Origin of the sequence: Paracerasibacillus soli (assembly GCF_042432965.1) — a bacterium.
In the GTDB taxonomy this organism is placed as follows: domain Bacteria; phylum Bacillota; class Bacilli; order Bacillales; family Amphibacillaceae; genus Paracerasibacillus; species Paracerasibacillus soli.
This window is the reverse complement of record NZ_JBHLWL010000002.1, coordinates 1-115,343: the sequence shown is the minus strand read 5'-3', so window position 1 is coordinate 115,343 and position 115,343 is coordinate 1. Positions and strand designations below refer to the sequence as shown.

The window sequence follows — 115,343 nt, the reverse complement described above, 5'->3', positions numbered from 1 at the left end:
GTTCCTTATAACCCCATACGCCCATCCCTACTATTCCAACAGCTAATATGGCAATTAGTATATTTCGAATCAAGTGAGACACCAACCTTTCTATTTACAAAAAATATGTTTGCCAATCTGTTTAATTTGTGGACGGCTCCAGATCCAACTTGAAGTTGCGGTTTCTGGATTAAAATAATATAGCGCATTTCCTGTTGGATCCCAACCATTTATCGCATCTAATACTGCTTTTTTAGATGTTTCATTCGGTGTTAACCAAATTTGCCCATCCGATACAGCCGTAAATGCGCGTGGTTCAAAAATAACGCCGGCTACTGTGTTTGGAAATGTTGCGCTTTTTACGCGATTTAATATGACAGCAGCAACTGCAACCTGTCCCTCATACGGTTCACCTCTTGCTTCTCCATGAACTGCGTTAGCCAAAAGCTTGACATCATTTTGTGAATAGCCTTTTGGAACATTTACTGCTGTAGTAGTTGTATTCGCATTATTTCCTGTATTTGTATTTTTACTAGGTGCTGTATTTTGGTTGTTTTGTGCTGGCTTCGTTTGTTTTTTTAAATCAACACCACCATAATAAGTAAAAGTATTTCCTTTATTGATTTGGTCCTTTACATACTTTTCGTCATATTTACTTGCTTTTACTAACTTTTGTTTTGCTTTTGCACCAGCTAGACCGTCAATTTCCATCCCATATTTTTCTTGAAAGTTTCGTAAAGCCCAATACGTACTCCAACCAAATACACCATCAATCTTTCCATGATAAAAGCCTATGTACTGTAATCTTGCCTGTAATTCTATGACATCATCACCAACCGCTCCCCTTTGAATGATTTGAGAGCTAAATGCATGAGCCTTATGTGTAGGTACTTGTAATCCAATTGAAAAAAAACATATAATAATACATAATAATAGGCAGCTACGTTTTTTTATTGCCATTTAGATTGCCTCCTAAAGTCCTATTGTTTTGTAAACCTATTTTTTGGAGTATCACTAATTTTATTCATCGTTTGGTAGAAAGTTTATGATTTTATAATCTACAAAAAAATCCACATATCATTTGATTGTGGATTGTAGCAACTTATATTGGAGTGATTACGATACATCTCTATTTGCTCTTTGCACGCGATTTAAACTAATGAACCATAAAATAACCATAAATGGAATCAATAGTAAAAGCCATTTACTTATTATGGTTTTTAAAATCAAATTATAGATACCATGAAACAAAAGTGGAATGATGAGTGCGTAAAATATATTCCTTTTTTGATGTTTTGGGTGCATTTTTGCTTTTCCGAAGTGATAACCCATCATTACACCGAACAAAGCGTGGGAGGATACTGGGAAAATAGCGCGCGTGAATGCATATTCAATACCATTGGCAAATAAATATAAAATATTTTCTACTGTCGCGAAGCCTAAACTGATAGAGACAGCGTATACGATACCGTCATAATGCGCATCAAATTCTGTATGTTGGTATATAACATATATAAAAATAAACCATTTAAAGAATTCTTCCGATAATGCAATGATTAAAAACGATTCAACAAACACATTTGTAATTCCTTCAGTTTGAAACGCATATTGAATAAACATAATAGGAAAAACTAATAAAGCACCAAAAATAAACGTTCGAATAATTAGTGCAATTGGTTCAGTATAGCGATCTTTGAAATAAAAAAATGACATTAGTGCAACTGTTGGTGCTAATCCAGCAGATAATAGTGCAAACATATTTTTTGAAACCTCTTTCACTTAAACTAATTTTAGCTTACCATGTTTCACAGCTTTTTAGAATACATAAATTTATATAGAAGGTGTAAGTAAATGAAAAGGATATTAATTATTCACACAGGTGGCACAATTTCCATGTTGGAAGACAAAGATTCAGGTGCAGTATTACAAACGACTCAACATCCATTGTTAGGGATTCCATTAAAAATTGAACCATCAATACATATTAGTGAAAAAGTAATTTTTTCTTTACCATCTCCACAAATCACGATGCAGCATATGATGACTCTTGCAAACTTTATTAGGGATAGATTAACAGAATTCGATGGATTCATCGTCACACACGGCACAGACACGTTAGAGGAAACTGCCTATTTTTTAGATTTAGTAATAGAGACATCGAAACCAATCGTTATTACCGGTGCAATGAGATCAAGTAATGAAGTTGGATCGGATGCTTTATATAATTTAATAAGTTCCATACGAGTTGCTGGAACTGAGGATGCTAATGGAAAAGGTGTTTTAATTGTAATGAACGATGAAATACATACAGCTGTAAACTGTACGAAGACTTCAACAAGTAATGTAGCAACTTTTCAAAGTCCACAGTACGGTCCAATAGGTCTTATTACAAAAGACCATGTCCTTTTTCACCATACAATTTTAAACCGAACGACTTATCCAATTAAGACGATAAACAAAAATGTATTATTACTAAAGGCTTATGCAGGAATGGATGGAGAAATAGTTAAGGCAATTTTAAGCTGTCATCCTGATGGTATTGTCATCGAGGCACTTGGCCAAGGTAATTTACCGAAAGATATGGTACATGCTTTACAGAGCTGTCAAACGAAGAATATCCCTATCGTACTAGTATCTAGATGTTATAAAGGTATTGTGCAGCCTACATATGGATATGAAGGTGGGGGTAAACAGCTAAAAGAAATGGGGATGATATTCGCAAGCGATTTAACTGGCCAAAAAGCGCGGATAAAACTGATGGTAGTCTTAGAGTCACAATCCGAATACGAACATATCGTTTCAGAATTTGAAGAAAAATAAAAGATAGCATATTGCTATCTTTTATTTTTGATTGCTTGGGCAATTAATTGACCGTGAAATCGCCCGTTTTCGATAAAAATTTCATTGTTATTATTTCCAGCTGCAACTACTCCAGCTATATAAAGCCCATCTATGTTCGATTCCATTGTTTCCTCATTATATTGTGGTTTACCATTTTCTTTGTTGATATGGACACCGGCATGATTTAACAATTCCACATTCGGACGATAGCCTGTCATAGCAAATACAAAGTCACTTTTCACCTTTTTTTGTTCACCATTTACTCGGTAGTAAACATATTCATGCGTAATTTTATCAATATGCGCCTGAAATACCATCTTTATAATATCCTTATTCACTAATGATTCGAAATCTGGTAGAATCCAAGGTTTTATACTAGATGAGTACGTTTCACCACGATATAACACGGTTATATTTGCACCTGCATGATGTAGTTCTAATGCTGCGTCTACCGCAGAATTCTTTCCACCTATGATGACAACATCCTTATTATAGTATGGGTGCCCTTCTTTAAAATAATGCGATACTTTCGCCAAATCTTCGCCGGGGACATGCATGAAATTTGGTTGATCATAATACCCTGTCGCGACGACGATTTGCTCTGCCGCATACTCTTTTATCTTATCTTGATTATCTATGGTTTTAATCATAAAATAATCGTCTTGCTTCACAATTTCTAATGCATTTTCAAACGTATTGATTCGTAAGTTTGATCGCTTGGCTACTTCACGATAATACGCCAAAGCCTGAATTCTAACTGGCTTTTGTTTTTCTGTAATAAACGGAAAATCACCAATTTCAAGTTTTTCACTCGAACTAAAAAAAGTTTGATGAGTTGGAAACTTGTATATCGTTTGAACGACATTCCCCTTTTCAATTATAAGCGGACGAATCCCTTGTTTTTGTAATGCTATTGCACAGGACATCCCACAAGGTCCGCCTCCAATTATGATTACTTCTTCCCTTTGCAACATAATTTGCACTTCCTTTATATCCACTTTAATAATAAAAAACTCCTATCCTATATACATGATAAGAGTTTTTTAGTCATTTATCCAGTTTTTAAATGGTTAGAACGATTCTACTAAACCCAACCACGAAAACGCGAGGCCTCTGCGGTTTTTCGTACACCAACCATGTAAGCTGCTAAACGCATATCCACTTTTCTCGTTTGTGAAGTATGATAAATATTTTCAAAAGCATTAATCATCGTAGTATGAAGTCGTTCATCAATTTCTTCTTCCGTCCAATAGAAACCTTGATTATTCTGTACCCATTCGAAATAAGAGACTGTAACTCCACCAGCTGAGGCTAATACATCTGGTACAAGTAATTTGCCTCTCTCTGTAAGAATCTTCGTCGCCGCCATAGTGGTTGGACCATTTGCTGCTTCCACAATAATATCTGCTTTGATGTTATGTGCATTTTTTTCGGTAATTTGGTTTTCGACAGCAGCTGGCACTAAAATATCACAATCAACCTCGAGTAATTCTTTATTCGAAATAGTATTTTCAAATAAGGTTGTTACCGTTCCAAAACTATCACGTCGATCTAATAAATAATCTATATCTAACCCTTCTGGATCATGCAGAGCACCATAAGCATCAGATATCCCAACTATTTTAGCACCTGCGTCATGCAAGAACTTAGATAAGAAACTACCAGCATTACCAAAGCCTTGTACAACTACTCGTGCTCCCTTCACATCTAATCCACGTTTCTTAGCAGCTTCATTAATTACAATTGTTACGCCTTTTGCAGTGGCAGATTCTCTACCATGAGAGCCACCTAGAACAATTGGTTTACCCGTAATAAACCCAGGACTATTAAATTCATCAATTCGACTGTACTCATCCATCATCCACGCCATAATTTGTGAATTCGTAAATACATCAGGTGCCGGAATATCTTTCGTAGGTCCCACCACTTGACTGATCGCCCGAACATATCCCCGGCTCAATCCTTCAAGCTCACGAAAAGACATCTCTCGTGGATCACATATAATACCACCTTTTCCACCACCATATGGTAAATCAACGATTCCTGCTTTTAATGTCATCCAAATAGATAGCGCCTTCACTTCATCTTCCGTAACATCCGGATGAAATCTTACGCCACCTTTTGTTGGACCAACAGCATCATTATGTTGTGCACGGTATCCAGTAAATACCTTCACGGAACCATCATCCATGCGTACAGGAATTCTTACTGTCATCATGCGAATTGGTTCTTTTAACAATTGATAAACCTCATCTGGGTAACCCAACTTTTCTAATGCGGTTTTTATGACAGTCCTAGTTGAAATCAACAAATCTGTATCAGTATTTTTCTCTTTAGTAGAGTCTGCTGCTTTATCGGCTACCATGGATTAACCTCCTAAAAATTCATAAATAATATTAATGCTATACTCAAGCATTAGTATACACTTTCATAATAATATTGCAATAATATGTGACATTTTTTTAAAAGCTTTCATCATTTTTGTAAGCGTTTACCAAGCTAGTTATTTCATTACATTTTTAGTCGGATTCATTCGAAAATGAATCCGACTTTAATTTTTGTTTAAAAAATAAGTGTTGATTTGTTTCACGGCATCATGAGTGAAGATAACTTTTCCGTATTCACTTAAACGATAGGAAGTAACAATGCTTGGTGTGGAAAACTCGGACATGATTGCAATTACATTTTCCTTTTTATTTTGTTTTAAATCTTCCTCTTCAAATAACATATAGTATCTTGAATCCATATGATACACTGTACCACCTTCAATAGACAGAGAAGATAAATAAGCCGTCACTTTAATCATATCCTCAAAATCAGCAAAGGAGAATATAAATTCATCGCTTTCATCAAGCGTTACTTTCATTTCAATATAATCTTCTTCCCAATCTGCATCTTCTATCTTTTGTGTGACGGTTACATGCATCCCTTGAGCTTGCATAAGGTGGACTTGTACGATTAACTCACCTTCTAATTCAAAACCTAATTCAAAGCTTGCCTCATGCATCATATCTGTAAACAAGCTACGTACTTCTTTCGCATCATACCATAAATCATCTTTTGTAAATCCTCGTTCGATCAAATCATCAAATGTCAGAAATATTGTAAATTGATTTGCGGACACTCTTTCAATACGCACATAGCATCCTCCTTTTAACCAATTTGTTACGTTTTATTTAAAATAAATCGTTTGTTTTTAGTATATGCTGCATCACAATTTGTTGAACTTAAAAAGCCCTAAATTGTTTTAAGTATCGTATTAAAAAGAAACACATATAAAAATAATCATACCATAAATGAAAATTTGTTCATCAAAAATGCCTTACAAGTTAGCGAATAAACAAATCATTTAAATATCCTTTATCCCATATATAATACAGTCCAAACAAACAAATCAAACATAACAAGAACGTGAAAAATAAACGTTTCAATGGTTTGCTAAATTTTAGCTTCATACCCCGTGTATTATTTTTATGTACTTCACTCCTTGGAGGTAATTTTAAAATATCAATTTTTAGTAATTCATTATTTTCTTGTTGGCTCTCTGTTGATTGTTCATGACTAATATGTTTTCTTAATTGTGCTGCCTGATCTACTGTTTCTTTTGTTTCCATCATCGATATCCCTCACTTTTTAAAATATATGAACAAACCCAACAAAAAATCAACGATAAAATGTGCCGTAATGACCGAGATTAAATTACCTGTTAACTCAAATAAATATCCTATATAAAAACTAACGAAGAAAATGGAAATAATTAATAATGGTTTTTTCAAATACCGTACGTGAACAAATGCAAATATAATACTAGCTGGAATAAAACCAAACCATGATTGTATGACACCTCGAAATAAAACCTCTTCACAGGAAGCAATCATAAGGGTAAACAGAAAAATTTCTGGGATACGACATGATTTAAATATCCGCTCATTTATTCCGCCATCATCATAATGTCTTTTATCAAATACGAACATGAAGACAAAATCAATCAATACAATGATTACTCCTGGCAATACACCATAATACACGATATCTTTTAAATCCCAATGAAATAATGCAAACCATTGGTGCCATGATGAAAATAAAAACAGCCCTACGCCTAGCGCTATGAATAAAAATAAGCCATTTGAAAGAATGAGTGACTTTTTAATTTCCCTATCGGTAAGATTCTTGATTATATCTGATTGACTCATTTTGAACCTCCTTCAACAAGGAGCAGTTGAGCTAGCTTTGTTTGCCAGGAAGATATTTCTTCAGTTTTTTTCTGTTTAATAGGAGGTTTCCACCGCTTTAAATCGAAACCACAATAACTACAACAATATTTTTTAGGCTTTGTAAAATCTTTTTGAAAACCTTTATATAAATTGGCTCTGAGACAACCTTCTTCTGTTATCCATGTTTTCATTTCTAATAATTTCTTTCTTTTTATTTTAAACCGCTTCTCACGAATATGGATGGTAGCTTCTAATACCTCATGCCAAGTTTCACTTTCAAAATAAATCCGCTTATTTTTTACAATTTGATGTTTCTCTAGTTGAAAGTATAAAAAGTTCCATTGCGTTTCATTTAACTGAAATATTTGTTGTATCAAAAGTTCATCCGTTGGTATGCTTTCATTAGCTTGTGCAAGCTCATACAACTTTTGGAATGAACTTCTAATCATTTCTTCTGTTGGTAATTCACTTTGAATCATATGTGCTTGTAATACTTCATCATTTTCCATATATAATACAAGACTAACGCTTTCTAATCCATCACGCCCCGCTCTCCCGGCCTCTTGAATAAATGATTCTAGTTGTCCAGGAATATGATAATGAATAATAAGTCGAATATTACGTTTATCAATTCCCATCCCAAAAGCGCTTGTACAACAAATAACATCTAGTTGATCATTCATAAATTGTTGCTGAATAGTCACACGATCAACCTGATCCATACCACCATGGTAAAAAGCTATCCTTAAATGTGGTAATTCATCTGATAATGTTTGCGAAATTAATTCTGCTGTTACGCGACTTGAAAAATAAATCAAAGTTGGCCCTCGATAATCGGAAAGTATTTCTTTCACACGATGTCGTTTTTCCAGTTCTGAATCAACCTTCATAAAATGAAAAATAATATTTTCTCTATCAATTGGATAAATATGTTCAATCATGTGTATATTTAACGATTGATAAATATCCCGTTTAACAGTCGGGGACACAGTTGCACTTAATGCTAAAACTGGTGGATGACCTAGCAGGTTGATTACCTCTTGCAACTTCATATAATCAGGTCTAAATTCATGCCCCCACTGTGAAATGCAATGAGCCTCATCAATAACAAATAAAGAAATAGGTGTTCTTTGCAAACAAGATAAAAACTCTGCTTGTTGGAGAATCTCTGGTGACACATAAACTAATTTATATTGGTCTAGTTGATGATAAACTCTATTACGCTCCACAGGATTCATAAAACTATTTAAAGCAATAACACGTTTAAACTTTTTAGCTTTTAATTGTTTTACTTGATCTAGCATCAACGCAATCAATGGAGAAACCACAATTGTTGTTCCGGGTAATAGTGCCGCTGGTAATTGGTAACAGATTGATTTTCCAGAACCTGTTGGTAATATACCAAACACATCTTTACCTTCTAAAACATCTGCTATAATCTCCTTTTGTCCTGTTCGAAATGATGAAAATTGAAAGATACGATCAAGTTGTTGCTCTAACTTATCCATTTATTCCCCTCCTTTTGAACTGACTTTTGTTAGAACAAGTCTAATCTCAAAATAGCGAATAGATTCATGGACAAGACTCTTAATTTTTTTTAACCTAAGAGAGTTACTTTGCTTAATTGCATTCATAATTTCTTCTTGATGATTCCTATTAACAAATGGTGTAATAGAAAAGTTTTGATCTAATAATGCTATTTCAACAATATGATCTTCAATTGTATTTAATTTTAACTTACGAATTTGGGCTATTTCTGCTACTTCAAAGCCTTGCTTCATTAATTCAAAAGTTTTGGAAGCGGATAAAGTAAGATTATAGGGCGTTTGTGCATGTATTGTGGCAATATTAGTCAAAGCCGGATAACTCCCATTTTCAACTTGTGCTAAAATATAGTGAATAACCCCTATATGAATCAAATAAATATCTTCTATACTTCGTTTATACTTTTGGCTTAATTGGTGCGTACTTAAACCATAAGATTTATAGCTTGTGATTTGATCAACAAATATGCTCGCTGCTTCATTTTCTATCTGAGCTAGTAGACTTACTAACTCTTCATATATAGACATGAGTACATTTTCTTCTTGTCCTTTATTTTGATGATAAAATTCCTTTATCCAGTACATTGTTTGTTGATCATCAATAATCGATATAAAGTTAAAGTTTCCCTTTTTAGTATTTGTAAAGGTTTGGATTAGTAACAAAAATCTTTTGTAAAAGACTTCCACTTTTTTTTCGTACTTTTTTCCATTTAAATATCGAAAAATTTCAATAGGTTGTTGTTGCAAAAATGCATGACCACGATTAGTGATTGTTGTATAGGTTACTTGAACATCGTTTGTTTCTAAGTATCCGTCACTTATTAATTTATCTACATATGTTTGATAGACGTTAGGATGTAAAGACTTGTATATAGCAAAATATTGTTCTAAACCGAATAATTTTGCATCGTGAATCGTCTGGATGGATTTTTTACCTGTTAAAAGATGAAAAAGAGCAGAAGTAGTACGTTCATTTCCAATTTTACTTTGGCAATGTAGAAGTATTTGTTCAAAGTACATAGCTATCTATCCCTCTTTACTTTTTTATTGAAAAACAACTCACGACATTTTACAATAATTATAAACTACTTTAGGAGAATGTACATACATTTCATAGATTATTACAACGGAGGAGTTAGATGAACATTAAATATGTAAAAGTAGATAAAGAAACATGCATTGCTTGTGGTTCCTGTGGATTGTGCGCGCCAGATATTTTTGATTATGATGACGAGGGTCTTGCTTATGTCACAATCGACCAAAATAAAGGAACAAAAGAAATACCAGAGGAGTTAATAGATGATGTAATAGATGCGTTCGAAGCATGTCCTAGTGAATCTATTAAAATTTCGAATATATCTCTTAAACACGATTAGGAGTTCATACTGCGCTTGTGTACCTTCTTCTCATTAAGGTATAGCCCCTTCCGTCCTGTTGAAGAAGGAGCTATATTTTCAACATTTAATGTCATTCATTTTCCTGATGTTTGCAAATAATCTTAAATGTAAATGTCGTACCTTGCCCTAGCTTACTTTTCACAGATATCGTGCCATGATGCGCTTCAACAATATTTTTAGCTATTGCTAAGCCTAAACCTGTACCGATTTTTTTGTTTTTACGTGTCCTTGATTTATCTGCTTTATAAAATCTTTCAAATACAAAAGGAATATCTTCTTCAGGTATACCATGACCACTATCTACGACAATCATTTTCAAAATATTATCGTTATATAATACTGATATAGAAACGAGGCCACCTTTATCTGTATGGCGAATTGCATTATCAATTAAATTGGTGAGAACTTGCTCGATACGATCAGGATCAAAAAATGCCCAATCATTTTCTATTTCATATGTTACGTTTAACACAATTTTATGGTCATTGGCAACTCCCCGAAACTTCCTTACTATCCGATCCATATAAGGCTTGAGTTCTACGGAAACTTTATCAAGTTGAATATGACCAGCTTCCATACGTGCCAAATCCAATAATTCATTCACTAAACGATTTAAACGTAATGATTCCTCATAAATAATTTGTGCCAGTTCATTTTTTTCTTCTTTTGATTCGGCAATATCATCTACAATTGCTTCACTATATCCTTGCAACATAGATATAGGAGTTCGCAGTTCATGGGAAACATTGGCAATAAAATCTTTTCGCAACTTATCGAGACGACGTTCTTCCGTCATATCACGTATAACCGCTACCGCTCCTCTTACATAGGCTTGATCATACAATGGAGTCATGATCATGACCCAACTTCTTCCTTGCAAGCTAATCTCTTTTAATACTTCTTTTTCCCCTTGGATAGTTTCTTCAAGAATATCTCTTAGTTCGAATGGTAATAAATTACCTTGATTAGCACGCTTAATATTATGTTCATAATACCAATCCTCAAGAAATTGTTCCGCTGGAGGATTTGTAACAATCATTTCACCATTTCGACTCAATGTAATTACCCCATCAGCCATTGAGCTTAATATACTTGATAATTGTTCCTTTTCTTGACGTAGCGCATTGATATGGAACTTTAACTGTCTTCCCATTCGATTAAATGCCATGGCAAGTTCACCAATTTCATCATGTGTTAAAATTGGTACTTTTGTATTAAACTCACCTCTTGTTAAGTCAAAGGCTGCTTCTCGCATCTTTATCAATGGGGACGTAATTCTTGTCGATAAAAAGAATGCAAAAATAACCGTTAGTACAATCGCAATACCTGCAGCAAGTAAAATAATCTTAGTTGTTTCAGCTTTTGTTTGATTAATAACGGACAGGGACTGATACACAAAAACAGCTGCATCTTTATTGTTTGTGGAAATTCCTACAACTAATGCACCCATTTCCGTATCTGGTAAACCTATCTGTTTTTTTACACTATGATTTTCACCTAAAACCGCTTGTAAATTAGACTCTCGCTTAAACCATGCATCTGGAACTTTCGTTAAATGTTGATCATCGCTTCCGGAAACCCATATTTCACGATTTGAAAAAAAGATAACAACTTTACTAGCAGGGTCTTTAATCCGCTTTGTCGTATCAACAATTAATGATGGATCTTCATATTGTTCAACCATCACAGAAACTTTTGTTGCAGTTTGCATCATATCTTTTTCAGCCTCTTCGATATGAAACCCTTCAAAAAATTCTAGTAACAAAATGGTAAGTACAAATAGTACAAAAGAAACTAGCAATAAAATGGTTATGGCTAGTTTCCCAACAACACTTCTCCAAAACATTACAAATCATCTACCTCAAATTTGTATCCGACCCCCCAGACCGTTACGATCATTTTCGAAGCCTCTTTTGATACATTATTTAATTTTTCCCGTAAACGTTTTACATGTGTGTCTACTGTACGTAAATCACCGAAAAATTCATACTGCCATACTTCTTTTAGCAATTGCTCACGATTAAATACTTTATCTGGAGATTTAGCTAAAAAGCACAATAGTTCATACTCCTTAGGTGTTAAATTAACTTCTTGTCCATCAGCAGTGACACGATGGGCATCATGGTCAATTGTTAAATGAGGAAATACCAAAATATTCTTTGCTTGCGTATCTGTGTGATCAAAACTTGAAGTTTGGGCCCTCCTTAACAATGCTTTTACACGCAATACAACTTCCCGTGGACTAAATGGTTTTACGATATAATCATCAGTCCCAACTTCGAAGCCTTGGACACGATTAGCTTCTTCCCCTTTAGCCGTCAGCATAATAACGGGAGTCGTTTTTTCCTTTCTTAATTCCTCACATACCTCAACACCATCCATTTCGGGCATCATGAGGTCTAGTAAAATTAAGTCATAATCATTTTGAAGTGCCATTTCTAAAGCATCTCTGCCATTTTCCGCTTCTTCAATTATAAATTCTTCACGTTCTAAATACATTTTTAGGAGGCGGCGTATTCGTTCTTCATCATCTACAACTAAAATTTTTATATCTTGTTCCATATAAATCATAATCCCCCTTTAGGCATTCTATATTAATTATAAACGAACCTATTTAAAAAGTATAAAGAAAAGATACGTTTTCATTTAGTTAAAAGGTTGGTAATAATGCATGTTAATGCTATTTTCTTTACATTTAACTTGCAAAAGCTTACCAACTTTCTCCCCTATTTTTACTTCGGGGCATAAACTCCTGTTTTCTTTAAAATTACAATTAACTCGTAAGAACAAACTATATATACTACGAAAACGTTTAAATATGTAGAAAAAACATAGCTAAAAGGAAGGGCTATGTTTTTTCAGTATATCTATTATTTATTTTCATTATGCATAAGAATGTAATCCAGCTAGCAATAAATTAACCCCTACAAGGTTAAACATAATAATAGCAAATCCACCTATGGATAACCATGCAGATTTTTCACCATGCCAGCCGCGTGAAAGGCGTAAATGTAAAAATGCAGCGTAGAAAAACCATGTAATAAGTGCCCATACTTCTTTTGGATCCCAACCCCAAAAGCGGTCCCATGCAATTTGTGCCCATATCGCTGCAAAAATTAACCCGCCAAGTGTAAAGACCGGAAAACCGATTGCAACAGCACGATAAGAAATCTCATCCAATAAATCAAGCTTTACTTTACTTAGTAACGGTTGAATTGCAGCACCAATTCGTTTACGTAAAACAACCCGCGCTAATAAGTAAAGAATTGCCCCAGCAATGAGGGACCATACTAACGTATTAAACTTCTTACCAGCGTCTTTGCCATGCATCCAGCCAGGTGCACTAATGAATGGTTTCATCACATTTTCCGTTAATAATGTACCACCTTTAGGTGAAACAAGTGGTGGCATATGATAGTCCGTTACGATTGTATTTTCATTTTCTACATACTCGAACTCCGCATGATAATCAAGCGTTTCAAACGTTACGGTTACGATACAAAAACCTACAAAAACTACTAAAAGAAACAATATGATTTCTAACCACGTTGTTCTTTTTGTTGCAACTGATTGATCGATACCCTTGATTAAGTAAATCAGCCCAGCAACAAAACTTATTGATAGAATACCAATTCCAAGTGCCACAGTTGTAACGTGAATATATAGCCAATGGCTTTTCAATGATGGAACTAATGGAGCCACTTCCGTTGGAAACATACTTGCATACGCAATGATAATCATTGCGATTGGTAAAGCAAATAGTCCAAGAACAGATAACTCATACATATAGTATAAGATAATAAACGCTAAAACGATTGCCATACCAAATGCAGTTACAAATTCAAACATATTACTTACTGGAGCATGTCCACTGTATATCCATCTTGCAATAAAATAACCTAACTGTGCAGCAAATCCAATAAGCGTTAGCGTAATGGCAATTGTTCCTGACAGACTTTTCTTATTTTCTTTTTTATTCACCTTAATGGAAGCCCCAAAAAAGGCAGTGGCAATTAAATATAAAATGAATGCTGTATATAGCATCGCACTACTTAATTGTAATAAGTTCATGATTTTCCTCCTTTGGTCTCATTGCGTTGATCCAATTCTTGTCGATCAATTACCTCATGTATGGTAGTTTGAGATATTGCTTTTTCAATATCTTTTCGTAACCCATACCAATTTTTATTCGTATGTGCCGCAACAATGACTTTACCGTTTTGTGGATGAATCCATACTCTACGGTGTTGCCAATACATACCTTGAATAACACCAATCATAAAGATAAGCGCACCTAGACCAAATAATGGCAATGTGTAATCCTTTCGAACAGTTAATCCAGACACATCATGTGTTGTATAGTTGATGATACCAAGTTTATATTCATTATCATCAGCAGCAATATTTCGTCCTATCCCGATAAAGCTTACTTCAGGCTGACTTGTATCTGGTGCATAAATATAGAAAACAAATGCCGGATTCCGAACGTATTTTGATTTTGAGCGTGGCTCGCCATTATCCAAATAGTATTCAGGATAAAATTCCCCCATTTTTACACGGTAACCGTTTTCTAAATCATATTCTTTTTCTGGATTTGTTAAATCCACCGTAAATGAAGCGAGTTCTTTCGCGTCAGAATCGTCTTTTTTATGTATTTTAAATGACATTGTGCTAAACTCATCAAGTTGATAACCCGCTTGATATAAAGTGTATCCATCAAACTTCAGTGGGTGATTCATCCGAATTTGATCTTCAATTACTTTATCTAGTGACGATTCTGCTCCAATTACACCATCGTCATTCTTTTTATAAATTACAGCATTTGTTTGGAAATTCTTAGGTACTAACTCACCCTGTTTTTGTAAGGCGTCACGAAACTTTTCATCACTTTCATCGTACAATTCTAAGATGAACTTTTTATTTTCGATATAGTATTCACCATCTGTTCCTGGTATAACGATTTGCTCTCCTTCACGAACCCATACATATTCATCAAGGAAAAACCATGGAGTTTGGCGGAGTAATGCTGCAATTAAAATAATAATTAAACCGATATGGTTCACATAAGGACCCCAACGTGAGAAACGTCCCTTTTCCGCCAATATGTGGCCATCTTCTTCGCTAATTTTATAACGCTGTTTATGTAAGCTTTCTTTTACCTTTTGTATTTCTTCACCCGTTACATTTTCTGTTTCACTAACAAAGCGCTGTCTAGAGACAAAAGTAACATGACGTTTTGGCTTTTGTTTTTTTAGGGCACGATACAAGGGTACAAAACGGTCCAAACTACAAATAACTAATGAAACACCAATAAGTGCAATAAGAATCATATACCACCATGATCCATACAAATCATAAAAGCCTAATTGGTAATAAATTTTACCAGTGACACCATACGTTTGCTCATAAAAAATAGCGGGATCACGCGATATTGCATTGGCAGGTATATGTGGCCTTTGCGGGTAAATAGTTCCGAGTGCTGATGCAGCCAATGCGATAACAATAAGCCACACACCAACCTTAACGGAAGAAAAGAAACCCCAAACTTTATCAACGAATGATTTGCGATATGTTAATGATCGCCTCGCCGTACCATCATACCGCATATTTAATATGTTTTTACCATCATTACCGTCAATATGTTGGTTTCCTTCTATCGGTTTTCCACATGCTTCACAAAGTACAGTACCTTCTGGATTCACATGTCCACATTCACATTTTATTCTATTCATGTTCATCCCTCACAACGATAACATTTATTTTGGTTGTATTTCCTGTAAGTAACCTTCTAACTTATCTAATGATAAACTTTCTTCCACCTTCCTAACGATAACACCATCAGGATCGATAAAAAAAGAACTTGGTAGTGGTATAATTCGATACTTTTCTCTTACTTGATCTCTTTGATCATAAGGTACTGGAAATGTTAGATTATATTTGTCTATGAATCGATCAACAACAAACTCATTTGCATCTAAGTTGACGGCTATGATTTCTATTCCTTTATCCTTGTATTCTTTATAAAGTTCTTCCATGTATGGCATTTCTGTTTCACAAGGTTTGCAATATGTTGCCCAGAAATTAAGCATGACACCTTTTCCACGAAAATCAGATAAACGAATCGTTTCAAGGTCATTGTTTTCATTAATTTGTTTTAATTCAAAATCCGGTGCTTCATCCCCAACATCATAAATGGACTTATCTTTATTAAAATTAGCAACTAAAGCGTATACAATTGCACCTAGCATAATCGCTAGGATTACAGATCGAAAAATTAACCGCCTTTGTTTTTTATTTTTTTTGCTTGCTTTTCTTTGTTCAAGGCTCAATTCAATCACTCCCCAGCTTATTATACCATGTAAACATAGTGGTAAATTTGTCTATTGTTTAACATTTTTGGTAGCAAGATTCCACATTTGTTTCACTTCCTTCGGTGTCAACGCCCGAAATTCGCCAACACGTAAACCACGCAAAGTCAATAGTCCGTAGCTCTCACGTTTTAATTTGGTAACAGGATAACCAATTGTTTGCATCATGCGCCGAATATGTCTATTTTTCCCTTCGTTTAAAACAATTTCTAATACTGTACTATTACTTCGTTTATCAAAAGAAATAATCTTACTTCGAACAGCTCTTAATAAATCCCGTCCTTCTTTTACACCTTTACGCAATTGTGATAAATCCGTTTTCTGTACAATACCTTTTACTTTGACCGTATAAACTTTTTCTATTTCATGCCGTGGATGCATAAGTAAGTTCGCAAATTCCCCATCATTCGTTAAGAGGATTAAGCCAGTTGAGTCATAGTCCAGTCTTCCAATAGGAAAAAGACGTTCAGGAGTTTCAGTAAAGAAATCAGTTACCACTTTTCTCCCTTTATCATCCGTAACACTTGAAATAACCCCTCTTGGTTTATATAACATAAAATAAACGGGCATTTCCTTTTCTAGATTCACACCATTTACTTCAATTTTATCCTGTAATGATACTTTTGTTCCTAGCTCTGTCACAATTTTATTGTTTACTTTCACTTTACCTGCCACAATTAACTGCTCTGCTTTTCTTCTAGATGTAATCCCGCTTTGTGCAATTACTTTTTGTAGTCGTTCCATAGATTCCGTCATCCAATCATCTTTATTTTTGGCTATCTTCTCACAGTTTGCTGTTTTTAATAGAAGTAAAAACAACAACCTTTTTCGAAAACAGTCTTATTCTATCATCATTACGCAATAATTAATAATAGCGTTAACAATATGTTAACGCTACAACAATGCTTAACCAAATACAATTGTAACAATAATGACTGAAGCTATTATACCAACCAAGTCGGCAAGTAGTCCAACCTTAAGCGCATACCCCATCTTTCGTATTCCAACTGCTCCAAAATATATAGTTAAAATATATAATGTTGTATCTGTACTTCCTTGCATGGTAGAGGCTAATCTTCCTAAGAATGAATCTGGTCCGTGTGTATCGATTAACTCTGTCGTCATTCCTAAAGCTGCTGTTCCTGAAATAGGTCTTACGAGTGCGAGAGGAATAATATCTGGCGGAATTCCGATAAAAGATAATATTGGCGAGATGAGATGAATAAAAGCTTCCAGTGCACCGGAACTTCTTAATATTGAAATGGAGACTAACATGCCTAGTAAAAAAGGAAGTAAAGAAACGGCCATCTTCACGCCTTCTTTTCCTCCTTCGACAAATAATTCATAGGCAGGCAGTTTTTTCTTCATCGCTACCAATAGTATGATCAAGATAAAACAAGGTATAATCCATGAACTTATCATTGTAATGATACCCATTTTACTTCCTCCGTATACTTTTATAGTAATAGAAGCGGTCAATTAATAGGGCACTCGTAGTAGAAATAATGGTAGCGATGATTGTTGTTCCAACGATTTCTGTAGGTTCTACTGAGCCATATTGCATGCGTATAGCAATGACTGTTGTGGGAATCAGTGTTAATCCAGATGTATTTAAAGCTAAAAACGTAATCATTGAACGCGAGGCTTCTTGTGTACCGCTTAACTTTTTCATTTCCTCCATTGCTTTTAATCCCATTGGGGTAGCTGCATTACCAAGTCCAAACAAATTAGCGGTTATATTCGATAAAATATACCCAATAGCAGGATGATCTTTCGGTAACTCAGGAAAAAGCCTCACGATAATAGGGCGAAATAAGTTAGCCAACATCTGAAGTATTCCTGCCTTCTCGGCTACTTTCATCATCCCCATCCAAAATACTAGAATACTAATGAGGCCTATTGTTAAAGTTACTGCATCATTGGCACTTGTAAATATAGCTTTATTCACATCTTCTATTGTACCGTTAAACAATGCATAGACAATTCCAGCAATAGCCATGCATGCCCAAATAATATTAACCATTTATATCAAACCCATTACACTTTTATATATCGCCATTACTTGAGAGAGGAAACTTTCTTCGTCCATACTACCTTTACGAAAAATATCTACTTCCATGATAGGTTGCCCATCGAGGTAAATTATTTCATTACCTAAAATATCAGTTTCTTCATCGTTATACATTGGTTCAAATCTCTTCATCATGTTACGCAGTTCGGTTGCCATGAGCGGATAATTCACATCTTCTAAAATATATCCTTTCATTCGCTTACTTTTTACTGAATCACCAGACACTTCGTATATATTTTCTCCTTTGTTAATCAAGGGGTGTAACTTAAAATTTTTAAAACCCCATTCAAACATTCCCATATGATCATTCCAATCATCAGAAGCATTTAGTGTTACAGCAATAAGGTCCATTTTATTTTTTTGTGCTGAACTTACAAGCGTTCTTCCCGATATTTTTGTGAAACCTGTTTTTCCTCCTGTGCAAGCATCGTAATAGGATGTTAATAACTTGTTCTTGTTACGCCACGCATATGAACGTTTTTCTGCTTTATACATTTCCATCCCAGAAATTTCCCGAAACACATCATTATCCATCGCATAGCGCATTAAAATTGCCATGTCATAGGCAGAGGAGTAATGATTTTCTTCATGTAATCCATGAGGGTTTTTAAAGGATGTATTTTCCATTCCCAACCACTTTGCCTTTTCATTCATCAAATATACAAAACCTTCAACACTACCACCAATATGTTCGCTTATTGCAACTGCTGCATCGTTTCCAGAACGGAGCATTAATCCGTAGACTAAATCTTTAATTGACATTTTCTCCCCTTGTTCTAAATAAATAGATGACCCTTCCGTATAAATAGCACGTCTGCTTGCCGCAGTCATGTCATCCATCATCCCGGATTCAACGGCAATAATTGCGGTCATGATTTTTGTTATACTAGCAATTGGACGTTGGTCATGAGCATTTTTTTCAAACAATACTCTACCAGTGGACTGTTCGATTAATATTGCGTTTTGTGCAGATACTGTAGGTTGTGGGGTTTGTCCAAATGCTGTAGTTACAGTACTTAAAAGTATAATAATTACTAACATCAAGGTGCGCATCCTAAATCCTCCCATGGTTTTTCTATCTGTACATTTTATGCAACACGCTTGTCTATATGATTAATTTTACATAAATTTAAAAACCCATCTACTTATACAGAGATGGATTTAATTTGAATGTTCATTTAGTTTTTCAAAAAATAAATCTGCTTCTTGCTCGATATCCGTATCGTCCAAATTCTCAGGTAGAGGGGGTAATTCGTCCAGTGAAGTTAAACCAAAATATGTTAAAAAGTCTTTACTCGTTCCAAATAAAACTGCCCTTCCAACCCCATCTCTCCTGCCAGTTTCTTCAATAAGTGATCTAGCAAGTAAAGTCTGTACAGGCCGATCACTTTTAACTCCTCTAATATCATCAATCTCTGTCCGCGTAATTGGTTGTTTATAGGCGATAATTGCTAAAGTCTCCAATGCCGCTTGTGAGAGTCTTGACATTTGCGGTGTATCCAATAATTTTTTATAAAAATGGCTATGCTCAGGTTTTGTTGTAAGATGATATACTTCATTTGATTGCATAATCATCATGCCACGTTCTGCATGCTCATAATCATATTTCAGTTCATCAATATAATGTAAAATTGTATCGACATTCGTTTCTAGTATCCTTGCTATCTGTTTAGCTGTGATCCCTTCATCACCACTTGCAAACAGAAGCCCTTCAATTACTGCTTTAAAACTTGGATGTTCCATATTAAAACCTACCTTTTACGTCTACTCGTAAGGAAAAAGAAGTATTTGTTCAAACGGCTTTTCTTGCTTACAAATAATATTTCCTTTTTTCATTAATTCCAAAATCGCCATAAATGTCACAACGATATGAGAACGTGTTGGATATGGGAACAAATTATCAAAAACTGTTCCATTAGGAGCTTTAGATAAGATATCTAGCACCTCTTCCATTCTTTGTTCAATTGGGATTTCCGCACGATGTACACGAGTTTCAAGAGGTTGTTTCCACTTCTTCCGCTTAAAAACTCGATCAAGCGCATCAATCATCGTATATATTGAAACATCGCCCTGTTTTACTACGGCTTGCACTTCATCTTGCTCTAGGACATACGGTGGTCTCGTATATATTTGATTTGCATCAATTTCCTTGTCTTTCAATGTTGTGGCTGCTTCCTTAAATGTTTTATATTCTATTATCCTTTTAATAAGTTCTTCTCGGGGATCCTCTTCATATTCATCTATATCATTATCGAGCTCTTGCTTCGGTAATAACATATTACTTTTTATGGCTAATAATGTTGCAGCCATCACTAAATATTCACTTGCAATATTTAACTCTAAATGTTGCATTGTATGGATATAATGCATATATTGTTCACTTATTTCAGCCATCGGAATATCATAAATATCAATCTCGTATTGATTAATTAAGTGGAGCAGCAAATCAAGGGGTCCTTCAAACGAATCTAACTTTACTTTATATGTTTCAACCATAAATATTCTCCCTTTAATCAAAATAAATATTGATTTTGTCATAACCGCCCATACATCATGCAATCGTCTTACATAGATTATTAACGTAAGATAAATGATAAATTATTTAAAAGGAGGAATTTTGATGAGTGCAGGATACGGTTACGGTGGAGGATTTGCTCTAATCGTTGTATTGTTCATTCTATTAATCATTGTTGGTGCTGCATGGTTCTAAGTTAATCCCAATACCAAATGTAATAAAGATGAAAAATCCAGCCTGCGTGGCTGGGTTTTTCTCTTTAAACATTTTACTTACTATGCTTCTTCCTCGCTACATTTCAAAAAGAAATTTTCTATATCATCACTTGCACATATGGTATGTTCATCTTTATATAGCTTTTTTATTTCTTGTACCATCTTTTTTCCTATACCCTGATAGCGGTGTGATGGATCAACTGCTAAATGTTTAATCATCATTTTATTTTGCTCACCCATTTTTTGCAAACCAATCACACCAATCATAGCATCTACTTCTTTCCATAAATATAGATGATAATCAGGGTTTTGTTCATATTCTGTAATTGTTTTTTGCAAAATCTTAATGTCCTTTTCTTGTGGCATAAATGATAATAAGCCCATGGCAATTTTTTCAAAGTTCCTTTTGTAGCGAATTAACATATTAATCCCTCATTAAATTAATCATCGTCCAGCTTTTATTTTAATTAAAAAACGAACACAATCCAATAGATAACTCCCCAAATTAAACTAAGTGCGAGTAAACTGATGAATAGTATGATGTTTCTTTTTCTTTGATTCAACGTCATATCATCCTTTTTTTATATATCTATGTATGACAATAAATACCTAGGTTTCCCCTCAAAATATCTATTTTCTGGTAACTAATGATGCTAGAATAATATAGCCATCCGAACATTTTCCTTTAATCTTATACGGAATTAAGTTCACAATTCCTAACCAAATATTAAATAAGAAAAATAGTAAAATTATATTATAACTGTATTTCATGTAAATAATGATACATATATTAGCAAAGAGTACATTGAATAATGGTCCAAAAATTGAAATCCATATTCTTTCTAGCCGATTAAAATTTCTGTCGCGAGAAGTCATTGTAGATCCACTAATAAAAAAAATAGTTCGCATGATGATTGTGATACCCTTGACTTTAAACGTAAAACGATCCTTGCCTATACCTAGCGTTAGGGTCAATTGATTGGCATTCACTGTTTTTGCTCCAATCAAATGACCCATTTCATGTATCCATACACTAATCGGTGCTACTATCACTATTAGTAAAATAATGAGCGTGATGTCCATAGACTACGCAGATAAAATTTTAACCTCTGTCATTTTATCGCCATTTTTCATTTGTTTCACAAATTCCATACCAGATGTAACTTGCCCAAATACAGTATGAACACCATCAAGATGCGGCTGAGGTTCGTGTACGATAAAAAATTGACAACTTCCAGTATCTCTACCTGCATGAGCCATTGATAAAGTACCTTCTACATGTTTATGTGGGTTACCCTCAGTCTCACATTTAATCGTGTACCCAGCATTACCAGTACCGTTTCCAACTGGACAACCACCTTGACTTACAAATCCTGGAATAACGCGATGAAATGTAAGGCCATCGTAAAACCCTTCATTAATAAGCTTTTCAAAATTAGCAACTGTTTGTGGTGCTTCATTATCAAATAGTTCAAACTCTATTTTGTTTCCATTTTCCATTACTATATAACCTTTTTTATTCATTATAACCATCCTCTATTTTAAAATTACCTATTCTTATCTATCTTATCATTTATGGAACAATATGAAAAGTACAAGAATCCATATGATGAAAGAGAATCATCCTCATTAATTACTTTAAATAAGATAAATCATGTTGTACAACATCAATATAGGTTTCTCGTTTAACAACTAACTGATGCTGCCCATTTTCAACAAATACAACAGCAGGTCTTGTAAAACGATTATAATTATTAGCCATTGAATAGCCATATGCGCCTGTGGATAATACTGCTAGTATATCATTTTGGTCAGTCTTTTGTAGATTTATATCATAAATTAACATATCCCCTGATTCACAACATTTCCCAGCAATAGAAACAAGTTCTGTTCTAGCATCATTTGCACGATTTGCTACTATCGCATCATATTTTGCTTGATATAACGCAGGTCGCAAATTATCCGTCATGCCACCATCCACTGTAATATATTTTCGAATACCGGGAATGTCCTTCATAGACCCTATTTTATATAAAGTGATGCCAGCATCTCCCACAATCGATCTTCCAGGTTCAATCCATATTTCAGGCATTGGAATTTTAATTTGCTCTACATGATGTTTCACAGCTTCAATTAATGCTTCCACATATTCATGACGTGGCAAAGGCTGATCTTCATCCGTATAACGGATACCAAATCCTCCACCAAGATTCATCACTTCTGGAGTGAATTGATATCTTTTTTGCCAATCTGCGATAACTGAAAATAGCATACTGGTTGCTTTTATAAATCCTTCTGTTTCAAATATTTGTGAACCAATATGACAGTGCAAACCTTTTAAACGTAGCTGTTTATGATTTCTAATTTCTAAAAAGGCTTGTTCAGCTTGTCCGTTATGTATGTTAAAACCAAACTTGGAATCCTCATTTCCTGTCATAATGTATTCATGGGTATTAGAACGAAGACCAGGCGTTACTCTCATGAGAACATCTACTTCTTGATTATACACCTCCAAGAGTTCACCTAATAATGATATTTCATAAAAATTGTCAATTACGATACATCCAACACGGTGCTTCAGTGCCATTTCCAATTCACTTCTACTTTTATTGTTTCCGTGAAAATGTATTTTTTCTGGTGGTACACCTGCCTGGAGCGCTGTGTACAACTCTCCTTTTGAAACGACATCAACCGCTAATCCCTCTTGATGCACCACTTGCAATATTGCAATGCTTGAAAATGCTTTACTAGCATATGCGACTTGTGCAGTTATGCCATGTTTCTTAAATGTATCCACAAAAGCACGACAATTTTTTCGGATATGTGCCACATCATACACATATAGAGGTGTACCATATTGTTTTACTAATGATACGGTATCTACTTCACTGACAGTTAGATTCCCTTGCTCATTTATTTGAAACGGATAATGTTCAAGCTCCATTTAGAATTTCCTCTCTTCACTAGATTAAAAATACTTTATCATATTTGTACTAAAAAACAAAACAATCGATCGAATGTCCCATCATTAAGTTCGCATAATAACAATTGCTCTGTGAAAAATAAACACATGTCAATAATTGGAGTGAACAAGTTGTTTAAAATATTAGCGGAGCCTATTTATGTAGGGGTGATGATTGGTTTAATATTCGGTATTATTTCACGTGTAATCATGCTGCGAACAGATTACCGACAATATCCAACATATCCTCACGGGAAAATTATTCATTTATCTTTAGGAATTATTGCAGCTGGGCTTGGAGCCATTGTTATCCCGGCACTATTAGCAAAAGAATATACAGCTGTAACTTTTTTAGCTTTAGCTGCACAGCAATTTCGTGAAGTTAGGAACATGGAACGAGAAACATTAAAAAACATTGATGAAAACGAGCTTGTCCCTCGGGGAGCGATGTATATTGAAGGAATTGCGATGGTTTTTGAAGGAAGAAACTATCTCGTTATTTTCAGTGCGCTAATTGCATCCATGTTTACAATTTTATTTGCATGGTATTGGGGAGTAATTGCTGGAATTCTTTCATTATTCGTTGCGAAGTTTTTTCGGTCAGGTAAAAGTATTTCACACATTGCCGAGGTTGAACTTGGAGAAGTCTCGATTAATGGTCCTAATTTGTTCGTTGATCATATACAAATGATGAACATAGGATTGCAACAAAACAAGCAAATCATCCAAAAACATGGTGTTGGCCTTCTTATTAAGCCCAAAAATAAAAATGCAAAGGTTACAATATCTAGTCCAGGTCAAAGACAAGCCATTATCCATAATTTATCTACTATTATGGGGGTTTATCGGGATTCAGATGAACCAGCTCTTGTACCAATGGCAAAAATCGACTTAGATTCAGGAAATGTGGCAGTGTTTATATTACCTCGCGAAAAAAATCCTGACCAAATTATACAAGTTGTAAAAGGTGCTCCTTTATTAGAGAGTTCTGTCCGCCTCCCTTCAGAATCTAAACGAAAAGGAGGAAGATAATGGCTAAAATTTTAGCAATTGTTACGACAGCACATCAGGGGATCAACAATGGTGGTGTACCAACATTTAATGTGAATAACAAAGAAGAATTTGAGGAAATCTCCTTAAAATTAGAGAAGATATTGAATGCAACCGCTCACTTATTAGACGGTGAAACAATGATTATCGTAGAACACCATAACGAATAAAGCTTCAATCGGCAAAAGTTTCTGCACCATCCTATCTTGAACGAATTGAACTTTTACTGGACTGTTGATTCCCTCAGCCTTCTATTTATTTTGAAGCAAGGGTCTCTTATAACTGTCTAGTTTCCGTCAGAGAGATTCCATTTACTCATAAAGAAACTGATATAAGTAATCCAAAGAGGTTGAGACAACCAAAAGGGTCAGACCCCGGACGAGGGAGTCTGACCTTATGTCTTGATCTTTTTTAATTGATTCACTTTTTTGAGGATCTTCCCTTTCTTAATGGTTGGCTAAATTCGTCTTTTGGATGAACAATAGATGGACGAATATTTAATAGCGGGACCGGTAATCTAAGAAGAAAGCGAAACATTGATTTTGCATCAAATGGAATAAATGGCCACAAGTAAGGTGTCTTAAAGGCATTTAAACTTACAAGATAGATCGTGAACACAACGATACCTATCATAAAGCCAGGTAGACCGAAAATGGCTGTTGTTAAAATCAAAAATAACTTTGCGATTTTATTTGCAATACTTAGCTCATAACTTGGTGTAACATAAGAACCTACTGTGCTTATTGCAACATACAAAATAACTTCTGGGCTAAACATTCCAACATCTATAGCTATCTGACCAATGAGTACTGCCGCAATTAAGCCTAATGCAGTTGCTAAAGGGGTCGGTGTGTGAACTGCGGCCATACGTAAGAATTCGACTCCAATATCCGCCATAATAATTTGTACGACAATCGGTACGTTTCCTTCTTCATTAGGTCCTATAAATGATAATCCCTTTGGCAATAAACTAGGATCCATAGTAAATAGCAACCAAAGTGGTAAAAGAAATAAGGAAGCAATTACTGCTAAGATTCGTACCCAACGAATAAATGTACCTATGACTGGCGATTGCCGGTATTCTTCAGCATGTTCTAAGCAATTGAAATAGGTTGTTGGTAAAATCATGACACTAGGAGATGTATCAATAAATAATAATATATGTCCATCCATGAGATGCCGTGCCGCTACATCAGGTCGTTCTGTGTAGCGTACCATCGGAAACGGTGTCCATTTTCCACCAAGAATAAATTCTTCAATTGTTTTATCAGCCATTGGAATACCATCAATATCAATTTCGTCTAGCTTTCTCTTCACATGTTCAATATAATCATCATCTGCAACATCTTGTATATAGGAAATACAAACATCTGTTTTAGAACGCTCACCAATTTTAGTCATTACGTTTCGTAAACGTTCATCACGAATTCTTCTTCTTGTCAACCCGGTATTTTCAACGATATTTTCCGTATAGCCATCCCGGGATCCACGAATAACTCGTTCTGTATCAGGTTCCTCAGGAGTTCTACCAGGGTAAGACCGAACATCTACAATAAACGCATATTCTTGTCCATCCACAAAGATTGGAATTAATCCAGCTAACATTTGGTCTACTGCCTCATCCATTGTCTTAACTTTATCTACCTGTTCATGGATTAAGCGATTTTCTATAATGGAAGATACTTTATTTTGTTGAATTTCCCTATCATTCACATTAACAAGTTCTTGTAATAAACGTGTAATAATGAGGCTGTCTACTAAACCATTCACATAGTAAAGCTGTACTTTTGTTTTTAAAATAACAATTTCCCGAAAGCCCATGTCATAAGACTTATCTATACCAATTTTCTCTTTCATGTATTCATTTACGACTTGAATTTTTTTCGGTACTGGATTTGCTTTCACAAGTAACACTCCAATCATTCTCCGATTACTTTACTAATACTAGCCATTGAAAAAGAGAACCTGCAATTTTTCCAAAGACAAATGCCATTAAGAATAACAAAAGATGTCCTTCCATTCCAATCCTTCTTGTAATAATCGGAAAAACATTTAGCACTTCTGTTAATCCCGCTGCAAGCATACCGTTAAAAACCCCATGGATTGTTCCCCAAACAACGAGAAGGATGAGTGGTTGTTGCCAATGAACCGCGGTAAAAGAAAGGTAGGTTCCAAACAAAGTACCTAAAATGACACAACTAATAAATACTTTGAGAAATCGTATTGTCTTTGTTAGTTGTATGAGGCGAGGTATAATTCCTAACATCGTTAGAAAAGCAACAAAACCACATCCAACAGCAAGCCCTCCAGAAAAACCAATAATAAGCTCAGCGATTTTTATCAAGTTTTTCTTTTCGCTTTATTAAATTTTCGTTATCAGCAACATATTGATTAATTGCTTGCTGATAGTGATATATTTCTACTTCAAGAGGACTTGGTTCTTCATTAAGCCGACGATTAAACCAGTGGTTAAAAAATAATAACATCCCTACCCCTAATCCTATTGAATATGGGATTTGAATCCACAAAGGAAATTCCGTATGTTCTCCAGTAAATAAAAAGTGAATCTTTTGATGTACTTCTTGCATACTGACATCATAATGAAAATTAATAATAGTCATGGCAGTTCCAATAAATATAATGAGCCATACAACAACAGCAAATATATAGGATGGCAGTTTTTTCTGAGTCGTAATGCGTATAATTGATTGTGCCGGTCCTAGAAATTCAAATGTATGATTCGGAAAAGATTCTTGTAAAAAATCAGCAATCAAGTACTGGTCAATCACAACAATATTTTTATCCTTTTTTGTCATTCGATATATGGGAATACTTTCAAGTTGCCTTTGCATTGACGTCGTTGCGGAAATATAGGCAATATGGTGCAATCGAACTTCTTGTAATTTATGAAATTCTACATTTTTTCGTAATCTAATGAAAATATTTTCCCTCATCATAACAACCCTCGTATATTATATTTAGGCATTATGCCTTTTTTAAGATAATTGTACCTTGATAAATAAATAACTAACTATTTTTATCTTGACATATTACCGCAGGTCTTTTCTCAAATAGGTATTTCTTATTGTTTGATAAAAAGTAAATTTTATTTACAAAATAAAAAAATCATCACATCGTAGTGATGATTTTTTAGCTATATTTATCGTTATTGTTTCATTTTACTTCTCATTTCTTCCAATATCTTTTTTTCTAATCGCGACACTTGTACTTGCGATATACCTAATCTTTCAGCAACTTCTGATTGTGTTTGATCCTTGTAGTAACGTAAATAAAGTATTAAGCGCTCACGCTCGTTCATACCACGTATCGCTTCCTCCAATGTTAACTTGTCAAACCAATTTGTATTATCATCCGCAATTTGATCAAGTAATGTTATCGGATCTCCATCATTTTCAAACACTGTTTCGTGAATAGATTGTGGCGATTTAGCAGCTTCTTCGGCATGTACAACATCTTCAGGAGTAATCTCAAGTTCTTCGGCGATTTCATTAATAGTCGGAGAGCGCCCAAACTTTTTTGCTAATTCATCTTTCTTTTTCCTTATTTTGTTGCCTGTTTCTTTTAAAGAGCGGCTAACTTTTACACTACCATCATCTCGAAGAAATCGTTGAATTTCCCCTATAATCATTGGAACTGCATACGTAGAAAATCGGACATCAAAAGAAAGGTTAAACTTATCAATCGATTTAATTAATCCAATACTTCCTATCTGAAATAAATCATCGGGGTCGTAGCCACGGTTTAAAAATCGTTGTACAACTGACCAGACAAGCCGTATATTTTTCTCGACTAAGTAATCTCTAGCCTCTTTATCACCTTGTTGACTACGATATATTAAATCCTTTACTTCTTTATCAGTTAAGGTCTTATTTTGCTTCTCATTATTTTGTTTTGTATTTACATTCATATGCAAAACCTATTTACAGGCCATTTTATTTTTTACTAGTTGTTTTCTCATATGAATAGTGGTGCCTTCCCCGATAACCGATAAAACCTCAACTGCATCCATAAAGTTTTCAATAATCGTAAAACCCATTCCGGAACGTTCTAGTTCTGGTTTAGATGTAAAAAGTGGTTGTCTGGCTTCCTCAACATTTACAATACCAATGCCATTATCTTTAATTGTAATCTCAACTTCACCATCATAGATGTAACAAGATACTTTAATTTTATGATGAGGTTCATTGTTATAACCATGAATAATAGCATTTGTCACTGCTTCTGATACAACTGTTTTAATCTCTGTCAATTCTTCCATTGTCGGATCAAGCTGTGAAATAAAAGCCCCTACAGCAACTCTTGCAAATGATTCATTTTGACTAAGGCTAGAAAATTCTATACACATTTCATTTTTCATGAAGCCACCCCCAATGTTACTAAGGCAAACTGCTCGTTTTCTTCTAACCGAATAATTTTAAACAGACCCGACATTTCAAACAAACGTTTGATTGAAGGTGAGATAGAACAAACAACTAATTCTCCACCTAATTGCAAGACCTCTTTGTAACGACCAAGAATGACACCTAATCCTGAACTATCCATAAAAGAAACATCTTCTAGATTTAAAATAACATGTTTAATTGGATTGTGATACATTTTATCTTTCCATTGTTGACGAAGTCCCTCCGCTTCATGATGATCTAATTCACCAGATAGTCTTACAATTAATACGTCCTTTTTTACATCAAAGGAATAATGCAAACCCATGAAATGTCCCCCTTACATACTTTGGTATGTACAATTTCTCCATTGAATAGCAGGATTCCTGCTTTTAGACAAAAGTAGAAGAATTACGAACTTATTATTGTGATTTCGACAACTTTCGTAATGATCTTTTGAACAGTGTATAATATGATGCTTCTTTTACGTCTTCCTTTACAATTAAAGGTGTTTTAGAAAGTTCCTTATTCCCACTTGATATAACTAGTTCTCCTACTATATCACCTTTCTTTAAAGGCAATGTAAAGTTTTGATCTAAATGGACAGTTGTCTTAATTTTACCAACATCTTCACCCTTTTGTGAAATTGTACTTATAGATTGTGATGTAACAACATCTATTTTTTCATTTTCTGCTTTTAACATTTCGATTGAAGTAACAATTTGTCCTTTATCAAATAACTTTTTTGTTTCAAAGTGATTAAAAGCATAATCTAACATGCTCGAAGTTGTCGCATTTCGCTTTTTAATTGTGTCAGCACCCATTACGACCGAAATAACCCGCATATCTTGTTTTTTAGCCGTAGATGTTAGGCAATAGCCAGCCTCATTTGTATAACCTGTTTTTAAGCCATCAACACCTTTATAAAATCTAACGAGCTTATTCGTATTGACAAGCCAAAACTCATTTTCTTTTCCTTTACGCAAATAATCTTCATAAATAGATGTGTAGTTTGTAATATCTTCATATTTCAATAACTCTTTTGCAATCCTTGCCATATCGTATGCGGTAGAATATTGCTCTTTAGCCGGTAAACCTGATGCATTTTGAAATTTAGTATTTTTTAATTGTAAAGCTTGCACTTTTTCATTCATTTTTTTTACAAACGCCTCTTCACTACCAGCCACTCTCTCTGCTAATGCCACACTAGCATCATTTCCAGAAGCGATTGCAATGCCTTTTAGCAAATCGTCTACAGTCATTTCTTCGCCGGCTTCTAAAAATATTTGTGATCCACCCATATTAGCTGCATTTTCACTAATCGATATAAGTTCATCTTTTTTTAAATTTCCTTTATCGATTTCTTCCATAACGAGTAATAACGTCATGATTTTTACCATACTAGCAGGCGGCAATTGTTCATGAGCCTCTTTTTCAAAAAGTATTTTACCAGTATCACGTTCAATTAAAATAGCAGATTTTACATCCTTAGCTAGTTCCGGACTATCATTTCTATTATTTGAGCTACTTTCCTCAGCGAGAACATGTATCGATGTCGTTGACAAGATTAATCCAATTACTAGTAAATATAAAGCTAGTTTCTTCTTCATATGGTTACCTCCATCATCAATAATACAAATAGGGTTCCCATAATGTTCATTCTTTATAACTGAAAATCATTTCTAAAAAAGAAAAAGCACACCTAAAAATGTGCTTTTTCTTTAACCTTCCATTATCAAATCATAAATAAGCGGAGGTTTTTCTATATGTCCATCTGAGATCGTAATACTCTCATAAAGTTTTTCTTTCACTGTTTCTACATCTTCTTGATTCGCGTGTATGGTCAATAGTGGTTCACCTTTTTCTACGCGATCTCCAATTTTTTTATGGAGTACAATACCTACTGCCAAATCAATTTCAGATTCTTTCGTAGTTCTACCTGCTCCAAGCATTGCTGCTGCGGTACCAATATCATTTGCTACCATTTCTGAAACAATTCCACTTTCTTTTGCAGGTAATGCAATCATATTTTTTGCTTGCGGTAGTAATTTTGGTTCGTCTGCTACCTTGGCATCTCCACCTTGGGAAGATAAAAACAACTTAAATTGTTCAAATGCTTTTCCGCTCGCGATACTTTCTTGTAATTTTTCACGTGCTTCTTCTAAAGTTTGAGCATGATTTGAAAGTACAACCATTTGACTACCTAACGCTAAACAGAGTTCAGTTAAATCTTCTGGGCCATGTCCTTTTAGTGTGTCAATTGCTTCTTTGACTTCAAGTGCATTTCCTATCGCAAAACCAAGTGGTTGATTCATATCCGAAATAACTGCTGCTGTTTTTCGGCCAACGTGATTTCCTATGGAAACCATTGCTTTTGCAAGTGCCCGAGCGTCATCAAGGTTTTTCATAAATGCGCCAGTTCCAGTTTTTACATCCAGTACAATAGCGTCTGCTCCTGATGCAATCTTTTTACTCATGATGGAGCTAGCAATAAGTGGAATAGAATTTACAGTCGCTGTCACGTCTCGTAAACTGTAGATTTTTTTATCCGCAGGTGTTAAGTTTCCAGTTTGACCAATTACAGCTAATTTATTATGATTCACTAGTTTTACAAATTCATTATTAGTAATTTCGACGTGAAAACCTGGGATTGACTCTAGTTTATCAATCGTACCACCTGTATGACCTAGACCACGTCCGCTCATTTTAGCTACCGGTACACCAACTGAGGCAACTAGCGGACCAAGGATTAATGTCGTTGTATCACCTACACCACCTGTAGAGTGTTTATCAACCTTTATTCCCTCGATAGCTGATAAATCAATTTCATCACCTGATTTTACCATTGCCATTGTTAAATTTGCGCGTTCCGCTGCAGTCATATCTTGAAAATAAATAGCCATTAATAAGGCACTCGCTTGATAATCAGGTATTGTACCATTTGTATAACCATCAATAAAGAAATCTATTTCGTCCTCATTTAGAGATTTACCATCACGTTTCTTTTCAATAATGTCATACATTCTCATCCTTTTCACCTCACTTCATATTTTGAATAATACGATTTACTAAAGCTAAAAAGTTTTCTTTAACAAGATTTGTTGTTTCAATTACTTCTTCATGATTTAATGGTTGATCTAAAATACCCGCAGCCATGTTTGATATACACGATATACCAAGCACACGCATGTTTCCATGTCGTGCTACAATTACTTCCGGAACTGTTGACATACCTACAGCGTCTCCACCAAGTAATCGTAACATTTTAACTTCAGCTGGGGTTTCATATGTAGGTCCTGTATTTCCAACATAAACGCCCTCTTGAATTGACATTTCTAGTTCTTCAGCACAGTCCTTTGTTAATTTAATTAAATCACGACTATATGCTTCTGACATATCTGGAAAACGCTCACCTAGTGATTCATCATTCGGCCCTATTAATGGATTCACTCCCATGTTATTAAGGTGGTCCGTAATAATCATTAAATCACCAGGTTTAAATTGTTCATTCACACCACCAGCAGCATTTGTAACGATGATCGTTTCAATACCTAGCTGTTTCATTACACGAACTGGAAATGTTACTTGTTCCATGGAATAACCTTCATAATAATGAAACCTGCCTTGCATCGCAACCACTTGCTTACCTTGAAGTGTTCCTATAACTAGTTGCCCTTTATGACCAGCGACTGTAGATTTTGGGAAATGTGGTATGTCTGTATAAGGTAAATGAACAGGATTTTCAATGTTGTCAGCTAACACACCAAGACCCGAACCTAAAATTAATCCAATTTTAGGTTGTATGGACAATTTCTCTTTAATATACTCACTAGTTTCTCTAACCTTTTCCATATTCATTTTACGTCCCCCATTTTATTCTATTTCCTTCAAAAAGCTTTCACCATGTTCCGGCATTTTAACTTGGAAGTTCTCCGCAATAGTTGCTCCTATGTCTGCAAACGTCTTTCTAATTGGTAATTGTTTTCCTTCTTGAATTTGTGTATGGTACATAAGTAAAGGAACATATTCACGCGTATGGTCTGTTCCGTGATGGATCGGATCGTTGCCATGGTCAGCCGTAATGATTAATAAATCTTCATCCGTCATTTTTGCTAATACTTCAGCTAATCTTTCGTCATAAGCTTCCAATGCTTCTCCATATCCTTGAGGATCTCGACGATGGCCATATTTTGCGTCAAAATCAACTAGGTTCAAAAAGCTAATTCCATGGAAGGATTTATTCATTGTATCAATAAGTTTCGTCATTCCGTCATCATTATCGAGCGTTCGAATTGCTTCAGTTACACCTTCTCCGTCGTAAATATCGGATATTTTCCCTAACGCAATTACATCGAAGTCATTGTCTTTTAATTCATTCATAACGGTACGTCCAAATGGTTTCAGTGCATAGTCATGACGATTTGGGGTTCTTGTAAAATTACCCGGTTTTCCCACAAACGGTCTTGCGATAACACGACCCACCATATATTTATCATCTAGTGTTAATTCACGAGCAATTTCACAAATTCTATAAAGCTCATCAAGTGGAATGATTTCTTCATGAGCTGCAATTTGTAATACGGAGTCTGCAGACGTGTAAACAATCATGTCACCTGTTTTCATATGCTCTGCACCTAACTCATCCAAAATTTCAGTTCCAGAAGCTGGTTTATTGCCAATAACTTTACGACCTGTTCTAGTTTCTAACGCATGTATTAATTCATTAGGAAACCCATCAGGAAAAACTTGAAATGGTGTATCAATCCGTAGACCCATTATTTCCCAATGACCTGTCATCGTATCTTTTCCATTTGAAGCTTCTTGCATTTTTGTATAATGTGCCATCGGATGAGCAGCTTTTTCAACACCCTTTAATTGCCGAATATTACTCAAACCAAGTTTCGCCATATTCGGCATTTTTAATCCACCCATATGCTCTGCGATATGACCTAGCGTATCTGCACCAATATCATTAAATTTTCCCGCATCCGGAGCTTCACCTATACCTACAGAATCCATTACTACCAAAAATATTCGTTTAAATTTCTTCATATTACGTACCTCCCTTGGAATATCATGCCTAAAAATATTGTTTTTATGATTTATTTTAAGTTGACTGCATCATTATGTTGTAGGATGTCAGACAACATAATGTAAATTAAAGCATCAAATTATGCACGGGGATGATAATGTTGATAAACATCTTTCAAACGACTTTTTGTAACATGTGTATATATTTGAGTTGTTGAAATATCTTCATGCCCTAACATTTCTTGTACTGCACGTATATCTGCACCATTTTCAAGTAAATGTGTTGCAAAACTATGACGTAAAGTATGTGGTGTAATTTCATGTTGGATATGTACTGATTTCGCAAGGTTCCTTAAAATCTTCCAAAACCCTTGTCTCGTTAAAGGTCTGCCGTGTTGATTCAGAAATAAAACGTTTTCAAGCCCATTCCCTTTCAATAATTTTCCTCTTGCTTCATTTAAATAGGTCTCAACTGCTCGTTGTGCAATTTGACCAATCGGAATGATACGTTCTTTTTCCCCTTTACCGATACAGCGAATAAATCCCATCGTTAAGTGTAAATCGGTCGTTTTTAATGTAATAAGTTCTGACACCCGTAACCCGGTAGCATAGAGTAATTCTAACATAGCTTTATTACGAATGTCTAAAGGCCGATGTCCATTTATGGATAATAATTTTTCCACTTCTTTAGTCGACAAAACAACAGGTAATTTTCTTTCCTTTTTTGGAATTTCAATATGTTGACTCGCATCTTGATTTAAGATTCCTTCTCGAAGCATAAATTGATGAAACATCCGAATAGAAGATATCATCCGAGAAATCGTTGCAGTTGACTTCTTTTCATCCTTTAACATCGCTAAAAAATGAATAATATCTTGTCGGTTTACCTCTTGCCAGTCGTTCTTTTTTGCAACTTTCTTTATATATGCACCGTATCGTTTTAAATCACGTTGATAAGATATCCGTGTATTTTCAGCTAGTCCACGCTCAATATGTAAGTAATGAAAGAAATCTTCTAGTATATCATTCATGAATCTACTCCTCAAAACGAAAGAATAATTGAAATCGATTTAAAAAGTCTTCTTCACTATTAAAGACTTTTACGGCTGGACCATCTGGATGATCGTACCGGTGAAATTGTTCGTATTCCGAATGCATAGCTCGTAATCCAAAATAAAAGACGATGGTGCACGCCAAAAAAATTATAAATACTTTAATAGAATCAAATATCATTCTTGTCAATTGGCACTACCCCTCTATAAGACGTGTTATTAAAAGATATGCCAAAAAAGAATGAGAATATACATATAAAAAGATATTACTAGTTTTAATGTAACACTTTTATGGTAAAAGTAAAATGAAAATTATATGAACGTCACGTAAATAAGCCTTTCTTCTATTGAAAAAAGGCTGTGCTAAAAGATACTAAGATGATGATTTTACTGTTGCTTCTTGACACTGTTTACAAATACCATGAAATGTGAGACGGTGGTCTTTTACTTGGAAGCCCCAATCACTTTCAATGATTTTTTCAACATCCACTAATAAATCTTCCATTATCTCTTCAACTGACCCACATTCGATACATACAAGATGATGATGAAAGTGTTCCGCGCCTTCTTTGCGAAGATCATATCGTGAAACACCATCTCCAAAATTAATTTTGTCTACTATCTTTAATTCAGATAACAGTTCTAATGTGCGATAGACCGTTGCCAATCCGATTTCTGGTGCTTTTTCTTTAACAAGTAAGTAGATATCTTCCGCACTTAAATGATCTTCCTCACGTTCCAGTAGTACTCTTACTGTCGCTTCTCGTTGCGGAGTTAATTTATAGCTTTTTGCATGGAGTTGTTTTTTTATCCGGTCAATTCGATGTTCCATGACAGGTCCCCTCCCTCATATCCCATCTTTATTATATGCACACATAAAACTACTGTCAAAGTATAATCAATGTAATTTTAAAACTAAAATAAATATAACCTTAGAATCATTCTATATACGAATGTAAATTATTTTTTGTAATAAGATTTAATTAATAATTCCATCGCTCCATTTGCAACAAATGCTTCAAGTGCAGCAGCGCAAAATGAAATACATAGTAAAACAACAAAGATTATAAGGTATGCCCCAAGAGGTTGAAGAGAGGCGGGTTTAGAAAACCTTCTACTAAATAATTTATTAATTAAAGTAAGCGAGAAAATCATTGATAAACTACCCGCAATAATATATACAGGTATTATTAGTAAATTTTGTGGTGCGATAGATAAAGACGCCAAAATAAATCCATTTGTTCCTAACTGATTTACTATAAATCCTACTGAAAACCCGATTACTAATCCTTTAACAAACAGTAATATCCAGACGATAGGTAATCCGATGACAGACAAACCTAAAATAAATATAAATAGTAAATATCTAGCATGATATAAAAAGCTGTTCTTCAGTATATCTTGTTTGTCAATAAAATTTTCATGTGCAACTTGTCCAAAAAATTGTTCTAGATAAAAAAACAAATCTTGTTTCTGAACAAAATTCATACTGTTTACAATAACAGCACCAAAAATAATACCTGTTAAAAACAGAATCACCATAAACGTATAAATGGTTGCATGATTTTTCATATGATTAAATATAGCTGTTTTTTTACTAAACATTCATATCCCCCATTCACAAATTAGCTCTCATTAAAAGCTATGAATGGTGCCTAGTAAAAATACCATCTTCTCTATCGATTCTTTCATTTATTTCTTAAAAGATAATCTTGTTATTATTTCTTATCGGTAACTTTTCCATACTTACCGCCACCGCCTGCCGATATTGCAAGCTTTCCCTCACGCATATCCATAATCATTTGTGCCAATTTTTGTGGGATTACTTGTTGTAGTTTTTCATAAGGAACACGGTGAATAATATTCATTTCAGTTTGGAAACTTTCACGTAATTTTTGATACGTTTTTGGCCCAAGTGATGGTAAATACTCTAAAGGAACTTGATATAGATAGGCCGGTCTTCCCTCACGTTTCTCAATTGGGCTATCACTTAATTCCTGAATTCGATCAAAAACTCCTCTTATAATCTTTTTGGAGCCACATGCTGGGCATATATGAGTATCGGTTGAGACTGGTTCCAAACACTTTTGGCAAACCGTCGTATAGTATTTCCCTAATTTGGGGTTCATACCAAAATTACGCACTATTTTTCTTCCTTCAATTTCATGTAAAGCCCAGTAAAATTCTTTAAAAGACGGTTTGTCCATGTATATCTCTTGATATTCTCGACCTATTTTTGCTAAAGAATGTGCGTCTGAATTAGACAAGTATGTGTAGTCATGGAGTTCTTTAATTTGATCGGCCATGTGTGTATCTGAACTCAATCCTAATTCAATGCCATCAACTAAATCTGCATCTAGTACTTCTGCAAGACTCTTTTGAACTCCTTTCCCATATAATCCTTTAAAAGGTGTAAAGACATGGGCTGGGATAAATATGCCTTCTAATTCTTTTACTTTATATTGTAATTCCTTCGCGGTTCCATAGTAACGTTGAGAGCTTAACGTTATGTTTTTCATTCTTGTCGTTAACCACTCTGAGAACTTCTCTATTTGCTGTAGTGACGGAAAGTAACATAACACATGTATTGGTCCTTGACAAAATTCATCATACACTTCAATTTCAGAACCTAATAGGAGGGTGACCTCTTCAAACTGGATGCCACCATCACTCAATTCAGTTGCTAGATTTTTACTTATTAAATTTTTAATTTCAGTTTGCACATTTGGTGCATGGCAGTCAATAACACCAATCAGTTGTATTCCTTTATGGCGACTAGCTTCCTTTAATACATTCGTTAATGTCAAACTTTTTGCTGCTGTTATTTTGACAGGTCTATCAAATATATCCCGACCAATATGAATATGCATATCTGCAAAGTATGATTTTAACAACGTTTCCTCAACTCCAACATCTCTAAATATAAAATTGCATAGTTAGTTTTTGCATCATGAATCCGACCTTTTTCAACTAATTCCTTTGCTTCATCAAGTGTTAACATGATAAGCTCAACGAATTCATCCTCATCTCCCTTAGGCGGATGCTCCATCTTTACTAAATCATCTGCCACATAAAGATACATTAATTCATTTGCAAAGCCAGGTGATGTATAAAAAGAAGTAATGTATTGTAATCGTTTGGTTGTATATCCGGTTTCCTCTTCCAACTCACGAATTGCAGTATCCTCGGGACTTTCTTCTACTTCTAATTTTCCAGCTGGAATTTCTACCAGAGATTTTTCCAGTGGTTTTCTATATTGTTCTACAAAAATGATTTTATTATCAGTCGTAAGTGGAATAATTGCTACCGCACCAGGATGTTTCACAATTTCACGTTTTGAAGTTTTTCCGTTAGGTAATTGTACATCATCTATTTGTAAATCAATTACTTTCCCTTGAAATATTTTTTCTGTATGAATCGTTTTCTCTTCAAATTTCTTCATTATTCTCATCCCTTGCTTACTTTTTATTTTATTGTAGCATAACTATCCAATCGTCTGGCTTGTTTTCATCTATCACTCTTTTTAAACTAATCATATAGACTATAAAAAGGAGTGTTGTGATTTGCATAAAAATCAATTAGGATCTTCGGATATATTCATATCAGAACTAACATTAGGTTGTATGTCCTTAGGCACAAATAAAACACACGCAAAAAATATTATTGATGTTGCCTTGGATCATGGTGTCAATCATCTCGATACAGCTGACCTATATGATTTTGGTATGAATGAAGAAATCGTCGGTGAAGCGATTAGAAATAGACGTGATCAAATCATTTTAACGACAAAAGTCGGTAATCACTTTAACCGAAAAGACAAGTCATGGTTTTGGGATCCTTCAAAAACTTATATATTACAAGCCGTAAAAGATAGTGCACATCGGCTCCAAACAGATTATATAGACCTCGTACTTTTACATGGTGGTACAATTGCGGACAACATCGATGATACAATTGAAGCGTTCGAGCACTTAAAAAAGGAAGGTACAATTCGAGAATACGGAATTTCCTCTATCCGGCCAAACGTTATCAGGGAATACGTTAATCGTTCGTCAATGCAAGGCGTTATGATGCAGTATAGTTTATTAGATCGACGACCCGAGGAAGAAATATTTGATTTATTACATAAAAATAATGTGAGTGTACTAGCACGAGGCCCGTTAGCCAAAGGAATGTTGGCAAACGGTGGTGAACACGTTATCGACAAAAAAGCTAGAGATGGCTATTTGGATTATACATACGATCAATTAAAAGTACTTTTTCGAGCGCTCCAGGAAATAAGTACAGATCAAATTACAATCAATCAACTAGCATTAGCATTTGTATTACAACATCCCGTTGTTACTTCAGCTGTTTTTGGCGCAAGTACGGTTCGACAAGTAAAAGAAAATATCATAAAACGAGATATACCTTTTGAACAACTGTACGTGAAGCTTCAACAGCTAACGAAAGAAAATAAATATACTGCTCATAGATAAAAAAACAAATAACGAAAAGGAGGCAACTATCTTGCCTCCGTCCCTTCTTCTAATGGTTGGTTAATGCTAGATATAGATATAAATGGATTTAATATTTCGTTTGGACTAGATAACCGAAAAGCACCTTGCATAAATTGCAGAATCATTGTCGGTGCAAAAAATGTCATTTGTTGCTCAGAAATATAGGTTTTAAATACTTCATTTTTTACTGACACATGATAATCTTTTACTTCATTAACAAAACGAATAGTTGGAACACCATTTACACCACAACCACAACCTTCTATATCATACCAAAGGAGAAGAAATTGTTTATTTTCATGGTTAAGTGTTTGTAATTGCTCAACTGCCTCATCAGTTATTTTTAATTGCATATGTATCCCGTCCCTTCATTTCATGAAAATACTACACTTTTTCATAATAGCATACACCATTTTGCTCAGCTGAAAAAACAAGACCAAGATCTTCTAAGTAATCCAATTGACCAATTGTCTCAGACATCGTTAAATCCAGTTGTGTTTCATAATGTTTCGGGAATAATTTTTTACAAATTTCAAACGGTGTCTGCTTTGTTTCTTCAATAATTTGCAAAACCTTTTGAGCACGTTTTTCTTGTTTACTACGTTGTTTTAAAATCTGTGTTTTTATATCCGAAAAAACTGGCCCATGTCCAGGTAGTATTTGTCTAATATTTAAATCTAAACACTTTTCCACATTGGCTCGATATTGCAGAAGTGGTTTTGTCCTTTTTAATGAATGTTGATAAGGGGCTTCTAATAAAGGATTCGGGCTAATATGATATAGTAGATGGTCGCCACCTATCAACAGCCCTTGTTTTTCATTAAAAAAAGATAGATGTGTTTGAGCATGTCCTTTTGTATCAATGACATTCCAATCTTCATACCCAGGTAAATAATCCCCTTCTTGAAGTGACTTTGTCAATTGCCCCTCTCCAGATAAAGCTAATGGTTCGCGCAGCCTATCTAGATAATAATGATAGCTTTTTGGTACCCCCCATTTTATAAAACAACTACCAAAAAACTGCTCATAATGCTGAAAATAAGCTTCGTCTTTCGTCAACCAAATATTAACATCTTCCTGTGCAACAATATGTTCAACACGTGGGAACTGTTCAACTAAGCCTGTATGATCAGGATGATGATGCGTCAATATGATTTGCTCGATGTCTTGTGGTGTATAACCTATTTCAGCTAACTGTACTTTTAAAGCTTCCCATGCTTCTTTTGTTTTGACACCTGCATCAACTAGAGAAAGTATATCCCCTTTTATAAGATAAACATGGGTATCACCTACTGAAAAAGGTGTTGGTAACGTAATTTGGAAAACAGACTGATTAATTACCTGCATGCTGAACCCCCCAAAAAGTAAATGAATAGTTATTCATTATCGTCCTCTATTTTACCTTTAATAAGTAAATATGTCACACAATTAATTTTACAATACAACTGATTATACTATAATGGTAATCATTCACAATCAACGAAAAGAAAAGAGGTGAATGATCATCACAAAAGTTTTTGCTCACCGAGGAGCAAGTTTTTTTGCACCGGAAAACACGATGTATGCATTTAAACTCGCTTATGACGCTGGTGCGGATGGAATTGAAACAGATGTACAATTAACAAAGGATCATATTCCTGTTTTAATACATGATGAGCGACTAAATCGAACGACAGATGGAAAAGGATATGTAAAAGATTATACGATGCAGGAATTACGTAAACTCGATGCTGGTTCATGGTTTTCTGATGCATTTACAGGCACGTCCATTATTTCATTAGAAGCATTTTTGGATTGGTTTTATAATAAGCCATTATATTTAAATATTGAACTAAAAAATAATAAAATAGATTATAAGCACCTTGAAGCAATTGTTTACGAAATGCTTACATATTATAAAGTTTTAGATCGTACGATTATTTCAACTTTTAGTCAAAAAAGCATTCAGAAATTACAACCGTATCGCTCCAATATTGAAATTGCTTTTTTAACTTCAACAAGAAAAAAACATCTTCCCTTATTTGCTAAGGAATTAGGTGCTGATGCTATTCATATCAAATATCACCTGATTACGAAAAAACTAATAGAGCAAAGTGTAAAACAAGATATACCTGTTCGTGCATATACGATTAATCGAACGCGAAAAATGATAAAATGCTTTCAATACGGTTGTCAAGGTATATTTACAGATTTACCTTATAAAGCAGTCCAAACACGAAAATCTTTTAAAAGGAGGATGCAAACATGACTAAGCTTTTTTCGCCTATCACTTTCAAAAATATAGAACTAAAAAATCGACTTGTGATGTCTCCTATGTGTATGTATTCCTGCGTGGAAGAAGATGGATTGGTGACTCCCTTCCACCAAATACATTATGGCTCTAGAGCAATTGGACAAGTCGGGCTTGTCATGGTTGAAGCAACTGCTGTTCAACCAGAAGGTAGAATATCTATGCAAGATTTAGGGATTTGGAGTGACGATCATATACCAGGTCTAAGAAGTTTAACAGAGCAAATCCATGCATATGGTGCATCTTCAGCTATCCAATTAGCACATGCTGGTAGAAAAGCAGATGTTAATACTGAGATATATGCGCCAACTAATATTCCTTTTCATGAACATTCCGCGACACCTGTTGCAATGACAAGAGAAGATATTAAAGATACAATTGTAGCATTTCAGCAAGCGGCAGTTCGAGCAAAAAAAGCTGGATTTCATATCATTGAAATTCATGCTGCACATGGGTATTTACTGAATCAATTTCTATCACCGCTTACAAATAAGCGTATGGATGAATATGGTGGAACACTACATAATAGAATGAGGCTATTAGAAGAGGTCATTCAGGCTATTCAAACAGATTGGGATGGTCCGATATTTGTACGCTTATCTGTCAATGAATACGACACAAATGGGAATTCAATTAATGATTTTATTATCATTGCAAAACTATTAAAAGCACTAGGTATTCATCTAATCGATTGTAGTTCTGGTGGTATTATCCCAGTATCTGTTCCCGCTTATCCGGGTTATCAAGTACCATACAGTGAAAAACTTAAACATGAAGCCAATATTGCAACTGGAGCAGTTGGTCTCATTACGTCTGGTGTACAAGCGGAGGAAATACTGCAAAACGACAGAGCAGATTTAATATTCGTCGGACGTACACTTTTACGAAATCCCTATTGGGCAAGAGAAGCGGCAAATGAATTAAAAACTACATTACAGCCTCCTACACAATATAAAAGAGGATGGAATATATGATAGGTGGTATTATATGAAATTAACCTTTTTAGGTACGGGTGCTGGTACCCCGTCCAAAGAACGTAATGTCTCTGCAATCGCATTGACATTATTAGAAGAAGAAAATAGTATATGGCTATTTGACTGTGGAGAAGCAACACAACATCAAATTTTGCATACATCAATAAGACCTGGAAAAATAAATCGTATTTTTATTACACATCTACATGGCGATCATATCTTTGGTTTGCCAGGATTCTTGAGTAGTCGATCATTTCAAGGTGGATCAACTCCGCTTTCAGTGTATGGACCACCAGGAATAAAGAAATACATTGAAACAAGCTTATCACTGAGCTGCAGCCATTTGGCATATGATCTACACATCTTTGAAATTGAAGAAGGTACGATTATAGATAATGATACCTTTCAAGTAATTTGTAAAAAACTTGAGCATGGCGTTTTAAGTTTCGGATATCGTATTATAGAGAAAAATAAACCAGGTAGTATACAAGTAGACAAATTAAAAGCATTAGGTGTACAGCCTGGTCCTCTCTATAAGCAAATTAAAGAAAACGAAGTAACCACTTTACCTAATGGAAAAGTGATTCATCGTGAAGATGTCATTGGTCCAGATAAAGTTGGTAAACAAATTGCCATCCTTGGCGATACTCGTTCTACTGAAAATAATGTGACATTTATTCAGCATGTTGATGTTTTAGTACATGAAGCTACTTTTTCTGCCAATCAAGCCCATTTAGCGAATAAATATTTTCATTCTACTAATACGGAGGCAGCTTTATTAGCAAAAGAAGGTCATGTCCAAAAGCTCATTTTAACGCATATTTCTTCTCGTTTTCAACATCATGAAATTCCAGCTCTTTTAGAAGAAGCACGTATCATTTTTCCAAACACATATATTGCGGAAGATTTTACAGAATTTACATTGTAATAGAATACGGAGGAAGAAGAATGACGATTGAAACGATAGTTGAGAAACAACGTAGCTATTATTTAACAAGACAGACTGCAGATTACGGATTTCGCATGAATCAATTAAAATTGCTAAAAAAAATGTTGCAAAAAAGTGAGATACAGATATACGAAGCTTTAGAAAAAGACTTACATAAATCACGCCATGAATCTCTAACGACCGAACTGGGCTTTTTATACACAGAAATTGATTTTGCTATAAAACATTTAAAAACATGGATGAAACCAGAAAAAGTTGACTCCCCTCTCACGCATAAAGGATCGCAAAGTTATATTCTACGTGAGCCTTATGGGGTAACTTTGATTATTTCACCATGGAATTACCCATTGCAATTATCATTATCCCCTGCAATTGGTGCTATTGCAGCTGGTAATACAATTATTTTAAAGCCATCAGAATTTAGTTCGCATGTTTCAAAACTTTTACACGATTTGATTCAAGAAAACTTCTCACCTTATTATTTCACCGTCATACAAGGGGATAAACAGATAAGTGAAAAATTATTACAGCAGAAATTCGACTATATCTTTTTTACCGGGAGTACAAACGTCGGTAAAATTGTTATGGAAGCAGCAAGTAAACATGTAACACCAATTACATTAGAACTTGGTGGCAAAAGTCCCGTAATCATCGATTGCGATGCAAATATTGACTTTGCCGCCAAAAGAATTGTTTGGGGTAAATTTACAAATGCTGGTCAAACTTGTGTTGCCCCAGATTATATATATGTCCATCATCGTGTTAAAAAGAAATTAGTTCAGAAAATGATGAAATATATACGTCAGTTTTATGGCAGGTACCCACTTCAAAACAAAGAGTATGTAAAAATCATTACGAATAGCCATTTAAAGCGTTTAGAACAATTTCTACATGATGGAGAAATTATTTGTGGCGGACAGATTGATGAAATTGAACAAAAGATAGAACCTACAATCATAGATAACGTGACACGGGAACATGCGGTGATGCAAGAGGAAATTTTTGGCCCTATTTTACCAATAATTACTTTTACACAGTTGAATAAAGTGCTGCTTGAATTAAAGCGAGAAGAAAAACCTTTAGCACTTTATTATTTTGGTGAAAATAAACGAAACCAAAATAAAATAATGGAGCACATTTCATTTGGCGGTGGATGTATAAACGATGTTTTATATCATCTCGCAAATCCCAACCTCCCCTTTGGTGGAGTTGGAGCTAGTGGGTTAGGTGCATACCATGGAAGGTATAGTTTCGATACTTTTTCACATCGTAAAAGTGTGTTAAATCAAACAACTAAATTTGATTTGCCTTTTCGCTATCCAGGTAGCAAATTAAAACATCAGATTGTTAAACGAATCATGAAATAATAATTTTACCATTTTAATTAGTCAGTTCAAAAAATGTATTTGGTCATCACACGCTAGGGAAGTGATACTACCCTAGCGTATGATTTTATAAATCATTTTCATAAACATCATCCCACAATACTAGTTGTCCGGAATGAAAAGTGACCGACTCCTGTGGGAATGAACAGCACGAGTCTGAAGACCTCACAGGAAGCGGGTTTTGCTTCCGAGGAGGCTGAAGCCGTGCCCACGGAAAGCGTGTCAATTTTCATGTAGGACAACGATATGTACGCACCATTTAATATTCATCCTCAAACGACTACTTTTGGCCTATTAAATTAATTCGTGTAAACAAGAAAACGACGCTGGCGAGATTTGACCACCAACGTCATTTATTGTACAACCTAAAACCACTTCCTATAGGGTATTTTTAAAATGGCATTTAAAAAGTCATGTCATATATGGATAAGATACCGTTATTTTTCTTTTAAAAACTCTTGAAGAAAATCCTTTTGGAAACTGGTCCGGGGATAGATTGTATTGTCAGTTTTCTCCTTTTGCTTTAGTTCTATAAACGGATTTTTACCATATTTTGTTGTGAGCTCATCGATAACAGAATTTAGTTTATCCTTTTCTACGTTTTTTTCATACGTGAAAAGATCTAACTGTTGGGCTACTTGATGTTTCTCGGCTAAATCCTGGGCAGTTATGCCGAGTAAACGAATAGGATCGCCTGTCCAATTTAACTGAAAAAGCTCCTTTGCAACTCGAACTAACGCTTCTTTATCGTCAATATACATAGGCAAAGCTTTACTACGAGTTACGGTTTTTCGGTCATGATAACGAATCATCAATTGAACCGTTCTCGCAACCGCTTCTTTTCGCTTCATCCTGCGTTCAATATTACGCGCTAACTCGTTCATTAATTGAAATAATTCCAGCTCATCTGTTGTATCTTCTGGCAATGTTTGCGAGCTACCAATACTTTTGAAATCATGAACAGCATCCGGGTCAACAGGACGTACATCAATGCCATTCGCTCGATTCTTTAATCGTACCCCGTTTATACCGAGTAATTGTTTCAGTACATATACATCTTTTTCAGCTAGATCCTTTATTGTTTCCACACCAAGTTTACGAAGCTTTTCCGCAGTTTTATTTCCGACACCGTACATTTCTTCTATCGGTAAAACCCAAAGTTTCTGATGAATATCTCGTTTTCTAAGTATCGTAACACCTAATGGCTTTTTCATATCTGAAGCCATCTTCGCTAAAAATTTATTAGGCGCTATGCCAATACTGCATGGTAAGTCCAATGTATCTTTAATTGTTTTCTGAATGTCATGAGCAAGTTGAACTGGACCACCTTCGTAGTCTATATCTGTCACATCTATATAGCCTTCATCAATTGAAACTGGTTCTACGTAAGGTGTAATACTAGCTAAGAATTTAAAGATTTCTGTTGAGGCAGCCTGATAGCGGGGAAAATTAGGTTTTAATATTTTTAAATTCGGGCAAAGCTTTCTAGCTTGCCAAATAGGCATTGTTGTCTTTACACCTTGCGCTCTTGCTTCATAACTACTCGTCACAATAATTCCTTTTCGTTCTTCAGGATTTCCTGCAATGGCTAATGGCAGTCCCTTTAACTTAGGATTATAAGCCATTTCAACCGATGCATAAAAACAGTTCATATCAATATGAAATATTACCCGGGCTTTCGTCGGCTTGAGTTGTAACATTATTATACACCTTCTATCCAAAACGAACGTTTGTTCATATCTATTATACCATAAAAAAGAGCCCTCCTAAAAAAGTTATCATCTTCCTTAGTGGCTCTTTTTTCATTGGAATAAAATTATTGTGCTACTTCTTGAATAATAGCAGTAACAAATTCCGTAATTTTTATTAGTTCCGAAACTGGAATACGCTCATTTGTTGTATGAATTTCTTCATAGCCAACTGCTAAATTAACTGTAGGGATACCAAATCCTGCAATAACATTGGCATCACTTCCTCCACCACTTTGCAGGAGTTCACTAGTACGTCCAATTTTTTCAGCAGCTTTTCTTGCTATTTCTACAACTTGGTCACCTGCTTGCTGTTTAAATCCAGGATAAGCCACTTTAATTTCTACATTTGCAGAACCACCATACTCTTTTGCAGTTTCCTCAAAAGCTTGTTTCATTTTTGCTACTTGTTGTTCCATTTTCTCAGGTACAAGCGATCTTGCCTCTGCTTGAATTTCAACATAATCACAAACAATATTCGTTTGCTGACCACCTTCAAATCGGCCGATATTTGCAGTAGTTTCCTCATCAATTCGACCTAATGGCATTTTTGCAATTGCTTTTGCCGCTAATGTAATAGCTGAAATCCCCTTTTCTGGTGCAACTCCAGCATGTGCAGTTTTCCCATGCATCACCATAAATAGCTTTGCTAGCGTTGGGGCTGCTACAACGATATTTCCTACTTGACCATCACTATCAATCGCATATCCATACTTTGCTTTAATGAGAGAAGGATCTAACACTTTCGCCCCAACTAAACCAGATTCTTCTCCAACAGTAATCACAAATTGTACGTCACCGTGCGGAATCTCTTGTTCTTTCAATGTACGAATCGATTCAATTATAGCAGCTAAACCTGCCTTGTCATCTGAACCGAGAATGGTAGTACCGTCTGATACAATATAGCCGTCTTTAATAGATGGCTTAACACCTTTACCTGGAACAACCGTATCCATATGGGAAGTAAAATAAATGGTGTCAGCACCTTCTTTATTCCCTTTCAGTGTACAAATAAGGTTACCTGCACCATGACCAGTTTTTTCTTTTGCATCATCCTCTATTACATCTAACCCTAATTCTTTAAACTTTTGTTTCAATACTTGGGCAATTTCTGCTTCATGTTTTGTTTCAGAATCAATTTGTACAAGTTCGAAAAACTCTTGTACCAAACGTTCTTCATTAATGGTAATCATGTTGTCATTATCCTTTCTTTTGTGTCTTAACTATTCTATTATAAATCAAAAAATTATAATGGTATATTACCATGCTTTTTTGATGGACGAACTTCTGTTTTATTTTGTAACATTTCTAATGCCTGGATTAGTTTTATCCTAGTTTCCCGTGGATCAATCACATCGTCAACCATACCTAATCCTGCAGCAATATATGGATTTGCAAACTTTTCTCGATATGTATGAATCATCTCCTGTCGCGTTTTTTCCGGGTCACTACTATCAGCAATTTCCTTAGCAAAAATGATATTAGCTGCTCCTTCCGGTCCCATCACAGCTATTTCAGCATTTGGCCATGCATACACGATATCTGCTCCAATTGCCTTACTATTTAAAGCCACATACGCTCCACCATATGCTTTACGCGTTATAACCGTTATTTTAGGTACGGTAGCTTCTGAGTAGGCGTACAATATTTTGGCCCCATGTCTTATGATGCCACCATGTTCCTGTTTCACTCCGGGGAAAAAACCTGTGACATCTTCAAAGGTAATAATCGGAATATGAAAACAATCACAAAAACGAATGAAACGCGCTGCTTTGTCACTTGAATCGATATCTAGACCACCGGCCATATATTTAGGCTGATTACAGACAAGGCCTACAGCTTGCCCATTTATCCGCGCAAACCCCACAACAATATTTTTTGCAAAAGATTGATGGATTTCAAAGAAACTATCTTTATCTACTATATCATGGATAACCCGTTTCACGTCATATGGCCGTACAGAATCATATGGCACTATCTCCGTTAAGTTTGGACGTAAATGATCAGATTCATCATATTGTGTAACAGGTGGTTTCTCCTCATTATTTGCAGGCAAGTAACGTAACAATTCTTTTACTGCATCTAATGCTTCTGCTTCTGTTTTAGTTTGAATATGAGCATTTCCACTTTTGGAATTATGGATATGGGCCCCACCTAATTCCTCAGCTGTTATTTTTTCACCAGTAACTGTTTCGATTACTTTTGGTCCCGTAATAAACATTTGTGATGTTTTTTCCACCATAATGACAAAATCAGTAATCGCTGGTGAGTATACTGCCCCGCCAGCACTGGGCCCCATAATGACTGATATTTGTGGTATGACACCCGAATATATCGCATTCCTGTAAAATACCTGACCATATCCATCAAGAGATGAAACTCCTTCCTGGATACGTGCACCACCAGAATCATTAAGGCCTATAAATGGAACACCATTTTTGGCCGCCAAATCCATAACATGGGCAATCTTTTTACCATGCATTTCCCCTAGTGCCCCACCAAACACGGTAAAATCTTGAGCAAATAGGTAGACAGGCTTTCCCTCTATTTTCCCGTATCCTGTTACAACTCCTTCGCCTTTCCCGTTTGTTTCATCCATACCGAAATCGGTTGCCCGATGTTCAATAAATATATTCAACTCTACAAAGCTTCCTGCGTCCAACAAATAATTTATTCGTTCACGGGCAGTCATCTTTCCACGTTCATGTTGCTTAGCAATGCGGTCGTCTCCCCCACCTAATTCAGCTAATCGGCGTTTATCGTATAATTCGCTAATTTTATCAAAGATATCCAACGTTATCTCCCACCTTTTTCCTGTTCACATAATTCAAACAGAACACCATGTGCTGATTTAGGATGAATAAATGCGATCTTGCTTTGATGAGCGCCTTGTTTTGCCTGTTCTTGTAGCAAAGTTACACCATTATTTTTCAGTGCCTTTAAGCGTTCATCAATCTGCTCTACTTCTAAAGCAACATGATGAATTCCCTCACCTCTTTTATCGATAAACTGCTTAATAGGAGATGCATCATGGAGTGCTTCTAATAATTCAATCCGTGATTCCCCTATTTTTAAAAAGGCAACTTTTACTCCTTCAGATGTAACTGATTCAACCGTTTCTAATTGTAATCCAAGCCGGTCAGTATAAAAAGGTAATGCCTTATCAATACTTTTTACTGCAATACCTATATGCGCAATTTTCTTCGGCTCTTCTAATACAAATTGATTTGGTTGGATAAGTTGTTTAATATAATTTGCGAGAGATTCGGTAGAAGAGCCACTAGTAAATACACGATTTACGCCTTTCTCCAATAAATATGGTATATCTTCACTTGGAATAACCCCTCCACCTATTACTGGAATGTCAATCGCATCACGATTTTTTAATTCCTCGATTACTTTTGGAAATAGCGAGCGATGAGCTCCAGATAAAGATGATAAACCAACCACATCAACATCCTCTTGTACAGCAGCTTGAGCAATTTGGGCTGGTGATTGTCTTAATCCCGTATAAATAACTTCCATACCGTGGTCGCGAAGTGCTTGTGAAATGACTAATGCTCCACGATCATGCCCATCTAATCCTGGTTTTGCAATTAATACACGAATCTTTCTCATTATCCGCTTCCCCCTTTAAATACCTGTGTACTCCCCAAATTCATCACGTAATACATTGCAAATCTCGCCAACTGTTGCATAAGCTTTTACCGCTTTTAAAATGGTCGGTATTACGTTCTCTTGTTCACTTTTAGCCTGTATTCGTAGTGTTTGCAAAATAGTATCTACTTCTTTTTGGTTTCTCTCTTTCCGAATACGTTTTAAGCTTTCAATTTGGCTTTTTTCCAATGCTTCATCTACTTTTAGTAATTCTGGATTCACTTCCTCTTCAAGTTTAAATTTATTTAAACCAACGATAATTTCTTCTTCCGCTTCAATTTGTTTTTGGGTTTCATAAGCTTGGTGATGAATTTCGCGTTGCATAAAACCATCCTCAACAGCTTGAACAGCACCACCCATATCCTTAATACGCTTTAGATAATCTTGTGCAGTCGCTTCTAACTCATCTGTTAAAGCTTCGATATAATAGGAACCCCCTAATGGGTCAATTGTATCTGCGACGCCACTTTCATGTGCAATAATTTGCTGCGTTCTTAATGCGATTCTAGCTGATTCTTCAGTCGGTAATGATAATGCCTCATCGCGCGAATTTGTATGCAAACTTTGTGTACCACCTAGCACAGCAGCAAGCGCTTGCATTGTTACCCGCACAACATTGTTATCAGGTTGCTGAGCAGTCAACGTTGACCCACCCGTTTGTGTATGGAAACGCATTTTCCAACTCTGGGGCTTTTTAGCTTTATAATGCTCTTTCATAATGGTGGCCCATAATCTTCTTGCAGCACGAAACTTAGCAATTTCCTCGAAAAAGTTGTTATGTGCGTTAAAGAAGAATGCTAAGCGTGGTGCAAATGCATCAATATCTAATCCCGCAGCTAATGCTGCATCAATGTATGCCATCCCGTTTGCGATAGTAAATGCAATCTCTTGTACAGCTGTTGATCCAGCCTCGCGAATATGGTAGCCAGAGATACTTATTGTATTAAACTTTGGTGTATGTTGCTGACAGAATTCAAATATATTCGTAATCAATCGCATGGAAGGTTTAGGAGGAAAAATATATGTACCTCGCGCAATATATTCTTTCAAAATATCATTTTGTATTGTCCCTGTTAATTTATCTAAAGGAACACCTTGCGCTTCTCCTACAGCAATATACATACATAGTAAGATTGCGGCTGGCGCATTTATCGTCATGGATGTACTAACCCTATCTAAAGGGATTTGATCAAACAATATCTCCATATCCTGAAGGGAGTCTATGGCAACACCTACTTTTCCAACTTCTCCTTCTGCCATCATATCATCAGAGTCATAGCCAATTTGTGTTGGCAAATCAAAAGCAACTGACAGACCAGTTTGCCCTTGCTCTAATAGATAACGAAAGCGTTTATTCGTTTCTGCTGCTGATCCAAATCCCGCATATTGCCGCATAGTCCAATAACGGCTTCTATACATCGTTGGTTGGATTCCACGAGTATAAGGATATGTTCCAGGAAACCCCAATTTTTTTTCATACTCATCCATTACATCTTGATCATCCGGAAGATATAATTGTTCAACTTCTAGTTGGGAGGATGTTGTAAACGCTGTCTTTCTTTCCGGAAAACGTTCCGTCGCCCGTTTAACAGCCTTTTGCCATTCATCGTATTGATTATTTTTCCCCATCATAATACCCCCTAGCATATACTCATTACCCCTATTTTTTTTGTTCGACTTGTCCTAATTCTATTTTAAAGGTAAAATACTAATAACATCAAAAGAAATGGGAGGTTAAACCATTGTCTAAAAACCAAGCAAAAGTATACCGTCCAAAAAAGTCAAAGCGTGATCGTAGAATAAAAATTGCGATATATGTAATGATTATCGCAATGCTATTATCCACCTTAACTGCAGGACTTTCTTTCTTTTTATAATCTATGAAAATATGATATTATTTATTTTAAAAAAAGACTGGATTCAAGATGTCGTTCCAGTCCTTTTTGTTTTTTTCAACAACGTAACGTCGCTTTCCTTAAATCTTTTCTTTAATGTCAGATAACGTTCTAATTCACTGAGTAACCTAAAAAGATTAGCTCTCGTTTCAAATTCTTCCTTGGTCTTTGGTAATTCTTCTTGATTAAATGTCTTACGCAACGTTTCTAATTCATTTAAATATATGACAGCTGTATTCCCAGGATGGACTGCATATGATAAACGCTCAAAGAAATCAGCAATTTGTTCTGTAACTACATCTTTCTTCGGAAGTTGTGTCACAATTAACAACATTGTTTGTAAGAGTTCAAATTGATTATTTCTCATTTTAAAATAGTCATAATATGAATGTTTTGATCGTAACATATGATTTTCTCGGTCTACTTCTACTAACTCTAAAGCTTTCTCTAAAATTTCTTCCGTCTCTACGATTTCTTTTCCATCCCATGTCATCTTTTTATTGCGCAAGTACGAGGCAATTTCAAATAAAATAACTTGAAAATTATGTTCTAATTTCTTTTGTCTATCTTTTAAAGGTTTATCTAAACTTGGCATATAAAGGTTAACAATTAAACCTACTCCAATACCGACTAGAATTAACATAAATTGGTTAAAAAGAAACGCGTAATCGATATGTTGTGCACTAAATAAGTTAATGATGATGACAGAGCTTGTTGTTATTCCTTGCGAACACTGTAGTAAAACTGTGACAGGAATGAAAATGGCTAACATTACCCCTAAAACTAGAGGGGAGTAACCGAATAGTTCGAAAAACATAAAGGAGAATAGACTAGCAATTATGCAAGCTAAAAATCGATTCCAAGCGCTTAATACAGAGCGTTTTCTAGACGGTTGTATACACAGAATGGTAATAATTCCAGCTGTAACTGAGTTTTCCAAATCTAAAAACTGTGCAATGGATATAGCGATTGGTGTTGCAATTGCAGTCTTAATTGTTCGATAGCCAATCTTCACTTTCTTATCTCCTTTTATCGTTATGCGTCATATAAAATGAGGCTGCCTGCAACTATAGAGACAGCCTCATTTTTATTTGAACTCGAAATTATATTTCTTCACAATGCTCATCAAATATAGTTTGCAGCTTTGTCATAACATCCATCGGTCCAAACCCTTCAATATCGTGGCGCTCCAACATCGTAATAATTTTTCCATCCTTTAAAAAAGCAAAAGATGGAGATGAAGGTGGAAATCCTTCAAAATATTCACGAGCTTTATCAGTCGCCTCTCTATCCTGTCCAGCAAACACAGTAACGAGATGGTCTGGTCGTTTGTCGTAATGAATAGCATTTGCGGCTGCTGGTCTTGCTACACCACCTGCACAACCACATACAGAATTAATCATGACAAGCGTTGTTCCTTGCCGGTTTAATGCTACCTCTACTTCTTCAGGCGTTTTAAGTTCTTCATACCCTGCTTCTCGGATGTCTTGACGAGCTGCATCAACGACATCGTTCATAAATATATTGAAATCCATATATATACCCAACCCCTAACTTGTTTAGTTTTAAACTTATCCTTAGCTTATCAATTTTAGTCGTAAAGTTCAATTTATATATATGGAGTAGTACATTACATTAATATACATTCGTATTTTGGGCATTCATATTTTCGAGTATTTCTTTTATTCGTGCTAAAAATTGACCACAAATTAAACCATCTAGAATACGGTGGTCTAATGACAAACAAAGATTAACCATATCTCTTGCAGCAAACATGCCATTTATAATAACAGGCTTCTTCACGATAGACTCAACTTGTAAAATTGCTGCTTGTGGGTAATTGATGACTCCCATTGACTGTACTGAACCAAAAGATCCTGTATTATTAACAGTAAATGTACCGCCTTGCATATCATTTGCTGTTAATTTTCCTGTACGTGCTTTTTGAGCAAGTTCGTAAATCTCTTTTGCAATACCTTTGATACTTTTATCATCAGCGTGTTTAATAACAGGTACAAATAATTCTTGGTCTTTTGCAACGGCAATCGATAAATTGATATCTTTCTTTTGGATAATTTTATCTCCTGCCCACATGCTGTTTATCTGCGGGTACTCTTTTAGTGCTTGCGCAACTGCTTTCACAAAAAACGCAAAATAAGTTAAGCTAAACCCTTCTTGTTGTTTGAAAGAATCCTTTACATCATTTCGTAGTGCGACCAAATCGGTCACATCAACTTCAACAGTCATCCACGCATGAGGGATTTCTGTTGTTGCTCGAACCATATTATCTGCAATAACCTTACGTACACCAGCGACTGGTATTTCAATATCACCAGATTGTGTAACAACGCTACTAGTTGAAGGTTTTGAAGAAACTGGCTGTTGTGGAATGTCCCGTACTATATCATCTTTTTTCGAAGTATGTATCTCTGTATTTTCATCGCTCACTGTTGGGATATGACCACTTGCAATTATTTTTTCTAAATCTTTTCTCGTAATTCTTCCACCACGGCCTGTTCCTGTTATTTGTTCTAATGAAATATCGTGTTCTTGAGCTAATCTTAAAACTGCTGGTGAATAACGTTTTTTCATCGATGTATCCGTTTCTGCATCTTCGATTGTATCATCTATTTCGTTTTTCATATGTTGATTGGATTGAACACCTTTATCTGAAGTTATTTCTTCTGTTTCGATATAACAAATTAAACCATCAACCGGTACTGTGTCCCCTTCATTGGCAACGAGTTCTTTTATTTTACCGGTAAAAGAGGATGGTACTTCCGCATTTACTTTGTCCGTCATTACTTCTGCAATCGGATCATACTTATTAACATGATCCCCTTCTTTAACAAGCCACGTATTGATGGTACCTTCATGCACACTTTCTCCTAATTTAGGCATTAGTATTTTTTCAAGTGCCACTAGAATCCCTCCTTAATTTAGTATTCTGCAAGTTCCCGCATTGCTTTTTCTACTTTTTCTGGATTAACCATGAAAAACTTCTCCATTGTTGGAGCATATGGCATGGCAGGAATATCCGGTCCAGCTAACCGCTGGACTGGTGCATCCAAATCAAACAAGCAATTTTCCGCGATAATAGCTGCTACTTCACCAATAATACTTCCTTCTAAATTGTCTTCCGTTACTAATAGTACTTTTCCTGTTTTTGAAGCTGCTTCAACGATGGCTTCTTTATCAAGTGGATAAACAGTTCTTAGGTCCAAAATATGTGCATCTATACCTTCTGCAGCTAACTTTTCAGCTGCCTGTAAAGCAAAGTGTACACATAATCCATATGTGATAACGGTAATATCAGTTCCTTCACGCTTGATATCTGCTTTACCAATTGGAAGCACATAATCCTCTTCAGGTACTTCACCCTTTAAGAGTCGATAAGCACGTTTATGTTCGAAAAATAATACAGGATCATTATCGCGAATTGCTGCTTTTAATAAACCTTTCACGTCATAAGGTGTTGATGGCATCACAATTTTTAATCCGGGTTGATTTGCAAAAACTGCTTCAACTGATTGTGAGTGATACAGCGCCCCATGTATACCGCCTCCATATGGTGCACGAATTGTAATCGGACAACTCCAGTCATTATTTGAGCGATAGCGAATCTTTGCTGCTTCGGAGATAATTTGGTTAACAGCCGGCATAATAAAATCAGCAAACTGCATTTCCGCAACTGGACGGTGACCGTACATTGCAGCTCCAATCCCTACACCAGCGATGGCCGATTCAGACAATGGCGTATCCAAAACACGATTTTCACCAAATTCATCGTATAACCCGTCTGTCGCTCTAAATACGCCGCCTTTTTTCCCAACATCTTCTCCCAAAATAAATACCTTTTCATCACGTTGCATTTCTTCTTTTAAAGCAGATGTAACAGCCTGAATATATGTCATAACAGCCATATTATCATTCCCTCCTTATTGTTCATATACGAATTGTAATGCCGATTCTGGATCTGCATACGGTGCAACTTCTGCATATTCAGTTGCTTCGTTAACAATCGTATCGATTTCTTTATGTATGGCCTCTCTTGCTTCAACAGATAAAACTTGTACGTCTTCTAGATAGCTACCGAATAAAGCAATGGGGTCTTTTTTCTTAGCTTCATCTACTTCTGTTCGATCACGATATACCCGATCATCGTCATCACTAGAGTGTGCCGTAAATCGCGTTGTCATAACTTCAATTAATGATGGTCCTTCTCCCTTTATTGCTCGTTCTCTTGCTTCTTTCACCACTTCATACACTTTCAATGGATCATTTCCATCTATTGAAAACCCTGGCATACCATATCCAATTCCACGATCTGCAACACTTTCACAAGCCAATTGCTTTTCGAGTGGAACTGAAATTGCATATCCATTATTTTCTACCATCGTAATAACTGGCAGCTTGTGTACGCCAGCAAAATTTAACCCCTCGTGAAAATCACCCTGATTCGTCGACCCTTCACCAAGCGTTACAAAAGAAGCAAGCTGCTTTTTTTCCATTTTTGCGGCTAATGCTACACCAACTGCATGAGGAATTTGTGTTGCTACTGGTGAGGAGCCTGTTATGATTCGATTTTTCTTTTGACCAAAATGACTTGGCATTTGACGACCACCAGAGTTAGGATCTTCTGCTTTTGCAAAAGCTGATAACATTAAATCTTTCGCTGTCATTCCAAAGGCTAACACGACACCTAAATCGCGATAGTAAGGTGCAATGTAGTCATTTTTACGATCAAGAGCAAAAGCAGCACCAATTTGTGCAGCTTCCTGACCTTGACAAGAAATTACAAATGGTATTTTCCCTGCACGGTTCAATAACCACATACGTTCATCAACTTTTCTTGCCAATACCATTGTTTTATACATCTCGATTACATCTTCATTTGTCAATCCTAATCTCTCATGACGATTTTTTGTCATCATTCTTTCCCTCCTTTGAAAATATGAAAATCTTTAACCGTGGATTTGGATTCCTTCTACAGCCAATGCTGCTTCCCCCATAATTTCAGATAATGTTGGATGTGGATGAACGGTTTGTGAGATTTCCCAAGGTGTTGCATCTAATACCATCGCTAAACCTGCTTCAGAAATCATATCCGTTGCATGCGGTCCAACAATATGAACGCCAAGTAAATCATCTGTTTTTTCATCGGAAATTATCTTTACAAATCCATCTGATTCTCCATAAACTAATGCTTTTCCAATTGCTTTAAATGAAAATTTTCCAACCTTCATCGCAAACCCTTTTTCTTTTGCTTGTTCTTCCGTTAGACCAACACTTGCAACTTCCGGATTTGAATAGATACACGATGCAATATGGTCGTAGTTAATTGGCAATGGGTTTGTGCCTGCAATATGTTCTACTGCTACTATTCCTTCATGTGATGCAACATGTGCTAATTGCATCCCCCCAATTACATCACCGATAGCATAAATATGGGATTCTTTTGTCTGATAAAATTCATTCGTTTGGACAAAACCTTTTTCAATCGTTATATCTGTATTTTCAATTCCGATATTTTCTATATTTGCTTTTCTCCCTACAGAGACTAGCATTCTATCAGCTGTTAAAGATTGTGTTGTATCGCCTCTTCTTACAGAAACAGAAACTTGGTCCTCTTTCACGATTGATTCTGGTATTACTTCAGCACCTTTTAAAAATCTTACACCTTTTTTCTTTAAAAGACGCTCTACTTCCCGCGCAACAGCTTTATCTTCTGTCGGCAAAATCTGTTTCAAGTATTCAACTACCGTTACGTTGACACCAAAGTCTGCAAGCATAGACGCCCATTCAATACCAATTACCCCACCACCAACAATGATGATTGATTGGGGTAACGAATGCATACTCAACGCATCATCAGAACTCATCACATTTGTACCGTCAATTGTTAGATTAGGTAAAGATTTGGGACGAGAACCAGTTGCAATTAATACATTTTTTGGAACGATCATCGTGTTTTCTTTGCCATCAGTATATTCAATTGATATTGTTCCGGGCATAGGTGAAAAGATACTTGGTCCTAAAATACGACCAAACCCATTAAAAACGTCAATTTTGCCTTTTTTCATAAGGCTTTGCACACCTTGATGTAATGTATTGATAATTTTTGTCTTTCTCTCTTGGACTTTTGAAAAATTTATTGTAGGTGTTGACGTTTCAACACCAAAAAGTTCTGCTTCTTTTGTCTGCTTATATACTTCAGCACTTCTTAGTAATGCTTTCGATGGAATACAACCACGATGTAAACAAGTACCACCCAATTGATCTTTTTCTACAATTGCAACTTGTAAACCTAATTGCGCCGCACGAATAGCAGCAACATATCCACCTGTTCCTCCACCAAGAACTACTAAGTCATATTCCTTAGACATGAAATGACCTCCCACTTTTTTCAACGAAATTTTGATAACGTTTTGCTTCTTCCTCTTTTGATAGCACGCGCAGTGCACCTTCCGCAAGCGCCTGCAGCTCGTTCTCACCGGGGTAAATAATCATATCAGCAATCCACGCTACCCGATTTGCAATCATTTGTACAAAAGATTCTCCATACGCTAAACCACCTGTCAAAATAATTGCATCTACTTTTCCCTTTAAAACCGTACTAATAGAACCAATTTCTTTTGCAACTTGATAGGCCATCGCATCGTATACTTCTAGGGCGACTTCGTCATTATTTGCAATTCTTTGTTCAACCTCGACAGCATCATTTGTTTGTAAATAGGCCATGAGTCCACCCTCACCGACCAATTTTTTCATGACTTCGTCAATGTAATATTGTCCTGAAAAGCACAGCTGAACTAAGTCTCCGGCCGGTACGGTTCCTGCTCGTTCAGGTGAAAATGGCCCCTCTCCATGTAAACCATTATTCACATCTATTACTCTTCCCTGTTTATGTGCACCGACAGTAATTCCTCCACCCATATGAACTACGATTAAATGCAATTGTTCATATGGACGGTTTAATTCCTTAGCGGCTCTTCTTGCTACTGCTTTTTGGTTTAATGCATGAAAGATACTTTTTCTTGGAATATCAGGAATTCCGGAATATCGTGCTATATCCTGTAGTTCATCTACAACTACAGGATCCACGATATATGCTGGAATATTTAATGATGTTGCAATTTCATGTGCGATAAGTCCACCTAAATTAGACGCATGTTCCCCATTTAATCCAATTTTCAAATCTCGTATCATTGCATCGTCTACTTCGTACGTTCCACCTTCGATTGGTTGAATTAAACCACCACGGCCACAAATCGCATCAATTTTAGATAAGTTAATTCCTTCATAATCTAATTGTTTCACGATTAATGTCTTACGAAAAAGGCACTGATCAATAATTCGTTCAAATGGTTTTAATTGTTCATAAGGATGTCGAATCGTTTTTTCAAAAATACATCGTTCATTTTCATAAAGACCTATTTTAGTTGATGTTGATCCCGGATTAATGACGAGTATACGAAAAACTTGTTGCATAATAATAACCTCCGGTGCCTCATCTGCATATTTTATCTTCTGCTTAATATATGGTGTTCATTTTGTAAAAATTGTTTTCTAGATTTACGAACCGAAGCAATTCTCTCCTCCGCCATACGATCTGCAGCAACATAAGTTGGAATATGATCACGTCTTGAAATTTCAAAAACGCGTGATAAGGAATCATAAATCGTTTCCACTTTACTCATTGCTCGTTCATAGTTATATCCATTCAACTCATCGGCTACGTTAATCACACCACCTGAATTAATGACATAGTCAGGGGCATAGACAATTCCCATTTCATAAATAATATCGCCATGAATCGTATCTTTCAACTGATTGTTTGCTGATCCAGCAATTACTTTTGCTTTTAAACGCTTTATCGTATCATCGTTTATCGTTGCACCTAAAGCACACGGTGCATAAATATCACAATCCACATCGTATATATCATCTGGATCTACAGCTTTTGCACCAAAGGCATCTACAGCACGTTGCACAGCCTCTTTATTAATATCTGTTACAATTAAATTCGCGCCATTCTTATGTAAATACTCACAAAGCGCAAATGCTACATTCCCTACACCTTGTACAGCAATCGTTTTACCTTCTAGTGAGTAATCGCCAAAAGCTTCTTTTGCTGCAGCTTGAACTCCCTTATACACACCATAAGCTGTTACTGGTGATGGGTTACCAGATGAACCGGATCCAGATGTACCTGTAACATAATCTGTTTCTAAATGGATTAAATCCATATCATGTTCAGTAGTACCTACATCTTCTGCAGTAATGTAACGCCCATTTAACCCTTGGATGTATCGACCAAATGCACGAAACATTTCTTCACTCTTATCCTTTTTCGGATCTCCAATGATAACTGTTTTACCGCCACCTAGTTGTAACCCTGCTGCGGCATTTTTATATGTCATTCCACGAGCCAAACGAAGTGCATCTTCAATTGCTTCCTCTTCTGTCCCATATGTCCACATTCTCGTTCCACCTAATGCCGGTCCCAATGTTGTATCATGTATTGCAATAATTGCCTTTAAACCTGAATTTTCATCTTGGCATAATACCAATTGTTCATAATCATATTTTTCCATATAAGAGAATATCTTCATAACTAATTACCTCCCTAATAATCTTTTTGAGAACATAACGATAATAACATGGAATACCATTTACTCTCTGCACTATCTGATCTTGATGTTAAAATAATTGGTACTTTGGCACCCCATACAACAGATGCAACCTTTGCTTTAGCAAAATAAACAAATGATTTGTATAAGGCATTTCCTACTTCTATCGACGGTACGACTAGTATATCAGCGTTTCCTGCAACGGGTGATTCCAAGTGTTTATGCTGTACAGCCTCGGGTGATATTGCTAAATCAAATGCTAATGGTCCATCAATATTACAGTATTTTATTTGACCACGATTTTGCATGGTCGTTAATATAGCCGCATCTACGGTAGAAGGCATTGCTTCATTGACAACTTCTACAGGTGCTAATAACGCTACGTTTGGACAAGTATTACCAAGATTGCGAGCTACCTCTACAGCATTTTCAATAATGTTCTTTTTTAATTGAACATTTGGTGCAATATTCATAGCAGCATCTGTAAGAAAAATAAGTCGATTTTGATCAGGTATTTCAAATAAAGCTACATGCGATAAGACAGATTTTGTTCGTAGGCCATTTTCTTTATCTAAAACAGCTTGCAATATTTCTTTTGTTGGCAAAAGCCCCTTCATTAAAACATGTGCGCGTTTTTGCCGAATAGCTAAAACAGCTGCTTTACCGACCTCTTCTGTAACATGTTCAGTTTGAATATCAGTCGATGAAAGATCCAACCCAACTTTTTTTGCTAATTTATTTATTTCAATTTCATCACCCAATAATAAAAACCTACAAATTTTCATTTCTACTGCTTGTTTGACCGCTAAAAGTACTTGTTCATCACCTGCATTCGCCACTGAAATGATCTTTTTTTCTGTTTGTGCGAAGAGTAAATTTCTCAAGGATGCTAAGGTATTCATTTGTCATTTCCCTTTCATTATTTATATATGCAAAATCCGTGCCAACATCTTCTCCTATGAAAGCGCTTTAATACCGTGACTGTTCTTGCAACATCTTTCATATACGCAAAAAAATGCATGCAAAATTATTCAAGTTTGTGCTTTTCTAATTTATAATATAAAGAACGCAAAGAAATTTCTAGTGCTTTTGCTGTTTTGGATTTATTAAAATCATTTGCTTCGTACACTTTATAAATATAATCTTTTTCAAATATATCTACAGCTTCTTGCAATGTACCACCTGAAATAGCACTAGTGTGAATAGGTTTACCGTTTTTATTATCTGTATATAAATTTGGCAAATGGTGTTTTTCAATTACTTCCTCATTAACATCCATATAAATCATTGCTCGTCCAATGACATTTTCTAATTCTCGTACATTTCCAGGCCAATTATAGTGTTGTAACTCATCCAGTGCTTCGTTTGATAATGCTTTTATATTTCTCCCATAATCTTGATTAAGTTTCTGAATAATATGCTTTGTTAATTCTGGTAAATCTGAAAGTCTTTCTTGTAGAGATGGAATAAAGATTGGTAAACGATTGAGGCGATAGTATAAATCTTCACGAAACGTTTTGTTCATGATTGCTTTTTCTAAGTTCGAATTAGTTGCAGCAATTATCCTTACATCGACCATAATTGGATTAGTGCCTCCGACTCGGACAATTTCATTCTCTTGTAAAACACGCAATAGTTTAGCCTGCATATTTAAAGACAACTCACCAATCTCATCTAGGAAAATACTCCCCAGATTCGCTTCTTCAAATAGCCCTCTTTTGCCTCCTCGTTTTGCTCCTGTAAATGCTCCTTCTTCATAACCAAACAATTCACTTTCCAATACTGATTCAGAAAGTGCCGCACAGTTCACACGAATAAATTTATGGTACTTACGATCACTTTCGTTATGAATAGCATGTGCAAAAAGCTCTTTACCTGTCCCTGACGCCCCTCTTAATAAAACAATCGCCGGTGTTTTGGCGCCTACTTTTGCCTGTTCAAGTGAAATCTTCATTTCCGAAGAAGTTGCAATTATATCATCAAACGTATACTTTGCTTCCAGATTACGAATAATTTGTCTAGCTCTTTTTAATTCTGATGTTAGTGTTTGGATTTCAGACACATCATGTATAACCCCAACACTTCCTTTTAATTTCCCATCAACAATGACAGGTGCAACATTAACGAGCACGTCCTTTTTAGCTGGTCCAACCTTCATTCGCACACCACGAACTGGCCGTCTCGTTTTAATTACCTTCATATGCATACTTTCTCCTTCTGATATATCAACGTATGCGGGTTTTCCAATTATCTCCTCTTTCCTTAGCCCAGTAATCCTCGTATATGCTGGATTTATCATTAAACCAATCCCATTTTCATCTACAACACTAATCGCCTCGTCAGAAGACTGGATGATTGCTTCTAACATTGTTTTAATTTCTTTCAAATCTGTATTTTCTTCAGCAAGGTTTAATATTTCAGTCATGTCTTTAAAGACTGCAAATGCACCTAATAATTTATTCTCTTCATTAATAATTGGGATGCGCGTTGTAATAATTCTTTTTCCATTTTCTAAATCTAATGATTGATTTACTTCTTTTCTCTTTGAGCGCAATACTTGGGGCATACGGGAATGTTGAATGATTTGACGAATATGCTTTCCAATATAAGATTCCTTTTTCAAGTCTAGAATTCTTTTTGCACTTTTATTCAAAAATTGTATTGTAGCGTCTTCATTCACAACAATCATGCCATCACGAGTGTTATTTAAGATAAGCTCCTTATGTTTTACCTGAAATTGCAATTTTGTATAGAGCGCCTCTTTTTCCATAAATAGTTCCATCATGATATACGCAACACTTCCTGGTATTACAAGTGTTTGTGTGTCAGAAAATGCAACCATTTCTTGCAAAACATTCTCATCCCCTGTTGCTTCAATTACAATATCTATACGATTTTCTTTCGAAAGCCACTCTTTCCAGTTATTGCCTACGGGAACACCTAATTGATTTGCTAATGTTAATCCTTCCGCTTCGCTATTCTTATCTATCACACCGATAATTTTCATGTTTTCAGCTTGATGTAACAGACTTAATAGTGAACTTCCGCCTTTTCCAGCTCCAACAATTAAAACACGTTTCATGATATCCCCCACCTCGCAAGTTCATGCACTATTCTATCTTACGTGAGTTTGCAATTTTTTTCAATTTGTTCTGTTACTTTTATCTCATTTGATATACTAGAGATGATATAATAAAAAAAGCCCTTTCAAAGTCATTAAAACTGTTTCAGAACAGTTGATACCATGATTAAAAATGTAATATTTCAATGCATTATAAAGAAAAGAGGAGAAAACGAACATGGCAAGAATAATCGCCTTCATGCTATTACTAATACCTGGAGTTTTATCTGCAATCGGAATAAAATTAATGAGAGATACTTTATTTGATGAATATGTTAAAATTTTTATTAATCCAACAATACAGTTTATAATAGGATTTATTATATTTGTTGGAGGTCTTGCCTTTATCGGAGGATTTATTTTCCATCGTGATAAAAAACAACAACAAAAACACAAATAAACCTGGATGTGAGGGGAATAGGTATGAAAGTAGTCAAATTTGGGGGAAGCTCATTAGCAAACGCAACACAAATAAGGAAAGTTGGTTCAATCATTCAAAATGACAATAAAAGAAAATATGTCATCGTTTCCGCCCCCGGCAAACGTGATGAGAACGATCAAAAAATAACCGATTTATTAATTCAGCTTGGGGACTTATACTTTTCAAATAAACCATACATACATATGAAAGAGGCTATACTATCACGTTTTCAAGAGATAATAATGGACCTCCAATTATCTTCAGACTTAACAAATGAGTTAGAACAATCACTACGTCATATATTGGAATGTAACTTACCAATTGCCTATAAAAGGGATTATCTGAAAGCTTTTGGTGAAGATAGTACTGCAAAAATAATGAGTTTATATTTGGAGGAAATCGGACTTCATGCAAAATACGTAAACCCTCAAGATGCAGGAATTGTCGTTAGTGATGAACCTGGAAATGCACGTATTTTATCGGAAAGCCTTGATAAAATACAATTATTACGTGAAAGAGAAGAAATATTAGTAATACCAGGATTCTTTGGATATACAAAAGAAGGTAATTTATTAACGTTTTCTCGTGGTGGATCTGATATTACTGGTTCAATTATCGCAGCTGGGTTACAAGCTGAACTATACGAAAATTTTACAGATGTTGATTTTGTGTATGTCGTAAATCCATCCATTGTCAATCAGCCTAAAAAAATTGCAACATTAACATACAAGGAAATGCGTGAGCTTTCTTACGCTGGATTTTCCGTTTTTCATGATGAAGCGCTCATGCCTGCATTTAAGGCCAAAATTCCTGTTGCCATAAAAAATACGAATAACCCATCTAATCCGGGTACTCACGTTATTGCAGAGAAACCTATAGCAAGAAAAAGTGGAATTGTAGGAGTCGCATCTGATAAAGGTTTTTCCAGTTTATATATTAGTAAATATTTAATGAATAGAGAGCTCGGATTCGGTAGGAAACTTTTACAAATATTAGAAGAAGAGAATATTTCTTTTGAACATGTTCCATCAGGAATCGATGATTTATCTGTTATCATGCGTTCCCATCAGTTAACAGATGCAAAAATTGAGTCGATTACGAATAAAATTAATACCCAATTACAACCGGACACGTTAAAAGTCCAACATCATTTAGCTATGATTATGATTGTTGGGGAAGGAATGATGAACACGATTGGTATCGCTCAAAAGGCTACTTCAGCTTTAACAAAAGCAAATGTAAATATTATGATGATTAACCAAGGATCATCAGAAGTTTCCATGATGTTCGGTATTATGGACCATGATTTAGACTGTGCGGTCAAGTCGCTTTATGAAACTTTCTTTTAATTATTAAAAACACCTTGTGCTGTTACGTATAACACAAGGTGTTTTTTTAAAAAAATATTTTGTTTTAACTAGCCCGGTTTTCTAATCGTAATCGATCAGCAACCATCGCGATAAATTCACTATTCGTCGGTTTCGTCTTTGAAACGCTTACGGTATATCCAAATAGTGCTGATATAGATTCAACATTGCCACGATTCCAGGCAACTTCAATTGCGTGTCTAATTGCACGTTCTACCCTCGATGCAGTAGTATTAAACTTTTTTGCAATATCTGGATATAATACTTTGGTAATAGATCCTAATAGTTCAACATCATTATAAACCATTGTGATTGCTTCTCTTAAATACATATATCCCTTAATATGTGCAGGAACACCAATTTCATGTATGATATTCGTAATACTGGCCTCCAGATCCATCTTTTCTTTATGTTGATTAACACCAGATTGACCACGAGTGGATGCAGTAGCCGTATATAATGTTTTATTTCCATTTACCTGTCTGATTTGATCAGCCAAATGTTCCAAATCAAATGGTTTTAATATAAAATAAGCAGCACCTAAATCGACAGCCTTTTTCATCACCTCTTCTTGCCCAAATGCGGTAAGCATGATGACATTCGGTTGTTTATTACTTCGCTCCTTGAGCATACCTAATACAGCAAGACCGTCTACATGGGGCATGATAATGTCTAAAATCAGCACATCTGGTTCAAGATTATCTATTACCTCTAAACATTCTTTTCCACTATAAGCTGTACCTACTACCTCTATGTCTTCTTGTCCCGAAAAATAATCTTGCATCATCTGTATAAGTTCCCTATTGTCATCAACTAATAAAACTGAAATTTTGTTCACCAAAAACTTCCTCCTTTAGTTAACTGAGCTTATCCTTATTTACTGTATTCGACAAAAGATAGAAATATCCTTCTTTTATATAAAGAAACTTAACATTTTTCGTATTTTCTTATGTTTTCTTTCATTTGCTATAAATTTCTGCTCTTTTCAACTTTTTACGACATGTTTGTCGAAATTTATTCCAACTGTAGAATTCAGTTCATTTGATGCAAGAAAAGACTTGTAGCAATTTGCTACAAGTCTTTTCTTAACTTGCTTTTTTCTCTAACTTTGGCTTTGTTAAATCAATTCCAGCTTCTTGTAACATCCATTCAATATGAACTCCATAGCCTGATGTCGGATCATTAACAAAAACATGAGTTACAGCACCAACAATTTTATTATCTTGAATAATAGGGCTTCCACTCATCCCCTGTACAATTCCACCTGTTTTATCAAGTAACTTTTCATCTGTTACTTGAATAACCATTCCTTTTGTTGCTGGCGATTTTTGTGGGATACTGCTAACAATTTTTACATCAAACTCCTCAACTTCTTCGCCATCAAGAACAGTTAATATCTTCGCAGGACCTTCTTTTACTTCATGCGATAAAGCAATTGACATTGGTTCATCATATAAGCTATTTTTAATATTTGTATCCAGTTTTCCAAAGATACCAAAAGGGCTGTTTTTAGTAATATTACCAATGCGATTTTCCCTTATTGAAAATTTTGCTTGCTTTTCGCCAGGGGTGCCGCTATTTCCCTTTTCAATTGAAGTAACCGATGATTTTACTATTGTCCCATCATTTATTTCGATTGGTTTTTTTGTATCTAAGTCAGAAATCACATGACCTAGTGCACCATAACTTTTTGTTTCCGGATCATGAAATGTCATAGTGCCTATACCTGCTGCTGAATCACGAATATACAAACCAATTTGATATTCATTTTCCTTTTTATTTTTTGCAGGAGTTAAAGTCGTATGTTTTTCTTCTTTTCCTCGTTTTAACTTTACCTTTAAATCCATATTTTGTTTCCCAGCTTTTTCAACAATTGGCTTTACATCTCGTAATTCATTTATCTTTTCACCATTTATTTCGAGTAACATGTCGCCGACTTTTATATCCGCATCTTCACCAGGAGACACCGATTCGCTCTCTGTATTTACAAGATGATGTCCAACAACTAATACACCTAGCGTTTGAAGTTGAACACCAATCGATTGCCCGCCTGGTATTACTTTTTTATCCTCTAAAACAGAAACATTTACTTTTTTGATAGGCATACCGGAAACATTGTAAAGAAGCTCACTTTGACCAGAATCACGAATATCAAATGCTTGTGCATCAACAGCATACGTAGCATTATCTATTTTTTTATCTACTTCTACCGCTTGTCCTAAATCCGGTAGTTGCATGGAAGATTGATTATTTATCGTTACAATCTCATTTGGGATGGATAAATAATATTTGACAGGAGTTAAAAACGGAACGGATAACAAACTTAAAAGAAGTACCAACCCGATAATTTTTCTGATGTTTATCTTGTAGTTCAAATTCACTCACTCTCCTGATAATCCAAACCCACACCAATTTAATTCTGTATTTCTAATGTGACCTTTAATTCACTTTTTTAAACTGGTTAATCATAAGAAAAGATGTGTAACATTTCCTTTTTTTTAAGTAAATAATTTTAGTATTTCAGAAAAAGTGTGATGTCTTTGCGTAAGCTTACTTAATCACTAATTTTTTCTTCTGATTTTGAGCCATGAGCAAAAGTTCTTTTGCATGATCTTTAGCTGTTTCCGTTATAATGGTACCCGTAACCATCCTACTTAACTCGTCCACTTGTTCAGCCATAGACAAATCACGAATATTCGTAACATGACGTTGATCTTTTTCTTCTTTCTCTATAAATTTATGGGAGTCTGCCATCGCAGCAACTTGTGGTAAATGTGTAATACAAAGCACCTGTGAATCATTAGAAATATGGTAAATTTTATTTGCAATTGCCTGGGCTACTCTTCCACTTACACCGGTATCAACCTCATCAAAAATAACGCTTGTAACCCCTTGATGCTTAGCAAATATTTTTTTCAAAGCTAACATAATTCTTGACAATTCACCGCCAGAAGCAACTTTTTCCAATTCCTTTAATGGTTCTCCCGGATTGGTTGAAATTAAGAAATGAATTTGATCGACCCCATTTTTATGTAGGGGTAACGCCTTAAACGATGATACGTTTTTGAAATCATGATTAAATGCAATTTGAAAAGAAGCCTTTTCTAAATAGAGATCGATTAATTCCTGATGAACTTCTTCCTCCAATAACTTTGCTGCATTCTTTCGTAAATCATGTAGCTGTTTTGCCTCTAAATAAGCATCCTCTTCTAATTCCAAAATTTGATCCGCTAACTTAGCCAAATGAGAATCCTTATTTGTTATTTGTTCCATTTCTTCTTCAATTTTAACCATATATTCAAGCATTTCCGAAACAGAATTTCCATACTTTTTCTTGAGTCGATCAATCTCGGCTAGTCTAGATTCTATTTCATTAAGCCTTGTTGGATTATATTCCAATTGGTCACGAAAGTGCCGTAATTCATAAGACAATTCCTCTATATTGTAATACATATTCGTTAATCGATCAGACTTTTCCTGGATGGATGAATCATAATCGCGGCCATCTTGCAATGCTTGCTGAGCAATATTTATCCAATCCAAACCTTTTTGTTCACCATACAAAGCATCATAGGCTGCTTGAACAGCTTGAAAAAGTTGTTCATAATGCACTAATGAGCTTCTTTCTTTTTCAAGGCTCTCATCTTCACCAATTTGTAGTTTCGCTTCCTCCAGTTCCTTATATTGAAAAGAAAGCAAGTCTATACGATGTGCCATTTCCTTTTCGTTTTCATTCAACGTTTGATACCGTTTTTTTAATGTTTGTAGTTTCTCATATATCTTTAAATATTCATGCTTTGCTTTTAAAATAGCTTCTTTATCATAATAATCCAACAGTTCAATATGATTATCACGATTCATTAATGATTGCGTTTCATGCTGACTATGAATATCAATTAAAGTTGTACCAAATTCTCTTAAAATTGCTAACGTGACAAGTCTGCCATTGACACGACAAATACTTTTTCCTTGGGCTGTAATTGTTCGTTCCAGAACAAGTTGTCCATCCATTATTTCTACGCCATACTGTTCACCGATTTTATATACGGCATGTTTTTTATTATCTATTGTAAAAAGACCTGTTATTTCTGCCTTTTTACTATTATGCCGTACAAATTCAACTGAACCCCTACCACCAGCTAATAATTGAATCGCGTCTATAATAATTGATTTACCTGCGCCCGTTTCCCCTGTTAGTACCGTTAAACCTTCCATAAAGGTTACGGATATCTTATCGATTATTGCAAAATCACGTATTGATAATTCTGTAAGCATTTTTAACACCTCGTCTATCTAGGCCTAAAGCATATTTAAAAATCTTTCCGTCACTATTTTTGCCTTTTCATCATCTCGACATATAATGAGACATGTGTCATCACCACAAATCGTTCCCATTAGCTCATCCCATTCCAAATTGTCAATGAGCGCCCCAATGGCTTGGGCATTTCCAGGTAACGTTTTTAATACGATAAAACAACTTGTATAATCAATACCTACAAATACATCCATCATCAATCGTTTCAGTTTATCTACTGAATTAAAGCGTTGATTTCCAGGCAAGCTATATTTATATGCTCCATTATCTGTTGGTACTTTGACCAAGTGTAGTTCTTTAATATCACGTGATATAGTTGCTTGTGTAATTGTAAATCCCAACTGCTTTAAACGATTGACAAGTTCATCTTGCGTTTCAATTTCGTGGTCTGTTATTAATTCCCGTATTTTAAGTTGCCTTTGTAATTTACTCATAATTGGCCCCCAAATATGTTTTCTTTATTTTTGCTGACTTTCTGAGTGAAACGACTGATGAGCCCGTTCAACTACGAGGTTTAATTCATCATCGGTAGGAATTTTTCCTGTTTGACTATTTTTTTGATTTGTAAAATGGGCTAAAAACTCAATGTTGCCGTCTCCCCCCGTTATAGGGGAGAATGTAACATCTTGGAAAGTATAATTCTCAGAAATCGCAAAATGTATAATCGATTGTAAAACAGCAAGATGGATCTTCTTATCACGAACAATCCCTTTTTTTCCAACTTGGTTTTTTCCAGCTTCAAATTGTGGTTTAATAAGTGCAATGATGTCACTATTGTCTGCTAGCAATTTTTTCAAAACTGGGAGAATTAGTTTGAGGGAAATAAAAGAAACGTCAATTGTTGCAACATTTGGTGTTCCATGTTTTAAGTTATCTTCTGTTACGTAGCGAAAATTTGTCCGTTCCATTACAATAACTCGGTCATCTGAGCGCAACTTCCAAGCCAACTGATTGTATCCGACATCGATAGCATAACTTAACTTTGCGCCATTTTGTAACGCACAATCAGTAAATCCTCCGGTGGAAGAACCTACATCTATTAGGATTTTATCTTGTATTTGCACATCAAATTCCATTAAAGCCTTTTCTAATTTTAATCCACCTCGACCCACATACGGGTGTTCATGTCCTTTAACCGTTAATGGAATGGTTGAAACTACTTTCATTCCAGGTTTGTCTAGTCGTATATTTTCTGAAAAGACAAGCCCAGCCATAATGACTCGTTTTGCCTTTTCTCGTGTCTCAATTAAGTTTCGTTCTACCAATAATATATCTAATCGTTTTTTTTCACTCATTTTTTTAATTCCTCTACAATTTTATTTAAAGGGTACGTTATCTCTTTTTGTCCTTTTTATTTTTGGGTTCATTTAAAAATGGAAATAAATTAATTTTAAATTTATTATGGGTAAACCCAATAAATTTTCCTACATAAAATATAATTTTAGTTGATGAATGAATTGCAAAATATTTACCAATTGCTTTACCGCCAACTGTTATCGCCGCGACAAGACTTGTTAAGATGACAGATAATGTAATTTGTGTCGTCGTACCTTCTCCCTGGCCTAAAATAGCTGCAATCTGTAAAACCACAAGACCTGAAGCAGTACCACTAACAATTCCAGAAATATCACCAATCACGTCGTTACAAAAACTAGCAAATTTATCTGCATTCCGAATAATCAATACAGCTTCTTTCGCTCCAGGTACTTTTTCAGCTGCCATGGCATGAAATGGCGCTTCAGAAGCCGATGTTGAAGCGATTCCTAGCATATCAAATAAAATACCAATTAAAATAATAATTAATACAACTGCGAGACCAACAACCCACATTACTTTACTTAAAATTGAAGATGAAATAACTGAAAAAATAGCCGCTAACACAAAAGTGATAACGGCGATTGTTAAACTAAATTTAATCGAACTTTTTATTTTAGCTTCCATAGTATACCTCTATAATTCGCAAATTCATGACATGCGTTATGTACAGGAATGGTCATTTAAATGGTAAAAACTGTGGCTTAGGTCCAGTAGGTTTTCCCAAATGAATACCCTATGTTGCCATAAAGGCGGTTCCCCTTTAAATCCATTTTAGCCTTGTCACCAAGCGCTAGACTGGATTACCACTTAGTCCACACTATAATCCCATTTAAATGTCTGATGAACAGTCTAGGAGATTTCCTCAACAGTCTTTAGCCATTTCCTAGCCTCTTTTGCAGTGTTGATTTCATAGAGATAAAAACAGACATTCAGTGGCCACCCGAATGACTATTTATGACTCTAATCCCCTCAAAGCACCACGCAAGGCAGGCTACGCTGCACATGTAGCTTCCCTTGCCTATTTATGCAGGTTCATACCCCATTCCATAATAGCAACTAGGCTCAGCTACTACTACAGAGATGGGCCTCCGCGGTAATCGGGTCAACGCCCACATGCCTTTGTGGATCGCCCAAAAACCTTAACTCCCAGCATCAACCCAAGGCTGGGCGCCTCAAGCCGACACAAGGAACTTCATCGATGTGCCCTTTAGCGGATTTTTAGCCCCGCCTTCAGAAATGGAGGACTGACTAGAATACTGCACCATCCCTTTTAAATATATTATACCATAATGATTTCAAAAAAACATCTTGCTTATGTTGCTATTTGACAATTTTCGAGAATAGCTATTCTAATGATCTCGTTGACTAAAATGATCAATTAGATTCATAAGTATGTCAGTATTTGCTTGTGCCATTTTTAGTGATTCTTTCGCTTTATTTGCATATTCTAATTTTAACTTTTTAGCTCCATTTAACCCTAATAATTTTGGATACGTACTTTTATTTTGATCGATATCACTTCCAACCGATTTTCCTAGTTTTTCTTCGTCGCCTTCAATATCTAAAATATCATCTTGCACTTGAAATAAAATACCTAAGTAATAGGCAAACTTCTCCAAATGCTTTAGTTGTTCCTCTGAAGCGTTTCCTAAAAAAGCACCTGCCTTCACAGCAAATCCTACTAATTCACCCGTCTTTAAAGCATGTATATTTTCCAATTGTTCAAGCGAAATAGCTTTGTCCTCAGCTTCCATATCATAAATTTGACCTGCAACCATGCCATGAGGCCCACTTGCGCGTGACAACATTTGTAGGATAGTCACTTTTTCATCACTGGACAATAAAGGATCGTTTGCTATAATCTCAAAACTATAAGTTAACAAAGCATCACCCGCTAAAATAGCAATTGCCTCATTGAATGCTTTATGATTCGTCAATTTACCTCGTCGATAATCATCGTTATCCATTGCTGGTAAATCATCGTGAATTAATGAGTATGTATGAATCATTTCTAATGCTACAGCTGAAGTAAGGATCTTATCTGTTCCAGTTTGAAAAGCCCCATAACTAGCAGCAAGTAAAACAGGACGTAGTCTTTTCCCACCTGCTTCTAGCGAATAAAGCATTGCGTCTTTCAATACTTTAGGAAAATGTTCATGTTTAAAATGCTTGTTTAATTCTTTTTCCATCATTTCTTGTACCGTTGCAATGAACCCATTTAAGGTAATATCCAAAATTATTCTTCCTCTCGTAAATCAAAAGATTCTACTTCTCCCTGTTCATTCACAATTTGCACCATTTTTTCTTGCACGCTTTGCAACTTGTCGCTACATAACTTCGATAATTTCATACCTTCTTGATAATAATCAATCGCCTTTTCAATCGGAACATTTCCTTCTTCTAGTTTATTTACAATAACTTCTAATTGTTCTAATGCCTCTTCAAATGATACTTCACTTTTACTCATTGGTTTATTTCTCCTCTACATCATTCACTGTACAACTTAATTTCGCATCGGGAATTGTTACAACAATCTGGTCATTTTTATTAATTTGATCCTTTGTTTTAATCAATTGTCCCGAAGAAGTGTACGCAATAGCGAAGCCTCTTTTCAGCGTTTCCAATGGATTTAATATCGTAAGCTTTTCCATGTTTCGAGCTAACGCTATTTCTTGACGTTGTATACTTTGGTTTATCGCCTTTTCTAATAATTGTATCACTTTTTTATAACTTTTAACCGATTCGTTATATTGCTTTAGTGGATGTTTTAATAGTAGTCGTTCTTGTAAATGCTCTAGTTTTTGTGTCTTATTAGCCATATAGTTCTTGATGGATTTTTCTAACTGTTCCATATGCCGATCTAACGCTTGTTCTTTTTCTTGTATTAATTGTTGTGGATAACGAAAAGCATATGCATGTTTTAATCGTTCGACTTCCTTTTGCTTATGTACAATCATGCGTTTCATCATAGCCTGTAATAAACGTTGCGTTGTTTTTACTTTATCCTGAAGTTCAATTCGCGATGGTACAGCTAATTCCGCTGCTCCAGTAGGAGTCGCAGCCCGTATATCAGCTACTAAGTCACAAATTGTTGTATCTGTTTCGTGACCAACAGCTGAAATGATTGGAATCGCTGAGTTATACACGGCATCTGCCACTATTTCCTCATTAAATGGCCAAAGTTCTTCAATTGAACCTCCACCTCGACCAATAATAAGTACGTCAAACACTTTTTTGTTATTAGCTATTTCTATTGCATTTTTTATCGATTCTGCAGCTAGTTGTCCTTGTACCATAGCTGGAATTACTGTAATTGTAACAAATGGGTATCTTCTTTTTAATGTCGTAATAATATCTCGTATAGCTGCACCTGATGGTGAAGTGACAACACCGATATGATGTGGAAATGAGGGAATCGGCTTTTTTCTGTCTACAGCAAAATATCCCTTTTTCATTAATTTATCCTTCAGTTGTTCATACGCTAAATATAATGCACCTATTCCATCGGGTTCCATTTGCTGAATATAAAGTTGATACTGACCATTTGTTTCAAAGACACTTATTTCCCCTTTAATTAAAACGCGCATGCCTTCCTCTGGTTGAAACTTTAGAAATCGATTATGTCCGGCAAACATAACTGCTTGAATACGGGTTTGTTCATCTTTAATTGTCATATACATATGGCCACGATTATGATGCTTAAAATTAGATACTTCACCTTTTAACCATATATTTTGTAAATGTGGGTCCAGGTCTATTTTCCTTTTAATATATCGAGTTAATGCAGTAACGGTTAAATACTTATCTTTCAACTTGTTGCCAATCCTTTAGCAGCCTTTATTGTATTTTTCAACAACATTGTAATCGTCATTGGACCAACGCCACCCGGAACAGGCGTGATGTATGATGCAACGTCTTTTACTTGTTCAAAATTCACATCACCTGTTAATGAACCATTTTCTAGGCGATTTACTCCTACGTCAATCACTACGGCACCTTTTTTTATATGATCGGCATTGACGACATGTGGTCTCCCAACAGCGACAATTAGAATGTCAGCCGTCTTCGTATATTGCTGCAAGTTAGTTGTTTTTGAATGACAATATGTTACTGTTGCGTCCTCATTTAATAAGAGTTGTCCCACTGGTTTTCCTACAATGTTGCTTCTGCCAATCACAACGGCATGCTTTCCTTCTAGTTCTACATTAATTGAGCGAAGCATCGTAATAATACCGTATGGAGTACAAGGTAAAAATGTATCTTGACCCGTCAGCATTTTCCCAACGTTTGTTGGATGAAACCCGTCTACATCTTTGTCCGGATGAATAGATGCAATCACTTTTTGTTCATGGATGTGTGCCGGTAAGGGAAGTTGCACTAAAATTCCGTGGACAGATGAATCTTCATTTAGCTTGTTAATTTCAATTAGAAGTTCTTTTTCTGAAGTCGAACTTGGTAACTTATGAATAGTTGAATCCATTCCTATTTCATCACAAGCTTTCTCCTTACCACGTACATACGATTCAGAAGCAGGATCATCTCCAACAATGATGACAGTTAAATGAGGCTTGATACCAATTTTCCTCAACTGATCAATTTCCAATTTCATCTCTTCTCTCATATCACGGGACAATTTTTTTCCGCTAATAATAGTTGACATGAATATCCTCCCCCTACTTCACTTTATTTATCTTTAATAATATTCGATAAAACACCATTAATAAATTTACTTGATTTTTCATCACCAAATACTTTTGCTAATTCTACTGCTTCATTAATAGATACCCCTACTGGGATATCCTCACGAAAGATGATTTCATATGTTGCTATTCTTAAAATCGTTTTTTCTACAGTTGCAATACGATCAATGGTCCAATTTTTAAGGCTTTCGGAAATATATTGATCAATTGCTTGTTTATTTTGTATTACTCCTTTTACAAGTTCTTGCAAAAATTCGGATGAAACTAGTTCTGCATCTTCCTGATTATTGATTTCATCTTTTACCTCTAGTTCATTAATATCTAATGGAAAAAGGATTTGAAATGCTTTTTCCCTTGCTTTGTGCCTATTCATCTGCATAACTCCTTCAATAATATCTCATTCAAATAATAACATGATTACAGGAGCAATGCTATTTACAACGATTCATTTATATTCATTGCAACCTAGTAGCCGTAATCTAATTTTAGTATAAACATTTTATAAAGAAAATGACAAAGAAAAGCGAATGATTCCGCTTAACGACGTACAAACTACCTCATGCCAAAGAGGGATTCGATGAAAAGCCGCTTTAAGTCTGACCTTCCTTTGAAACAACGAACCGATGTTGACTTATCGCAGTGGAAGTTTACTAGTCACTAAAAGCATAAGGTCGACAATGAGTAGTAAAAGCACCTCATAAAAAAGGCTAAAAGAATTACGATTCTTTTAGCCTTGGCATGTTGCTATTTATTTTGTTCATCTAAGTTATCCGATTCCATTTGTACACCTACAACATGAATATTTATTTCAGCAATTTCTAATGCCGTCATATTTTTAATAGCTTGTCGTATATTTGTCTGTAATTTTTGTGCTACTTCTGGAATGGAGAAACCAAATTTTAATACTACATATAAATCGATTAAAATAGCATTTTCCGTTAGTTCCACTTTAACGCCTTTGCTATGTGACTTTTTCCCAAAGCGTTCTACTACTCCAGTTGCAAAATTACCACGCATTGAAGCTAAACCGTCGATTTCCGAAGCGGCAATCCCCGCAATTACTTCTATCACTTCTGGGGCAATTTCCACTTTACCTAACCCAGTATTTTTACTAACATTTACCAATGATTGTTCAGCCATATTATCACTCCTTCGTACCGAATATAGGATACTCTTTTAGAAAGTCAGTATTAAAGTCCCCATCTTTAAAAACTTCATGCTCCATGATCTGCTTATGAAAAGGTATTGTAGTATGAACACCATCAATTATAAATTCCTCTAATGCGCGCTTCATTCGCTGTATCGCCTCATCACGCGTTTTTCCATACGTAATTAACTTCGCAATCATAGAATCATAGTGTGGTGGTATTTTATAGCCAGTATATGCTGCAGAATCAATTCGAACACCAAATCCTCCAGGTGGAATATACATGTTTATTTCTCCAGGTGAAGGCATAAAATTTTTATAAGGATTTTCTGCATTAATCCGACATTCTATCGACCATCCATCAAATGTAACATCATCTTGAGCAAAAGATAATTTTTCACCATTTGCCACTTTTATTTGTTCTTTTATTAGGTCAACACCTGTCACCATTTCCGTAACAGGATGTTCCACTTGTATGCGTGTATTCATTTCCATAAAATAAAACGCATTACTTTTTCGATCAAAGATAAATTCTACAGTTCCTGCTCCTACGTAATGAACAGCCTTTGCTGCGTTAACAGCAGCTTCACCCATTTTTTTTCTTATTTCAGGTGTAATTGCAGGAGATGGTGTTTCTTCAATCAATTTTTGTAATCTGCGTTGAATACTACAATCCCTTTCACCTAAATGTACCACATTTCCGTATTGATCAGCTAATACTTGTATTTCAACATGGCGGAAATCTTCCACAAATTTTTCGATATATACCCCAGGATTACCAAATGCAGTTTCAGCTTCTTTTTGTGTAACGCGAATTCCCTTAACTAGCTCTTCCTCATTTCTCGCTACACGTATTCCTCTTCCACCGCCACCAGCAGTTGCTTTAATAATAACTGGATATCCTATCTCATTTGCAACAATTTTACCATCTTCTTCGTTTTCAATAATCCCTTTGGATCCTGGAACAATTGGTACATTCGCCTTTTCCATTGTTTGTTTCGCAACATCTTTCATACCCATTTTTTGAATAGATTCTGGTGAAGGTCCAACAAATATAATGTTACAAGCCTTACACAATTCTGCGAAATCGGCATTTTCAGCCAAAAATCCATAACCTGGGTGGATAGCATCAACCTTTGTTAGTGTTGCAACACTCATGATGTTGGTGAAATTCAAATAGCTATCCGCACTAGCTGCTGGGCCAATGCAATATGCCTCGTCTGCCAACTGTACATGTAAAGATTCTTCGTCAGCTTGTGAATAAACAGATACGGTCGCAATTCCCATTTCCTTGCAAGCTCGAATAATTCGTACTGCAATTTCGCCTCTATTAGCTATTAATAGTTTTTTTATCACTAGCGTTCGTCTCCTTACATCGATTTTACTCTAAACAGTGGTTGGCCGTATTCAACTAGCTCCCCATCTTTCACTAATATTTCCACGATCTCACCACTAACTTCCGCTTCAATTTCATTAAATAATTTCATTGCTTCCACGATACAGACAGTTGTTTCGCTTGAGACGCTTGTCCCCACAGATACAAATGGATCACTTTCTGGATTTGGTGCACGATAGAACGTCCCAACCATCGGTGAAACAATTTCAGCATCGTAGTTCACTTGTGCTTGTACTTGTTCTTGTGCGTTTTCAGCGGTTTGTATATTTTTTTCAACTTCTACCACAGCATTCGGTTTATTTTCAGTCTCTATTGCCTGAGATTTTTCTATAATTTCCGTCAGTTGTGGTTCAGATACCTTTGTTGCGGTAGATTTTTTCATCGTAACTGTCGTACCATTTGTTTCATAAGTAAACTCATCAATTGTTGATTGGTCAATTAATTTTATTAGTTCACGAATCTCTTGTACTTTTAACATCAAAGTTACACCCCTTGTTTATCATGTTATATTAGGTATTAATAACTCCTCTTAATATATTACGATAAAACACCATGAAACATCAACACATGCGTTAAAATTATTATATTTTTTAATTGCCTTCATTACATTAATAGTACTTAATCAATCCGAAATACAACAACTTACATATACGATAGCAAAATAACTCACTTGTTTTCGGATGGACTCTATTCATTTAGTTTCTATCTTTTAAATGTCATGATTGAAATAAATCCCTCTGCTGGTGACCTTTCAACGTTACGAAACATTAGCCTTAAGAAACAATAAAAAAACCGGGGTAAATAGACACCCGGTACTTTTTTTATCCTTCAGTTTGTTGATAATTTACGTCGACCTTCACATCTCCAAATTCGTCCCGAACCATCTGCATGATTTGTACAACTTCTTCATTCGTTAATTTATCTATCTTGACGTGTACATGAACCTTCTCTCCATTTGATCTAACTAAAACGTCCTCATATTCATTTGCAGCAATTATTGTCTTCTCTAACGTTGTTTCTTTCGTTGTTGTTTGTTCTATTTCTGTAATATCATCCAATGCCTTATTTTTCTCCTCGGTTGATACTTCACTAGCTGCAACAACTTCTTTTAATCTAGCAATTGCACGACTTCTGTCATCATCTAAATCCATTCTCAATGTCGTAAACAATTCATCCTTACCTGGGCTAATATCTTCTACTGTTGCATCTCCTTCTTCCGCTGCAGAGTCAACCGTAGTTTCTTTATTTTCAGTTTTTTTACCATCATCAATATAAGCAAGATCATTATTACCTGGTGATAAAATATAGTAGACACTTAAAACAACCATTAAACTTAACATCGTTAATAACCAGACTGTTTGCTTTTTTAACATCTTTCCATCATCCTCCTTATTTTTTTGGGAGTACAGAAACTTGATGAGTTGGTACATCTAATACACGGGATACCGCCTCAACAACCCATTGCTTAACAGATGCTTGTTCTACACCTTTTGCTACAACAAATACGCCTCGTACTGGTGGTTTTTTCGTTTGAACAAGCAATGGTGTTTCTTTGTCTCCCTGTCTTACGACTACTACTTGTGTTTCTTCTGTGTTATCTTCGATTTGGCGATTACCACCATTTTTGTCATTCTCGTCTGTTAATTGTTTACCAGTAATAAGATTCTTCTCATATACTTTTACATTCGTAGAATCTAAGTTAATCATTACTTCCACATTAGAAACACCTTGAATATTTTCGAGCATTGCTTCTAATTGTTTTTTATATGTCGTTTCCAATTCATTGACATCTGCTGTCATGGTTGGTGAGTTTGCATTTGTTTCCGTCGATTCTTCGTTTGATTCTTTAGGCAAATTAAATTCTACTTGATCCTCTTTTTTTGAGGGAGAAAATACATTTCCGAGAATCATAAAAAGCAGTCCGAGTAAACCAATTAATATGACATATGATTTTAGTGGTCTTTTATTCTTTTGGTTATCATCGGTAAACTGCAGCCATTCCTTTATTTTATTTATCAACTAGATCCTCCCCCCCATCTAATCATTAATTTCTTATCGTCTAATTGCCATTTCTCTGTAAGAAAATCAACGATATCATCTACATCTTCCTCTGTGGCTGTTTCACTATTCGATGGTTCACTTGTGTCAATTACAATATCATCAACTGCATAGATTACTCCCTCCCCATCTCGTGCTTCTTGTACATAAACAATGACTTCTTCCAAGTTTTCAAAGGTGTATTGTTCTTCCAACAAAAATGTGAAAGTAATTTCTGTAATTTCGATTTGATGTTCCTCAATTAATGATGGATTTGCTATTTCTTTGAGTTGGACAGCCATTTGTTCTAAAATATATGCATGTTGCGTCGATTCTATATCTCTTTTTTGATTTTCAATTAAATTTTCTAATGCAAGAGTTCCCTCTAACTCGTCTAAATGTTGTGTACTCGTCGCATTTATCTCGCTTTTTATATCAAACTGAAAAAGATGAAATATTGGTTTTAAAAATATTAATACTAACGTTAATCCCACAACTAATTTAATATATTTTTTCATAGCGTTTTGTGGAATGATTAAATCAACCAACGTAGCAATCAATAAAAATATAATAATTTGGGTAACCCATTGGATAAGTAGATCCATGTTCATCATCCTAACGAAGTAGCATGGTTAAATTACTTGCAGCTACAATAATGACGATTCCAATAAAGAACATAAATGAAACAGCTAGTAAACATGCAAGCATATAAAATATATAATTACTTATTAAGTTTAGATTTTTAATAATTGGACCATCCCCAATCGGTTGAAGCACAGCTGCGGCAATTTTATAAATAAGTGCGATTGTGAAAATTTTCAGGGCCGGAAATAGCGAGATAAAAATTACTATTGCAACACCAACGATTCCAACTGCGTTTTTCAATAATAAAGAAGCACTCAATACGGTATCCGCCGCATCTGTGAATGTCCTACCTACAACGGGAATAAAATTACCAGTTATAAACTTTGCCGTTTTCATACCAATTCCATCTTGAATCGCACTTGCAGCACCCTGTACGGACATGACACTTATAAAAATGGTTAAAAAGCCACCTAAAACGCCCAAACTAACAGTTCGAAACAGATTTGCTAAATGCGTCACTTTATATTCTTCATTCAAATTACTTACAATTAATAATAGAGCCGAAATAAATAATAATGGTAAAATAAACTTGGAAACGATGACCCCACTAGCGTTTACTAAGAAAATAATGATGGGATGAAAAAATGACACTGCAACCAAATTTCCAAATGTCGCCATTAAGCCTAATAGGAGTGGAATTAATGCAATCATAAATCCACTCATCATATCAATTGTTTCCTTGGTATAGGAAACAACTGTATAAAAACTATTTAACGCCAAAAATAATAGAACGATATATACGACAAAATATGCAATCTTACTTACTGCACCTCTATCAAATGCATTGTGCATCGTCTGTAAAAACACAGAAAATAATGTAAGCATAAATAACATACCTAATAATTTGCCATTTAAAATAATCTCATGAATTAAAAACTCTAGAGCACCAAGTAGTACTTGTTTTATAGAGAACTTTTCGTCATTTTTTATAAAATCATAAATGCCCGTCTTATGTAAATCTGGTAAATAGCCTCCGTATTCTTGGACCAACTCATTCCAATAATCTTGCATACCTTGAAGAGATATTTCATTTATTAATGCATCTTCCACTTCCTCCTGTTCTTCTATCGCTTTAACATATTGGGGAGATGAACTGAAAAGGAGTAAAAAAAAACCAAATGCAACAAACAACCTCCTGATTTTCACATTCATTACTCCTCTCAAGTACTAATTAGTTAGTGGCAAAAAGTTTAATATGGATTCAATTACTGCTGTAATAATCGGAATAGCCATTAGTAAAATAAATATTTTTCCTGCTAATTCAATTTTCGATGCAACTGCACTTAATCCTGCATCTTTTGTCATACTAGCCCCCAACTCTGTTATATAAGCAATACCAATTATCTTTAAAATCGTTTCTATATACATACCATCTATTGCCGCACGTTGACCTAATGTTTGAATCAATTGAAAAATAACCCCAATTTGCTTGATGATTGCTAAAAAAATGACAATACCTGTTACTAAAATAATAAAAAATCCAAAAGGTCCATTAAATTCTTTTACAATGATATATAGCAAACTAGCAATCAATCCTAGCACTACAATTTGGATCATATCCATCTATTGCATCTACCCTTGGAATAGGAACACAGATTTTATTTGTTGAAACAAATCTGACAGGCTATTAATAACAATTACCAATACGATAATAAATCCAGCAAGTGTTGCAAATTGTGCTATTTCTTCTTTTCCCATCTGCTTTAAGATCGTATGGATTAGTGCTACTATGATGCCGATTCCTGCGATTTGAAATAAGACTGTTGCATCTAACATGGATCATGTGCCCCTTCCGCTTTAAATTAGTGTTTCCGTTTTTCATTCATGGACCTTACATTAAAAGCAAGACGATAAATAGACCACATAGAAATCCTAATGATTTTGCCATTTTTGCATATCTTGCCTCACTTGCTTTTGCCTCCTGTAATTCTCGGTCTAAATGGTTAAGAGTTAGTACGATTTGCTTTTGTTGTTGGGTAAAATCATGTTGTCCCAACGTCCTTCCAAATTGATATAAGATTTCCGTTTCATTTGGTCCTAAACTTGATTGTTTCATATACGTCGCAACACCTTTTTCCCATATTTCTAGAAAGTCCGTTTTATTTTTATTTAAGTCGCTTGTCAACATTTGAAAAAAGTACTTCGTTGGTTTAGGAATTTGCTTACTTATTAATTCAAATGCATCTATCAATGGTGCTTGACTATACAATATTTCAGCTTCTAAAATTTGTAATGCATTCTTTAGTTGTCGTATATGTTTTGGTCGGTTTACTAGTCGCTTACTCCATTCAAATCCTGCCCATGTAGTTGTACTAATGAACAGAAGTGCCCCGATCCATTTCACCAGGTAAACACCTCGACTTCTGATAAATATTTTTTTCCTGTCCATTGTAAATATATTTAATTTTTCCTGGTAACCCTACGTTGTTTTCGATTATTACGGTACGTGAAAATACGTTTTGTTCAAATAATAAAGCTAAAGATGGGCGTTTTTTTAATTCAGTTAATGATTGTCCATGTATCGTACAAATAACGACGACACCAGCATGTACTGCTTCTAATAAAGCTTGTACATCTTGATGACTACCAATTTCATCCACAATTAGTACCTCTGGAGACATAGAGCGAATCATCATCATCATACCTTCTGCTTTTGGACACGCATCTAAGACATCGGTGCGCTGGCCTACTTCATGTTGCGGAATCCCTTTGATGGATCCCGCAATTTCAGAACGCTCGTCAATCACACAGACTTTCTTCCCTGGAACATACTTCCAACCTGTAGAAATCATTCGAGTTAGATCTCGAATTAATGTCGTTTTTCCAGTCTGTGGTGCACCTACAATTAATGTATTTACATAAGTATTTCTCTCAAACAAATATGGAATTAGTGGTTTGGCAACACCAATCTTTTGTTTTGCAATCCGGATGTTCAGAAATGTTATATATTTTATTGCTTTTACTGCCCCGTTGATTGTGTTCACTTTTCCAGATAAACCAACTCGATGCCCACCTTCAATTGTAATAAATCCTAATCTTAGTTCATCTTCCAGTCGGTATAACGAGAACTCACTTAACTGATTCATTACATATGTTGCGATACGTTCATGCGGAACAAGATTTTCCATCCATTCCACTTGGTGATCAAAAATAAGTTCAATTGGTTGACGTAAACGTAAACGTATTTCTTGAAGTTTTCCCCACCTATTTCCTATTTGCTTTTGCATGGTATCTTGATAAGTTTTAGGAAACAAACGTAATATTTCATCCATTTTACCCACCACTCTTTTAGCTCTTCCATTTAGTTCTTGTACACATTCACATCTATAAATAAATGTATGTATCTATCATGAAAATATGACATAAAAAAAACAGCCTATGATTAGACTGTTTTTTGTCATTTGAAGTTTATTAAGCTCTAGAAACATATTTTCCTTCTGACGTATTTATAACTAGCATATCGCCAGTATTTATAAAAAATGGAACTTGAACAGTTAAGCCCGTTTCTAATTTAGCAGGCTTAGAACCACCGCTTGCTGTATCTCCTTTTATTCCCGGTTCAGTTTCAACTACTTCTAATTCAACATTATTTGGTAAATCAATACCAATTACTTCCCCTTGATACGTGATAACGGAAACTTCCGTATTCTCTTTAATAAATTTTAACTCATATTCAATTTGGTTACTTTGTAGTTCAATTTGTTCATAACTACTTGTATCCATGAATGCATGTGAATCACCTGATGCATATAGATATTGCATTTTTCTATGTTCAACATGCGCGCGTTCTACCTTTTCACCTGCACGAAATGTCTTTTCTTGGATATTGCCGTTTTTTAAATTACGAAGCTTAGAGCGTACAAATGCAGCACCCTTTCCCGGCTTTACGTGTTGGAAATCAACCACTTGCCATACAGCGTTATCCATTTCAATTGTTAATCCAGTTCTAAATTCGTTTACAGAAATCAAATGAAATCCTCCTCTTTCATGTTAGCTTATTACACGTGTTTCTTATAAAATAATTAACTCTTTAGACGACGTTGTTAATCGTTCATTTCCATCCTTAGTAATAACGATATCGTCTTCAATTCTACATCCGCCTACACGTGGAATATAAATACCAGGCTCAACGGTCACAACCATTCCGACTTCCAATTTCACATCTGATCGATACGAAAGACCTGGCGCTTCATGTACTTCCATTCCTAAGCCATGTCCTGTTGAATGGCCAAAATATTGTCCATAGCCCGCCTTTGTAATGTAATCTCGTGTTAAAGCGTCAGCCTCTTTACCTGTCATTCCTGGTTTTATACCATTAACTCCAATTAATTGCGCTTCAAGAACTGTATTATAAATCGTTCTTAATTCTTCACTTATTTCTCCAACAGCAACCGTTCTCGTAATATCAGAACAATACCCATTGTAAAGTGCCCCATAATCAAGTGTTACAAGTTCACCATTTTGAATTTCCTTTTCAGAAGCAACTCCATGAGGTAATGCAGAACGAAAACCTGAAGCCACAATCGTATCAAAACTTGATGATGTAGCTCCTAGTTTACGCATGTAAAATTCCAATTCATTTGAAACTTCTATTTCCCTCACACCAGGTTTAATAAACCCTTGAATATGTTCAAAAGCAGCATCTGCAATTTCAGCAGCTTTCTTCATTACGAGTAGTTCTTCGTCAGACTTGATCATGCGTAATCTTTCCACAAGTTCACTCGTTGGAATTAATTGCCCATCAATTACATCCTGATACTGTTCGTATGTAGCAAATGACATATCATGCTTTTCAAATCCAATTCTTTTAGCATGTATTTCTTTTAATTGATTACTTACTTCCTGCTCTAGCCCCTGTTTATGTTCTACAATTGTAAAATCTTTCACTTGTGTCGTTGCCTGTGATGTGTAGCGGAAATCCGTTATAAAAATAGCTGCCTTTTCACTTACAATAGCTACACCCGCAGTCCCAGTAAATCCAGTCATATAACGTCTGTTAAAAGGATTCGTAATAATCAACGCATCTAGCTTCTGTTCTACAAGTGCTTGTCTTAAAAGATTTAGCTTATTCATTTTCACATTCTTCCCCCTTTAATTCATTTCTTTTACATAGTTTACGATAGCTTGTGCTGCTAAATTGTAACCGTATAAGCCTAGGCCAGTAATTTGTCCGATACATGCCGCTGCCGTTATCGACGTATGTCGAAATGATTCTCGTTTATAAATATTAGAAATGTGAACTTCAATAACAGGCGTATTGATGGCGAGAATTGCATCACGTAATGCAACACTTGTATGTGTATACCCTGCTGGATTGAGTATGACACCATCATACTTTTTATCTGCTTCTTGAATACAATCGATTAATGTTCCTTCAGAATTTGATTGCATACATGCTAAGGAAAATCCATATTGATTTGTAACACGCTGAACTTCATTTTCTATATCCGTTAGCGTAAAACTACCATAGACTTCTTTTTCACGTTTTCCCATCAAATTAATATTAGGTCCATTTAATAATAGAAGTTGCTGATGCATTTCTTTCCTTCCTTTAACGAGTAAGATGATTGGCCTTTATATTTTACCATAAGTTAGCATATAAATTATAACAATAAACCTAATTATTCACTTCTTTTCTACTCTGTACATCAGAATAATGATAAGAGATTGAATAGCCAATGAATAGACCATAGAGAACATAAAGAGATAATGTCGAAACAATCGTATTCATATCAAGCTGATGAATAGCTGGTACATTCATAAATAGTGGATGTAAAACGAAAAAAATGACTCCCCATAAAACAAGTCCATATACAATACCTGTCCATAACGCTAATGTTTTCCGTAATATTCCATAATAAATAGTAGAAGCAACCATGGACAAGATGCCAGTTAATATAATTGAAATCACATGTCCTAACCAATGCTCCGTCCAGCTTTCCGTTATCCAAGATCTTAACAAAAACGATTTTGGTGCCACTTCAGACATATTAAAGTAATAGAGGAAAACTCCAATAGAGCTCCAAAACAAACCACCAACAAAACCGATGGAGAGAGATTTTAAAAACAGAGATCCTTCACTGGTGTTTTTTTCCTGTACTTGCAGTTGTTTACTCATATTCATCACCTCTACTTCATATTATCTCCAATCTTTTTAAAAAAAACGTTTAAAATGAAATAGTGGATAACTAGTTATTAGAGAAAAATTTTAGTAAAATAGAATGACAATGACTGAAATAGGGTAGACTAACTATTGAAGTTATAGTGTTACATACAATCCTTTATATATATATGTGACTCGCAGTAGCTCACATAACCAAGTAATAATTGCCTTTTTATGATAACGTGAAAGGAGCTTATCTGATGCTTCGGAATTTCATTACAAAAATGTTTTATGTCGTGATTGTCTTAGCCATCATTGGTTTAGGCATTTCATTATTTACAAATACCTTGAAGTTTCTTACTAGTATCTTTCTTTCCATTGTATTTGCAGCCATTCTCTTCGGTATCTTATATTTCGTATTTACTCGTAATCGAACGGGCAGTGCATCCAATCAAGAAATGAAAAAATATCGTCAGGCTGTGAAGCAATCTAAAAAAAGGTATCAGAGTAATGAGAAAGCCAGTCATACACGCACACAGCACCCCCAAGCAGTCAGCACACAAAAGAAATTAAGAAAACGCCCCTCGCACTTAAGTGTAATTGAAGGTAATAAGTCAAAAAGAAAAAATCGAGCTTAAATAGCTCGATTTTCTTTATTTTTCCCATGTACGTAAAAATTGATTAGCTCGCTCTTTTCCCAGCTTAATCAGCGCTTGTTTTTCTTCGTCACTAATATAAAAATTAGTCGTTCCAACATGATGTACTGGTATAAAAATGATATTATTTTTTTCTGCACTTGATACATATCGTGCATCATGCGCCTGTTTCATTGTCGAAAAAAGTGCTAAAAACATGTCAAGCGCATTTTTTATTTTATTTGGTTTCACCATCTGAGTAGATTCACTAAGTTTCACACCTAATATCGGTCGCTTTGGAATGGTTCTTGTTTGGGGTTTATTTTCAAAAATCCATAATGGAAAGTTACTTAGAAGACCACCATCTACAATAAAACTTTTTCCCATATCATTTCCATGTAATTTTTTAGGCATAAAAAAATATGGAAAACCCGCACTCATTCTAACCGCTTTTGCAATGGGGAATAGATTTGGATCTATGCCATAAAGGGTTTGTAAATCATCTGGAATGACGACTAGCCTGCCAAGACTAAGGTCGCTTACTACTAATTTTAAATATCCTTGTGGAACGTCGCCAAAATTGTAAATTTCCTGTTTGGCTAATTGTTCATATAACCAATATTCTAGTTTGTCTCCCCGATTTAAGCCCATTTGGAAGTATAGAAAAAGCCATTTCGTTCCAGGTATTATTTTTGTTAATTTCGGTGGATCTAAAAATGATTCTATATTTAATTGTGTAATGAGTGTATGAATATCTTTTGTTTTATAACCAGCTACAATAAGCGAAGCAACAATTGCCCCTGCGGAAGTTCCTGCGACTCTTTCTAATTGTATCCCATTTTCTTCAATACTTTCGAGTGCACCAACAAACGCAAAAGCTTTCACCCCTCCACCAGAAAAAACAGCATCTACCTTCATATAGTCTCTCCTTCTCTTAAACATACATTTACTATAGTTTAAGCAAAAGAAAGAAAAAAAGAACTAGAAGTTACGGTTTTACTTTTTTACACCCTTTTGTATACTTAGTAAGTTATTTACTCGTGTTTTATCCTCTTTGAAATAATGGACTAGATCAGCAATCCGATCGATAGAATTCCAACTGAGATGATGTTCAATTCCTTCGACATCATTATATATGTTTTCTTCTTTCACACCTATTATCTCAAGAAATTGTTCAAGTAGTTCATGCCTAAAAACGAGTCGTTCACCAATTTTCTTACCTTTATCAGTCAAAACAAAACCACGATATTTTTCGTAGTCCAAATAATCATCTTTATCTAGCTTTTGTACCATTTTTGTCACAGAAGATGGGTGCACCATTAATTCTTCAGCAATATCTGATACGCGGGCATATCCCTTTGATTCAATTAAATTGTATATTTGTTCAATATAATCTTCCATACTTGGAGTTGGCATGATATCCCTCTTTCCATGAATAATTTTTTATCCAAGGCAAAACTGTTTCATATTAAGGATACCGTAACTATTCTTTTAATACAAGTTATTCATATTGTCAGTATTCACGAAGGATTTGGCTTTTATTAAAAATAGCAAAACTTTTGCATTAAAAAGTTTTGCAAACCGCGAGCATCATATTGTTTATTATTTATCAATTCATAGTGACCCAATGTCAAATATTGTACAGTTTTTATAATAAAATTTGATTACTTTCTACTTTTCAGTATCTATTTAAACCATGATTTAATAAACTGTACACGATGCTTTTTTGATTATCATAAATAAGTCAGGGTATCTTTTCTTGCTCCAGAAAGGCGACCGATTGATGAATAAATATTATTCTATTTGTTCTAACTTCAAACCTTCTATTCCAAATATTAGATTCTTGTAATAATCTGAGCGAATTGAAAAACCTGCAAATTCCTCGTGTGTCGTACACGAAAACCAAATAAAGTCATTTTTTATAAATGTTAAGTCCTCAGGTAATCCTGGAGCAATCCAGTCATATAAGCTATTTGCATATTTAACTAATAACTTATAGGTTTCCTTATTAGAATCCACAACAAAAACTGTTGCAGCAGGACCTTTAGTTTCTGTTCTCGCCCATTTTTTTGTTTTGTAAGTCTCTGTAACATAAGGCTCAAATTGTGCAATCACTTCTTTATTGTATTTAAGTTCTTTCCTAGTGATAAAATAAAAGCTATCTGAATTATTACATAGAACTTTTATAAGACTTTTGTAAATTTCATTTTTAGGATTCTCTGTCAAATCCCAGTACTCAACTTCATTATACTTTGTCATTTCACTATCCCTTTTTTATCGAAGTACGCCCAATTGTTCTTTATATATTTTCCGTGTCGTATTGATGCACTTATCCAAATACGACTTTATATTTCTGAGGGCCTTGAACTTTTTCTATCATTTTATTAAGTAGCTTGTTAGTTTGTCGCTTCATCTTAATACCTTTTAAACAAGTAGACCTTCCTAATGATAAAACGTCTTAAATATTTAACCATGGCTTATAATCGCACCAACTCCAGAACCACGACCTTCTTGAATCCACTTTTCGACTTGTGTTGAGCTAACTCTTTTAGCCATAAAAACACCCCTAGACAACTATAATCTAAGGGGTGCTTCATCGCATCATATTACAAACATCGCAACTTTATTTCAATTCCACAATTTCACACATCTTACCTATATCATAGTCCACATTTAAGTTGTGCACCACAGTTTGTACACGTGTTACAGCCACCCAATTCTTCTACACTACCTTTTCTACAAACAGGGCAAGTATTGCCAACTTCATTTCCAAACGTGACATTCGTGTGTTCTAGCTCTTGAATTGTATCCATTAAAACAACTTTTGGCTTATCGTCTTCAAGTAATAACTCTGTCTGTTCAAATGAGTTTTCCTCAGCCTTTAATGTAAGGACTTGACTGTCACGACTTCCATCAACGTAAACCGTTCCACCTTTTGCACCACCGCGATATAACCGTTGATACACTTCTTCTACTTGCTGAACAGTATATCCTCTAGGCGCGTTAACTGTTTTGGATATTGAACTATCTACCCATCGTTGTATAACACATTGTGTATCGGCATGTGCCTCCGGTGATAATTCCATTGCTGTGATAAACCATTCAGGAAGATTGTTTGGATCTTGTTCTGGATGCTCTTCTAAATATGCTCGGACAATATCTGCCTTTACTTCAATAAACTTCCCAAGTCTTCCGCTTCTATAATAAGAAAATGAAAAATATGGTTCTAGTCCTGTGCTTACACCTATCATCGTACCTGTACTTCCAGTTGGGGCAACGGTTAATAAATGTGAATTCCTAATCCCATATTTTAAAATACCGTTGCGAATATCTTCAGGCATCTGTTTCATATATCCTGTATTAATAAATGCTTCTCGCAGCTGTCTAGTTTCCGCCTGTGTTTCACCAACTAAAAATGGAAAACTTCCTTTTTCCTTCGCTAGCTCAACAGACGCACGGTAAGCTGTAGTAGCTATTGTTTCGAAGATCTGATCAACAAGGTCGTTCCCTTTTTTTGATCCATACTCCGTTTCGCAATAAATTAATAAATCATGTAATCCCATTACGCCTAAACCAACCCTACGTTCTCCTAATGCTTGTTTTTTGTTTTCTTCAAGAAAGTAAGGTGTAGCATCTATGACATTATCTTGCATTCTTACGCCGGTTTCAACCGTTTGTTTTAGTTTTTCAAAGTTGACTGACTTTGTTTCTTTATTAGCCATTTCCGCTAAATTAACCGCTGCTAAGTTACAGACTGAGTATGGAGCGAGCGGGTCGGGTAGAGGACAGACGAGTTGGTCTTCTTACCACTTTTTCCATCCTCCCCCTACGAACCGTACGTGCAAGTTTCCCTGCATACGGCTCTCTCAGTTAAATTTCATCGAGTCTGACAAACTCTAAAATATGTCGATATTCATTTATCGTAACAGCTTTCGCATAACTCGATGGTTTTACGAATTGTTACAACCTGCGTCTCCACCCAGTATGGAGGTTTCTTACCTTGTTATCTCTTCTAACAAATTCTTTCTTTTCTAACGTGATGGACTTCAGCTAAGTAGTCGGTTTTGCAATTCCATTTCTACCACTGTATCTATTGAGATTCGGAAATAAGTCATCTTTTTGATTTGCATTTTCTACTAAATCATTTTTGGGAAAACCATCATTGAAGTACTTATAAATCAAGTCCTTCTTTGGCGGTTCACGTTTGATGATGATGCCTATAGTCCCATCCACCTCGTATTTTTTCCTAACTTGTGCAACTGATATTCGCATTTTAACTGCGATTGTTTTGGCTAGGCTAGTTCGATGATAGTGTTTAAACCGGTTCATTTGATTTGCGACATTATCTGCCATCCGGTAGTAATTATACAAGCCTCTCACTTCCGTAGCATAAATGCTAATAATCTCTGCTATATCAAGGTTTGTTAAATCTCTTCGGTGAACTGCCTTACCATTACGTATATATTTTTCAAGTTTCTTTGAGATTAATCCTTTTGGTACCATTAGCCTCGGTATACCATTGACCGCTCTCGAGATGCGTCCATTTCCTCTTTTCGCTAGATATGTGTTGGCATCCTGAATATATATTTCGTATCCTAAGAACATAACGGGCTTTTTAAAGTTTGTGACAAGTGTTTTTTCTTCATTAAGCGTCAGTTTAAGTTTCGTAGCCAAAAATTCGGCTACTTCTTGTTTGATTTGCTCGGTTAATTCTTTACTACCGATAACACCGATAATAAAATCGTCTGCATATCTAACATATTTAACTCTCACAAATTCTGAATCCATTTCATCAAGTACTTTATGATTACGTTTTTCCATATCTAGTACCTTGTACTGATCAATCATAGAGTTTCGGTTTATATCATCAATTTCTAAGGTGTTGATTTTCCTTTTCAACTCTATCATTTGACGATTGACTTTGTTATATTCTGGATTCATCTTTCGCTTCTTCTTATTGGTTTCGTATTTCGGAATTAACACTTGTTCTACGAACTCGTCTAGCTTATTTAGATATATGTTTGCCAGAATCGGGCTTAAAATGCCACCTTGTGGCGTCCCAGAATATGTTTGACGGTAATCCCATTCATCCATATATCCCGCTTTTAACATACGTCTAATAAGTTCTAGGAACCTTCCATCATGTATTTGTTCATTCAGGATATTGATTAACGTACCGTGATCGATATTATGATAAAATCCTTTAATATCCCCCTCGATTACCCATTTTACACCAGTCCATTCTCTCTTAACTTGTTTAAGAGCAGTATGGCAACTTTTGTTAGGTCTAAAACTATGCGAGTTTTTACTGAATCTAGGTTCGTAAATGGCTTCAAGGATACTTTGGCTAACTTCTTGGACAATTATGTCATCGAAACTCGGAATTCCCAATGGCCGTTTTGTGCCATCGTTTTTTGGAATATATACTCGTCTAACTGGTTTGAAATGGTAACGTTCATGTCTCATCAATTCGATGACATCATTCACTTTTTTCATTCCAAATCCATCGATTGTTTCTTTATCAGTGCTTTTCTTCATGTTTCCATTTACATTCATCTTTCCATATGCTTGAAGGTAAAAGTCTGGGTTAAAGAAATTTCGATACAGTCGATCGAATTTATATTGTTTGTCAGTTTTTGATTTTCCCTCGATGATACGCAACACTTTTTCAGCCTTTTGCATTTCGCATACCTCCAAATGTTTCGTATCTACTTTAACCTGCTGTCCTTCGCCAGCACCCTTCATGACTGATTAGGTCGGGTGTCACCTATGCCTCCATATGTGTGTGGGCGGCTCTCCCGCTTCCGTTTTACGGCTATACCTGTTATTTCAGGTTCCTCAGACTACTATGACAGCTCCGTTCTCCGCTGTTGGATATTCAGGAATCACAGAGGTTTCGCTTTTAGGCGTAACATGTATTCCATAGTCTTTCAACATTCCGAGCGAAGAATCAAAGGTTCACGATAATAATCACTGGTTCTACGTAGGCTTCCCGTTCGATTCTTAAAACACTTATCGTGCTTCGGTGCTTAGGAGGATATTATTTTGACGAACAACCAATCAAAACAACTCAAGCACAATCTCATTTTAACTGCGAAGTATGAGATTCTCTGCGGTTCGAGCGAAGAATCTAGGATTAAGGCAGTATAGCTTTAGCCGTATAGAACTTAGACTTGCGGAACGAAGGTTTCTCGCAGTTTACTATCCTTCTTCCGCTTTTCCGACATGCTATTGTCCCCGGTGGTATTTCTCCATCCAAGTAAGTCGGCTGTCTAAAGGGATATTATCCTAATCCCTTACCTCATTAGGTAATGATTATTATGCTACCTTTCGCACTTGTTCCCCACATGGATTAGTCGCTACAACTTGATCACCATAAGCTTTTGCATTTGTCATGTCATTCGATAGTGATAGGTAAGGCTTTGAAGCTGTTCTCCACCTTTTCCCCCACTCCACACCGTACGTGAGAGTTTCCCCTCATACGGCGTTCCATCTAATCCTACTAAACCAAATTTCAACAAGTTACAAGCTTAATAATTATTTATCGAGTACATGCAAGTTTTTAATTACTTTTAAGTCACGATTGGTTCGTTTTTACACTTCTTACGTAATGCATTTATCTTCTCAATCAGTTTCGAATTCTGATTGAGTTTCCATTTAACAAGGTACTTATCAATTGTTTCCTTCTCGGACGCATGAACTAGTCTATGCATGTCTTCATGGATAATTTTGAGGTTATTATACTTATCCGTTCCACCTAGACTTCTAGGCTTTACATGGTGACAATGAACTTCATGTGCTTCCAGAAAGATACCAAGTATTTCACAGCATCCTTTCTTCATTGAGTAGCGAGAAAGTCTATTGTCTTGGTATTCGATTGATTGGTCTTGTATTTTGGATTGCATCAGTAACCTTATGTTATATTCAACAATTGATTGAAGTTTTTTGTGAATTAATTTTCTGCCTTCTTCTGTATAGATTGAGTGCTTAGGATTAAATTGTCTGGATTCAGCAAAGCTTGTAATCCCATTTACAGGAAAGAGATAAACACCTAATACCTTCCATGTTTTGAGACTACTGGAGTAATACTGATTGTAAACTTTACTAGCATCCGTTGGGTGTGAATATTTCCCTCCAACTTGATGTAATTTACTCCTAGCGTAAGGATGCACCTTGTGTGCTATGTCAGTGAAATCTGATGGAACCATACTTCCGTATTTAAAGTAATTTTGTATCCCCATTACATAAGCATTAAAGAGTCTTATGTTATTAATGGTCGTTTCTTTTCTTATTTTAAGGATGAGTTCCTTCATTTTCCTAATGACTTCAGCTTTCTTCTTATCAATCATATTTACCCTAACAAGATGTTTTTGTTTCTTCCTAACAGCCTTAATTTTAAATCCCAAGAAATCCGAGGACTTCTTTTTGAGATTTGTAATTTTAGATTTCTCAGGTGAGATATCTAATTTCAATCTATCCTTCAAGTATCCTGCCACTGCATGGAACCATTTGACTGCATTCTCATGACTATTCGTCATAATTTTGAAGTCATCTGCGTATCGAACGATAAAGCCAATCTTCATATTCGAATTCCGTTTCAACATTAAGTACTTCTTTACATTCTGAGAATACTTATGCTTCGTTTCAAAAGTTTCCCATTGATTACTTACCCACATATCTAGTTCATGAAGGACAATGTTAGAGAGTAAAGGCGAAAGTATTCCTCCTTGTGGAGTACCCTTGTTTGGAATTCCAACACCTTTTATCGGTGCTTTGAGCATTTTGCTTATGATTGCTAAAACTCTTCTATCATGAATGCCTAAATTCCACATTTGCTTCATGAGAACTCTGTGATTTACATTGTCGAAGAATCCCTTAATGTCGATATCTACAACGTAATGTAGTTGTGAGATATTAACTAAGAAATTCACTCTAGATAGGGCATGTTTTGTGCTTCGTAATGGTCTGAAACCATAACTGTGATTATAAAACTTAGCCTCACAGATAGGTTCAAGAATTTGTTTAAACATCTGTTGAATTAGCCTATCCAACATTGTTGGTATTCCTAAAGGTCTAAACTTGGTATTATCCATCCCCTTTGGAATTATTACTCTGCGCACTGCTTTAGGTTTGTAATCTTTGAGCGAAATTCGAATTAGATTGATGAATTCTTGCTTATTCATCGCTTTAAAGTTGTCAATCACATATTTATCCGTTCCAGCAGTTTTAGAACCTTTATTGGCTTTTATGTTTCTGTAAGCTAGTAGGATGTTTCTTTCATCTATGATTAGGTTAAACAGATTTTTGAAAAGATGTCCTTCCTCACTCTTGGCAAATAATTCATCAAAAACCTCTTGCATACCATAATACTCGTTGTGTCTTAGGCTCGTATTCGTTGCAGATCACCTGACTTTCTCAGTGATTCCCTGCATTCTTACCCGATCAGCGAATTTCACTTGCTTTGTTTGGTTTAATATATTGAATTAGACTTGGGTCTATCCCTCCACTTATTTTCATAAGCTTCTTCGGTACTGTGACCCTACTTTCGCAAGGATAAATGAATTTCAGATTTAGCATCCTTATATCAACCACTCGGATGATAGTCCTTGAATGAGTGTTCCTTGCTTACCACGTTCCAATAATTCCTAGCCATATGATTGAACTTAGGTGCTTGCTCTGAGCCTGAGATTACATAGTGTCTTTGTTCACTATATCGTGTTTCATGACAACGGGCTTACTCCACGACAATCTCGGTTAAACTGGTTAACCTTCCACCTTTTCAAGCGGTTTTCATTCTAGACCCTTTCATTCGCAAGTTCGTCAATCAGGTTGCTAATCTGACATTCTCACCATATTCACCTTTTTCGGCTGACCGCCCTATCTTCGAACATGACTCTAAGGGAGTTTTAGGTCAAATTCAGACGACTTTACCTAGCTTCATACACTTCATCACTATCATGATTCCATGCATGTAGGAGTCTCATCATAGTGGTTTCAGCTCAACGTGACGGCTTTCATTCCCACTATCGGAATTATCAGTTGTATTTAACATAACTTTCGTTTGTTAAACCCTCTATTTCATGCGTTTAAGCCGCACTTATAAGAGAACGTGTCGCACCGTTATCAATAAAAAAGATCCCTGGTTCTGCTGAATATGTTGCACAAATATTAATTAAATTCCAAAGTTCTTTTGCTCGAATACGTCTATATATTCTTATTGGATAACCCATTTCTTCCCATTTTCTGACATCACCGATTTTATGCCATTCATTATTATAATCTTCCATTTGTTCTGGTGTATAATTCTCTACATCAGGAAAGCGTAATTCATACCAATCATCGTTTTCCACAGCTACCATAAACTCTTTTGTTAAGCAAACCGAAATATTTGCTCCCGTTAAAAATTCTGCATTATGAACGGAATACGTACCACCTGCCTGTAATTTCTCTTCCGCTTCTCGAATAGCCTCTTTTGTAAAACCACCACTACCTGGAATAGATTTATAATTTAATATACCTTGGTATAAATCTAATTCAATATCATGAAGTGGTGTAAATTTTAATTTCTCTTTTGCTAACTTCTTAATTTGCTCGTCCTTCGTATTTTCAACAAGATAACGTAAAATACGCGGATTTTGCATCTTAGAGATAATAAACTCTATAATATCCGGATGAGAATCAACGAGCATAATCATTTGTGCTCCACGCCAATTGTTACTCGCTTTGTTAACAGCGGGTGTAGTCATTTCTGCTACACTCTCATGCTTTCACATGAGGTCAGACTATATCATCAAAGAATATAACACCATTCTTTGTCCCGTGCCCCATTACCACGTTGCCGTTAGTTATGGTTTACTTTTTCCTTTTCTCCTATAAAACTAACTTCATAATTATTTTTACGATACAAAGAGATTTAGGAAATTTCAATAGTCGTTGAACGTTTATCTTTATTTCTAAAGATACTTCGCTGCTGATTGCCCAATCTTTCTTCTTCTCAAGCCATCACGCTCATTGTCGCCAATCACGTTGTGGCGAAGAAAGCTCTTAGGGTGTTCCAGCAATTCACGAGATTTTAATCCCGCCATGGTATTAACGGGATCCACCTTGCTCTACTAAGTGAGTAAGTTTAGCAATATCATCTAACCAAGAGACTGATCCAGATGACTTTCCATTTACTCCTCTTGCTAAAGTGTTTCGCGGACGTAACGTAGAACCGTTTGTTCCGACGCCTCCCCCACGTGACATAATCTCCATGACTTGTTTGCGGTGATCACTAATACCCTCACGAGAATCTTTTATATAAGGCATCACATAGCAGTTAAAATAAGTTACATCGGTTTCTGCTCCAGCACCATATAAGACGCGTCCTGCCGGAACAAAATTCATTGAAGATAATTCTTCATAGAACTTCATAAACCATTCATTTTTTTTATCAGATGATTTTTCAACTTGTGATAAGCCAGTTGCATTACGTTTCGCTATTTGTTCGTAATATATTTCCAACGGCTTATCAATTACATCTAGCCCACGTTTTATTAGTCCAGTTTCTGCTTCTTCCCCATCTAGAACAGATAAAAACTCTTGTTCTACAGCTACTACCGCCTCACCTTTACGTGAATCAATTGATTGTATGTAGCCTAATCCACGCGCAGGAAATTTCGGATCTGCTTTTACTGTTAAAACAACGAAGTCGCCTTCTCTTAATGTTTTCTTTTCCGTGTCTTTAAATGCGTAACGATCTAACATGACAAGTCGAGATACCCCTTTATGTGTAATGTGCATCTCACTTGTGATTGGGTGTACTTGAGGAAAGCGCGCAATATCCTCATTAAGTCCCTCCACATTAATCGACCTACGACGTTCAACAAATGTCGCCATGCCAACACTCCTTCTAAAAATCTACAATTCTTTCTTACTATTTAAAAGTCATATTAAATTATAGTAGTCCTAAGTAGAAAAATCAATATATAGTACCCCTTGTTATTAAGTTTATCTATATATTGTGAACAAGGTTGTTTTGTCAAGCTTAATAAATAAACAAAAATGAGAGATTTCAGCAGATTTCCATCGTATATTTCATCTAAGGAACTAGATTTAGACATTTTGGTTAGTTGCTTTTTTATTTATTTTATAGTATTGAACAATAACGAAATTGTCTGTTTTTATAGCATTTAATGAAAAACCTTTGAAAAAATTACTCATCCAACATATAATTGAAAGTATCGAATAAAAAAACGGGGGATTATGTATGATATTTATTGTTATTCTACTCGTAGCACTATTTGCGATAGGAATGTTTCGTTATTTTCGACAACGTCAATATTTAAAAACATTAACCGAACAGCAATTTATTGAAGGATATAGAAAGGCACAGCTTATCGATGTTCGTGAACCACAAGAATTTAAAAATGGCCACATACTTGGTGCGAGAAATATTCCTTTAACACAAATGAAGCAACGACTCATCGAACTTAGAAAAGACAAACCTGTATACTTATATTGTCAAAGTGGCTCACGTTCAGCTAGAGCTGCACAATTGCTTCATAAGAAAGGTTATACGGATTTACAGCATTTAAAAGGTGGATTCAAAAAGTGGACAGGTAAAGTTAAAAAGTAGTTTGTTGCACAAAAAAGTAGAGGGAGAAATTTTACCCTCTACTTTTTTTATTTTATTTATCGTATCGTAACACAGGTTTTCTAGCGGCTAATGTTTCATCAAGACGTTTCACCACTGTATGATGTGGTGCCTCTTGTACAAGTTCCGGCTCATTTCTAACTTCTTCCGCTATTGTTAACATCGTGTCGATAAATCCATCCAATGTTTCTTTTGATTCAGTTTCAGTTGGTTCAATCATTAATGCTTCTTCCACATTAAGCGGGAAGTAAATGGTTGGTGGATGATACTCGTAATCCAATAGCCTTTTTGCAATATCAAGCGTACGAACACCTAATTTCTTTTGACGTCTCCCTGATAAAACAAACTCATGCTTACAATGTTGGGTATACGGTAAATCGTATTCCTTTTCAAGCTTTCTCATCATATAGTTTGCGTTTAACACAGCATATTCACTAACTTTTTTTAGTCCTTCAGCGCCCATCGTACGAATATACGTATATGCGCGTAAATAAATACCGAAGTTTCCATAATAAGGTTTTACTCTACCAATTGATTGTGGACGATCATAATTTAATGTATAGTAATCGTCTTTTTTAACAATTATCGGTTTTGGTAGGAAAGGATCTAATTCCTTCGTTACGCCAATTGGACCGGAACCTGGGCCACCGCCACCATGTGGGCCAGTAAATGTTTTGTGCAAATTCAGATGCACTACATCAAAACCCATATCACCTGGTCTAGCATATCCCATAATTGCATTTAAATTTGCACCATCATAGTAGAGACGACCACCTGCATCATGGACAACTTTTTTCATTTCCAAAATTTCGGTTTCAAATAATCCTAATGTATTAGGATTTGTTAACATTAAAGCGGCCGTATCATCACCTACAACACGTTTAAGGTCTTCAAGGTCCACTAAACCTTTCTCATTTGTCTTCACAGTAATCGAATCAAAACCTGCAACAGTTGCAGAAGCCGGATTCGTTCCATGCGCTGAATCAGGTACGATTACTTTTGTACGGTGAAAATCACCATTTGCTTCATGGAATGCACGAATCATCATTAACCCTGCCCATTCTCCATGCGCACCTGCGGCGGGTTGTAAAGAAATCTCATACATACCTGTAATTTCTTTTAAGGCAGTTTGCATATCATACATCATGCCAAGTGCACCTTGTACTGTCTTCGGATCTTGATATGGATGAATATGACTAAATCCTGGTAGTCTTGCCACGTCTTCGTTTATCTTTGGGTTATATTTCATCGTACATGATCCGAGTGGATAAAATCCTGAATCAACACCAAAATTACGATCTGAAAGCCCTGTATAATGGCGCATAATATCTAACTCACTTACTTCTGGTAAATCTGCTGGCACTTTTCTTACATATGCTTCCGAAAACTCTTCCGATAAATTTACTTCAGGAACATCTAACTCAGGTAAATTATAACTTGTTCTTCCCTCTTTACTGCGTTCAAAAATTAATGGAAAGTCCTTATTAGCCATGAATATCCCCCAATTCTTTTACAAAAGTATCAATTTCAGCTTTTGTACGAATTTCAGTAACTGCAATAAGCATATGATTTTGTAACTCAGGATAAGTTAAACCAAGATCATATCCCCCGATAATTCCCTTCTCAAATAACTGCTCGTTAATATTTGCTACGTTTTGATTGAATTTCACAACAATCTCATTGAAAAATGGATGATGGAATACGGTTTCAATGCCAATTTCAGTAAGTTTCTGTTTCATATAGCGGGCTTTTTTCATATTTAATTCTGCCATCTTCTTCAAACCATGTTTTCCAATCGAGCTCATCGCAACGGAACTTGCTAACGCGTTTAGCGCTTGATTTGAACAAATATTAGATGTTGCCTTATCCCGTCTAATATGTTGCTCTCTTGCCTGAAGCGTTAAAACAAATCCTCTTGCTCCGTCTTCATCCACTGTTTCCCCTACTAATCTACCAGGAACCTTTCTCATTAGCTTTTTTGTAGTGGCAAAGTAACCACAATGTGGTCCGCCGAATTGTGCAGGAATTCCAAACACTTGTGTATCTCCAACTACAATATCAGCACCGAAATCACCTGGTGGGGTTAGGTAACCTAATGCAAGTGGATTACTAGAAACAACCATCATCGTTTTTTGTTGTTCATCGATTAATTGTTTCAGCTCTTCCAATGGTTCAACTTGACCAAAAAAGTTGGGGTACTGTACAACAACACTCGCAACTGTATCGTCTAATTCATTTTTTAAAGCTTCCAAATTTGTTACGCCGTCTTTCATATCAATTTCAATAATTTCAATATGTTGACCTTTTGCATATGTTTGAATGACATCACGAGATTCAGGATGAACCGTTTTAGATACTAGGACTTTCTTACGACGCGTATGTCCGGCGCTGAGTGTCACCGCTTCCGCAAGTGCTGTCCCACCGTCATACATGGAAGAGTTTGCAATCGGCAATCCTGTTAATTCAGATATCATCGTCTGAAATTCAAAGATTGCTTGTAATTCCCCTTGTGAAATTTCAGGTTGATATGGTGTATAAGCTGTATAAAACTCCGAACGTGAAATAACATGATCGACTACAGAAGGAATAAAATGATCATACACTCCCGCACCTAAAAAAGAAGTATACTCAAGTAAGTTTGCATTTTTATTCGCCATTGTCATCAGTTCACGCTTTAATTCTACCTCACTCGTCGGCTTTTTTAAGTTTAGTTCCCCTTTAAAACGTACTTCTTTCGGTATATCTGAAAATAACTCTTCTGTGGACGAGACCCCGACAGTCTCTAACATTTGCTGTTTATCCGTCTCTGTCATTGGTAAATAACGAAATTCCATTGTAATACCTCCCCCTATTATTTACGATTTAAAAAAGGTGTTTTGATGACCACTGCCTTTAACTTTCTCTTTCTTACTTGGACGACAAGCTCTGTTCCAACTTCAGCATGTGCTGTTTCAATGAGTGCTAACCCTATATTTTTCTTTAAAGTCGGTGACTGTGTACCTGAAGTAACAAATCCAATTAATTTATCATCAACATAAACGTCATAACCAGTACGTGGAATCCCTTTATCAATCATTTCTATTGCAACTAATTTTCGTTTTGTACCATTTTCAACTTGTTCTTTTAAAACCTTTTTACCGATAAAATCACTATCTTTATTTACTTTTACTGCAAACTTTAAACCTGCTTCAATTGGTGAAATATCTTGTGATAATTCTTGACCATAAAGCGGTAAATTTGCTTCAAATCGCAGCGTGTCTCTTGCACCTAATCCAACTGGTTCTATTCCATCAGTTTCTCCAGCTCCTAATAATAGCGACCATAATTCAGGACCATGTTCTTGGTCAATATATATTTCAAAACCATCTTCCCCTGTGTAACCTGTACGAGAGACAAGCGCTTCTGTATCAAGCGTTTGAAAGCGTACATTTGTTTTAAATTGAAAAAATTTAATGTCTGTAATGTTTGTTTCTGTCACCGATTGTAATATTTTTTCAGCTAGCGGCCCTTGTAAAGCAAGTAAGGCATACTGGTTCGAGACGTCTTCTATCAATAAATCTTCTTTTTCATATGTATGATGTTCCATTAGCCACGCATAGTCTTTGTCGGTATTTGCCGCATTCACGACTAATAAGTAATGATGTTCTTTTAACATATATATTAAAAAGTCATCTACTACCCCACCATTTTCATAACACATAAATGTATAATGGGCCTTATTAGGTGCTAAATTACGTAAGTCATTGGTTGTCATCTTTTGTAGAAATTCAAAGCTTTTTGGACCTTTTACTTCGATTTCTCCCATATGGGATACATCAAAAAGACCAGCCTTTGTTCTTGTTATCTCATGTTCATGTTTAATGCTTGAAAATTGAACTGGTAGATCCCATCCCCCAAAATCAATTGTTTTTGCCCCATATTGTTCATATAAACGATAAATAGGGGTTCTTTTTAATTGACTCATTGACACACTCCTCCTGCTCCCTTGTTATTTATTCATAACACGAAAAATAGAGACTCCACCCTAGTTGATGAAAATCTCTGTCCTTTCACCTGAAAGTTGCACACGTCAGTTGAAACCGTATTCAAAATCCGTGTTTGCTTCGTTGGTGGTTTACATTTTTTTGTTTAAAAACCTTTGTCACGGGAATACTAAGAATTCACTTTGCCCGTATACTTGTAAACACTCTCCAGAGGTGCGTCATGCAAGAGTCTTTTTGCCTGAGAGATTCGCATACCGCTTGCTCCTTCGGCGTTACAAGTAAATGTAAGCTCTCCCCCTGCAATCATTCGCAATTAATGAATGATATTTAATTGGATATACTATGAAAAAGCATTGTAAGCATTGTGGAAGTCCTATTTATTAAGCACATTATACCATAAAGGTAAAATTATGAACATATAACTGCTAAACTCACGTTGAAAACATAGAGATAAAGGATGTCGTAAATGAAAAATATGAAAGTTTTATATGATAACAAATTTATGACAGGGCTTGAAGAGGCAATGAAACAAGATGGGCCATTCTCATCTTGGGAACTATTTTCTATGGCTTATGAGGCAGAATTAACAACCATGACATCTGATTTTAAAGGTTTTCTGTCGTTGAAATATTTACCACATATGGAATTTTTATCACATCAGATTAATGCAGCACAACAAGTCATTGAAAACATGAATGGTAGAGCTATTTTAGCGGATGAAGTAGGATTAGGTAAAACAATTGAAGCCGGTCTTATTTTAAAAGAATATATGGTGAGAGGCGTTGTAAAAAAAGCACTTTTACTAGTACCTGCATCCCTAGTTAATCAGTGGGTACAGGAATTAAATGAAAAGTTTCACATTCCAGCAATCGCTCATCGCAAAAATTACAGTTGGGAGCAACATAATATATTGGTTACTTCTTTGGATACAGCAAAAAAGTCACCACATCAAGAACAAATATTAGAGATAGATTATGATTTAGTATTAGTAGATGAAGCACATAAAATTAAAAATCACAAAACAAAAAACTATGAACTTGTCCGAGCTTTAAAAAAGAAATATTGCTTATTACTAACCGCAACTCCAGTACAAAATGAGTTAATTGAAATATTTAATCTAGTTTCCATATTAAAACCGGGCCATTTGGGAAGTTACGAAGCTTTTGTAAAACGATTCGGTAAAGATCGTAGTAAACTTAAGGAAAATGAATACTTGAAAAAACTTGTCAAAAAAGTAATGGTTCGACACACAAGGGAAAATACGAATATGAACCCAACAAAACGGCATATTGAAACCGTATGGGTTACATTTTCTAAAGAAGAAAAGTCATTTTATGAACAATTAGATACAGCAATAGGTTCAATTGCCACATTCGCAAAGTTAACGCTTCTACGTGAGATTTGTTCTTCTAGGGAAGCTTGCTATTTATCTATGAGTAAAATGGCAGAAAAGAACCCCGAGTTAAAGGATTCCTTTCACCCTTTTATCAAGCAAATTGAACAATTACCTGCTCATGCGAAAGCTGAACAAGTTGTGCGCTTAATTAACCAATTTCCTAATGAAAAAGTAATCATCTTTACAGAATACCGCGCTTCCCAATTATATTTACAATGGTATTTACAACAAAATGGCATTTCGTCCGTACCATATCGTGGTGGTTTTAATCGTGGAAAGAAGGATTGGATGCGTCAATTGTTTGAAAACCAAGTCCAAGTTCTCATCGCTACAGAAGCAGGTGGTGAAGGAATTAACCTGCAATTTTGTAACCGCATGATTAATTATGACTTGCCTTGGAATCCAATGCGCTTAGAACAAAGAATTGGCCGAATTCACCGTTTCGGTCAAGAAAAAGACGTGCATATATATAATTTTGCAATTAAAGATACAATCGAAGAGCATATTATGAAATTATTATACGAGAAGTTAGGATTATTTGAACAAGTGATTGGTCGTTTAGATAGCATTTTGGAAGTATTAAATATCACGGATATGGAACAAGAAATAGAGGCAATCATGAAAAGTTCAGCCTCGACTGGAGAAATAAAAATTAAATTAGATAACTTATCTTCCGTTATTCATCATACTGCTGAATTTGAACAAAAGGTAGGTGAACAATATGGCAATTTCTAATTTAAATCAATTTTTAGTGCAATATTTTCGTGCCCATCAATGTGATATCATCAAAAATGAAGATGGTGTACTCGTTATCCAATTAACAGAAGAAATGGATCGTACCTTAATGAATCGACCATTTTATTGGCATTACATGAAACAAATGGGACAAGCAGGAGAACCTATGCAGCTTACACTTGTAACAAACTTAAAAAAGGAGGTTGAAAAAGGAGAAAGGATTCATTTCGGAAGTCCACGCTTACAACAAATAATTAATCATTTAAAAGCGAAAGAAAGATTCACGAAATTATATGAACAGTTACCTGCTGTTAATAGAGTTGCCTTACATCCGTGGTTAGTTGTCAATATGAAACTTAGCTATATTGGACTTCAAAAAAAAGATGAGTTATTTTCAATTGGACTAAACCTTGTAAATGGTATGATGAAAACAGATATGATAGATCAATTAAAACATCTTCATTTACAGCCGGCTATACCCGATTTTTGTTATACCATTTCTCCACTCATTATGCCAGGTAGCGGTTTTAAACGAATTGAAAAAGTATTAACAACCTATATCGAGGAACAGGACCATTCCTGGGCAGAGGCCACACGAAAAGAGTTATTACAAGAAAAGGAACTACTACAGCAATTTTATGACGGTCAAGAAGATGAAGATAATCAATTTGAAAAAGAACTTACACAAATTATTGAAAGATATGAACCAAAAATAACCATGAACGTAACGAATGGTGGTATGTTTTATTTAGCACAATAAAAAATAATAATACAAAAATAAGCGGGTCTCAAAGTAACCCGCTAATTGTTCGTTTTCTTTACATAAGTTTTAATTGCTAAAGGGAGCACACCAAACCAACGATTCGTATATGCCATTGACACGCTTTTCACCTTTTTTCTTTTTTCTCGAGGCTTATTGAAATACGAAACAAACTCTTCTGTAATAAACTTTACATAGTCATTTCCAGACATGTAGCATCTCCTCCCTCATATAAGTTTAATTTTGACTATTGGAATGAAATTATACCTTTTATTTTCTTAATGATTTCTTCTTTACGATACTTCTCTGTATCGATTGTAAAATCGGCTATATTTTCATACAAAGGGATTCGTTTTTTATATAATTTCTTAGAATCTCCATTTACCCAAAGCGGACGCTCGTTATCATCTTTTAACCTATTTTGTATTTCCGTAAACGAAGTTCTTAAATATATAATAATGCCATTTTCCTTCATAAAAATCCTATTCTCACTTCTCTCAATAATTCCACCGCCTGTTGCAATAATCGGTACCTTTAATTGTTTTAGAACTACCGTTTCTTGTATCCTAAAATATGCTTCACCTTTATCTTTGAATATCATCGGTATCGATTTATTCAGTCTTTTTTCAATAACTTCATCCATATCTGCAAAATCTAATTGCAGTTCTCGACTTATTTTTTTACCTATTGTAGTTTTTCCACTTCCCATAAAACCTATCAAATAAATGCTTTTTGTCATTTTTCTCTCCCTTTTAAAAAAAGTTTAAAAATTAAGCAGGACTTTGTATGTTTGTGTCGAATAGAGTATAAAAGCAGCTCTTCCTATAAAGGTGGTGAAAATGATTGAACCCTGCCTTACATCTCTCTGAAGAAATACTTCTTGCAGCTTCAAACTTAAATGCATCAGACATCCATTTCTATCCGTTTTATTCTGAAACAAAAATATACTGTCGCATTAACGGAAAACGGATCTTCTTTCGTGCTATATCTAATGAAAAATATCAACTGTTGCTAACCCACTTCAAGTTTACATCAGGAATGGATATTGGCGAAACTAGAAAACCCCAAAATGGTTCCCGCACATTTAAAACAGCATTACAATCCTATTCCATTCGTTTATCAACATTACCAGTAAAGCACAGTGAAAGTTTAGCTATTCGGCTAATCCCGCTCTCTCAAAGCTCAACACTTGAAAAGCTTTTATTATTCCCTAGTCAAGTTAAGACTTTAAAAAAATGGATTGCAAATAGAGCTGGCATTCTATTACTAAGTGGACCTACCGGCAGCGGAAAAACGACAACACTTTATGCACTACTTCAAAAAATAATTACAGAGCAACCTTATCAAACCATTACGCTTGAAGATCCGATTGAGAAAAACTTAGATGGAATCATCCAAGTACAAATTAACGAAAGGGCTGGGATTACGTATCAAGCTGGTTTAAAAGCTGCATTAAGACACGACCCAGATATCATCATGGTTGGTGAGATTCGTGATCATTTTACTGCGCAGTTTGCATTTGAAGCTTCTCTTACAGGGCATTTAGTTTTAAGTACTGTTCATGCAAAAGACACGGTTGGCACAATCAATCGATTAAAAGATTTAGGCATCCAAACAACAGATTTAAAACAATCACTTCTTGGGGTCGCATCCATCCAACTTATTCCTATTACAATGCATGGAAAACAAAATATACGAAGAGCAGCTATATTAGAAATTTTAGATGGGAAGCGCCTCATAAGTGTACTACAAGGTAAAACATCGCAAATTCATGACTACACATCATTTTATCATTTACGAAAGAAGGCTTATGCTTATGGGTACTTTTTGGATGAAACAGAGCAAGGATAAGCCATTAAACCACGACCTACAACTACGCTTTCTACACCGGCTATCACGAATATTGGCAAATGGCTATCCACTTCTCGAAGCATTACAAACAATGCGTTGGGATAAAAAACTCTCTCCTGTTGCAATAACTATAGAAACTGCGTTAATGAACGGGGAAACAATTGACAAAGCATTTGAACAGGCGCATTTTCATCACTCAATCATATCGTTCTTATACTTTTCACAGATACACGGAAATTTATTATCCAGCATTGACAAAAGTATAGAGCTATTTGAAAACAAATTATACTACTCGAAAAAATTTAAACAACTATTGCGTTATCCCATTATTTTATTCACGCTATTTGTGACATTACTCTTTTTTATCAATAAGTATGTGTTTCCCTCATTTCTTGATATTTTCCAAGCGAATGCAAGCTCCACTTCCTTTATTCATTTGTTTATGACAACTATACAAATGAGTTCTCAACTATTGCTTGTTTTATTTATCATCGTTATCAGTTTCATTATCGCCTGGAGATATTTATCAAATAAAATCCCTATACAAAGGAAAATAAGTTTATACAAATCAATTCCAGTTCTACAATATTTTATGACTCTTTACACATCATTTTTGTTTACAACACAAATGAGTATGTTACTAAAATCCGGAATGGAACTACAAGATATTTTACGTGCTTTAACAAATCAAAGGAAATTGCCGATTATCGCTCATTATGCATCTCTTTTAACAAATGAGTTATCACATGGCAATCATATCAGTTATATTATCAGTCAGCTTCCCTTACTAGATAATCAACTAGTAGATATATTTCAAGAGAGTAAAAACATGTCAACATTACAGCAGGATTTATCGATATACGCAGACATATTACTTGAAGAATTCCATGATAAAATGATGAAATTCATCACACTATTTCAACCAATTTTCTTTATTATCATTGCGATCTTCATCGTAACGATTTATATGGCCATGATGTGGCCTATGTTTGAATTAATTAAAACTATATAGGAGTGAATGTTCATGTTTAAAAATAATCGAGGTTTCACCTTAATCGAGATGTTAATCGTCCTAATGATTATATCTGTATTAATCATCCTTATCGTCCCTAACTTAAGTGGCAGAACAAAAGAGGTTAATAGCAAAGGTTGTCAAGCACTTGTTTCTGTTGTACAAACACAGGTTGAGGCTTATGCACTCGACCACGGACAGCTTCCATCAGATCTTCAGCAACTAGCAGCAGAAAATTATATTTCTGAGGAACAATTCACATGTCCTAATAACAAAAATTTGGTATATGACAGTAGCTCTGGAAAAGTCTCTGCACCAAATTAGGAAAATGAAAAAGGTCTCTATAAAACAATATAACGGCTTCACATTAATTGAAACTATCATATGTCTAAGTATTTTGTCCATTATGCTACTGTTCACTATTCCAATCACATATACCACAATCGATAAACAAAAGGAAACCCAATTTCTCAACAACTTGCAATCAGACATCTTATTCCTACAAAATATGTCGATCAATAAACGAGGGCATGATATTCATGTCGAGTTTCTTTCTCATCATTATCTTATTTATACAGGATTATTTAATTTCCCAACTATGCGGCAATATCCTAATGGTTGGGAAGCTTTACCCCAAAGCATGCAAAAAATATCATTTACAAATGGGTATATAACACCTGCAGGCAGCGTGTTATTTCGTACATCAACAAAAGAAATAAGAGTCGTCTTTCCACTTGGGAAAGGAAGAGGATATATACGTGTGGAAGAATAAACAAGGCTATATTTTAATCGAAACGATGATAAGTTGCACCCTTTTATTTACATGTATCATGACGATTAGTCCCATTCTCTCATTATTAAATAAAGAAAGAATGTTATTAAGTGAGAGGATACATTATGTACACTACTTACACGATATGATACAACCATTATTGTTTGAAGGCATCACACCTAAAGATATGAGTATAGAGCTGGAAGACGCCTTTGTAACCTTTACGTACGAAGAAAATTTAATAAAAGGATGTGTGAATTGGAAGAATGCAAAAAGGGTCCAAGAAGAGATTTGCCTTTATGGGTATCCTGTACGATAACCGTGGATACTCGCTAGTTTCTTTACTAATGGCTATTACACTCCTATCGCTATTGTTCCCACTTATGGCACAAATTTTAAACATGACACGTACACATGAAGAATCCTTGTATGACATCACTTCTATCCATCAATTCTTTTATTTCCTGCAAGAGGAAATGAAAGATGCGCAAGATTTCCAAATTAGGGATCAAACACTCTATCTGACACTATATAACGATGATATTATATCCTTCCAACAACATCATCAAACGGTATCGAGAAAGTTAAATAATCAAGGTCACCTTATTTACTTACGCGATGTTGACTATCTTTCCTTTATACCACGGTCTTATGGCTTTCAAGTGATGATTAGAACAATAAAAGGAGATGAATATGAAAAAACAATGGTCCTCTATCCATAATCAAGCTGGTTTTTTTCTACCAACTGTTTTATTGGTCATAACAGTCGTGTTTATTATGATATCCGCTAGTATTATACGTTACAAAAATGAGCTACATGTTGCACATCAACTCATCAATTATGTAGAAATTGAAACATTATTTCAGATAAGCCTCACTGCATTTAAAAATGATTACTACAACCATTTATTAGACGAAAATAATCACATATATTATAACTTCCCAAATGGTCATGTAGCAGTAGATTGGAAAGAGCAGGAAGAATTTACACAAGTATTATTTATCATCACACCAGCAGGAAAAGATAGCTCGTCCTCTTTTACTTATCGGATACCTATTCAGAAGTCAGATATAGAAAATATTGACTAATATATGTCTTTTCATGTGTATACTTTTTGACAAATCATTGTAAATTAAAATTTCCTAAACATTATTTACTATAATGAAAGTAACAAACGTATTGGAGTGTTTATAATGGAAAAAACTTTAAGACTAACAAGTGTTTTAAGTGATCCTACTCGATTTAACGTATACCAATATATTGTGGAGCACCACAAAGAAGTAACAGTATCTGAAATTGCCAAAGAATTTAACATTCATCCAAATGTTGCCCGATTACACTTGTCCAAACTTGAAGATGTATACTTATTGCAATCTTACACACAAAAGACTGGAAAAGGCGGTAGACCTAGCCGGCTTTATTGCTTATCCGATCAAGTAATAGAACTAAATTTTCCACATCGGGATTATAAGTTATTATCAACTCTGGCTATTGACACACTCGTCGGCTTAGGTGACATCGGAAAAAAAGCGCTATACGAAACTGGTTATAATTACGGATTAAAAGTAATGGAACGTTACCATACACCGGCTACAACTGAATTAAACATGGACGAATGCTTACAAATTTTAAGTGATGCCGGCCGCATGCTTGGAATGTATCCATCCTTTACCTATGATGAAAAATCACATGTTGTTCATTTCACAGTCAATAATTGTCCTTTTAAAGAGGTAGCAGCCAAAAATCACGAGATAGTTTGTGAAATGCATCATAGTTTCTTTCAGGGTATATTTGAATCACTCTTTACGGATATTGAATTAATTACGGGTAATACTATGTTTAGTGGTTGTGAAAACTGTAGTTATACCGCAAAAATTTCTAACATATAACACGTTTTATTTACTTTATGAGCATCCTCGTATATAATTACAATGAAAAGGTTATCAAAGGAGGGGAAAGCATGGACCGAGTGTTTCGTATGCTTGCCTTTTGGACAGGAATATTTACTGTAATGTTTTATGTCGGTGACATGAAATCAGTTGCACTACTATTCCTTCTTCAAACAGCTTTTTTCCTTACAATAGGTTATTTAAAGCTTTCTGAGCGTATGTACATGTATTTGTTCGGAATCTATTGTACAGTATTTCTAATTGGATTCACATGGTACTCTGAATTTATTCTTGTACCGGGTTTTGGGCACTAATTTTTTAGATATCATACATAAGGTGCCATTGTTTCCAATTAAAAAGTTCCCACTTCATAGTGGGAACTTTTTAATTTATTTCGGATTACATATTGTTTAGGAATGTTATCACTATTGACATCATGTTTATATACCTTTATAGTAAGAATTGTAGCTTAACTTTTATCCCTAACCAACAAAAGCGAAGCACATCCCCCCAAGAGACTGATTTTATTCAGTCTCTTTTGCTTTATATTATCTAGCTGAAACAAATGGATTCTCGCGCTTTTCCTCCCCAATGGTTGTACTTGATCCATGTCCTGGATAAACAATATAATCGTCTTGTAGTATGTATAACTTTTCTTGGATACTTTCTACCAATTGACTATAATCCCCACCCGGCAAGTCAGTTCGACCTATACCACGTTGAAATAGCACATCACCAGAGACAACAAACTTGGCGTCCTCAAAAACAAAACTTGTACTTCCAGGTGAATGACCAGGTGTATGGAGGACATCAAATGAAAGTGTACCAATTTGATACCTACCAGGTTGTAATGTCTTTTCTGCTTCGTCTGTTATAATTGGTTTATTAAAATAAAAGAGTGATCGGTTTAAATTACCATCAGAGAGCCAATTCTTTTCTTTATCATGCAAATAAACATCTATTTGATAATACTTTCGGAGATAATCAACTGCTCCAATATGATCAAAATGAGCATGTGTTAGTAATATTGCATTTGGCTTTTTATCCAAAGATTCCAAGTATGTCATTACTTCCTTAGGGTCACCACCGGGATCAACAATTAAACATCCTTCTTGATTACTTATAACATAACAATTTGTACCCAATGGCCCTAGTTGAAAAGATTGTATTTGTATTTCCATTTTGCACTCCACCTCATTCACATCATTATTTGAATTAATTTTAAAAATAAGCACCCCTCGCATTGCATACCGCTTTCAATTCATAGTCGACCCAAACTGTTCAGTAGTAAAAACTTGTCTTTAAACTTAATTAGCTCGCTAACGTCGCTTCGGCAGAATACTTCGCTTTCCGCGGGCACGGCCTTGCCCCAACACTGGGGTATGCCGACGTTGGGCGCAAAGCCCGTATTTAGTCGGCCCTCCTTAAATTGTTTCCTGTGGGGTTTCCGACGCACAGGACATGCTAGCGCAGGCGTTACAACAGGACGTGGTGAACTTAGCCCTGGTTCGCGTTCATCTGGTGCTGTTCCCGCAGGACACTACGACAGCGAAGCATCGGACGATAAAATGCAATTTTTTTCGCATTTTAATGTGTAAAATCCGAATATCTAATTAATTAATGAGCAATAGATTTCACAATTTAAAATACAAATACTAGCGGAGAAAAAACACGGAGACTCGAAAAAGATAAAACGTCTTTTCCTCGTACGATGTCATGCTGACGAAGCGCTCCTTGTCCTGTGGGAGGTCGGCTAAAAGCGGTCACGTCCTGTGACCAATGCCGACACTAGAACGTCTTGTTCTTCGCCCGGCCTAGATGAGACCCCACAGTGCGTTAGCACGAGGTCGATGAAACCGTCACGTCCTGTGACTTCATCGACACTAGCACGTCCTGTGCGTCGGAGGCTCATCAGCCGCCCACGGAAAGCGTAGTGTTTTTCCGTAGCGGGAAACTTGCACATATTAGTTACGAGACAGTTTGGTTCTATTATATAATAACGACATTCTTTCGGAAAACAGTATAAAAGGATTTACCTCGACAAATAACAGTTTATCATATAAAATAATGTTTAGTAATTAGATACATACTATAATAGGTGACGAATGGAATTTATTATCCAAACGAACGATACATAAGTAAGGAGGATATGACGAAATGCAACATCTAGTACTAGCAACAATATTATTGCTTGTTGCACTGTTATCTGTAGTGTCATTATTTAGATCATTAAAAGTAAAAAATCTATTGGCTATTGCCTTTTCTGCTTTATCCGTAGCGTCATTTGGATTCTTCTCAGTTGCTACGATTATTGATGTTATTAAAAACTCATTGTAAAATCGAGTAGGAGGAGGTGACTAACCTCCGACCTCTCACACCACCGTACGTACGGTTCCGTATACGGCGGTTTCATTTAAGTCCAACGTAATGTTAGAT

The 115,343-nt window shown here is 35.4% G+C and carries 122 protein-coding genes, 3 pseudogenes and 1 riboswitch (1 of these 126 running past the window's edge); of the genes and pseudogenes, 27 read left to right on the top strand and 98 right to left on the bottom strand.

Annotation, left to right across the window (positions count from 1 at the left end; genetic code table 11):
• The 3 genes from ypeB to prsW all read right to left on the bottom strand — a co-directional run.
• On the bottom strand, positions 1-82 hold the beginning of the coding sequence (gene ypeB, locus ACFFIS_RS01010) for a germination protein YpeB (RefSeq protein WP_390185783.1). It extends 1,268 nt beyond the left edge of the window; only the first 82 of its 1,350 coding nucleotides appear in the window; the start codon lies at positions 80-82; its stop codon lies off the left edge, out of view.
• A gap of 8 nt (positions 83-90) precedes the next feature.
• Positions 91-939: a spore cortex-lytic enzyme gene (sleB, locus tag ACFFIS_RS01005; RefSeq protein WP_390185782.1), complete on the bottom strand. Its 849-nt coding sequence runs from the start codon at positions 937-939 to the stop codon at positions 91-93.
• A gap of 156 nt (positions 940-1,095) precedes the next feature.
• Positions 1,096-1,737: a glutamic-type intramembrane protease PrsW gene (gene prsW, locus ACFFIS_RS01000; RefSeq protein ID WP_390185780.1), complete on the bottom strand. Its 642-nt coding sequence runs from the start codon at positions 1,735-1,737 to the stop codon at positions 1,096-1,098.
• 93 nt (positions 1,738-1,830) lie between these two features.
• Here prsW and ACFFIS_RS00995 point away from each other — a divergent pair, with 93 nt between their 5' ends.
• The gene (locus tag ACFFIS_RS00995; RefSeq protein ID WP_320379076.1) at positions 1,831-2,799 is read left to right on the top strand and encodes an asparaginase; all 969 of its coding nucleotides are present in this window, start codon (positions 1,831-1,833) and stop codon (positions 2,797-2,799) included.
• Positions 2,800-2,813: 14 nt separating this feature from the next.
• Here ACFFIS_RS00995 and ACFFIS_RS00990 read toward each other — a convergent pair whose 3' ends face one another.
• The 7 genes from ACFFIS_RS00990 to ACFFIS_RS00960 all read right to left on the bottom strand — a co-directional run bounded on the left by ACFFIS_RS00990 (position 2,814) and on the right by ACFFIS_RS00960 (position 9,598).
• A complete protein-coding gene (locus ACFFIS_RS00990) occupies positions 2,814-3,791 on the bottom strand; it encodes a YpdA family putative bacillithiol disulfide reductase (protein WP_390185824.1) in 978 nt (325 codons plus the stop codon).
• A gap of 113 nt (positions 3,792-3,904) precedes the next feature.
• Positions 3,905-5,185, bottom strand: coding sequence for a Glu/Leu/Phe/Val family dehydrogenase (locus ACFFIS_RS00985; RefSeq protein WP_390185778.1), 1,281 nt, complete (start codon positions 5,183-5,185; stop codon positions 3,905-3,907).
• A 186-nt stretch (positions 5,186-5,371) separates the two neighbouring features.
• Positions 5,372-5,959 carry a genetic competence negative regulator gene (locus ACFFIS_RS00980; protein ID WP_320379077.1) on the bottom strand — a complete coding sequence of 196 codons (588 nt, stop codon included), beginning with the start codon at positions 5,957-5,959 and terminating at the stop codon, positions 5,372-5,374.
• 190 nt (positions 5,960-6,149) lie between these two features.
• Positions 6,150-6,437, bottom strand: coding sequence for a hypothetical protein (locus ACFFIS_RS00975; protein ID WP_320379078.1), 288 nt, complete (start codon positions 6,435-6,437; stop codon positions 6,150-6,152).
• A 9-nt stretch (positions 6,438-6,446) separates the two neighbouring features.
• Complete coding sequence (locus ACFFIS_RS00970; protein WP_390185777.1) at positions 6,447-7,013, bottom strand: CPBP family intramembrane glutamic endopeptidase; 567 nt, start codon at positions 7,011-7,013, stop codon at positions 6,447-6,449.
• Positions 7,010-8,542, bottom strand: coding sequence for a RecQ family ATP-dependent DNA helicase (locus ACFFIS_RS00965; RefSeq protein ID WP_320379081.1), 1,533 nt, complete (start codon positions 8,540-8,542; stop codon positions 7,010-7,012). The genes ACFFIS_RS00970 and ACFFIS_RS00965 overlap by 4 nt, the downstream gene beginning before the upstream one ends.
• On the bottom strand, positions 8,543-9,598 hold the full coding sequence (locus ACFFIS_RS00960; RefSeq protein WP_390185776.1) for a YpbB family protein: 1,056 nt from the start codon (positions 9,596-9,598) through the stop codon (positions 8,543-8,545).
• Between the two features lie 119 nt (positions 9,599-9,717).
• On the opposite strand from ACFFIS_RS00960, the gene ACFFIS_RS00955 reads away from it, so the two are divergent.
• Positions 9,718-9,954, top strand: coding sequence for a ferredoxin (locus tag ACFFIS_RS00955; RefSeq protein ID WP_390185775.1), 237 nt, complete (start codon positions 9,718-9,720; stop codon positions 9,952-9,954).
• A 91-nt stretch (positions 9,955-10,045) separates the two neighbouring features.
• Here ACFFIS_RS00955 and ACFFIS_RS00950 read toward each other — a convergent pair whose 3' ends face one another.
• The 11 genes from ACFFIS_RS00950 to ACFFIS_RS00900 all read right to left on the bottom strand — a co-directional run bounded on the left by ACFFIS_RS00950 (position 10,046) and on the right by ACFFIS_RS00900 (position 20,910).
• Entirely contained in the window at positions 10,046-11,821 is a 1,776-nt protein-coding gene (locus ACFFIS_RS00950) for an ATP-binding protein (protein WP_390185773.1), read from the bottom strand.
• Positions 11,821-12,537, bottom strand: a complete 717-nt coding sequence (locus ACFFIS_RS00945; RefSeq protein WP_390185771.1) for a response regulator transcription factor — start codon at positions 12,535-12,537, stop codon at positions 11,821-11,823. The genes ACFFIS_RS00950 and ACFFIS_RS00945 overlap by 1 nt, the downstream gene beginning before the upstream one ends.
• Before the next feature lie 321 nt (positions 12,538-12,858).
• Positions 12,859-14,046 carry a c-type cytochrome biogenesis protein CcsB gene (ccsB, locus tag ACFFIS_RS00940; RefSeq protein ID WP_390185770.1) on the bottom strand — a complete coding sequence of 396 codons (1,188 nt, stop codon included), beginning with the start codon at positions 14,044-14,046 and terminating at the stop codon, positions 12,859-12,861.
• Complete coding sequence (gene resB, locus ACFFIS_RS00935; protein WP_320379084.1) at positions 14,043-15,707, bottom strand: cytochrome c biogenesis protein ResB; 1,665 nt, start codon at positions 15,705-15,707, stop codon at positions 14,043-14,045. Before resB ends, ccsB begins: the two co-directional genes overlap by 4 nt.
• Positions 15,708-15,731: 24 nt before the next feature.
• Positions 15,732-16,304, bottom strand: a complete 573-nt coding sequence (resA, locus tag ACFFIS_RS00930; RefSeq protein WP_390185769.1) for a thiol-disulfide oxidoreductase ResA — start codon at positions 16,302-16,304, stop codon at positions 15,732-15,734.
• 51 nt (positions 16,305-16,355) lie between these two features.
• Positions 16,356-17,099, bottom strand: coding sequence for a pseudouridine synthase (locus tag ACFFIS_RS00925; RefSeq protein WP_320379797.1), 744 nt, complete (start codon positions 17,097-17,099; stop codon positions 16,356-16,358).
• A 150-nt stretch (positions 17,100-17,249) separates the two neighbouring features.
• Entirely contained in the window at positions 17,250-17,780 is a 531-nt protein-coding gene (locus tag ACFFIS_RS00920; protein ID WP_390185768.1) for a spore maturation protein, read from the bottom strand.
• A gap of 1 nt (position 17,781) precedes the next feature.
• The gene (locus ACFFIS_RS00915; protein WP_320379087.1) at positions 17,782-18,366 is read right to left on the bottom strand and encodes a nucleoside recognition domain-containing protein; all 585 of its coding nucleotides are present in this window, start codon (positions 18,364-18,366) and stop codon (positions 17,782-17,784) included.
• Positions 18,367-19,467, bottom strand: coding sequence for a D-alanyl-D-alanine carboxypeptidase family protein (locus ACFFIS_RS00910; RefSeq protein WP_390185765.1), 1,101 nt, complete (start codon positions 19,465-19,467; stop codon positions 18,367-18,369).
• A 108-nt stretch (positions 19,468-19,575) separates the two neighbouring features.
• Positions 19,576-20,157: an SMC-Scp complex subunit ScpB gene (scpB, locus tag ACFFIS_RS00905; protein WP_320379090.1), complete on the bottom strand. Its 582-nt coding sequence runs from the start codon at positions 20,155-20,157 to the stop codon at positions 19,576-19,578.
• 21 nt (positions 20,158-20,178) lie between these two features.
• Positions 20,179-20,910 carry a segregation/condensation protein A gene (locus ACFFIS_RS00900; RefSeq protein ID WP_390185764.1) on the bottom strand — a complete coding sequence of 244 codons (732 nt, stop codon included), beginning with the start codon at positions 20,908-20,910 and terminating at the stop codon, positions 20,179-20,181.
• A 124-nt stretch (positions 20,911-21,034) separates the two neighbouring features.
• Here ACFFIS_RS00900 and ACFFIS_RS00895 point away from each other — a divergent pair, with 124 nt between their 5' ends.
• Positions 21,035-21,124 (top strand): YjcZ family sporulation protein, encoded by a 90-nt coding sequence (locus ACFFIS_RS00895; RefSeq protein WP_320379093.1) that lies wholly within the window; start codon positions 21,035-21,037, stop codon positions 21,122-21,124.
• Positions 21,125-21,204: 80 nt separating this feature from the next.
• On the opposite strand, the gene ACFFIS_RS00890 is transcribed toward ACFFIS_RS00895, so the two are convergent.
• From ACFFIS_RS00890 to lysA, 4 genes are all read right to left on the bottom strand, one after another.
• Entirely contained in the window at positions 21,205-21,567 is a 363-nt protein-coding gene (locus ACFFIS_RS00890) for a GNAT family N-acetyltransferase (RefSeq protein WP_320379094.1), read from the bottom strand.
• Positions 21,568-21,774: 207 nt separating this feature from the next.
• The gene (locus ACFFIS_RS00885) at positions 21,775-22,227 is read right to left on the bottom strand and encodes a site-2 protease family protein (RefSeq protein ID WP_320379095.1); all 453 of its coding nucleotides are present in this window, start codon (positions 22,225-22,227) and stop codon (positions 21,775-21,777) included.
• A 3-nt stretch (positions 22,228-22,230) separates the two neighbouring features.
• Positions 22,231-22,668 (bottom strand): peptidylprolyl isomerase, encoded by a 438-nt coding sequence (locus ACFFIS_RS00880; protein WP_320379096.1) that lies wholly within the window; start codon positions 22,666-22,668, stop codon positions 22,231-22,233.
• Between the two features lie 109 nt (positions 22,669-22,777).
• Positions 22,778-24,088: a diaminopimelate decarboxylase gene (gene lysA, locus ACFFIS_RS00875; protein ID WP_320379097.1), complete on the bottom strand. Its 1,311-nt coding sequence runs from the start codon at positions 24,086-24,088 to the stop codon at positions 22,778-22,780.
• Between the two features lie 150 nt (positions 24,089-24,238).
• On the opposite strand from lysA, the gene ACFFIS_RS00870 reads away from it, so the two are divergent.
• Both ACFFIS_RS00870 and ACFFIS_RS00865 read left to right on the top strand, forming a co-directional pair.
• Positions 24,239-25,138 carry a YIEGIA family protein gene (locus tag ACFFIS_RS00870; protein ID WP_390185763.1) on the top strand — a complete coding sequence of 300 codons (900 nt, stop codon included), beginning with the start codon at positions 24,239-24,241 and terminating at the stop codon, positions 25,136-25,138.
• Complete coding sequence (locus ACFFIS_RS00865) at positions 25,138-25,326, top strand: capping complex subunit for YIEGIA (RefSeq protein WP_320379098.1); 189 nt, start codon at positions 25,138-25,140, stop codon at positions 25,324-25,326. Before ACFFIS_RS00870 ends, ACFFIS_RS00865 begins: the two co-directional genes overlap by 1 nt.
• A gap of 250 nt (positions 25,327-25,576) precedes the next feature.
• On the opposite strand, the gene ACFFIS_RS00860 is transcribed toward ACFFIS_RS00865, so the two are convergent.
• The 16 genes from ACFFIS_RS00860 to ACFFIS_RS00785 all read right to left on the bottom strand — a co-directional run bounded on the left by ACFFIS_RS00860 (position 25,577) and on the right by ACFFIS_RS00785 (position 39,081).
• Positions 25,577-27,079 carry a spore germination protein gene (locus tag ACFFIS_RS00860; RefSeq protein WP_320379099.1) on the bottom strand — a complete coding sequence of 501 codons (1,503 nt, stop codon included), beginning with the start codon at positions 27,077-27,079 and terminating at the stop codon, positions 25,577-25,579.
• Between the two features lie 7 nt (positions 27,080-27,086).
• Positions 27,087-27,497 carry a stage V sporulation protein AB gene (locus ACFFIS_RS00855; RefSeq protein ID WP_390185822.1) on the bottom strand — a complete coding sequence of 137 codons (411 nt, stop codon included), beginning with the start codon at positions 27,495-27,497 and terminating at the stop codon, positions 27,087-27,089.
• A complete protein-coding gene (locus ACFFIS_RS00850) occupies positions 27,484-28,110 on the bottom strand; it encodes a stage V sporulation protein AA (RefSeq protein ID WP_390185762.1) in 627 nt (208 codons plus the stop codon). The genes ACFFIS_RS00855 and ACFFIS_RS00850 overlap by 14 nt, the downstream gene beginning before the upstream one ends.
• 212 nt (positions 28,111-28,322) lie before the next feature.
• Positions 28,323-29,084, bottom strand: coding sequence for an RNA polymerase sporulation sigma factor SigF (gene sigF / locus ACFFIS_RS00845; protein WP_390185761.1), 762 nt, complete (start codon positions 29,082-29,084; stop codon positions 28,323-28,325).
• 9 nt (positions 29,085-29,093) lie between these two features.
• Positions 29,094-29,534, bottom strand: a complete 441-nt coding sequence (gene spoIIAB / locus ACFFIS_RS00840; RefSeq protein ID WP_390185760.1) for an anti-sigma F factor — start codon at positions 29,532-29,534, stop codon at positions 29,094-29,096.
• Positions 29,531-29,884, bottom strand: coding sequence for an anti-sigma F factor antagonist (gene spoIIAA, locus ACFFIS_RS00835; protein WP_320379102.1), 354 nt, complete (start codon positions 29,882-29,884; stop codon positions 29,531-29,533). The genes spoIIAB and spoIIAA overlap by 4 nt, the downstream gene beginning before the upstream one ends.
• A 94-nt stretch (positions 29,885-29,978) precedes the next feature.
• Positions 29,979-31,166, bottom strand: a complete 1,188-nt coding sequence (locus tag ACFFIS_RS00830; RefSeq protein ID WP_320379103.1) for a D-alanyl-D-alanine carboxypeptidase family protein — start codon at positions 31,164-31,166, stop codon at positions 29,979-29,981.
• Between the two features lie 111 nt (positions 31,167-31,277).
• Positions 31,278-32,585, bottom strand: a complete 1,308-nt coding sequence (locus ACFFIS_RS00825) for a pyrimidine-nucleoside phosphorylase (RefSeq protein ID WP_320379104.1) — start codon at positions 32,583-32,585, stop codon at positions 31,278-31,280.
• Between the two features lie 10 nt (positions 32,586-32,595).
• A complete protein-coding gene (locus ACFFIS_RS00820; protein ID WP_320379105.1) occupies positions 32,596-33,414 on the bottom strand; it encodes a purine-nucleoside phosphorylase in 819 nt (272 codons plus the stop codon).
• Between the two features lie 15 nt (positions 33,415-33,429).
• Complete coding sequence (gene deoB / locus ACFFIS_RS00815; protein WP_390185758.1) at positions 33,430-34,608, bottom strand: phosphopentomutase; 1,179 nt, start codon at positions 34,606-34,608, stop codon at positions 33,430-33,432.
• Positions 34,609-34,727: 119 nt separating this feature from the next.
• Entirely contained in the window at positions 34,728-35,618 is an 891-nt protein-coding gene (gene xerD, locus ACFFIS_RS00810) for a site-specific tyrosine recombinase XerD (protein ID WP_320379106.1), read from the bottom strand.
• 4 nt (positions 35,619-35,622) lie between these two features.
• Entirely contained in the window at positions 35,623-35,820 is a 198-nt protein-coding gene (locus tag ACFFIS_RS00805) for a DUF4227 family protein (protein WP_320379799.1), read from the bottom strand.
• Positions 35,821-36,012: 192 nt separating this feature from the next.
• Positions 36,013-36,471, bottom strand: a complete 459-nt coding sequence (gene fur / locus ACFFIS_RS00800) for a ferric iron uptake transcriptional regulator (RefSeq protein ID WP_320379107.1) — start codon at positions 36,469-36,471, stop codon at positions 36,013-36,015.
• Positions 36,472-36,599: 128 nt separating this feature from the next.
• Positions 36,600-37,244 (bottom strand): stage II sporulation protein M, encoded by a 645-nt coding sequence (spoIIM, locus tag ACFFIS_RS00795; RefSeq protein WP_320379108.1) that lies wholly within the window; start codon positions 37,242-37,244, stop codon positions 36,600-36,602.
• 113 nt (positions 37,245-37,357) lie between these two features.
• Positions 37,358-38,533, bottom strand: a complete 1,176-nt coding sequence (locus tag ACFFIS_RS00790) for an endonuclease Q family protein (RefSeq protein ID WP_320379109.1) — start codon at positions 38,531-38,533, stop codon at positions 37,358-37,360.
• The gene (locus tag ACFFIS_RS00785) at positions 38,527-39,081 is read right to left on the bottom strand and encodes an NUDIX hydrolase (RefSeq protein WP_320379110.1); all 555 of its coding nucleotides are present in this window, start codon (positions 39,079-39,081) and stop codon (positions 38,527-38,529) included. Before ACFFIS_RS00785 ends, ACFFIS_RS00790 begins: the two co-directional genes overlap by 7 nt.
• 121 nt (positions 39,082-39,202) lie before the next feature.
• Between ACFFIS_RS00785 and ACFFIS_RS00780 the strand changes: the two genes are divergently transcribed.
• Positions 39,203-40,117: an aldo/keto reductase gene (locus ACFFIS_RS00780; protein ID WP_320379111.1), complete on the top strand. Its 915-nt coding sequence runs from the start codon at positions 39,203-39,205 to the stop codon at positions 40,115-40,117.
• A 26-nt stretch (positions 40,118-40,143) separates the two neighbouring features.
• Here ACFFIS_RS00780 and ACFFIS_RS00775 read toward each other — a convergent pair whose 3' ends face one another.
• Complete coding sequence (locus tag ACFFIS_RS00775) at positions 40,144-40,491, bottom strand: iron-sulfur cluster biosynthesis family protein (RefSeq protein WP_320379112.1); 348 nt, start codon at positions 40,489-40,491, stop codon at positions 40,144-40,146.
• 31 nt (positions 40,492-40,522) lie between these two features.
• Complete coding sequence (locus ACFFIS_RS00770; protein WP_390185756.1) at positions 40,523-41,485, bottom strand: MBL fold metallo-hydrolase; 963 nt, start codon at positions 41,483-41,485, stop codon at positions 40,523-40,525.
• Between the two features lie 151 nt (positions 41,486-41,636).
• Between ACFFIS_RS00770 and ACFFIS_RS00765 the strand changes: the two genes are divergently transcribed.
• Genes ACFFIS_RS00765 through ACFFIS_RS00750 form a run of 4 tightly spaced genes read left to right on the top strand, consistent with a single transcriptional unit; the run spans position 41,637 to position 45,718 of the window.
• Complete coding sequence (locus tag ACFFIS_RS00765) at positions 41,637-42,386, top strand: glycerophosphodiester phosphodiesterase (RefSeq protein ID WP_320379115.1); 750 nt, start codon at positions 41,637-41,639, stop codon at positions 42,384-42,386.
• Positions 42,383-43,402, top strand: coding sequence for an NADPH dehydrogenase NamA (namA, locus tag ACFFIS_RS00760; RefSeq protein WP_320379116.1), 1,020 nt, complete (start codon positions 42,383-42,385; stop codon positions 43,400-43,402). Before ACFFIS_RS00765 ends, namA begins: the two co-directional genes overlap by 4 nt.
• Before the next feature lie 13 nt (positions 43,403-43,415).
• Positions 43,416-44,330, top strand: coding sequence for a ribonuclease Z (rnz, locus tag ACFFIS_RS00755; RefSeq protein ID WP_390185755.1), 915 nt, complete (start codon positions 43,416-43,418; stop codon positions 44,328-44,330).
• A 20-nt stretch (positions 44,331-44,350) separates the two neighbouring features.
• Positions 44,351-45,718 carry an aldehyde dehydrogenase gene (locus ACFFIS_RS00750; RefSeq protein ID WP_390185754.1) on the top strand — a complete coding sequence of 456 codons (1,368 nt, stop codon included), beginning with the start codon at positions 44,351-44,353 and terminating at the stop codon, positions 45,716-45,718.
• 455 nt (positions 45,719-46,173) lie between these two features.
• Here ACFFIS_RS00750 and ACFFIS_RS00745 read toward each other — a convergent pair whose 3' ends face one another.
• The 5 genes from ACFFIS_RS00745 to ACFFIS_RS00725 form a co-directional block, all read right to left on the bottom strand.
• Positions 46,174-47,436 carry a DNA polymerase IV gene (locus tag ACFFIS_RS00745; RefSeq protein WP_320379118.1) on the bottom strand — a complete coding sequence of 421 codons (1,263 nt, stop codon included), beginning with the start codon at positions 47,434-47,436 and terminating at the stop codon, positions 46,174-46,176.
• A gap of 116 nt (positions 47,437-47,552) precedes the next feature.
• Positions 47,553-48,677 carry a tripeptidase T gene (locus ACFFIS_RS00740; RefSeq protein WP_320379119.1) on the bottom strand — a complete coding sequence of 375 codons (1,125 nt, stop codon included), beginning with the start codon at positions 48,675-48,677 and terminating at the stop codon, positions 47,553-47,555.
• Positions 48,678-48,730: 53 nt separating this feature from the next.
• Positions 48,731-50,278, bottom strand: coding sequence for an acyl-CoA carboxylase subunit beta (locus tag ACFFIS_RS00735; RefSeq protein WP_390185753.1), 1,548 nt, complete (start codon positions 50,276-50,278; stop codon positions 48,731-48,733).
• A gap of 2 nt (positions 50,279-50,280) precedes the next feature.
• Positions 50,281-51,102: a methylmalonyl-CoA epimerase gene (mce, locus tag ACFFIS_RS00730; protein WP_320379120.1), complete on the bottom strand. Its 822-nt coding sequence runs from the start codon at positions 51,100-51,102 to the stop codon at positions 50,281-50,283.
• Between the two features lie 15 nt (positions 51,103-51,117).
• Positions 51,118-52,770, bottom strand: a complete 1,653-nt coding sequence (locus ACFFIS_RS00725; RefSeq protein WP_390185752.1) for an acyl-CoA mutase large subunit family protein — start codon at positions 52,768-52,770, stop codon at positions 51,118-51,120.
• 113 nt (positions 52,771-52,883) lie between these two features.
• Between ACFFIS_RS00725 and prli42 the strand changes: the two genes are divergently transcribed.
• Positions 52,884-53,018, top strand: coding sequence for a stressosome-associated protein Prli42 (prli42, locus tag ACFFIS_RS00720; RefSeq protein ID WP_320379121.1), 135 nt, complete (start codon positions 52,884-52,886; stop codon positions 53,016-53,018).
• A gap of 43 nt (positions 53,019-53,061) precedes the next feature.
• Here prli42 and ACFFIS_RS00715 read toward each other — a convergent pair whose 3' ends face one another.
• The 10 genes from ACFFIS_RS00715 to ACFFIS_RS00670 form a co-directional block, all read right to left on the bottom strand.
• Positions 53,062-54,051 carry an aromatic acid exporter family protein gene (locus ACFFIS_RS00715; RefSeq protein ID WP_390185751.1) on the bottom strand — a complete coding sequence of 330 codons (990 nt, stop codon included), beginning with the start codon at positions 54,049-54,051 and terminating at the stop codon, positions 53,062-53,064.
• An 88-nt stretch (positions 54,052-54,139) separates the two neighbouring features.
• Positions 54,140-54,577, bottom strand: coding sequence for a BrxA/BrxB family bacilliredoxin (locus ACFFIS_RS00710; protein WP_320379800.1), 438 nt, complete (start codon positions 54,575-54,577; stop codon positions 54,140-54,142).
• 94 nt (positions 54,578-54,671) lie between these two features.
• Positions 54,672-55,958, bottom strand: coding sequence for a dihydrolipoamide acetyltransferase family protein (locus ACFFIS_RS00705; protein ID WP_320379124.1), 1,287 nt, complete (start codon positions 55,956-55,958; stop codon positions 54,672-54,674).
• Positions 55,959-55,975: 17 nt separating this feature from the next.
• Positions 55,976-56,959 carry an alpha-ketoacid dehydrogenase subunit beta gene (locus tag ACFFIS_RS00700; protein WP_390185750.1) on the bottom strand — a complete coding sequence of 328 codons (984 nt, stop codon included), beginning with the start codon at positions 56,957-56,959 and terminating at the stop codon, positions 55,976-55,978.
• 15 nt (positions 56,960-56,974) lie between these two features.
• Complete coding sequence (locus ACFFIS_RS00695; protein WP_320379126.1) at positions 56,975-57,967, bottom strand: thiamine pyrophosphate-dependent dehydrogenase E1 component subunit alpha; 993 nt, start codon at positions 57,965-57,967, stop codon at positions 56,975-56,977.
• Positions 57,968-58,000: 33 nt separating this feature from the next.
• Complete coding sequence (lpdA, locus tag ACFFIS_RS00690) at positions 58,001-59,422, bottom strand: dihydrolipoyl dehydrogenase (RefSeq protein WP_390185749.1); 1,422 nt, start codon at positions 59,420-59,422, stop codon at positions 58,001-58,003.
• Complete coding sequence (buk, locus tag ACFFIS_RS00685) at positions 59,415-60,527, bottom strand: butyrate kinase (RefSeq protein WP_390185748.1); 1,113 nt, start codon at positions 60,525-60,527, stop codon at positions 59,415-59,417. Before buk ends, lpdA begins: the two co-directional genes overlap by 8 nt.
• 32 nt (positions 60,528-60,559) lie before the next feature.
• Positions 60,560-61,651, bottom strand: a complete 1,092-nt coding sequence (gene bcd / locus ACFFIS_RS00680) for a branched-chain amino acid dehydrogenase (RefSeq protein WP_320379127.1) — start codon at positions 61,649-61,651, stop codon at positions 60,560-60,562.
• 14 nt (positions 61,652-61,665) lie between these two features.
• Positions 61,666-62,571 carry a bifunctional enoyl-CoA hydratase/phosphate acetyltransferase gene (locus ACFFIS_RS00675; protein WP_320379128.1) on the bottom strand — a complete coding sequence of 302 codons (906 nt, stop codon included), beginning with the start codon at positions 62,569-62,571 and terminating at the stop codon, positions 61,666-61,668.
• A 125-nt stretch (positions 62,572-62,696) separates the two neighbouring features.
• Positions 62,697-64,751 (bottom strand): sigma 54-interacting transcriptional regulator, encoded by a 2,055-nt coding sequence (locus tag ACFFIS_RS00670; RefSeq protein WP_390185747.1) that lies wholly within the window; start codon positions 64,749-64,751, stop codon positions 62,697-62,699.
• A 217-nt stretch (positions 64,752-64,968) separates the two neighbouring features.
• Between ACFFIS_RS00670 and ACFFIS_RS00665 the strand changes: the two genes are divergently transcribed.
• Together ACFFIS_RS00665 and ACFFIS_RS00660 are read left to right on the top strand one after the other, a co-directional pair.
• Positions 64,969-65,190: a DUF2627 family protein gene (locus tag ACFFIS_RS00665; protein WP_320379129.1), complete on the top strand. Its 222-nt coding sequence runs from the start codon at positions 64,969-64,971 to the stop codon at positions 65,188-65,190.
• A gap of 23 nt (positions 65,191-65,213) precedes the next feature.
• Positions 65,214-66,560 carry an aspartate kinase gene (locus ACFFIS_RS00660; protein ID WP_390185746.1) on the top strand — a complete coding sequence of 449 codons (1,347 nt, stop codon included), beginning with the start codon at positions 65,214-65,216 and terminating at the stop codon, positions 66,558-66,560.
• A 64-nt stretch (positions 66,561-66,624) separates the two neighbouring features.
• On the opposite strand, the gene spo0A is transcribed toward ACFFIS_RS00660, so the two are convergent.
• The 26 genes from spo0A to ACFFIS_RS00530 form a co-directional block, all read right to left on the bottom strand.
• Entirely contained in the window at positions 66,625-67,416 is a 792-nt protein-coding gene (spo0A, locus tag ACFFIS_RS00655; RefSeq protein WP_390185744.1) for a sporulation transcription factor Spo0A, read from the bottom strand.
• A gap of 247 nt (positions 67,417-67,663) precedes the next feature.
• Positions 67,664-68,953 (bottom strand): SpoIVB peptidase, encoded by a 1,290-nt coding sequence (gene spoIVB / locus ACFFIS_RS00650; protein ID WP_320379131.1) that lies wholly within the window; start codon positions 68,951-68,953, stop codon positions 67,664-67,666.
• A 175-nt stretch (positions 68,954-69,128) separates the two neighbouring features.
• Complete coding sequence (recN, locus tag ACFFIS_RS00645; protein ID WP_390185743.1) at positions 69,129-70,853, bottom strand: DNA repair protein RecN; 1,725 nt, start codon at positions 70,851-70,853, stop codon at positions 69,129-69,131.
• A gap of 24 nt (positions 70,854-70,877) precedes the next feature.
• Entirely contained in the window at positions 70,878-71,327 is a 450-nt protein-coding gene (ahrC, locus tag ACFFIS_RS00640; protein WP_320379132.1) for a transcriptional regulator AhrC/ArgR, read from the bottom strand.
• 24 nt (positions 71,328-71,351) lie between these two features.
• A complete protein-coding gene (locus ACFFIS_RS00635) occupies positions 71,352-72,188 on the bottom strand; it encodes a TlyA family RNA methyltransferase (protein WP_390185742.1) in 837 nt (278 codons plus the stop codon).
• A 37-nt stretch (positions 72,189-72,225) separates the two neighbouring features.
• Positions 72,226-72,834 (bottom strand): hypothetical protein, encoded by a 609-nt coding sequence (locus ACFFIS_RS00630; protein ID WP_320379133.1) that lies wholly within the window; start codon positions 72,832-72,834, stop codon positions 72,226-72,228.
• A 725-nt stretch (positions 72,835-73,559) separates the two neighbouring features.
• Positions 73,560-74,444 (bottom strand): polyprenyl synthetase family protein, encoded by an 885-nt coding sequence (locus ACFFIS_RS00625; RefSeq protein WP_390185740.1) that lies wholly within the window; start codon positions 74,442-74,444, stop codon positions 73,560-73,562.
• Positions 74,445-74,446: 2 nt separating this feature from the next.
• A complete protein-coding gene (gene xseB / locus ACFFIS_RS00620) occupies positions 74,447-74,677 on the bottom strand; it encodes an exodeoxyribonuclease VII small subunit (protein WP_320379134.1) in 231 nt (76 codons plus the stop codon).
• Between the two features lie 4 nt (positions 74,678-74,681).
• Positions 74,682-76,022, bottom strand: a complete 1,341-nt coding sequence (gene xseA / locus ACFFIS_RS00615) for an exodeoxyribonuclease VII large subunit (protein WP_320379135.1) — start codon at positions 76,020-76,022, stop codon at positions 74,682-74,684.
• Complete coding sequence (gene folD, locus ACFFIS_RS00610; protein ID WP_320379136.1) at positions 76,019-76,870, bottom strand: bifunctional methylenetetrahydrofolate dehydrogenase/methenyltetrahydrofolate cyclohydrolase FolD; 852 nt, start codon at positions 76,868-76,870, stop codon at positions 76,019-76,021. Before folD ends, xseA begins: the two co-directional genes overlap by 4 nt.
• A gap of 23 nt (positions 76,871-76,893) precedes the next feature.
• Positions 76,894-77,283: a transcription antitermination factor NusB gene (gene nusB / locus ACFFIS_RS00605; protein WP_390185739.1), complete on the bottom strand. Its 390-nt coding sequence runs from the start codon at positions 77,281-77,283 to the stop codon at positions 76,894-76,896.
• Between the two features lie 371 nt (positions 77,284-77,654).
• Positions 77,655-78,050, bottom strand: coding sequence for an Asp23/Gls24 family envelope stress response protein (locus tag ACFFIS_RS00600; protein WP_390185737.1), 396 nt, complete (start codon positions 78,048-78,050; stop codon positions 77,655-77,657).
• A gap of 4 nt (positions 78,051-78,054) precedes the next feature.
• The gene (gene accC / locus ACFFIS_RS00595) at positions 78,055-79,413 is read right to left on the bottom strand and encodes an acetyl-CoA carboxylase biotin carboxylase subunit (protein WP_390185736.1); all 1,359 of its coding nucleotides are present in this window, start codon (positions 79,411-79,413) and stop codon (positions 78,055-78,057) included.
• 14 nt (positions 79,414-79,427) lie between these two features.
• On the bottom strand, positions 79,428-79,931 hold the full coding sequence (gene accB, locus ACFFIS_RS00590; protein ID WP_320379137.1) for an acetyl-CoA carboxylase biotin carboxyl carrier protein: 504 nt from the start codon (positions 79,929-79,931) through the stop codon (positions 79,428-79,430).
• A 343-nt stretch (positions 79,932-80,274) separates the two neighbouring features.
• The gene (locus tag ACFFIS_RS00585) at positions 80,275-80,826 is read right to left on the bottom strand and encodes a SpoIIIAH-like family protein (protein WP_320379138.1); all 552 of its coding nucleotides are present in this window, start codon (positions 80,824-80,826) and stop codon (positions 80,275-80,277) included.
• A gap of 16 nt (positions 80,827-80,842) precedes the next feature.
• A complete protein-coding gene (gene spoIIIAG / locus ACFFIS_RS00580) occupies positions 80,843-81,472 on the bottom strand; it encodes a stage III sporulation protein AG (protein WP_390185734.1) in 630 nt (209 codons plus the stop codon).
• Positions 81,469-82,095, bottom strand: a complete 627-nt coding sequence (gene spoIIIAF / locus ACFFIS_RS00575; RefSeq protein WP_320379140.1) for a stage III sporulation protein AF — start codon at positions 82,093-82,095, stop codon at positions 81,469-81,471. The genes spoIIIAG and spoIIIAF overlap by 4 nt, the downstream gene beginning before the upstream one ends.
• Before the next feature lie 10 nt (positions 82,096-82,105).
• The gene (gene spoIIIAE, locus ACFFIS_RS00570; RefSeq protein ID WP_390185733.1) at positions 82,106-83,287 is read right to left on the bottom strand and encodes a stage III sporulation protein AE; all 1,182 of its coding nucleotides are present in this window, start codon (positions 83,285-83,287) and stop codon (positions 82,106-82,108) included.
• Positions 83,288-83,302: 15 nt separating this feature from the next.
• Complete coding sequence (gene spoIIIAD / locus ACFFIS_RS00565; protein WP_320379142.1) at positions 83,303-83,698, bottom strand: stage III sporulation protein AD; 396 nt, start codon at positions 83,696-83,698, stop codon at positions 83,303-83,305.
• 9 nt (positions 83,699-83,707) lie between these two features.
• The gene (spoIIIAC, locus tag ACFFIS_RS00560; RefSeq protein WP_320379143.1) at positions 83,708-83,911 is read right to left on the bottom strand and encodes a stage III sporulation protein AC; all 204 of its coding nucleotides are present in this window, start codon (positions 83,909-83,911) and stop codon (positions 83,708-83,710) included.
• A gap of 55 nt (positions 83,912-83,966) precedes the next feature.
• Positions 83,967-84,479 carry a stage III sporulation protein SpoIIIAB gene (gene spoIIIAB, locus ACFFIS_RS00555; protein WP_390185732.1) on the bottom strand — a complete coding sequence of 171 codons (513 nt, stop codon included), beginning with the start codon at positions 84,477-84,479 and terminating at the stop codon, positions 83,967-83,969.
• Positions 84,448-85,407 carry a stage III sporulation protein AA gene (gene spoIIIAA, locus ACFFIS_RS00550; protein ID WP_320379145.1) on the bottom strand — a complete coding sequence of 320 codons (960 nt, stop codon included), beginning with the start codon at positions 85,405-85,407 and terminating at the stop codon, positions 84,448-84,450. The genes spoIIIAB and spoIIIAA overlap by 32 nt, the downstream gene beginning before the upstream one ends.
• A gap of 139 nt (positions 85,408-85,546) precedes the next feature.
• Positions 85,547-86,104 (bottom strand): elongation factor P, encoded by a 558-nt coding sequence (gene efp / locus ACFFIS_RS00545; protein ID WP_320379146.1) that lies wholly within the window; start codon positions 86,102-86,104, stop codon positions 85,547-85,549.
• Positions 86,105-86,146: 42 nt separating this feature from the next.
• On the bottom strand, positions 86,147-87,208 hold the full coding sequence (locus tag ACFFIS_RS00540; RefSeq protein ID WP_320379805.1) for a M24 family metallopeptidase: 1,062 nt from the start codon (positions 87,206-87,208) through the stop codon (positions 86,147-86,149).
• Positions 87,209-87,226: 18 nt separating this feature from the next.
• The gene (gene aroQ, locus ACFFIS_RS00535; protein WP_390185729.1) at positions 87,227-87,673 is read right to left on the bottom strand and encodes a type II 3-dehydroquinate dehydratase; all 447 of its coding nucleotides are present in this window, start codon (positions 87,671-87,673) and stop codon (positions 87,227-87,229) included.
• 79 nt (positions 87,674-87,752) lie between these two features.
• A complete protein-coding gene (locus ACFFIS_RS00530) occupies positions 87,753-88,253 on the bottom strand; it encodes a YqhR family membrane protein (protein WP_320379147.1) in 501 nt (166 codons plus the stop codon).
• A gap of 245 nt (positions 88,254-88,498) precedes the next feature.
• Here ACFFIS_RS00530 and ACFFIS_RS00525 point away from each other — a divergent pair, with 245 nt between their 5' ends.
• Positions 88,499-88,876 (top strand): SA1362 family protein, encoded by a 378-nt coding sequence (locus ACFFIS_RS00525; protein ID WP_390185727.1) that lies wholly within the window; start codon positions 88,499-88,501, stop codon positions 88,874-88,876.
• 15 nt (positions 88,877-88,891) lie between these two features.
• On the opposite strand, the gene ACFFIS_RS00520 is transcribed toward ACFFIS_RS00525, so the two are convergent.
• The 8 genes and pseudogenes from ACFFIS_RS00520 to ACFFIS_RS00485 form a co-directional block, all read right to left on the bottom strand.
• Positions 88,892-89,791: a patatin-like phospholipase family protein gene (locus ACFFIS_RS00520; protein ID WP_390185726.1), complete on the bottom strand. Its 900-nt coding sequence runs from the start codon at positions 89,789-89,791 to the stop codon at positions 88,892-88,894.
• A gap of 78 nt (positions 89,792-89,869) precedes the next feature.
• Positions 89,870-90,289, bottom strand: coding sequence for a transcriptional regulator MntR (gene mntR / locus ACFFIS_RS00515; RefSeq protein ID WP_320379151.1), 420 nt, complete (start codon positions 90,287-90,289; stop codon positions 89,870-89,872).
• Positions 90,290-90,667: 378 nt separating this feature from the next.
• Positions 90,668-91,132, bottom strand: coding sequence for a hypothetical protein (locus tag ACFFIS_RS00510; RefSeq protein WP_320379152.1), 465 nt, complete (start codon positions 91,130-91,132; stop codon positions 90,668-90,670).
• Positions 91,133-91,533: 401 nt separating this feature from the next.
• Positions 91,534-92,646 (bottom strand): annotated as a pseudogene (locus tag ACFFIS_RS00505) (ribonucleotide reductase barrel domain-containing protein); the annotation flags it as partial.
• A 277-nt stretch (positions 92,647-92,923) separates the two neighbouring features.
• Complete coding sequence (locus tag ACFFIS_RS00500) at positions 92,924-94,555, bottom strand: reverse transcriptase/maturase family protein (RefSeq protein WP_390185724.1); 1,632 nt, start codon at positions 94,553-94,555, stop codon at positions 92,924-92,926.
• 890 nt (positions 94,556-95,445) lie between these two features.
• Complete coding sequence (gene ltrA, locus ACFFIS_RS00495) at positions 95,446-97,233, bottom strand: group II intron reverse transcriptase/maturase (protein ID WP_320379156.1); 1,788 nt, start codon at positions 97,231-97,233, stop codon at positions 95,446-95,448.
• 759 nt (positions 97,234-97,992) lie between these two features.
• Positions 97,993-98,619, bottom strand: a pseudogene (locus tag ACFFIS_RS00490) (ribonucleotide reductase barrel domain-containing protein); the annotation flags it as partial.
• Between the two features lie 346 nt (positions 98,620-98,965).
• A pseudogene (locus tag ACFFIS_RS00485) lies at positions 98,966-99,751 on the bottom strand (ribonucleotide reductase barrel domain-containing protein); the annotation flags it as partial.
• A 370-nt stretch (positions 99,752-100,121) separates the two neighbouring features.
• On the opposite strand from ACFFIS_RS00485, the gene ACFFIS_RS00480 reads away from it, so the two are divergent.
• On the top strand, positions 100,122-100,490 hold the full coding sequence (locus ACFFIS_RS00480; RefSeq protein ID WP_320379157.1) for a rhodanese-like domain-containing protein: 369 nt from the start codon (positions 100,122-100,124) through the stop codon (positions 100,488-100,490).
• 52 nt (positions 100,491-100,542) lie between these two features.
• Here the strand turns inward: ACFFIS_RS00480 and gcvPB are convergent, their stop codons facing one another.
• Genes gcvPB through gcvT form a run of 3 tightly spaced genes read right to left on the bottom strand, consistent with a single transcriptional unit; the run spans position 100,543 to position 104,472 of the window.
• A complete protein-coding gene (gcvPB, locus tag ACFFIS_RS00475) occupies positions 100,543-102,000 on the bottom strand; it encodes an aminomethyl-transferring glycine dehydrogenase subunit GcvPB (RefSeq protein ID WP_320379158.1) in 1,458 nt (485 codons plus the stop codon).
• Positions 101,993-103,342 carry an aminomethyl-transferring glycine dehydrogenase subunit GcvPA gene (gene gcvPA / locus ACFFIS_RS00470; protein ID WP_390185721.1) on the bottom strand — a complete coding sequence of 450 codons (1,350 nt, stop codon included), beginning with the start codon at positions 103,340-103,342 and terminating at the stop codon, positions 101,993-101,995. The genes gcvPB and gcvPA overlap by 8 nt, the downstream gene beginning before the upstream one ends.
• Before the next feature lie 17 nt (positions 103,343-103,359).
• A complete protein-coding gene (gene gcvT / locus ACFFIS_RS00465; RefSeq protein ID WP_390185719.1) occupies positions 103,360-104,472 on the bottom strand; it encodes a glycine cleavage system aminomethyltransferase GcvT in 1,113 nt (370 codons plus the stop codon).
• 235 nt (positions 104,473-104,707) lie between these two features.
• A riboswitch (glycine riboswitch) is annotated at positions 104,708-104,798 on the bottom strand.
• Between the two features lie 159 nt (positions 104,799-104,957).
• Here gcvT and ACFFIS_RS00460 point away from each other — a divergent pair.
• Both ACFFIS_RS00460 and ACFFIS_RS00455 read left to right on the top strand, forming a co-directional pair.
• Entirely contained in the window at positions 104,958-106,622 is a 1,665-nt protein-coding gene (locus ACFFIS_RS00460; RefSeq protein WP_320379159.1) for a DEAD/DEAH box helicase, read from the top strand.
• Entirely contained in the window at positions 106,609-107,382 is a 774-nt protein-coding gene (locus ACFFIS_RS00455; RefSeq protein WP_320379160.1) for a YqhG family protein, read from the top strand. Before ACFFIS_RS00460 ends, ACFFIS_RS00455 begins: the two co-directional genes overlap by 14 nt.
• A gap of 41 nt (positions 107,383-107,423) precedes the next feature.
• On the opposite strand, the gene ACFFIS_RS00450 is transcribed toward ACFFIS_RS00455, so the two are convergent.
• Both ACFFIS_RS00450 and ACFFIS_RS00445 read right to left on the bottom strand, forming a co-directional pair.
• Positions 107,424-107,594: a YqzE family protein gene (locus ACFFIS_RS00450; protein ID WP_320379161.1), complete on the bottom strand. Its 171-nt coding sequence runs from the start codon at positions 107,592-107,594 to the stop codon at positions 107,424-107,426.
• A gap of 35 nt (positions 107,595-107,629) precedes the next feature.
• Entirely contained in the window at positions 107,630-108,121 is a 492-nt protein-coding gene (locus tag ACFFIS_RS00445) for a shikimate kinase (RefSeq protein ID WP_320379162.1), read from the bottom strand.
• 104 nt (positions 108,122-108,225) lie between these two features.
• Between ACFFIS_RS00445 and comGA the strand changes: the two genes are divergently transcribed.
• The 9 genes from comGA (at position 108,226) to ACFFIS_RS00400 (ending at position 113,221) form a co-directional block, all read left to right on the top strand.
• Complete coding sequence (gene comGA, locus ACFFIS_RS00440) at positions 108,226-109,233, top strand: competence type IV pilus ATPase ComGA (RefSeq protein ID WP_390185716.1); 1,008 nt, start codon at positions 108,226-108,228, stop codon at positions 109,231-109,233.
• A complete protein-coding gene (gene comGB / locus ACFFIS_RS00435; RefSeq protein WP_390185714.1) occupies positions 109,199-110,245 on the top strand; it encodes a competence type IV pilus assembly protein ComGB in 1,047 nt (348 codons plus the stop codon). The genes comGA and comGB overlap by 35 nt, the downstream gene beginning before the upstream one ends.
• 6 nt (positions 110,246-110,251) lie before the next feature.
• Entirely contained in the window at positions 110,252-110,569 is a 318-nt protein-coding gene (gene comGC / locus ACFFIS_RS00430; RefSeq protein ID WP_320379164.1) for a competence type IV pilus major pilin ComGC, read from the top strand.
• 4 nt (positions 110,570-110,573) lie between these two features.
• Positions 110,574-111,017, top strand: a complete 444-nt coding sequence (locus tag ACFFIS_RS00425) for a prepilin-type N-terminal cleavage/methylation domain-containing protein (protein ID WP_320379165.1) — start codon at positions 110,574-110,576, stop codon at positions 111,015-111,017.
• The gene (locus ACFFIS_RS00420) at positions 111,004-111,336 is read left to right on the top strand and encodes a hypothetical protein (protein ID WP_390185711.1); all 333 of its coding nucleotides are present in this window, start codon (positions 111,004-111,006) and stop codon (positions 111,334-111,336) included. The genes ACFFIS_RS00425 and ACFFIS_RS00420 overlap by 14 nt, the downstream gene beginning before the upstream one ends.
• The gene (locus ACFFIS_RS00415) at positions 111,317-111,739 is read left to right on the top strand and encodes a competence type IV pilus minor pilin ComGF (RefSeq protein ID WP_390185709.1); all 423 of its coding nucleotides are present in this window, start codon (positions 111,317-111,319) and stop codon (positions 111,737-111,739) included. Before ACFFIS_RS00420 ends, ACFFIS_RS00415 begins: the two co-directional genes overlap by 20 nt.
• Positions 111,711-112,106, top strand: coding sequence for a hypothetical protein (locus tag ACFFIS_RS00410; protein ID WP_320379167.1), 396 nt, complete (start codon positions 111,711-111,713; stop codon positions 112,104-112,106). Before ACFFIS_RS00415 ends, ACFFIS_RS00410 begins: the two co-directional genes overlap by 29 nt.
• A gap of 105 nt (positions 112,107-112,211) precedes the next feature.
• A complete protein-coding gene (locus ACFFIS_RS00405; protein ID WP_320379168.1) occupies positions 112,212-112,907 on the top strand; it encodes a helix-turn-helix transcriptional regulator in 696 nt (231 codons plus the stop codon).
• A gap of 71 nt (positions 112,908-112,978) precedes the next feature.
• Positions 112,979-113,221, top strand: coding sequence for a DUF2626 domain-containing protein (locus ACFFIS_RS00400; protein WP_320379169.1), 243 nt, complete (start codon positions 112,979-112,981; stop codon positions 113,219-113,221).
• A 234-nt stretch (positions 113,222-113,455) separates the two neighbouring features.
• Here the strand turns inward: ACFFIS_RS00400 and ACFFIS_RS00395 are convergent, their stop codons facing one another.
• Complete coding sequence (locus ACFFIS_RS00395; protein WP_320379170.1) at positions 113,456-114,088, bottom strand: MBL fold metallo-hydrolase; 633 nt, start codon at positions 114,086-114,088, stop codon at positions 113,456-113,458.
• A 976-nt stretch (positions 114,089-115,064) separates the two neighbouring features.
• Between ACFFIS_RS00395 and ACFFIS_RS00390 the strand changes: the two genes are divergently transcribed.
• Positions 115,065-115,244 (top strand): DUF2759 family protein, encoded by a 180-nt coding sequence (locus tag ACFFIS_RS00390; protein WP_390185705.1) that lies wholly within the window; start codon positions 115,065-115,067, stop codon positions 115,242-115,244.
• Positions 115,245-115,343: the final 99 nt, after the last annotated feature.

Excerpts from the sequence above, each read along its gene's own strand:
- ACFFIS_RS00665 (WP_320379129.1), top strand. The coding sequence starts at position 64,969 with ATGGCAAGAATAATCGCCTTCATGCTATTACTAATACCTGGAGTTTTA.
- spoIIIAF (WP_320379140.1), bottom strand. The coding sequence starts at position 82,095 with ATGGATCTACTTATCCAATGGGTTACCCAAATTATTATATTTTTATTG.
- ACFFIS_RS00635 (WP_390185742.1), bottom strand. The coding sequence starts at position 72,188 with ATGAGTGAAAAAAAACGATTAGATATATTATTGGTAGAACGAAACTTA.
- ACFFIS_RS00450 (WP_320379161.1), bottom strand. The coding sequence starts at position 107,594 with ATGTCTGGAAATGACTATGTAAAGTTTATTACAGAAGAGTTTGTTTCG.
- ACFFIS_RS00920 (WP_390185768.1), bottom strand. The coding sequence starts at position 17,780 with ATGGGTATCATTACAATGATAAGTTCATGGATTATACCTTGTTTTATC.
- spoIIAB (WP_390185760.1), bottom strand. The coding sequence starts at position 29,534 with ATGAAAAATGAAATGTGTATAGAATTTTCTAGCCTTAGTCAAAATGAA.
- ACFFIS_RS00390 (WP_390185705.1), top strand. The coding sequence starts at position 115,065 with ATGCAACATCTAGTACTAGCAACAATATTATTGCTTGTTGCACTGTTA.
- buk (WP_390185748.1), bottom strand. The coding sequence starts at position 60,527 with ATGCAACAAGTTTTTCGTATACTCGTCATTAATCCGGGATCAACATCA.
- spoIIIAD (WP_320379142.1), bottom strand. The coding sequence starts at position 83,698 with ATGGATATGATCCAAATTGTAGTGCTAGGATTGATTGCTAGTTTGCTA.
- ACFFIS_RS00670 (WP_390185747.1), bottom strand. The coding sequence starts at position 64,751 with ATGAAACGTGTTTTAATTGTTGGAGCTGGAAAAGGCGGAAGTTCACTA.
- ACFFIS_RS00585 (WP_320379138.1), bottom strand. The coding sequence starts at position 80,826 with ATGTTAAAAAAGCAAACAGTCTGGTTATTAACGATGTTAAGTTTAATG.
- ACFFIS_RS00405 (WP_320379168.1), top strand. The coding sequence starts at position 112,212 with ATGGAAAAAACTTTAAGACTAACAAGTGTTTTAAGTGATCCTACTCGA.
- lpdA (WP_390185749.1), bottom strand. The coding sequence starts at position 59,422 with ATGTCTAAGGAATATGACTTAGTAGTTCTTGGTGGAGGAACAGGTGGA.
- ACFFIS_RS00925 (WP_320379797.1), bottom strand. The coding sequence starts at position 17,099 with ATGACGGAATCTATGGAACGACTACAAAAAGTAATTGCACAAAGCGGG.
- ACFFIS_RS00775 (WP_320379112.1), bottom strand. The coding sequence starts at position 40,491 with ATGCAATTAAAAATAACTGATGAGGCAGTTGAGCAATTACAAACACTT.
- ACFFIS_RS00500 (WP_390185724.1), bottom strand. The coding sequence starts at position 94,555 with ATGCAAAAGGCTGAAAAAGTGTTGCGTATCATCGAGGGAAAATCAAAA.
- gcvT (WP_390185719.1), bottom strand. The coding sequence starts at position 104,472 with ATGAGTCAATTAAAAAGAACCCCTATTTATCGTTTATATGAACAATAT.
- ACFFIS_RS00525 (WP_390185727.1), top strand. The coding sequence starts at position 88,499 with ATGCTTCGGAATTTCATTACAAAAATGTTTTATGTCGTGATTGTCTTA.
- ACFFIS_RS00460 (WP_320379159.1), top strand. The coding sequence starts at position 104,958 with ATGAAAAATATGAAAGTTTTATATGATAACAAATTTATGACAGGGCTT.
- ACFFIS_RS00400 (WP_320379169.1), top strand. The coding sequence starts at position 112,979 with ATGGACCGAGTGTTTCGTATGCTTGCCTTTTGGACAGGAATATTTACT.
- ACFFIS_RS00985 (WP_390185778.1), bottom strand. The coding sequence starts at position 5,185 with ATGGTAGCCGATAAAGCAGCAGACTCTACTAAAGAGAAAAATACTGAT.
- ACFFIS_RS00945 (WP_390185771.1), bottom strand. The coding sequence starts at position 12,537 with ATGGAACAAGATATAAAAATTTTAGTTGTAGATGATGAAGAACGAATA.
- ACFFIS_RS00805 (WP_320379799.1), bottom strand. The coding sequence starts at position 35,820 with ATGATATTTGATTCTATTAAAGTATTTATAATTTTTTTGGCGTGCACC.
- fur (WP_320379107.1), bottom strand. The coding sequence starts at position 36,471 with ATGGAACATCGAATTGACCGGATAAAAAAACAACTCCATGCAAAAAGC.
- spoIIIAC (WP_320379143.1), bottom strand. The coding sequence starts at position 83,911 with ATGTTAGATGCAACAGTCTTATTTCAAATCGCAGGAATCGGCATCATA.
- ltrA (WP_320379156.1), bottom strand. The coding sequence starts at position 97,233 with ATGCAAGAGGTTTTTGATGAATTATTTGCCAAGAGTGAGGAAGGACAT.
- recN (WP_390185743.1), bottom strand. The coding sequence starts at position 70,853 with ATGCTTACAGAATTATCAATACGTGATTTTGCAATAATCGATAAGATA.
- accB (WP_320379137.1), bottom strand. The coding sequence starts at position 79,931 with ATGTTAAAAGTACAAGAGATTCGTGAACTAATAAAATTAATTGACCAA.
- ACFFIS_RS00785 (WP_320379110.1), bottom strand. The coding sequence starts at position 39,081 with ATGAAGAAATTTGAAGAGAAAACGATTCATACAGAAAAAATATTTCAA.
- ACFFIS_RS00975 (WP_320379078.1), bottom strand. The coding sequence starts at position 6,437 with ATGATGGAAACAAAAGAAACAGTAGATCAGGCAGCACAATTAAGAAAA.
- ACFFIS_RS00445 (WP_320379162.1), bottom strand. The coding sequence starts at position 108,121 with ATGACAAAAAGCATTTATTTGATAGGTTTTATGGGAAGTGGAAAAACT.
- mntR (WP_320379151.1), bottom strand. The coding sequence starts at position 90,289 with ATGCCAACTCCAAGTATGGAAGATTATATTGAACAAATATACAATTTA.
- xseB (WP_320379134.1), bottom strand. The coding sequence starts at position 74,677 with ATGAGTAAAAGTGAAGTATCATTTGAAGAGGCATTAGAACAATTAGAA.
- ACFFIS_RS00820 (WP_320379105.1), bottom strand. The coding sequence starts at position 33,414 with ATGAATATGGAAAAGGTTAGAGAAACTAGTGAGTATATTAAAGAGAAA.
- ACFFIS_RS00695 (WP_320379126.1), bottom strand. The coding sequence starts at position 57,967 with ATGACAAAAAATCGTCATGAGAGATTAGGATTGACAAATGAAGATGTA.
- ACFFIS_RS00885 (WP_320379095.1), bottom strand. The coding sequence starts at position 22,227 with ATGGACATCACGCTCATTATTTTACTAATAGTGATAGTAGCACCGATT.
- ACFFIS_RS00540 (WP_320379805.1), bottom strand. The coding sequence starts at position 87,208 with ATGAATAAGCTAAATCTTTTAAGACAAGCACTTGTAGAACAGAAGCTA.
- ACFFIS_RS00880 (WP_320379096.1), bottom strand. The coding sequence starts at position 22,668 with ATGAATAAAAAAGGTTATATAGTAATGGAAAATGGAAACAAAATAGAG.
- ACFFIS_RS00860 (WP_320379099.1), bottom strand. The coding sequence starts at position 27,079 with ATGATTGGAGTGTTACTTGTGAAAGCAAATCCAGTACCGAAAAAAATT.
- ACFFIS_RS00915 (WP_320379087.1), bottom strand. The coding sequence starts at position 18,366 with ATGGTTAATATTATTTGGGCATGCATGGCTATTGCTGGAATTGTCTAT.
- ACFFIS_RS00850 (WP_390185762.1), bottom strand. The coding sequence starts at position 28,110 with ATGAGGGAAAATATTTTCATTAGATTACGAAAAAATGTAGAATTTCAT.
- ACFFIS_RS00770 (WP_390185756.1), bottom strand. The coding sequence starts at position 41,485 with ATGCAGGTAATTAATCAGTCTGTTTTCCAAATTACGTTACCAACACCT.
- resB (WP_320379084.1), bottom strand. The coding sequence starts at position 15,707 with ATGAATAGAATAAAATGTGAATGTGGACATGTGAATCCAGAAGGTACT.
- aroQ (WP_390185729.1), bottom strand. The coding sequence starts at position 87,673 with ATGCATCAGCAACTTCTATTATTAAATGGACCTAATATTAATTTGATG.
- spoIIAA (WP_320379102.1), bottom strand. The coding sequence starts at position 29,884 with ATGGGTTTGCATTATTCCTTTGATGTAAAAAAGGACGTATTAATTGTA.
- ACFFIS_RS00955 (WP_390185775.1), top strand. The coding sequence starts at position 9,718 with ATGAACATTAAATATGTAAAAGTAGATAAAGAAACATGCATTGCTTGT.
- lysA (WP_320379097.1), bottom strand. The coding sequence starts at position 24,088 with ATGGAGCTTGAACATTATCCGTTTCAAATAAATGAGCAAGGGAATCTA.
- scpB (WP_320379090.1), bottom strand. The coding sequence starts at position 20,157 with ATGGAACATCCAAGTTTTAAAGCAGTAATTGAAGGGCTTCTGTTTGCA.
- spoIIM (WP_320379108.1), bottom strand. The coding sequence starts at position 37,244 with ATGTTTAGTAAAAAAACAGCTATATTTAATCATATGAAAAATCATGCA.
- ACFFIS_RS00455 (WP_320379160.1), top strand. The coding sequence starts at position 106,609 with ATGGCAATTTCTAATTTAAATCAATTTTTAGTGCAATATTTTCGTGCC.
- rnz (WP_390185755.1), top strand. The coding sequence starts at position 43,416 with ATGAAATTAACCTTTTTAGGTACGGGTGCTGGTACCCCGTCCAAAGAA.
- ACFFIS_RS00425 (WP_320379165.1), top strand. The coding sequence starts at position 110,574 with ATGAAAAAGGTCTCTATAAAACAATATAACGGCTTCACATTAATTGAA.
- spoIIIAA (WP_320379145.1), bottom strand. The coding sequence starts at position 85,407 with ATGGATGAAATATTACGTTTGTTTCCTAAAACTTATCAAGATACCATG.
- ahrC (WP_320379132.1), bottom strand. The coding sequence starts at position 71,327 with ATGAGTAAATTACAAAGGCAACTTAAAATACGGGAATTAATAACAGAC.
- nusB (WP_390185739.1), bottom strand. The coding sequence starts at position 77,283 with ATGAATAGGCACAAAGCAAGGGAAAAAGCATTTCAAATCCTTTTTCCA.
- gcvPB (WP_320379158.1), bottom strand. The coding sequence starts at position 102,000 with ATGGCTAATAAGGACTTTCCATTAATTTTTGAACGCAGTAAAGAGGGA.
- ACFFIS_RS00830 (WP_320379103.1), bottom strand. The coding sequence starts at position 31,166 with ATGAAGAAGAAACTAGCTTTATATTTACTAGTAATTGGATTAATCTTG.
- ACFFIS_RS00415 (WP_390185709.1), top strand. The coding sequence starts at position 111,317 with ATGGGTATCCTGTACGATAACCGTGGATACTCGCTAGTTTCTTTACTA.
- gcvPA (WP_390185721.1), bottom strand. The coding sequence starts at position 103,342 with ATGGAATTTCGTTATTTACCAATGACAGAGACGGATAAACAGCAAATG.
- ACFFIS_RS00745 (WP_320379118.1), bottom strand. The coding sequence starts at position 47,436 with ATGTTACAACTCAAGCCGACGAAAGCCCGGGTAATATTTCATATTGAT.
- prsW (WP_390185780.1), bottom strand. The coding sequence starts at position 1,737 with ATGTTTGCACTATTATCTGCTGGATTAGCACCAACAGTTGCACTAATG.
- comGC (WP_320379164.1), top strand. The coding sequence starts at position 110,252 with ATGTTCATGTTTAAAAATAATCGAGGTTTCACCTTAATCGAGATGTTA.
- bcd (WP_320379127.1), bottom strand. The coding sequence starts at position 61,651 with ATGAAGATATTCTCTTATATGGAAAAATATGATTATGAACAATTGGTA.
- ACFFIS_RS00630 (WP_320379133.1), bottom strand. The coding sequence starts at position 72,834 with ATGGAAGCTAAAATAAAAAGTTCGATTAAATTTAGTTTAACAATCGCC.
- ACFFIS_RS00960 (WP_390185776.1), bottom strand. The coding sequence starts at position 9,598 with ATGTACTTTGAACAAATACTTCTACATTGCCAAAGTAAAATTGGAAAT.
- ACFFIS_RS00700 (WP_390185750.1), bottom strand. The coding sequence starts at position 56,959 with ATGGCTGTTATGACATATATTCAGGCTGTTACATCTGCTTTAAAAGAA.
- folD (WP_320379136.1), bottom strand. The coding sequence starts at position 76,870 with ATGTCAACTATTATTAGCGGAAAAAAATTGTCCCGTGATATGAGAGAA.
- ACFFIS_RS00410 (WP_320379167.1), top strand. The coding sequence starts at position 111,711 with ATGAAAAAACAATGGTCCTCTATCCATAATCAAGCTGGTTTTTTTCTA.
- ACFFIS_RS00995 (WP_320379076.1), top strand. The coding sequence starts at position 1,831 with ATGAAAAGGATATTAATTATTCACACAGGTGGCACAATTTCCATGTTG.
- ACFFIS_RS00900 (WP_390185764.1), bottom strand. The coding sequence starts at position 20,910 with ATGGTTGAAACATATAAAGTAAAGTTAGATTCGTTTGAAGGACCCCTT.
- ACFFIS_RS00895 (WP_320379093.1), top strand. The coding sequence starts at position 21,035 with ATGAGTGCAGGATACGGTTACGGTGGAGGATTTGCTCTAATCGTTGTA.
- namA (WP_320379116.1), top strand. The coding sequence starts at position 42,383 with ATGACTAAGCTTTTTTCGCCTATCACTTTCAAAAATATAGAACTAAAA.
- ACFFIS_RS00660 (WP_390185746.1), top strand. The coding sequence starts at position 65,214 with ATGAAAGTAGTCAAATTTGGGGGAAGCTCATTAGCAAACGCAACACAA.
- spoIIIAE (WP_390185733.1), bottom strand. The coding sequence starts at position 83,287 with ATGAATGTGAAAATCAGGAGGTTGTTTGTTGCATTTGGTTTTTTTTTA.
- ACFFIS_RS00740 (WP_320379119.1), bottom strand. The coding sequence starts at position 48,677 with ATGATTACCATTAATGAAGAACGTTTGGTACAAGAGTTTTTCGAACTT.
- sleB (WP_390185782.1), bottom strand. The coding sequence starts at position 939 with ATGGCAATAAAAAAACGTAGCTGCCTATTATTATGTATTATTATATGT.
- ACFFIS_RS00750 (WP_390185754.1), top strand. The coding sequence starts at position 44,351 with ATGACGATTGAAACGATAGTTGAGAAACAACGTAGCTATTATTTAACA.
- ACFFIS_RS00725 (WP_390185752.1), bottom strand. The coding sequence starts at position 52,770 with ATGGGGAAAAATAATCAATACGATGAATGGCAAAAGGCTGTTAAACGG.
- mce (WP_320379120.1), bottom strand. The coding sequence starts at position 51,102 with ATGAGAAAGATTCGTGTATTAATTGCAAAACCAGGATTAGATGGGCAT.
- ACFFIS_RS00520 (WP_390185726.1), bottom strand. The coding sequence starts at position 89,791 with ATGAAGGTAGATGCTGTTTTTTCTGGTGGAGGGGTGAAAGCTTTTGCG.
- ACFFIS_RS00675 (WP_320379128.1), bottom strand. The coding sequence starts at position 62,571 with ATGAATACCTTAGCATCCTTGAGAAATTTACTCTTCGCACAAACAGAA.
- ACFFIS_RS00970 (WP_390185777.1), bottom strand. The coding sequence starts at position 7,013 with ATGAGTCAATCAGATATAATCAAGAATCTTACCGATAGGGAAATTAAA.
- ACFFIS_RS00965 (WP_320379081.1), bottom strand. The coding sequence starts at position 8,542 with ATGGATAAGTTAGAGCAACAACTTGATCGTATCTTTCAATTTTCATCA.
- ACFFIS_RS00865 (WP_320379098.1), top strand. The coding sequence starts at position 25,138 with ATGGCTAAAATTTTAGCAATTGTTACGACAGCACATCAGGGGATCAAC.
- ACFFIS_RS00600 (WP_390185737.1), bottom strand. The coding sequence starts at position 78,050 with ATGGCTGAACAATCATTGGTAAATGTTAGTAAAAATACTGGGTTAGGT.
- ACFFIS_RS00765 (WP_320379115.1), top strand. The coding sequence starts at position 41,637 with ATGATCATCACAAAAGTTTTTGCTCACCGAGGAGCAAGTTTTTTTGCA.
- deoB (WP_390185758.1), bottom strand. The coding sequence starts at position 34,608 with ATGAAGAAATTTAAACGAATATTTTTGGTAGTAATGGATTCTGTAGGT.
- ACFFIS_RS00395 (WP_320379170.1), bottom strand. The coding sequence starts at position 114,088 with ATGGAAATACAAATACAATCTTTTCAACTAGGGCCATTGGGTACAAAT.
- ACFFIS_RS00825 (WP_320379104.1), bottom strand. The coding sequence starts at position 32,585 with ATGAGAATGTATGACATTATTGAAAAGAAACGTGATGGTAAATCTCTA.
- ACFFIS_RS00950 (WP_390185773.1), bottom strand. The coding sequence starts at position 11,821 with ATGTTTTGGAGAAGTGTTGTTGGGAAACTAGCCATAACCATTTTATTG.
- ccsB (WP_390185770.1), bottom strand. The coding sequence starts at position 14,046 with ATGAACTTATTACAATTAAGTAGTGCGATGCTATATACAGCATTCATT.
- comGB (WP_390185714.1), top strand. The coding sequence starts at position 109,199 with ATGGGTACTTTTTGGATGAAACAGAGCAAGGATAAGCCATTAAACCAC.
- ACFFIS_RS00890 (WP_320379094.1), bottom strand. The coding sequence starts at position 21,567 with ATGTTAATTCGCTACAAAAGGAACTTTGAAAAAATTGCCATGGGCTTA.
- ACFFIS_RS00530 (WP_320379147.1), bottom strand. The coding sequence starts at position 88,253 with ATGAGTAAACAACTGCAAGTACAGGAAAAAAACACCAGTGAAGGATCT.
- ACFFIS_RS00910 (WP_390185765.1), bottom strand. The coding sequence starts at position 19,467 with ATGCGCACCTTGATGTTAGTAATTATTATACTTTTAAGTACTGTAACT.
- ACFFIS_RS00510 (WP_320379152.1), bottom strand. The coding sequence starts at position 91,132 with ATGACAAAGTATAATGAAGTTGAGTACTGGGATTTGACAGAGAATCCT.
- sigF (WP_390185761.1), bottom strand. The coding sequence starts at position 29,084 with ATGAATGTAAATACAAAACAAAATAATGAGAAGCAAAATAAGACCTTA.
- ACFFIS_RS00480 (WP_320379157.1), top strand. The coding sequence starts at position 100,122 with ATGATATTTATTGTTATTCTACTCGTAGCACTATTTGCGATAGGAATG.
- xerD (WP_320379106.1), bottom strand. The coding sequence starts at position 35,618 with ATGAATGATATACTAGAAGATTTCTTTCATTACTTACATATTGAGCGT.